This window comes from Streptomyces sp. NPDC043861 (assembly GCF_056435905.1).
In genome coordinates, this window is record NZ_JBWKDP010000012.1 from 114316 (window position 1) to 229658 (window position 115343).

The 115343-nt window shown below is 70.9% G+C and carries 72 protein-coding genes, 3 pseudogenes and 1 riboswitch (1 of these 76 running past the window's edge); of the genes and pseudogenes, 42 read left to right on the plus strand and 33 right to left on the minus strand.

From position 1 onward, the window contains the following. The first annotated feature begins 31 nt into the window (after positions 1–31). The 3 genes from AC068D_RS25725 to AC068D_RS25735 are packed head-to-tail and all read left to right on the plus strand — an operon-like array spanning position 32 to position 3139. Positions 32–1138 carry a substrate-binding domain-containing protein gene (locus AC068D_RS25725; RefSeq protein WP_478825417.1) on the plus strand — a complete coding sequence of 369 codons (1107 nt, stop codon included), beginning with the start codon at positions 32–34 and terminating at the stop codon, positions 1136–1138. Between the two features lie 25 nt (positions 1139–1163). Continuing rightward, positions 1164–1943, plus strand: coding sequence for an ATP-binding cassette domain-containing protein (locus AC068D_RS25730; protein ID WP_478825418.1), 780 nt, complete (start codon positions 1164–1166; stop codon positions 1941–1943). A gap of 8 nt (positions 1944–1951) precedes the next feature. After that, positions 1952–3139, plus strand: a complete 1188-nt coding sequence (locus AC068D_RS25735) for a sugar ABC transporter permease (protein ID WP_478825419.1) — start codon at positions 1952–1954, stop codon at positions 3137–3139. 518 nt (positions 3140–3657) lie between these two features. On the opposite strand, the gene AC068D_RS25740 is transcribed toward AC068D_RS25735, so the two are convergent. After that, on the minus strand, positions 3658–4758 hold the full coding sequence (locus tag AC068D_RS25740; RefSeq protein WP_478825420.1) for a mechanosensitive ion channel family protein: 1101 nt from the start codon (positions 4756–4758) through the stop codon (positions 3658–3660). Between the two features lie 500 nt (positions 4759–5258). Between AC068D_RS25740 and AC068D_RS25745 the strand changes: the two genes are divergently transcribed. Both AC068D_RS25745 and AC068D_RS25750 read left to right on the plus strand, forming a co-directional pair. Next, positions 5259–6155 (plus strand): SigB/SigF/SigG family RNA polymerase sigma factor, encoded by an 897-nt coding sequence (locus AC068D_RS25745; protein WP_478825421.1) that lies wholly within the window; start codon positions 5259–5261, stop codon positions 6153–6155. Between the two features lie 199 nt (positions 6156–6354). Then, positions 6355–6681, plus strand: a complete 327-nt coding sequence (locus AC068D_RS25750) for a hypothetical protein (protein WP_478825422.1) — start codon at positions 6355–6357, stop codon at positions 6679–6681. Here AC068D_RS25750 and AC068D_RS25755 read toward each other — a convergent pair. Next, positions 6635–7837, minus strand: a complete 1203-nt coding sequence (locus AC068D_RS25755; protein WP_478825423.1) for a PP2C family protein-serine/threonine phosphatase — start codon at positions 7835–7837, stop codon at positions 6635–6637. The two genes, AC068D_RS25750 and AC068D_RS25755, sit on opposite strands and share 47 nt — an antisense overlap. A gap of 479 nt (positions 7838–8316) precedes the next feature. On the opposite strand from AC068D_RS25755, the gene AC068D_RS25760 reads away from it, so the two are divergent. Next, the gene (locus AC068D_RS25760) at positions 8317–10377 is read left to right on the plus strand and encodes a phosphocholine-specific phospholipase C (protein ID WP_478825424.1); all 2061 of its coding nucleotides are present in this window, start codon (positions 8317–8319) and stop codon (positions 10375–10377) included. A gap of 675 nt (positions 10378–11052) precedes the next feature. Continuing rightward, positions 11053–11841: an AfsR/SARP family transcriptional regulator gene (locus AC068D_RS25765; protein ID WP_478825425.1), complete on the plus strand. Its 789-nt coding sequence runs from the start codon at positions 11053–11055 to the stop codon at positions 11839–11841. Between the two features lie 316 nt (positions 11842–12157). Here the strand turns inward: AC068D_RS25765 and AC068D_RS25770 are convergent, their stop codons facing one another. Genes AC068D_RS25770 through AC068D_RS25780 form a run of 3 tightly spaced genes read right to left on the minus strand, consistent with a single transcriptional unit; the run spans position 12158 to position 16067 of the window. After that, the gene (locus AC068D_RS25770; protein ID WP_478825426.1) at positions 12158–12658 is read right to left on the minus strand and encodes a flavin reductase family protein; all 501 of its coding nucleotides are present in this window, start codon (positions 12656–12658) and stop codon (positions 12158–12160) included. Positions 12659–12669: 11 nt separating this feature from the next. Beyond that, the gene (locus AC068D_RS25775) at positions 12670–14805 is read right to left on the minus strand and encodes a tetratricopeptide repeat protein (RefSeq protein WP_478825427.1); all 2136 of its coding nucleotides are present in this window, start codon (positions 14803–14805) and stop codon (positions 12670–12672) included. A 38-nt stretch (positions 14806–14843) separates the two neighbouring features. Continuing rightward, complete coding sequence (locus AC068D_RS25780) at positions 14844–16067, minus strand: hypothetical protein (protein ID WP_478825428.1); 1224 nt, start codon at positions 16065–16067, stop codon at positions 14844–14846. 506 nt (positions 16068–16573) lie between these two features. On the opposite strand from AC068D_RS25780, the gene AC068D_RS25785 reads away from it, so the two are divergent. Next, the gene (locus AC068D_RS25785; protein ID WP_478825429.1) at positions 16574–17248 is read left to right on the plus strand and encodes a pyridoxamine 5'-phosphate oxidase family protein; all 675 of its coding nucleotides are present in this window, start codon (positions 16574–16576) and stop codon (positions 17246–17248) included. Between the two features lie 15 nt (positions 17249–17263). On the opposite strand, the gene AC068D_RS25790 is transcribed toward AC068D_RS25785, so the two are convergent. Next, complete coding sequence (locus AC068D_RS25790; RefSeq protein WP_478825430.1) at positions 17264–19663, minus strand: SpoIIE family protein phosphatase; 2400 nt, start codon at positions 19661–19663, stop codon at positions 17264–17266. A gap of 409 nt (positions 19664–20072) precedes the next feature. Here AC068D_RS25790 and AC068D_RS25795 point away from each other — a divergent pair, with 409 nt between their 5' ends. From AC068D_RS25795 to AC068D_RS25805, 3 genes are all read left to right on the plus strand, one after another. Continuing rightward, positions 20073–20696: a DUF6230 family protein gene (locus tag AC068D_RS25795; RefSeq protein WP_478825431.1), complete on the plus strand. Its 624-nt coding sequence runs from the start codon at positions 20073–20075 to the stop codon at positions 20694–20696. 59 nt (positions 20697–20755) lie between these two features. Beyond that, positions 20756–21238 carry a DUF6114 domain-containing protein gene (locus AC068D_RS25800; protein WP_478825432.1) on the plus strand — a complete coding sequence of 161 codons (483 nt, stop codon included), beginning with the start codon at positions 20756–20758 and terminating at the stop codon, positions 21236–21238. A 498-nt stretch (positions 21239–21736) separates the two neighbouring features. Then, a complete protein-coding gene (locus AC068D_RS25805) occupies positions 21737–22048 on the plus strand; it encodes a hypothetical protein (protein ID WP_478825433.1) in 312 nt (103 codons plus the stop codon). Between the two features lie 148 nt (positions 22049–22196). On the opposite strand, the gene AC068D_RS25810 is transcribed toward AC068D_RS25805, so the two are convergent. The 3 genes from AC068D_RS25810 to AC068D_RS25820 all read right to left on the minus strand — a co-directional run bounded on the left by AC068D_RS25810 (position 22197) and on the right by AC068D_RS25820 (position 25266). After that, the gene (locus AC068D_RS25810) at positions 22197–22652 is read right to left on the minus strand and encodes a hypothetical protein (RefSeq protein WP_478825434.1); all 456 of its coding nucleotides are present in this window, start codon (positions 22650–22652) and stop codon (positions 22197–22199) included. Positions 22653–22945: 293 nt separating this feature from the next. Further along, positions 22946–24400 (minus strand): sensor histidine kinase, encoded by a 1455-nt coding sequence (locus AC068D_RS25815; RefSeq protein ID WP_478825435.1) that lies wholly within the window; start codon positions 24398–24400, stop codon positions 22946–22948. Beyond that, positions 24397–25266: a response regulator transcription factor gene (locus AC068D_RS25820; RefSeq protein WP_478825436.1), complete on the minus strand. Its 870-nt coding sequence runs from the start codon at positions 25264–25266 to the stop codon at positions 24397–24399. Before AC068D_RS25820 ends, AC068D_RS25815 begins: the two co-directional genes overlap by 4 nt. 259 nt (positions 25267–25525) lie before the next feature. Here AC068D_RS25820 and AC068D_RS25825 point away from each other — a divergent pair, with 259 nt between their 5' ends. Beyond that, positions 25526–26173, plus strand: coding sequence for a carbonic anhydrase (locus tag AC068D_RS25825; protein ID WP_478825437.1), 648 nt, complete (start codon positions 25526–25528; stop codon positions 26171–26173). Next, positions 26167–27972 carry a SulP family inorganic anion transporter gene (locus AC068D_RS25830; RefSeq protein ID WP_478825438.1) on the plus strand — a complete coding sequence of 602 codons (1806 nt, stop codon included), beginning with the start codon at positions 26167–26169 and terminating at the stop codon, positions 27970–27972. Before AC068D_RS25825 ends, AC068D_RS25830 begins: the two co-directional genes overlap by 7 nt. A gap of 281 nt (positions 27973–28253) precedes the next feature. On the opposite strand, the gene AC068D_RS25835 is transcribed toward AC068D_RS25830, so the two are convergent. Further along, on the minus strand, positions 28254–30833 hold the full coding sequence (locus AC068D_RS25835; protein ID WP_478825439.1) for a WD40 repeat domain-containing protein: 2580 nt from the start codon (positions 30831–30833) through the stop codon (positions 28254–28256). Positions 30834–31378: 545 nt separating this feature from the next. Between AC068D_RS25835 and AC068D_RS25840 the strand changes: the two genes are divergently transcribed. The 5 genes from AC068D_RS25840 to AC068D_RS25860 all read left to right on the plus strand — a co-directional run bounded on the left by AC068D_RS25840 (position 31379) and on the right by AC068D_RS25860 (position 39702). Further along, complete coding sequence (locus AC068D_RS25840; protein WP_478825440.1) at positions 31379–32317, plus strand: GNAT family N-acetyltransferase; 939 nt, start codon at positions 31379–31381, stop codon at positions 32315–32317. 587 nt (positions 32318–32904) lie between these two features. Further along, positions 32905–35721, plus strand: a complete 2817-nt coding sequence (locus AC068D_RS25845; RefSeq protein WP_478825441.1) for a SpoIIE family protein phosphatase — start codon at positions 32905–32907, stop codon at positions 35719–35721. A gap of 155 nt (positions 35722–35876) precedes the next feature. Beyond that, a complete protein-coding gene (locus tag AC068D_RS25850) occupies positions 35877–37427 on the plus strand; it encodes a sugar ABC transporter ATP-binding protein (protein WP_478825442.1) in 1551 nt (516 codons plus the stop codon). Continuing rightward, a complete protein-coding gene (locus AC068D_RS25855) occupies positions 37424–38497 on the plus strand; it encodes an ABC transporter permease (protein ID WP_478825443.1) in 1074 nt (357 codons plus the stop codon). The genes AC068D_RS25850 and AC068D_RS25855 overlap by 4 nt, the downstream gene beginning before the upstream one ends. Positions 38498–38565: 68 nt before the next feature. Continuing rightward, on the plus strand, positions 38566–39702 hold the full coding sequence (locus tag AC068D_RS25860; RefSeq protein WP_478825444.1) for a substrate-binding domain-containing protein: 1137 nt from the start codon (positions 38566–38568) through the stop codon (positions 39700–39702). Positions 39703–39744: 42 nt separating this feature from the next. On the opposite strand, the gene AC068D_RS25865 is transcribed toward AC068D_RS25860, so the two are convergent. The 3 genes from AC068D_RS25865 to AC068D_RS25875 all read right to left on the minus strand — a co-directional run bounded on the left by AC068D_RS25865 (position 39745) and on the right by AC068D_RS25875 (position 46011). Continuing rightward, positions 39745–42213 carry an ATP-dependent Clp protease ATP-binding subunit gene (locus AC068D_RS25865; protein ID WP_478825445.1) on the minus strand — a complete coding sequence of 823 codons (2469 nt, stop codon included), beginning with the start codon at positions 42211–42213 and terminating at the stop codon, positions 39745–39747. Positions 42214–42575: 362 nt separating this feature from the next. Further along, on the minus strand, positions 42576–44762 hold the full coding sequence (locus AC068D_RS25870) for a tetratricopeptide repeat protein (protein ID WP_478825446.1): 2187 nt from the start codon (positions 44760–44762) through the stop codon (positions 42576–42578). A 484-nt stretch (positions 44763–45246) separates the two neighbouring features. Beyond that, the gene (locus AC068D_RS25875) at positions 45247–46011 is read right to left on the minus strand and encodes a LysR family substrate-binding domain-containing protein (protein ID WP_478825447.1); all 765 of its coding nucleotides are present in this window, start codon (positions 46009–46011) and stop codon (positions 45247–45249) included. A gap of 58 nt (positions 46012–46069) precedes the next feature. Here AC068D_RS25875 and AC068D_RS25880 point away from each other — a divergent pair, with 58 nt between their 5' ends. The 3 genes from AC068D_RS25880 (at position 46070) to AC068D_RS25890 (ending at position 49408) form a co-directional block, all read left to right on the plus strand. Next, positions 46070–46474, plus strand: a complete 405-nt coding sequence (locus AC068D_RS25880; RefSeq protein ID WP_478825448.1) for a DUF5997 family protein — start codon at positions 46070–46072, stop codon at positions 46472–46474. Positions 46475–47465: 991 nt separating this feature from the next. After that, positions 47466–48911, plus strand: a complete 1446-nt coding sequence (locus tag AC068D_RS25885) for a glyceraldehyde-3-phosphate dehydrogenase (protein WP_478825449.1) — start codon at positions 47466–47468, stop codon at positions 48909–48911. A 341-nt stretch (positions 48912–49252) separates the two neighbouring features. Continuing rightward, the gene (locus AC068D_RS25890; RefSeq protein ID WP_478825450.1) at positions 49253–49408 is read left to right on the plus strand and encodes a hypothetical protein; all 156 of its coding nucleotides are present in this window, start codon (positions 49253–49255) and stop codon (positions 49406–49408) included. 439 nt (positions 49409–49847) lie between these two features. On the opposite strand, the gene AC068D_RS25895 is transcribed toward AC068D_RS25890, so the two are convergent. Next, entirely contained in the window at positions 49848–50258 is a 411-nt protein-coding gene (locus AC068D_RS25895) for a Fur family transcriptional regulator (protein WP_478825451.1), read from the minus strand. Positions 50259–50789: 531 nt separating this feature from the next. Between AC068D_RS25895 and katG the strand changes: the two genes are divergently transcribed. The 7 genes from katG (at position 50790) to AC068D_RS25930 (ending at position 59676) form a co-directional block, all read left to right on the plus strand. Beyond that, the gene (gene katG / locus AC068D_RS25900; protein ID WP_478825452.1) at positions 50790–53015 is read left to right on the plus strand and encodes a catalase/peroxidase HPI; all 2226 of its coding nucleotides are present in this window, start codon (positions 50790–50792) and stop codon (positions 53013–53015) included. Between the two features lie 458 nt (positions 53016–53473). Further along, on the plus strand, positions 53474–54199 hold the full coding sequence (locus tag AC068D_RS25905; protein WP_478825453.1) for a DUF2470 domain-containing protein: 726 nt from the start codon (positions 53474–53476) through the stop codon (positions 54197–54199). 425 nt (positions 54200–54624) lie between these two features. Then, positions 54625–55293 carry an isochorismatase family protein gene (locus tag AC068D_RS25910; protein ID WP_478825454.1) on the plus strand — a complete coding sequence of 223 codons (669 nt, stop codon included), beginning with the start codon at positions 54625–54627 and terminating at the stop codon, positions 55291–55293. Between the two features lie 78 nt (positions 55294–55371). Further along, positions 55372–56415, plus strand: a complete 1044-nt coding sequence (gene argC / locus AC068D_RS25915) for an N-acetyl-gamma-glutamyl-phosphate reductase (protein WP_478825455.1) — start codon at positions 55372–55374, stop codon at positions 56413–56415. Beyond that, positions 56412–57563: a bifunctional glutamate N-acetyltransferase/amino-acid acetyltransferase ArgJ gene (argJ, locus tag AC068D_RS25920; RefSeq protein ID WP_478825456.1), complete on the plus strand. Its 1152-nt coding sequence runs from the start codon at positions 56412–56414 to the stop codon at positions 57561–57563. The genes argC and argJ overlap by 4 nt, the downstream gene beginning before the upstream one ends. Before the next feature lie 137 nt (positions 57564–57700). Further along, complete coding sequence (gene argB, locus AC068D_RS25925; RefSeq protein ID WP_478825549.1) at positions 57701–58498, plus strand: acetylglutamate kinase; 798 nt, start codon at positions 57701–57703, stop codon at positions 58496–58498. Continuing rightward, on the plus strand, positions 58495–59676 hold the full coding sequence (locus tag AC068D_RS25930) for an acetylornithine transaminase (RefSeq protein WP_478825457.1): 1182 nt from the start codon (positions 58495–58497) through the stop codon (positions 59674–59676). The genes argB and AC068D_RS25930 overlap by 4 nt, the downstream gene beginning before the upstream one ends. A 76-nt stretch (positions 59677–59752) precedes the next feature. Here AC068D_RS25930 and AC068D_RS25935 read toward each other — a convergent pair whose 3' ends face one another. The 6 genes from AC068D_RS25935 to AC068D_RS25960 all read right to left on the minus strand — a co-directional run bounded on the left by AC068D_RS25935 (position 59753) and on the right by AC068D_RS25960 (position 65921). After that, entirely contained in the window at positions 59753–60286 is a 534-nt protein-coding gene (locus tag AC068D_RS25935) for a GNAT family N-acetyltransferase (protein ID WP_478825458.1), read from the minus strand. A gap of 575 nt (positions 60287–60861) precedes the next feature. Continuing rightward, positions 60862–61095 (minus strand): hypothetical protein, encoded by a 234-nt coding sequence (locus AC068D_RS25940; RefSeq protein WP_478825459.1) that lies wholly within the window; start codon positions 61093–61095, stop codon positions 60862–60864. Further along, positions 61092–62672: an amidohydrolase gene (locus tag AC068D_RS25945; RefSeq protein ID WP_478825550.1), complete on the minus strand. Its 1581-nt coding sequence runs from the start codon at positions 62670–62672 to the stop codon at positions 61092–61094. Before AC068D_RS25945 ends, AC068D_RS25940 begins: the two co-directional genes overlap by 4 nt. Before the next feature lie 19 nt (positions 62673–62691). Then, positions 62692–63570: an ABC transporter ATP-binding protein gene (locus AC068D_RS25950; protein WP_478825460.1), complete on the minus strand. Its 879-nt coding sequence runs from the start codon at positions 63568–63570 to the stop codon at positions 62692–62694. Further along, positions 63567–64676, minus strand: a complete 1110-nt coding sequence (locus AC068D_RS25955) for a FecCD family ABC transporter permease (protein WP_478825461.1) — start codon at positions 64674–64676, stop codon at positions 63567–63569. The genes AC068D_RS25950 and AC068D_RS25955 overlap by 4 nt, the downstream gene beginning before the upstream one ends. A gap of 177 nt (positions 64677–64853) precedes the next feature. Next, a complete protein-coding gene (locus AC068D_RS25960; RefSeq protein ID WP_478825462.1) occupies positions 64854–65921 on the minus strand; it encodes a FecCD family ABC transporter permease in 1068 nt (355 codons plus the stop codon). A 241-nt stretch (positions 65922–66162) separates the two neighbouring features. Between AC068D_RS25960 and AC068D_RS25965 the strand changes: the two genes are divergently transcribed. From AC068D_RS25965 to AC068D_RS25975, 3 genes are all read left to right on the plus strand, one after another. Further along, entirely contained in the window at positions 66163–67875 is a 1713-nt protein-coding gene (locus tag AC068D_RS25965) for an ABC transporter ATP-binding protein (protein WP_478825463.1), read from the plus strand. A gap of 44 nt (positions 67876–67919) precedes the next feature. Next, the gene (locus AC068D_RS25970) at positions 67920–69734 is read left to right on the plus strand and encodes an ABC transporter ATP-binding protein (protein ID WP_478825551.1); all 1815 of its coding nucleotides are present in this window, start codon (positions 67920–67922) and stop codon (positions 69732–69734) included. Between the two features lie 534 nt (positions 69735–70268). Next, positions 70269–70880, plus strand: a complete 612-nt coding sequence (locus AC068D_RS25975; RefSeq protein ID WP_478825464.1) for a DUF7691 family protein — start codon at positions 70269–70271, stop codon at positions 70878–70880. Positions 70881–71143: 263 nt separating this feature from the next. On the opposite strand, the gene AC068D_RS25980 is transcribed toward AC068D_RS25975, so the two are convergent. From AC068D_RS25980 to AC068D_RS25995, 4 genes are all read right to left on the minus strand, one after another. Beyond that, complete coding sequence (locus AC068D_RS25980) at positions 71144–71353, minus strand: MbtH family protein (protein WP_478825465.1); 210 nt, start codon at positions 71351–71353, stop codon at positions 71144–71146. Further along, on the minus strand, positions 71350–86889 hold the full coding sequence (locus AC068D_RS25985; RefSeq protein WP_478825466.1) for a non-ribosomal peptide synthetase: 15540 nt from the start codon (positions 86887–86889) through the stop codon (positions 71350–71352). The genes AC068D_RS25980 and AC068D_RS25985 overlap by 4 nt, the downstream gene beginning before the upstream one ends. Positions 86890–86932: 43 nt before the next feature. After that, a complete protein-coding gene (locus AC068D_RS25990) occupies positions 86933–87970 on the minus strand; it encodes an iron-siderophore ABC transporter substrate-binding protein (RefSeq protein WP_478825467.1) in 1038 nt (345 codons plus the stop codon). 127 nt (positions 87971–88097) lie between these two features. Continuing rightward, the gene (locus AC068D_RS25995; protein ID WP_478825468.1) at positions 88098–89450 is read right to left on the minus strand and encodes a lysine N(6)-hydroxylase/L-ornithine N(5)-oxygenase family protein; all 1353 of its coding nucleotides are present in this window, start codon (positions 89448–89450) and stop codon (positions 88098–88100) included. Positions 89451–89712: 262 nt separating this feature from the next. Between AC068D_RS25995 and AC068D_RS26000 the strand changes: the two genes are divergently transcribed. The 4 genes from AC068D_RS26000 to AC068D_RS26015 all read left to right on the plus strand — a co-directional run bounded on the left by AC068D_RS26000 (position 89713) and on the right by AC068D_RS26015 (position 95541). Further along, a complete protein-coding gene (locus AC068D_RS26000; RefSeq protein ID WP_478825469.1) occupies positions 89713–90660 on the plus strand; it encodes a methionyl-tRNA formyltransferase in 948 nt (315 codons plus the stop codon). Between the two features lie 974 nt (positions 90661–91634). Beyond that, the gene (locus AC068D_RS26005) at positions 91635–92495 is read left to right on the plus strand and encodes an ABC transporter ATP-binding protein (protein WP_478825470.1); all 861 of its coding nucleotides are present in this window, start codon (positions 91635–91637) and stop codon (positions 92493–92495) included. Beyond that, positions 92492–93469, plus strand: a complete 978-nt coding sequence (locus AC068D_RS26010) for an ABC transporter substrate-binding protein (protein WP_478825471.1) — start codon at positions 92492–92494, stop codon at positions 93467–93469. Before AC068D_RS26005 ends, AC068D_RS26010 begins: the two co-directional genes overlap by 4 nt. A 5-nt stretch (positions 93470–93474) precedes the next feature. After that, positions 93475–95541 carry an iron ABC transporter permease gene (locus AC068D_RS26015; protein WP_478825472.1) on the plus strand — a complete coding sequence of 689 codons (2067 nt, stop codon included), beginning with the start codon at positions 93475–93477 and terminating at the stop codon, positions 95539–95541. A 108-nt stretch (positions 95542–95649) separates the two neighbouring features. Here AC068D_RS26015 and AC068D_RS26020 read toward each other — a convergent pair. Beyond that, positions 95650–96512: pseudogene (locus AC068D_RS26020) on the minus strand (amino acid permease); the annotation flags it as partial. A gap of 32 nt (positions 96513–96544) precedes the next feature. Then, positions 96545–97951, minus strand: a complete 1407-nt coding sequence (locus tag AC068D_RS26025) for a short-chain fatty acyl-CoA regulator family protein (protein WP_478825473.1) — start codon at positions 97949–97951, stop codon at positions 96545–96547. Positions 97952–98327: 376 nt separating this feature from the next. Here AC068D_RS26025 and aceA point away from each other — a divergent pair, with 376 nt between their 5' ends. The 5 genes and pseudogenes from aceA to AC068D_RS26050 form a co-directional block, all read left to right on the plus strand. Further along, entirely contained in the window at positions 98328–99611 is a 1284-nt protein-coding gene (gene aceA / locus AC068D_RS26030) for an isocitrate lyase (protein ID WP_478825474.1), read from the plus strand. 393 nt (positions 99612–100004) lie between these two features. Continuing rightward, positions 100005–101603 carry a malate synthase A gene (gene aceB / locus AC068D_RS26035; RefSeq protein WP_478825475.1) on the plus strand — a complete coding sequence of 533 codons (1599 nt, stop codon included), beginning with the start codon at positions 100005–100007 and terminating at the stop codon, positions 101601–101603. Continuing rightward, positions 101600–102469, plus strand: coding sequence for a 3-hydroxybutyryl-CoA dehydrogenase (locus tag AC068D_RS26040; protein ID WP_478825476.1), 870 nt, complete (start codon positions 101600–101602; stop codon positions 102467–102469). The genes aceB and AC068D_RS26040 overlap by 4 nt, the downstream gene beginning before the upstream one ends. Positions 102470–102688: 219 nt before the next feature. Further along, positions 102689–102913, plus strand: a riboswitch (cobalamin riboswitch). 163 nt (positions 102914–103076) lie between these two features. Next, positions 103077–105395 (plus strand): 5-methyltetrahydropteroyltriglutamate--homocysteine S-methyltransferase, encoded by a 2319-nt coding sequence (gene metE / locus AC068D_RS26045; RefSeq protein ID WP_478825477.1) that lies wholly within the window; start codon positions 103077–103079, stop codon positions 105393–105395. A gap of 49 nt (positions 105396–105444) precedes the next feature. Further along, positions 105445–105730: pseudogene (locus AC068D_RS26050) on the plus strand (putative quinol monooxygenase); the annotation flags it as partial. Here AC068D_RS26050 and AC068D_RS26055 read toward each other — a convergent pair. The 6 genes and pseudogenes from AC068D_RS26055 to AC068D_RS26080 all read right to left on the minus strand — a co-directional run bounded on the left by AC068D_RS26055 (position 105707) and on the right by AC068D_RS26080 (position 112159). After that, a complete protein-coding gene (locus AC068D_RS26055; protein WP_478825478.1) occupies positions 105707–108127 on the minus strand; it encodes a SpoIIE family protein phosphatase in 2421 nt (806 codons plus the stop codon). The pseudogene AC068D_RS26050 and the gene AC068D_RS26055 overlap by 24 nt on opposite strands. Positions 108128–108743: 616 nt before the next feature. Then, entirely contained in the window at positions 108744–108902 is a 159-nt protein-coding gene (locus AC068D_RS26060) for a hypothetical protein (protein ID WP_478825479.1), read from the minus strand. A 135-nt stretch (positions 108903–109037) separates the two neighbouring features. After that, a pseudogene (locus AC068D_RS26065) lies at positions 109038–109268 on the minus strand (phosphotransferase); the annotation flags it as partial. A gap of 25 nt (positions 109269–109293) precedes the next feature. Further along, complete coding sequence (locus tag AC068D_RS26070) at positions 109294–109986, minus strand: TetR/AcrR family transcriptional regulator (RefSeq protein ID WP_478825480.1); 693 nt, start codon at positions 109984–109986, stop codon at positions 109294–109296. 347 nt (positions 109987–110333) lie between these two features. After that, a complete protein-coding gene (locus AC068D_RS26075) occupies positions 110334–110960 on the minus strand; it encodes an HAD family hydrolase (protein ID WP_478825481.1) in 627 nt (208 codons plus the stop codon). Next, positions 110960–112159, minus strand: coding sequence for an acetyl-CoA C-acyltransferase (locus tag AC068D_RS26080; RefSeq protein ID WP_478825482.1), 1200 nt, complete (start codon positions 112157–112159; stop codon positions 110960–110962). The genes AC068D_RS26075 and AC068D_RS26080 overlap by 1 nt, the downstream gene beginning before the upstream one ends. A gap of 295 nt (positions 112160–112454) precedes the next feature. Between AC068D_RS26080 and AC068D_RS26085 the strand changes: the two genes are divergently transcribed. Then, positions 112455–113294 (plus strand): alpha/beta fold hydrolase, encoded by an 840-nt coding sequence (locus AC068D_RS26085; RefSeq protein ID WP_478825552.1) that lies wholly within the window; start codon positions 112455–112457, stop codon positions 113292–113294. Positions 113295–113339: 45 nt separating this feature from the next. After that, the gene (locus AC068D_RS26090) at positions 113340–114161 is read left to right on the plus strand and encodes an SCO6745 family protein (protein WP_478825483.1); all 822 of its coding nucleotides are present in this window, start codon (positions 113340–113342) and stop codon (positions 114159–114161) included. Positions 114162–114723: 562 nt separating this feature from the next. Here the strand turns inward: AC068D_RS26090 and AC068D_RS26095 are convergent. Further along, a protein-coding gene (locus AC068D_RS26095) for an ABC transporter substrate-binding protein (RefSeq protein ID WP_478825484.1) crosses the window boundary here: on the minus strand, positions 114724–115343 show its final stretch. 637 nt of this gene lie beyond the right edge of the window; the window shows 620 of its 1257 coding nt (coding positions 638–1257); its start codon lies beyond the right edge, outside the window — the gene reads right to left on this strand; its stop codon occupies positions 114724–114726.

Sequence of the window (115343 nt, forward strand, 5' to 3'; positions counted from 1 at the left end):
GCCCGGAGGGGACGGTGAGGAGGTGTCCTGAGTGAGGAACCATGTCCCTGGCACCGCCGTCGTGGCCGCGGTGTCCCTGCTGCTCGCTCTTGCGGCCTGCGGAAAAGCCGCTGAGACCGAACGCTCGAGCAGGACCTCGGACAGCGGGACCAAGGACGGTGTGAAGATCGGCCTGCTGCTGCCCGACAGTCACACCGCCCGCTGGGAGGCGTTCGACAGACCCCTGATCGAGAAGAAGATCGCGGAGCTGTGCAGCGACTGCACGGTGGAGTACGCCAACGCCAAAGGAGACGTGGCCACCCAGCAGCAGCAGGTGGACACCATGATCACCAAAGGTGTCGACGTGCTGATCCTCGATCCGGTCGACCACAGGTCGCTTCGCTCCTCCGTCAAGGAGGCGGAGAAGGCGGGCATCGCGGTCGTCTCCTACGACCGTCTGGCGGACGGCCCCATCTCGGGCTACGTCTCCTTCGACGGCGCCGAGGTCGGCAGGCTCCAGGGAGAAGCCCTGCTCAGGGCCATGGGCCCCAAGGCCGACGGCGGACAGATCGTCATGATGAACGGCGATCCCAACGATCCGAACTCCGCGTGGTTCCGGGACGGCGCCCTGTCCGTCCTCCGCGGGAAGGTGAAGATCGGCAAGGCGTACGACACGCCTCGCTGGAGCCCGGAGGCCGCGCATCTCAACATGAACGGTGCCATAGCCTCCCTGGGCGGCAGCCGTATCAACGGTGTCTACTCGGCCAACGACGCGCTCGCCTCCGGCATCGTCTCGTCGCTCAAGGCCGGCAACGTCAAGCCGCTGCCGCCGATCACCGGCCAGGACGCCGAGCTCAACGCCGTCCAGCGCATCGTCAAGGGCGAGCAGTACATGACCGTCTACAAGCCGTTCGAACCCGAGGCGGAGGCCGCCGCCGAAATGGCCGTGGCCCTGGGACGCGGCGAGACGCTCGACGGCATCGCCGAGGACCGGATCAGCACCGCGACGGCCAAGGACGTCCCGGCCGTCCTGCTCGACCCCATCGCACTGACCGTCGACAACATCGACAGCCTGGTCAAGAACGGCATGTACACAATCGAACAGATATGCACCCCGAAGTTCCGGTCGGCTTGCGAGAAGGCCGGTCTCACGTCGTAATCGGGCGGAGAAGGAGATGGTTCCCATGTCATCCCTGCCCCTGTTGGCGTTGCGCGGCGTCTCCAAGCACTTCGGCGGCATCCACGCGCTCACGGACGTCGAGCTGGACATCTACGCGGGCAAGATCGTCGCTCTGGTGGGCGACAACGGCGCCGGCAAGTCCACCCTCGTCAAGGTGATCGCGGGTGTCGATCCCGCCGACAAGGGTGTCATCCAGTGGGAAGGCCAGTCGGTCCACATCAAACGGCCCCACGACGCCCAGGCTCTCGGAATCGCGACCGTGTACCAGGACCTCGCTCTCTGCGACAACCTCGACGTCGTCGGAAACCTCTTCCTCGGACGCGAGATCCACCAGGTCGGCGTCCTGGACGAGGTGGAGATGGAGTACCGCGCCCAGCAACTGCTGGACACCCTGTCCATCCACATCCCCGATGTACGCGTCCCCGTCGCCTCGCTGTCCGGCGGTCAGCGGCAGACGGTCGCGATCTCCCGCTCGCTCCTCAGCAGCCCGAAAGTGCTCCTTCTGGACGAACCCACCGCCTCCCTGGGCATCCAGCAGACGACCCAGGTCCTCGATGTCGTGGACCGGCTGCGCGACCGCGGCATCGGCGTCCTTCTCATCAGCCACGACATGGGCGACGTCAAGGCCGTCGCGGACGAGGTGGCCGTGCTGCGCCTGGGCCGCAACAACGGCGTCTTCGACGTGAACACCGCGTCCCAGGAACAGATCATCTCCTCCATCACCGGGGCAACCGGCGACGCGGTGACGCGCCGTCGCCCGCGGATGGGAGAGGCCGAGCTGTGAAGGGGCGGGTGCAGGACCTCAAGCGATCCATCGGCGCCTACCGGCACAGACTGGCCGGAGGGGAGGTCGGCTCGTTCCCCGTTGTTCTCGGCCTCGTCCTGATCTGGATCCTCTTCCAGTCGCTGGACAGCAACTTTCTTTCGGCGCGCAACCTGTCCAACCTGAGCGTGGACATCGTAGGGACCGGTCTGATCGCGGTCGGCATCGTCTTCGTGCTGCTGATCGGTGAGATCGACCTGTCCGTCGGCTCCGTCAGCGGTCTCGCCGCGGCCCTGTTTGCCGTGCTGAACGTGGAGAACGGCGTGCCGGAGTGGCTCGCACTCGTCCTCGCGGTGCTCTGCGGCGCAGCCGCCGGGATCATCCAGGGCTTCTTCTTCGCCACGGTCGGTGTGCCCGCGTTCGTCGTCACCCTCGCGGGGCTGCTGGCCTGGAACGGTCTGATGCTCTACGTCCTCGGTACGAGCGGCACCATCAACCTCGATGACGAGGGCCTGGTCGCCATGCTGACCAGCTACTACTTCACCGATGTCGCAGCCGCCTACGGCCTGGCGGCGCTCAGCGCTGCCGTGTTCTTCCTCAGCGCCTACCAGGACCGTCGGCGGCGCAAGGCCCGGGGAGTGCGCTACCGGTCACTCACCGAAATCACGGCGCGCACGGCCGTGCTGGCGGCGATCGCGTTCGCCGCTGCGTACGTGCTCAACCAGTTCCAGGGTCTGCCGCTGGCCCTGCTGATCTTCCTGTCCGTCATCGCCGGTCTCGACTTCCTCCTCCGCAGAACGTCGTACGGACGCAGGGTCTATGCCCTCGGCGGGGGTGTCGAGGCCGCCCGGCGCGCAGGAGTCAAGATCGTCCTCGTGCGGATCTCGGTGTTCATGGTCTCGGGAACGATGGCCGCGGTCGGCGGCCTGATCCTGGCCTCACGGATCACCTCGGCGAGCCAGACCTCCGGCTCCGGCCTCCTGCTGATGAACGCCATCGCCGCCGCGGTCATCGGCGGCACCAGTCTCTTCGGCGGGCGGGGCACCACCTGGTCCGCGCTGCTCGGCATTCTGGTCATCCAGTCGATCGCCTCCGGCATGGCCCTCCTCGGCATCCAGGCAGCCATCCAGTTCATGATCACCGGCGGGGTCCTGCTCGCCGCGGTGGTCGTGGACACCCTGACACGGCGCTCGCAGAAAGCACACGGCCGGGCCTGAGCCGGCCCGCGCACCCGTACCGACCTCGTCCGGCGATTCGTGGGCGGAAGCGCCTGCCCGCCCGCAGCCTGAGCCGGCCCGCGCACCCGTACCGACCTCGTCCGGCGATTCGTGGGCGGAAGCGCCTGCCCGCCCGCAGGGCGATGCGGAAGGCCCCGGGGCTGCACGGTTGCCGTCTGCGCTCGCCGGGCGATGGTGTGGGCTGCGCGGCCGCCCGAGGCGGCTCCCGGCGCAGCGTGAGGCGGAGAGGCCGCCCTGCGAGGCCCTCTCCGCCGACCGGTCGGATGCGGCCTGTCGATTCATACGGCCCCGGGAACCGGGCTGGTCCGGGCCTTCACCGCGGGCGCCCCGGCCCACAGCCCGGGGCCGCCCGGGCCGTCGGGGGGTGCGACCGACCGTCCGACGGCCCGGGACCATCCGTTCCGTCGATGGGAGTCGATGGGATCGGAAGGGAGGGCCCCGGACACCGAGCGGCGGTTTCACGAGGGGCGGTTCGGCCGGCAGCCGCACCGCCGTCGTCACACCGTGGGCGGCTGATGAATCGTTGCGGTCATCGGCTTGGTGGCGGAGCGCTGGTGCGGGATCGGCAGCTCCCCCTGCTGCACGGCAACGGTCCGCGTCGGGGCGGGGATGCTGATGCCCTCGTCCCGGTACCGCCGGTGCAGTCGCTTGATGAACTCGTGCTTGATCCGGTACTGGTCGCTGAATTCCCCGACCCCCAGAACGACCGTGAAGCTGATCCTGGAGTCGCCGAAGGTGTGGAAGCGGATGGCCGGTTCATGGTCGGGTACGCCGCCCTCGACGTCCGCCATCACGCTCTCGACCACCTCGGTGGTGACCCGCTCCACATGGTCCAGGTCGCTGTCGTAGCCGACCCCCACCTGGACATTGAGCGTCATCTGCTGTTCCGGCCGGTGGTAGTTGGTCATATTGGTGCCCGACAGCTTCGTGTTGGGGATGATCACCAGGTTGTTGGAGATGTGACGCACCACGGTGTTGCGCCAGTTGATGTCGACGACATAGCCCTCCTCGCCGCTGCTGAGCCGGATGTAGTCACCCGGCTGCACCGTTCTGGAAGCGAGGATGTGCACACCGGCGAAGAGATTGGCCAGGGTGTCCTGCAGGGCCAGGGCGACAGCCAGACCTCCTACTCCCAGCGCGGTGAGAAGCGGGGCGATGGAGACGCCCAGCGTCTCCAGTACGACGAGGCAACCCATGGCCAGCACCACGACTCGCGTGATGTTCACGAAGATGGTGGCCGATCCGGCGACACCCGACTTGGAGTTCGCCACGGCCTGCACCAGACCGGCGACTATCCTCGCGGCCGTAAGGGTCGCAGCCATGATGAGCACGGCGGTGAGCGTCATGGTGACGTTGCGTCCCGCCCTGGCGTTCAGCGGCAGCACCGACGCGGCGATCGCCGCGCCTCCGGTGATCGCGGCCCACGGGGCCAGCGCCCGCAGGGCGTCGACGATGATGTCGTCGCCGCTCCAGCGGGTTCTGCCGGCCCGTACCCCGAGCCATTTCAGGATGACGCGCAGCAGAAGCGCGGCCGCGATGCCCGCGGCAAGCGCGATTCCGGCGACGACCAGGTCGTGAACTGTGAGGTCCCGGGTCACCGCTCGTCTCCCGCCGCACGGGCGAGGACGAGGGCGGCGTGGGCCGCCCCCGGGAACCGGATGTGATGTGTCGTCACCATGCCACCTGAGCATTCTGGGAGTGCGGTTGAGCGGTCGCGCCGGAAGCAACGGGCCGTCCGGGCACGATCTGTCATCCTGCCCCACGGCCCGGACGGGGGCGTGGGTGGGCCCGCCTTCGCATCGTTGCTCACACGCGGTCCCGTCGCCGAACTCCGCACCGGGACATGCCCGCTCCGTGGTCCCGCCGCCGGTCGCGGCCTGCACGCTGCCGGCCGCGGGCCCGGCCGCAGCCTCCGCAGGCCGCCGGTGCCGGTGCCGGTGCCGGTCCATCGGTGCACTTCGCCCCTGTTGCGGCCCCTCCCGCATCGGGCGATGCGCATGTGGGTTGCACAGCGTGTGCAAGATCCAGTACGGGGTAGCAGGAGCAGCACGTCGCGCTCGTGCCGGCCGCGGGCGCCCGGATGAAGTGGAGCGTGTCGATGACGATCGTGGTGAGAGACACCCCCGGCGATCTGGCGCCGAACCGGCTGCCGACCGGGACGGCCGCCGCTGCGGACCCGGAACCGATTCTGCCGGGCCGACTCGACGGCGGTACCCGCCTCACCGATGTCGCGCCGGCCGACGCGCGTGCTCTGTCCCGCGCGCTTTTCGACCGGCTGGACAGACTGGACGAAGGCACGTCCGCCTACGCGTATGTGCGCAACACACTGGTCGAGCTGAATCTCACCCTGGTGCGTTACGCCGCAGGGCGCCTGAACACCCGCCCCGACTCGATGGAGGACGTTCTCCAGGTCGGCACCATCGGTCTGATCAAAGCCATCAATCGCTTCGATGCGACGCGCGGCATCGAGTTCCCCACGTTCGCCCTGCCCACCATCATCGGTGAGATCAAGCGCTACTTCCGCGACACCGCCTGGGCTGTACGTGTTCCGCGCCGGCTGAAGGAGCTGCGCCCGGTCCTGCAGAGCGCCACCTCCGTACTGGAGCAGGAGCTGAGCCGCCCGCCCACTGTCGACGAGCTCGCCGATCATCTCGCTCTCGATCCGGACGAGGTCCTCGAAGGACTGACGGCCGCCAACGGCTACCGCGCCGCGTCACTGGACGCACCGGCCGCGGACGGCGACCCCGCGGACGCCCTGACCGACCACGTCCGCGTCGATGACCTGGACCTGGAGAAGGCCGAAGATCTTGCCGCGCTCGCGCCGCTCATCGCCGCGCTGCCGGAGCGCGGGCGGAGGATCCTTGCGCTCCGGTTCGTCCATGAGCTGACCCAGGCCGAGATCGGTGCCGAGCTCGGCATCTCACAGATGCAGGTTTCCCGCCTGCTCGCCCGCACCCTGGCACGGCTGAATGCCGAGCTGACGCGACAGGGGTAGCGGGCGGGCAGACATGGATTCCTGGGTCCGTTCAGTACGCGAAGCGGACTTGCCCGTCCTGGCGGACAGCCCGGGTCTTCCGGACCCGTCCCCGGGTCGGCTGCGGTCACAGACCGGTGCCCAGCTGTCCCTTGGGCGCTCGCCACGAGAGGGATGGCACCGGCCCTGGCAGTGGTTCAGCAGCGACCGGCGGGAGATCGTGGAGAAGATCCGGCCCGGCGAGGTCAGTTGGGTGGAAATGCAGCCCAGCAGGGAGCGGGTCGAGGGTTGGTTCGTCAGCAAGAAGGACGCCTACCGACTGCACGCGGTCGTCGACGGCCCTTCCCGGGCAGTACCGGATCGTATCCTCCAGCGCACCGGTCCCATGTCCGAGTCGGAGAAGCAGCGTTGCGCGGCCGCGCGGCCCACGACCAGTACGCCTGTGGGCGCGGATGCCCCGGCGGGTTCGGCCGACAAGGGACTGCTGGACATCCCGGCGCCTACGGCGCCGGGTGACCGGGCGGTTCGGAGCGCGCCACTGAACTGAGGGCATCGCCGTGTTCGCCGGCTTCCTCGGCCTCGCCGAGCCGTTCGACGAGGAGCATGGCCACATCGTCCGTGAGGCAGCCCTCGGTGTGGTGCATCAGCGCCTGGTGCAGCTGTTCCAGGAACTCCTGCGGGGTGCGGGCGCGCACCGCCTCGAGGGCCTCCGGCAGGGCGAAGAAATCGTTGTCGCAGTTCCGGGCCTCGATCACACCGTCCGTGTGCAGGAGCAGACGGTCTCCGGGTGCGAACGAATAGCTCTCCGCCTTGGCAGGAGGGCCCGCCATCAGGTCCTCCAGTCCGAGGGGCGGCAGCGGACAGCCGGGCATCAGGGCGTGGGCCTTGCTCCGGTGCAGCAGCAGCGGAGGCGGATGGCCGCGGTTGACCACCTCGACCACCTGCCCGTCCGGCACCTGCACCACGAGCGCGGTGACGAAACCCTCCACCTGGGCCGTCGGGTCGACCGCCCCCGGCGTGGCACGCTCCCGTCGCAGCGCGGCAGCGCAGTGATCCATCACCTCCACCAGGTCTTCCTCGTAGTGCACGGCCTCCCGGAACGCGCCGAGCACGGCGGCTGCCGAGCGCACGGCAGGCAGCCCCTTGCCCCGGACGTCCCCCACGATCATCCGGACTCCGTACCGGGTCTGCACGGCCTCGAACAGATCACCGCCGATCTGCGCACCCTGCTCGGCCGCGAGGTACATGCTGGCCGCTCTGAGCGGGCCCAGCCGGGCGGGCACGGGGCGCAGAAGGACCGCCTGCGCTGCGGCGGCGATCCGGCGCACCTGGTTGAGCTCGCTCTCCCTGCGCGTACGCGCGGCGCTACTCATCGTGACGCTGGCCACGGACACCAGGAGAAGCGCCAGAAGATTGGTATAGACCTGTTGGCTTCCCCATGCCTGGTTGTAGGTGGCAGTGGTCACGCTGACGGCCAGCGCGCAGACCGCCGCGGAGATGGTGCCCTTCGGCCCCATCATCACCCCCGCCAGCGCAGGCGTCGCGGTGAGCATCGGGCCGGTGTACACGGTGTGTGCCGGGGAGAGCTCGATGACCACCACGAGCAGTGCGATCGCGAACGGCACACACTGGGCGAGGGTGAAGAGGACCCGGCTGTGACCGCCCGCTCCTGATCGAAGGGATGAGCGGAAGATCGACCGCATGCAAACAGCCTGCCTCTTCGGGGCGCACTCTTCCACTCATCGCCCGGGGAACCGCCCGGGCATCCGTCGACCCGAGGTGCCCGCCGGACCTCGCCGACCGGTGCAGCCCGCCCCTCACCCCCCGCCAAGGACCGGACCGGGCGTCCACGCCCGCGCACGTCCGAGGAGAGCCTCCGGACGCCGCGCCGCATCACGACGGCCGGAACGTCCCAGGAGATCCGCACGCCCGCGCCGCATCGCGACGGCCGGCGCGTCCGGGGCTCCGCAGGCCCCGTCGGCCATGTGGCGGCCGGAGGCATCCGCGGACCCCGGTCACGGCGACGGATCCGGCCGGAGTTGGCCAGACAGGCAGTCGGCGCAAGGCATTCGCCTGCCGTACGGCGGACAGTCATCAGACGTCCGCCGGAACGTGCCCCGAGGACGCTGTCCTTGGGGCGCCCGCACACCGGCCCCCTCACCCCGCGGAGGTCAACTCCCCCATGGCAGATCTCAACCGCCGCCGCTTCCTGCAGCTGGCAGGTGGCGCCACCGCACTCACCATGCTGTCCGACAGCATCGCAAGGGCGGCAGCCATCCCCGCCCAGGGCACCACCGGCACCATCCAGGACGTTGAGCACATCGTCGTCCTGATGCAGGAGAACCGTTCCTTCGACCACTACTTCGGTGCGATGAAGGGTGTACGGGGCTTCGGCGACCCTCGCCCTGTCACCCTGCCCAGCGGCAAGTCCGTATGGAACCAGGCGGACGGCAAGAAGGTGACCCTGCCGTTCCGGCCCCCGGTCGACGATCTCGGCATGGAGTTCCTCCAGGGCCTCAACCACGACTGGGCCGGCGGCCAGAAGGCCTTCAACAAGGGCCGGTACGACCAGTGGGTGCCGGCGAAGACCGCCACCACCATGGCGTACCTGAACCGCGAGGACATCCCGTTCCACTACGCGCTCGCGGACTCCTTCACGATCTGCGACGCGTACCACTGCTCGTTCATCGGCTCCACCGATCCGAACCGCTACTACATGTGGACGGGCCACACGGGCAACGACGGCAGCGGCGGCGGCCCGGTCCTCAACAACGCCGAGGCCGGGTACGACTGGACGACCTACCCCGAGCGCCTCGAGAGCGCCGGAATCACCTGGAAGATCTACCAGGACGTGGGCGACGGCCTCGACGCCGCAGGCTCCTGGGGCTGGATCGAGGACGCCTACCGCGGCAACTACGGCGACAACTCGCTGCTGTACTTCAACACGTACCGGGGCGCCCGGCCCGGCAATCCGTTGTACGACAGGGCCCGCACCGGCACCGACGCCAAGAACGGCGACGGCTACTTCGACGTCCTACGGGCCGACGTCCAGGCGGGACGCCTTCCCCGGATCTCGTGGATCGCCGCCCCCGAAGCCTTCTCCGAGCACTCCAACTGGCCCGCCAACTACGGCGCCTGGTACATCGCACAGGTCCTCGACGCGCTCACGTCGAACCCCGACGTCTGGGCCCGTACCGCCCTGTTCATCACCTACGACGAAAACGACGGCTTCTTCGACCACGTGGTGCCGCCGTACGTACCGTCCGGACCCGACCAGGGCCTGTCCACGACCCCCACGGCGCTGGACCACTTCCCGGGCAGGACGGACTATGTCGCCGGCCCGTACGGCCTCGGCCCGCGTGTGCCCATGCTCGTCGTCTCCCCCTGGAGCACCGGCGGCTACACCTGCTCCGAGACGTTCGACCACACCTCGGTCATACGCTTCATGGAACGCCGCTTCGGCGTGCACGAGCCCAATATCTCGCCCTGGCGGCGCGCCGTCTGCGGCGATCTGACCTCCGCATTCGACTTCGCGCGTGTACAGACCGCACCACCGGTCGACCTGCCGCCGACCGCCGGATACTTCCCGCCGGACCGCGAGCGCCACCCCGACTACCGGCCCACCGCCCCGGCCGTCGGAACCATGCCCCGGCAGGAGCCGGGCAGCAAGCCCACCCGCCCGCTCGCGTACGAGCCCTACGTGGACGGCTCCGCCGACACGAGCACCGGCAAGTACCGGCTCACCTTCAGCGGTGGCCCGGCGGCGGGTGCGCAGTTCTACGTCACCTCGGCAAACCGGACCGACGCGCCGTGGACGTACACGACCGAGGCCGGCAAATCGATCGCCGACAGTTGGAACACGCGGTACTCGAAGGGCGTCACGGATCTGACCGTCCACGGCCCGAACGGCTTCCTGCGGGGCTTCCGCAACCCCGGAAAGACCGCCGGCCCCGAAGTCACCGCCCGCCACAACGCCGCAACCGGCAACCTCGATCTGACCTTCACCAACCCAGGCTCCGCCGACGCCCGTCTCACCGTCGGCAACACCTACGGCGGCACGCCCCGGACCTTCACGATCCGCAAGAACACGAGCATGAAGCACACCGTGGACCTGAGCGCCTGCCGCAACTGGTACGACGTGTCGGTCACTTCCGCCGGCCAGGCCGACTTCCTCCGCCGTTTCGCGGGCCACGTCGAGACCGGCGCCCCGGGCCTCTCCGACCCGGGCATCCTCACCGACTGACCGATCCTGCGCGCCCTCGAATCGCGCCGCTCCGGCACCCAGAGTGCCCGGAGCGGCGCGTTCTCGCGTACAACAGCCGCGGAGGCGGTCACGGAGGGGCACGCAGCGCGACAGTGGCCGGGACGGCTCAGGAACCGGAGAGATCCGGCAACGGCATCCGGTGTTCGTCGGTCGCCCCGCCACCCGCACGGCGAGCGCCACTTGCTCCGGTTCCGGATAGCGGTGAGCCGGTTCCGATGACCGAAGAGGTCCATACCGCGCCGACGCCGAAACCTCGCGGGCGATCCCGGCGACGTGCGGATGGCCGGCGCCCGCGCCCCAGGCTCGCCCGACTGAGACCTTATCGGTCACCAATTCGCCTGTTCCGCTTACGAGTTGGCCTGTTCGCGCCGGTGACACCCATACGGCGGATCCCTTATCCATGTCGTGCGCACCAGAGATCTCGGCAGCGCAACGACCTACAGGACAGCGCGCCCGCGGGCGCCGTATCGCGGGGGTGGCAGTTCAGTGCTGGCCAAGAAAGCAAGACCCTCGGCACACCCGAGCACTCTGTACTCCCCCGGTGCCCCCGAGGGATCCCCGACGGGCACACCCGGGGTGCCCGTCGGGGATCCGGAGCGACCGTACGAGCCGAAATACCTGATTCTGGGGCCGCTCGAGGTGCGGCGCGCAGGCGTGTCGTGCACCCCGACGGCCCTCAAGCAACGCGCCCTGCTCGCACTCCTCCTGTTGCATGCCAACCGGCCCTTCCCGGCGTACACACTGATCGACGAGCTCTGGGCCGACCGACCACCCAGGTCGGCGGTCTCGACGCTGCAGATGTATGTGTCGGGGCTGCGCCGCGCCCTGGACCCCGGGCACAGCCGGCAAGGCCATGATGCGCGTCGGCATCCGCTGCTGCGCACCTCCGGCTCCGGCTATCTGCTGCGTGTTCGACCGGGTGAGCTGGATCTGGACCGTTTCCGCGCGGCAGCCGCCCTCGGCCGCGATCTGATGACCGCAGGGAACTGTCCGGCGGCTGCCGAAGCGTTTCGCCAGGCGCTGACCCTCTGGCGGGGCACGCCCTTGGGGGATCTTGGCCAAGCCTGTCTGCCGGCGCACTACGCGGTACGGCTGGAGGAGGAGCGGCTGGCCCTGGTCCATGACCGGATCGGCGCGGACATCTGCCGGGGCCGGGCGCGCGAGGTGGTCGGCGAACTCGAGGAGCTGTGTGCACGTCATCCCCTGCGCGAGGGCTTCCATGAGCAGCTGATGCTCGCGCTGGCCGAGACGGGCCGCCGAGCGGAGGCACTGGACGCGTACTCCCGCGCCCGGCGCACCGTGGTGGAGAGCACCGGCATCGAGCCGGGGCCCGGTCTCCGGAGCGCACAGAAGGCGCTGCTGGGCGGAGTACGGCCGGGCAACGCGGGTCATGAACGCTGTCGGCCCATGGGTGTGTCCCCCGAGGCGGTGGCAGTCCGCTGACCGACGGCACCGACGTCGTGCGGAGCAGCCCGGGCCGGGGCCGGAAAGCCCCGGCCCGCACCGGGTGCCCGACGGCGTGCTGCCACGATCCGGTCCTCCCTGCACCGCCGCGTGGTGAGTTGCGGACAGTGACGCGCCGGCTCGGCGAAGAGCCGCACGTGGTGGTCGCCTTCACGTGGACGCGAACGGCCAAGAGTCCGTCTCCTGCCTGATCTCCGCAGAACGGCCGAAGATTGTGCACAAGATCGTTCAGGCCCTGCACCGATACGGGACCGGTGACGGGGAGTGCCGTCGGCGCAGTCGGAAGAGAGTGAGGTCAGCCGAGCCGCCAGTCCAGCCGTCGCCGGAAGTACACGAGGGGCTCGCCGGCCTGCACGGCGCAGTCCGTCACCGTACCCACCACGATCACATGGTCGCCGTGCGGGAACAGGGCGCCCGCCCGGCAGCGGATGTAGACCGGCACGCCGGCCAGTCGGGGCACTTCGCCGTCCCATTCCCACAGCACATCGGCGAACTTGTCCTCCCCGCTGCCGGCGAAGACCTGGGCCAGGGCGGAGTCCGTTCGGGCCGGCAGATGGATACCGAAGGGCGTGCCCACCCCGGTGCCGAGCTCGCGGCAGGTCCGGGAGCTACGGGCAAGTGCCACCAGGACCGACGGCGGATTCACACTGTAGGAGCACAGTGACGACACCAGCAGCCCGCACGGCAGACCGTCGGCCCGCCGTGCGGAGACCACCGCAACCCCCGACACCAGGCGCGACATCGCCTCGGTGAACTGTGCGGCCACATCGGTCTGCTCCTCCTGTCGGGCGCCCATCCGGCCGGCCCCTACGCGTGGGCGCGCTCGGCAGCGCGGAGGCACGACTCCCGGCGGCCGCGCGCCTCGGCGTCGTCGGCGACGGCCAGGACCGCGTCGAAATCCGCCACCGCCCGGCCGAAGCTGCCTGCCGCCTCGTGGACGACACCCCGGTTGAAACGGAACTCCGGCCGGTCACCGAGCTCCACCGCGCGGTCGAAGTCGGCGAGTGCCGCCGTCAGATCGCCTTCCAGATAGGCAAGTTCCGCCTTCACCGCCCATGCCTCGGCCAGCCGCGGGTCATTGTCCAGCGCTGCTGCCAGTGAGTCCCGGGCTTCGGCCAGCCTGCCCTCCTCCCCCTGAAGACGTCCTCGCAGACAGAGCAGATGGGCGTGCTCGGGGGCCAGCCGCAGCCCTGCGGTCACGCTTTCCATCGCGGCCTCGGTGTTCCCGAGGTCGGCCAGCAGCCCCGCGCGGGCCAGCCACGCCTCCAGATGGCCCGGATCCAACTCCAGGGTCCGTTCGAAATCGGCCAACGCGCCATCGGCGTCGCCGAGTTCCAGTCGGGAATCGCCCCGGTTGTAGTAGGCCTCCGGGAACGGCGGCTCCAGGGAGAGCGCCCTCTCGAAGTCTGCAATGGCCTCCTCGATCCGGCCCAGCCGCCGCTGGATGCTGCCGCGGTTGAAGTAGTGGTCGGCGAAGTCACTGTCCGCGTCGATGATTCCCGCGTAGTCGTCGAGTGCGTCCTCCAGCCGGCCGCTCATGCCGTTCACCTGTGCCCGGTTGTAGCGCAGGCCCACGCGGTGCCAGGTCCGCTCGCCGATGCCGAGTTCCCGGTCGAGCCGTTCCATTCCCTCGTCCAGCAGCCGCAGTGCCTCATCGGGCCGTCCGGCCCGGATCTCCACCAGCGCGAGCCCGTTGCGGTTGAACACCGAGTAGAAGGCACGTTCCTTGGGGTCGGGCAGCAGGTCCGAGATCGCGATGGCCTGGTTGACCCAGGCCCGGGCCTTGTGTTCATCGCGCAGTGCGGGCGGGAAGTGCCTGGCGTACAGCATTCCGGTCTCGTAGGCCAGGCTCATGTGGTGCATGGGTGCGATGGTCTCGGTACGTGCCTCCTCCTGCACCGCCGCCGACTCCTCCGGCCGGCCCGCGGCGGCCAGACACACCCCCGTCTCCCGGGTGAAGGTCCACCACAGTCCGGGACGTGCTGCCGGGTCCACCCGATGCCGGCCGTCCTCTCCCATTTCCGCCGCGGCATGGTAGAACCCCAGGTATTTGCAGCGACCCTGGGCCCAGCGCAGGGCGTCCAGGCCGGCGCCGTCGGGGTCGCTGCCCCGCAGCAGGTGGTACGGCAGGGCGCCCAGCTTCAACGAGGGCTCCACGTCGGCCAGGGCCGCCAGGGTCTCGGCCCTGCGGTCGTGCAGGGCCGTGCGCTGCTCGGCGGTGATCCGCTCGTATGCGGCGACCAGCACGGGGTCGTCGTCGACGCAGTCCCCCTCCACATATCGGGTGGCCCTTTCGAGGAGTTCCTCGGGCGGACCCCCCGCAGGCTGCGGACCTGTGGCGCTCGCGGGTGCCGGGCGCGAGATCCGGGTGGTGTGCGCGGCGAGCTCCTCGGGCAGCGACACCGAGATCATTCCGGGCGGGTCGACCAGTGCCTCGGTGTCCGAACCCACCACGAGCGTGAGCAGCTCCGCCGGTATGCGCCGGAGTGCGGCGGCGAGGAACTCCTGGTCGGTGACGTCGGCGTGCTGAACGTTCTCCACGACCAGGGTGCGGGGTCCGTCGTGGGCGGTGTCGGTCAGCGCGGTGAGCAGGAAGTCCACCAGGCCGTGGGAAACGCGCAGCGAGTGCAGTCGGGCCGGATATCTGCTGGCCTCTCCCGGTGCCTTGGCGTTCTGCTCCAGGACCCGCACGATCGGCGGTACCAGCGGGCGCAGTTCGGGGGTGCTCTCCTGCAGTTCGATGTAGTGGCGGTCGGCCAGCGCCGGGCGTCGGAGAAGCGCATCCGGGGCCACCAGCCGCATCAGCGCACCCGCCGCCGTGTAGGGACCGCGAAGCCGTCGGTGTGCGTCCACCACCGCAATCACGGAGGGCAGTTTGAGGCCGGCCCGCAGTCGGTCACGCTCGCGGCGCTCAGGAGCCGATATCCAGTAGTGGCCGGTCATGAACCTGCCCTTCACAGAGGGGCCGTCCGGGTTTCCCGTCAGGCGATGACATGTTGGGTGCGGGACCGCCGCTCGCGTATGCGTTCTCTGGCGGCGATCCAGATGGTGAGGCCGAGCTGGGCGAAGGTGAGAAGCAGAAAGACCGAGGAGTCCAGGAGGTCGACCCAACTCGTCTGCTGCCCGGCACCGAAACGGGAGACCGCACCGGAAACCATCTGGACGAGTACGGGGAGAAGTGCCAGCACGAAGGTGACCAGACTGATCGTGTAACCGACCAGGATGAGCCAGGAGTACCAGCGTGCCGCCCTCCGGTCCACCGGGTGCCACCGGGACTCGTCCGTCAGCCGGTCGGTCCGCCGGCACAGCCGCAGCAAGCGGTTGCGCAGCAGGCGTACGGACGTGGTGTGCAGATCCACGCAGCCGAGTGCGGTGGTGATCAGCACATAGACGTCGGTGCGCAAATACAGAAAGAACTGCCACAACAGACGCAGCAACGCCGCAAAGGCCAGTCCGAGGCACACCCGGCTGGTGACGCTGTCCGCTCCGCCGGGGCCGCGGGCCGCGTCCGCCACCGTGATGAGCAGACCGAGCAGAACGCAGTCGGCGACCATACCGGCCACGATCGGCAGATAGCGCTTCTTGCGCTCGACGGCGACAAGGCCGTCCAGCGCCGTCTCGACGACCAGGAAGTAAAAGCGGTACGACATGCGGGTCCTCGAGCGGACGCCGAGGCGGCGTGCGGCCAGTGCGTGGAAGGCCTCGTGGACCGCGATGAGCGGGACCGCGGCGATCAGGAGCACCACACTGATCACCGCGTAGTAGTCGCTGAACAGCAGATCCTGCGAGGTCGGGACGAGGTCCGGGGAGAGGATCATGCGCAGCACCGCCCAGGCCACGATCACCCCGTAGCAGACCCAGGCGAGCGGTGAGAACAGCGCCCGGCCGAGCCGCTGCCATCGTACGGGCGCCGATACCGCCGGTTCCTCGTCGGCCTGCCGGACGAACCCCAGCTCGCGCAGCGCCTCGATGACATCGTCGACATCGGCCCGCTCACCGTACTCCTCGGCGTACCAGTCGGAGGCCTGTGCGGGCGTGGCTCCCTCTTCCAGGCGGCGCACCAGTTGAGCACCGTCGGGAGGGAAGATTGCGTAGGAGTCGGTGTCGGGGCGCCCGATGGTGACTTCTTCGCCGTCCTCCAGATAGACCAGCGCATGGAGTGTCAGCGGGGTGTCGGCGCTGTTGCGGATGCCCTGCTCCGCCATGGAGTTCTCCCTCGGCTTCGGTCGGACCCGACATGGAGCGGGGCCTCACGCGCTCCGGGTGACACCGTCGTGCCACGGTGGGTCCGAATCGTTCGGACCGTTCCGCGGACACGACGGTGCCGAGGGCCCCGGTGCGCCAGTGGGCCCGGAACTCACCTGATCCAGGATCAGTTCGGGTTCGTGTACACGCTGCAGGCCGAGGACGTCAGGCGGACGGGGCCGGCCTTGCGAATCTGGATCTTCTTCATCTGAGCACCTCCTTCACGACAGCAGGGGCTGTGGGCTTCTTCATCCTGGCGAGGGTCGCCATACTTTCTCCATAACTCCACCAAACCCTCTTCACCACCTGGTCCCGGCCTCCTCGGCCGCAAGGTGCCGGCAGGGAAAGGAGGATGAGCGGATCGCGCATGTGCACGGGCGACGACAGCGCGTTCCATGCGGCGTTAGAGTGCGGCAGGCACCGCCCACGTCCCCCGTCGACGGCCCACAGGAAGACAGTGCCCTCCGTGAACAACGCCCACGAGACCTCCGGGTCGGCCGGCGAGCGTCGCCTTCAGCACCTTCTCGGCACGGCCGAACAGGCTGCTGCCTTCTACGACCGCCAGGTGCAGCCCCGACTCACCTCGCAGATGAGTGACTTCATACAGCGGCAGACCATGGCGTTCCTGTCCACGGCAGATGCCCGCGGCGCCTGCGACGCCACCTTCCGTGCAGGTCCTCCCGGCTTCGTCGTCGTGCTGGACGACCGCACCCTCACCTACCCGGAATATCGGGGCAACGGTGTACTTGCCGGCGCAGGAAACATCACCGAGAACCCTCATATCGGCCTGCTGTTCCTCGACTTCACCCACGATCACATCGGGCTGCACGTCAACGGCACAGCACGGTTGCGCCGGGACGAGGAACAGCGGCAGGCCTACCCGAGCCTGCCCAGGGACACCGCTCCCGGCCGCCGTCCCGAACTCTGGGTGCACATCACGGTGGAAGAGGCATATGTGCACTGCTCCAAGCACATCCCCCACCTCGAGCCGGCGCAGCGCCCCCGCTCACGCGCCGATCGGCACAAGGACGCCGACTACTTCACGACTCCGCCACCGCACCAGGACGTGCAGTGGGACGACGCATCGCAGCCACCGGCCCGCCTCGCCCCGTCGGCACACGGCACCGACGACCTGACATGACATGACCGGCCCCGGTCATGCTCGCAGCGCCTGCTCGGTCCAGATGGTCTTGCCCCAGTGGCCGTAGCGCGTCCCCCATCTCCCCACGATCTGGGCCACGATGAACAGTCCGCGCCCGCCTTCGTCGTCGTCCGCGCTGTGTCGCAGGTGAGGGGCGGTGTGCCCGGCGTCCGCAACCTCGCACACGAGCGTGCGGTCATGGATGAGCCGCAGATGCAGGGGGCCCTCGGCATGCTTGACCGCATTGGTGACCAGCTCGCTGGCGATCAGCTCGGTGGGGAACACGAGCTCGTCCAGTCCCCAGTCGCTCAGCTGCCGGGCGACCTGCTCCCGCGCGCGACCGGCTGCGACCGGTTCCGCCGGCAGGTTCCAGGTGGCGACCCTGTTGGTGTCGAGTTCACGGGTGCGGACGAGCAGGAGAGCCGTGTCGTCGGTGGTCGTGCCGCCCGGCAGGAGTCCGGAGATGACACGGTCACAGAGTTCGTCGAGGGAATTCGAGTCCTCGCCGAGGGCCGTCTCCAGGGCCTTCAGTCCCTCGTCGATGTCCCGGTCGCGCGTCTCGACCAGACCGTCCGTGAACAGGGCCACGAGGCTGCCCACCGGCAGTTCGATCTCCACGGACTCGAAGGGCAGCCCGCCCAGACCGAGGGGTGGGCCGGCCGGCAGATCGGGGAATCCGACATGTCCGTCGGGTTCCACGATCGCCGGCGGAAGGTGGCCTGCCCGTGCCATCGTGCAGCGTCGTGACACGGGGTCGTAGACCGCGTAGAGGCAGGTGGCTCCCGCTGCCACATCGCCGTTGCCGGCCAGTGCACCGAGAGCGTCGCCTCCGTCCCCCACCGACTGGCCCACGAGATCGTCGAGCCGCATGAGGAGCTCCTCCGGCGGCATGTCCATGGGCGCCAGCGCTCGTACCGTTGTCCGCAGCCGTCCCATGGTGGCGGCGGCGTGCAGCCCATGCCCCACCACGTCTCCCACCACGAGCCCGATGCGCGTCCCCGACAGCGGGATCACATCGAACCAGTCCCCGCCGACACCGCCCAGATCGTCCGTGGGCAGATAGCGATATGCCAGGTCGACAGCGGAATTCGGCTGGAGATTCTGCGGCAGGAGCTGCCGCTGAAGGGTCAGGGCCGCATCGCGTTCACGGGTGAAGCGGCGGGCATTGTCGATGGACACCGCGGCGCGGGCGACGAGCTCGTCCGCCACCGCGACCGCACCCTTGTCGAAGATGCCCGACCCGCTGCCACGGAGGAAGGTGACGAGACCCAACGCATTCCCTCCGGCACGCAGCGGCACCACCAGTGTGTCGTCCTCCAGTACGAGCCCGCCCGAGGCGAGGCTGCGGTGCTGTGCCGAGCCGCTCGGGTACTCCACCGGCCGCGGTGAACGGCTTCGGGCCTGGGAAGGGTCCTCCACGCCGAAGGACGGTGCCGAGCCCGACGCCGCCCGCAACAGTTCGATGCCTCCCGTGCCCGTGATGCCCGGCAGCTCGCCGTCCAGCACAGCAGGAGCGAGGTCGACGTCGACACGGTCGGCGAACTCGGCCACCGTCACCTCGGCCAGCTCCTCGGCCGTCACGATCGCGTCCAACGTCGTTCCCACCCGACGGCCGGCCTCGACCAGCAGATTCAGCTGCTGCTGCGCCTGGTAGCGGTCGGAGATGTCGAACGCGTCCTCGCACACGCCGATCACATGGCCGTCCACGTCCTGCAACCGGTAGTACGAACACGACCAGATGTGTTCTCTCCCCGGATCACTCGGCTGCTCCCCGCAGAAGTGCAGGTCGAGGAACGGCTCACCGGTCCCGAGTACGTGGCGCATGACCGCGTGGAGCGACTCCGGATAGCCCGGCGTCACAAATCTGCCCCCGGGGTACAGCTCGTCCGCCAGCTCCCCCTGGGCCTCCTCGAGCGGCCGCCCGAGCTCCTCCTCGGAAACGGCGTTGCACCAGACGAGGCGAAGATCGGTGTCGTAGATCGCCAGACCCACAGGAGACTGCGTGGCCAGGCCGTGCAGCATCGCCAGCTGGGATTCCCACGCCCTGAGCCGCTCCCGGTCGGCGGCCACGACGACGCGTACCGCCGGCCCGGTTCCGGACAGCCGACAGACCGCGGTGACCAGCTGCAGACGGTGACCGTCCCGGTGGAGGGCCGGATGCACATCACGCTCCGGGAAGCGCGGGACCGCACCAGCGGCGGGCCGGCGGGCCGGTCCCGATTCCGGCGCGGCCGTCAGGAACGTGGCTACGGGCCGGCCGATGATCTCGGTCGGCAGGTAGCCGAGAAGCGCTTCCGCCCGAGGGCTCCAGCCGATGACGACGTCCTGGCCGTCGAGTACGAATGTGGCGGCCCTCGTGACGTCCAGCGGTCCACGGAAGTCGGCGTCCCCGGTCGCCTTCCTTGCGTAGCTCATGACGCCCTCACCGGCTTCGCCCGATCAGATCCAGAATCCGCCCGATGCCTCCTGGGCGCAAACACGTGGACCGCTCGTGCACCCGGGACACCGCCGACCGGCGGCTTCTGCACCCCCTCCTGGCAGCGACAGGCGCATCCGGCCGGTACCCACGGCCCGGTCGGAAGACCGGGCCCCACGTCGGCCCGCCCCCGGCCCGCCCCGTGCGCCGTTGGGCGGCCCGGACGGGGCCGTCGGCACGGTTCGTACACCCCGCAACGATTCTCGCCAGAGGGGCGTCACCCGACTGCTCGGCCTGACGTGCCGTCGGCTGACGTTACCGAAAGCCTAGGATCCGTCACTGGACGTAAGGACGTCGCCTGCCTGTGCCCGGCACCGGGAAGGAAGCTCCATGACCGGAGGAGACGCAATGTCACACGGTTTCGGCAGGACCCGCTGGAAGCACTTCGCGGCGGTCCTCGTCCCGGCCGTCGGTGTCGCTGCGGCTCTCGGCATCGGAATGGCCCAGGGAGCGCTCGCCGCGTCGTTCCTCATCTCCGGCCAGAAGTTCCAGGTCAGTGCGGAGCGACTGAACGTCCGCGGTCTGAGCATCTACGGCATGGTGGACATGACCAGGAAGGGCACCCCTGTGCCCGTCTCGGTCATCGGGTTCCGGCACGCGAAGATCAGCGCGTTGTGCCAGTCCGTGGTGGTTCCGATTCCCGTCCTCGGCCCGTACACCCTGAGGCTCACCGGCGGCGACCGGACTCGGGTCGAGGCGCAGAACATGTTCATCGATGCGACCTCTCTCTCCGTGGGGCAGGCCGATCTCGACTCGGCCGACATCGGTGTGGCGGCGGGCGCGGTCAGCAAGGGACCGATCAATCCGGGCGACAGGAACTCGCGATTCTTCGACCCCAACGGCGTGGCCCAGCAGGCCGTGTCGGCCGTGCTGACCGATGTGGAGGCCACCGCGGTCGCGGTGACGGCTGCCACGCTCAACGTCCCCGACCTGGAGCTGCGACTCAGAGCAGGCCGTCACGAGTGCTTCTGACCACCCGGTCCGAAGTACCCGCCTCACCCCGCCACCCGCCCCCCACCATGGAAGCGCTCGTGTTCTCCAACATTGCCGGCAGACGCCCGGACCTGCGCGTCGCCACCGTCGACGCCCGACGACGATTCAGGAACTGGCGGGGCACCCGTCCGTTCTGGGCCGGACTGTTCACCGTCACGGCGGGCCTTCCCATCATGTACTTCCCCTATGTACGCATGAACCTGGCGGGTGTTCCACTCGCCCTGTCCACCACGGCCGGCGCAGGATCCCTGATCATCGGCGTCCTGCTCGTGGTGCTCGGCATCACGCTCTGGTTCCACCAGCAGGCGCGGCTGTTCGCCGGGATCGCCACTCTGCTGCTCGCGCTCGTGTCGTTCCCCGTCGCCAACTTCGGGGGCCTCTTCCTCGGCCTGCTCTCCGGGCTCGTCGGCGGCTCCCTGGCCTGCGCATGGGCCCCGCCGACGGGCGACGCCGAGCCGCGACCGGCACCGGATCGCGACACGACGCCTGTCCTGACAGGCGAGGGCCGAGGCGACGGGTGAGGACACGCCCGGAACCTGCACCGGTCATTCTCGACGGAGATCGCAGGAGCTCGCGCGGGACGACCATCGACGCAGGTCACGGACGGTGACGCTGCCCCGGTATGCGTACTGCCCCGGCCGGACGCCGCTCCCCCGCCGAGTTCCGTGGGACGACGCGGCAGATGTGCCGTTGTCCCCCGTACGGGTGGTGCATTTCTGAGCGCGGTCGTAGCGTCGATTCAGAAGGACAGGCGCCGCCCATCACCGACGACCCACCACCGACGACGACCCACCACCGACGACTGCTCCTGACGCGGAGATGTGAACGCGCGGGGCGAGTCCGTTGGAAACGAAGGGCCACGTGGGCTCGCACAGAGGCAGCCGGGAGCCGATATGCAGAGACGCAAGCTCAAGACAGCGGTCATGCTGTGTGCTGCTACAGCGCTCGCAGCAGCAGTACCCGTATCCGCTTCCGCAGTGGCACCCTCGCCCGGTGACGTTGTGGCAGTCGACTGCTTCATGGAGCCACAGGTTCGGCCCGGCGACTTCCTGCTCGCCTGCGGGGACGGCAACAACCGGCTCACCGAACTCCGATGGTCCGCGTGGGGGAAGACGTCCGCAGTGGGCAGCGGACTCGACGTGGTGAACGACTGTCAGCCCTACTGCGCAGCAGGCAAGTTCCACTCCTACCCGGTCACCGTGAGGCTCGACCTCCCGGAAACCTGGCAGAAGCAACCTGAGCTGAAGCACTTCACCCGGCTGCAACTCGTCTACACCGATGGCAGGCCGGCCCAGATTCCGGAGGAAGTGACGTACAAACTCTGGGACTGACGGTTCACGGGCCCCGCTCGCCCCTGCCCCACGGACATCCGGGGCAATCGGCGGGGCCACTCGTCTGCCCGGCCGCGAATGCGGCGGACATCGGACTCTCCCGGCTTCCGGCCCCTCCACCGCCCATCGACACCCACCTGCGCGACCGCTATGCGGCGCGCGCCGCCGTGCTGAAGTACGGGTTGGATGCCGGCAGGAACACCAGCACAGCGGCACCGACGGTCAGCAGGTCCGGAACGAGCTCGGACACCAGGGCCCAGTCCCAACTGCCGTCCATGCTGGCACTGTTGACGACGAAGAGTGCACCGAGAACACCGGCGAGGGCAATGAGGATCCTTGCCCAGTGGCGCCCCTCACGCATCTTGAAGGTGAAGAAGGTCCACAGGGCACTGATGACAATCAGGGCAGCAGCGGAAATGGCGATCTGGACGGAGGCGTCACGCTGCCCCGACTCGCTGCGCATCTCGTCGAACCCGGTGGGAGAGATGACGAACACGCCCAGCACCCAGACGACGATCTCGAGGGCGATGGCGACGAGCGAAAGCCTGAAGGCCGTCTCCACTTCCTTCGGGCACCCGGTTCGGCCCGCTTCTGTCCTGATCATCCGACATCCCCTCCAGTGAAACGACAGTTGGCTCGGACGCGGTGACGGATCACGGCCCGGACGAGAACATCCGGACCCGAACTCGTGGAACTCGCCACACCGTCCGTCCCCTGCTCCGGGTCCGGGCCCACCTGGTCGCTGCCCCTGTGCATGTCACTGCCCCAGTGACCCGAACACCTCAATTGCCCCTGGAGAGACGTCCGGCCGAGCCTCGAGGTTCCATCCGTCGGGGCGGTCCTCCGCTCCTCGCCGCCGGACTCCTGATCACCCGCGATGGTCGCCTCGGCCTCCGGTCACCGCTTCACCCCGACGGTTCCCGCGCCGATGGCCCGGCGGCGGGGGCGCGGGAGGCTCGGCAGACCGTGGGGCCGGCGGGGCGTCACGGGCTGGAGGCGGATGACCGCCTTGAGGCCGCCGCCGGGGGCGGGGAGGAGGAGGGCCTCGCCGCCACCGGCGAGCGTGAGGCGCTGCACGAGCGCGAGACCGAGGCCCGTCCCGCCCTTGGGGGCGTCGGCGGCGCGCCAGAAGCGGTCGAACGCACGGCGGCGCTGTTCGGCGGTCATTCCCGGTCCCTGGTCCTGGACCTGCAACTCCGCTCCGGTGGCGGTGAGTCGCCTGGACACGGTCACCGCGCTGCCCCCGGGGGCGACGCGGAGGGCGTTGGAGAGCAGGTTGTCCAGAATCTGCTCCAGTGCCCCGGGCAGGGCGAGAACGGTGACGCCCTGTTTGCCGATGAGGTCGAGTCTTACGTCCTGCTGTGCGTAGAGCCCGGACCAGGCAAGGGTGCGCTCCTTCAGTACGGGGTCCAGATCGACGGGTTCGGGGACGAGCGCCGTCTCCTCCATCCGGGCGAGGGAGAGGAGGCCCTCGACCATTCTGGCCAGCCGGTCGGTCTCGCTCATGGCCGCGGTCAGACTGCCGCGCACATGCGGCAGGGTGTCGGGCTCCAGGTTGTCCAGACGCAGCCGCAGTGCGGCGAGCGGGGTCTTGAGCTGATGGGACGCCTCCCCTGCAAAGGCGCTCTGGGATGCGAGCAGGTGCTCGAGCAGAGCGGCCGTGCGGTTGAAGGTGGCGGCCAGACTGCGCACTTCGGGCGGTCCTGCGGTGACGGAGGCCGGGGTGGACAGGCTGCCGCCGGCCAGGGTCCGGGCGGCACGCTCCAGTTCGAGGATCGGCCGGCCGATCCAGCGGGCCAGTGCGAAGGCGACCATGGCGACCGTGGCCAGCACCCCGAGCCCACCGAGCCCGAGCACCAGCCACACCCGGTTGACATGGTTCTCGATCGTCTCGGTGGGGACGGTGAGACGTACGGCGCCGTGAAGCCCCGCGCCGTGCCGTATCGGAACGGCGACCGAGAGCCACTGGACTCCGCCGATGGTGGACGTACGCACATCGGCTCCGTCACCTCCGCGCAACGCGGCGGAGATCTCCGGGCGTTCGGAGAGGTCCGCCCGCTGTGTCCGGCCGAGCCGGTGCGAGGCGACGAGCAGGGTGCCGTTGCCGTCAACGACCAGGACACGGCCACGGATGCGTTTCGCGCAGCCGTCGACCCGTGCCGCGAGTTCCTCGCGGCGGCCGTAGACGATGGAGAGGGCTGCGAAGTCGGCGATCGATTCGGCCTGTTCCGTGGCCGCATTGACGGCGCGCTCGCGTTCGGCGCGCGAGTAGACGTAGCCCAGGGGGATCTCCAGGCTGCTGAGGACGAAGGCGGCGAAGGTGAGGTAGCTGAGCAGCAGTCGGCGTGTCATCGGGGGTGCGAGTCCGTGCGTACGGCGTCGTCATGCGCGATGCCGTGCGTGCGTACGGCCAGCCGCAGCCCGACTCCACGCAAGGTCTGGATCCACGCCGGGTCGCCCAACTTGCGCCGGAGGGTGGCGACATGGACGTCCAGGGTCTTGGTGGGGCCGTAGAAGTGGGGGTCCCAGACCCGGTCCAGGATCTGCTGTCGCGAGTACACGGCCCCGGGGTCCTCTGCCAGCAGGGCCAGCAGGTCGAATTCCTTGGGGGTCAGCGTGACCGGCTGCTCCCCGATCCACACCTGGCGGGTGCGGCGGTCGACGATCAGTGCGCCCATGGGGGACGAACGCGACAGCAGGGACGCGGGTTCGGTGGCCCGTACGGGCACGGGCCCGATGGGTGGCGGCTCGACCGGCGGGCCGGACAGCGACGTGTGCAGGGAGGCGGGCTCGGCCTCGCGCCACGTCGATGGCCCCTGCTCCGGGCCTGACGGGGCAGCGGCGGGGGCGATGCCCGACCGCGCTGCGGTGCGGCGGGTGACGGCCCGGATGCGTGCGATCAGCTCGCGAAGACCGACCGGCTTGGCCAGGTAGTCGTCGGCGCCGAGTTCTAGGCCGAGCACCCGGTCCGCCTCCGTGCCCCGTGCAGTGAGCATGATGATCGGCACCTCGGAGACCTGACGGATGCCACGGCAGACATCGATGCCGTCCATATCGGGCAACCCGAGATCGAGCAGGACGATGTCGCCGTAGGGGCCTCGCAGCCCTGCGGCACCCGTGCTCACATGGACCACCGTCATGCCGTAGCGGCCGAGGCCCTCCACCAGGGGTTCCGCGATCGTCTCGTCGTCCTCGATGAGCAAGGCCCGCAGGATCATTGTGTTTCGTCTTCCCGTGAATCCAGAGTAAATCCTGAGTAAATCCGCACAGCACGAATTGCCGACAGTCCGCACCCGGGACGATCACCGTACATTTGATTGAATGGACGCCACGGGGTCCACGTCACACTGGGAGGCAAGTCACAGTGGGCCCACCAATTCTGACGTCGCGTTAGGGTTCGTCTAACCTTCGCCTTGCCTCGCGTTCCCTACGGTGTTGAGCCAGTTCCAGGCCACAACCACCCACTTGGGAGGCACCATGAAGGCCCTGCTCGAACGCGCTCGCTCGTTCCGGCGACGGATGGATTTCGAAAGCCACACATATCGGAAACTCGCCGAGGGGCAATTCCCTCAGGCGCTCTTCATAGCGTGTTCCGATTCCCGGGTCATACCGGCGTTGATCACGGGTGCACGGCCCGGTGAGGTCTTCGAAATACGCAATGCGGGCAACATCGTGCCGCCGTACGGGCCGCAGGTGGTGTCGGGGGAGGCGGCCACGGTCGAGTACGCACTGGAGGTACTGGACGTCCGCGACATCGTCGTCTGCGGGCACTCGCACTGCGGCGCGATGGGCGCCCTCGCCTCCGGTCAGGACCTCTCGGGCCTGCCTCGGGTGGGGGCCTGGCTGGAGGTGGCCAGGCCGGGGCTGGCGCCCGTCCTGGACCGCGAGCCGGACGCCGCTGCCGACTCCTCCGGTGCGAACGGGGGGAGTGACGGCGCTCGGATGAGGGAGCTGGCGCAGCTCAATGTGCGGGTACAGCTCGATGCACTGCGGGAGTACCCCGCAGTGCAGCGGCTGCTGGCGGAGGGGCTGTTGCGGCTGCACGGGTGGTACTACGAGGTGGACTCGGGCGAGCTCTGGGAACTGAGCGAGGACGGCACCGGCTTCCGGGTGCACGCGTGCTGACCGCCGACCGGGCGCAGGAGGGGCACGGGAGCGGCCAGGACTCCGGTGACCGGGCGCGCCGGGAGAAAGCCGGACGCGGCCGGCACCGGGCCCGGCGCTCCGGGCGGGCAGGGCCACCGCAGCAGCCCGGCGGCAAACGGAGCGGTACCCCGCAGAAGGGGGATCTCACCACCGAGATCACTGCGTCCTTCGTGGTCTTCCTCGTTGCGCTCCCTCTGTGCATCGGCGTGGCCGTGGCATCCGGCACGCCGCCCGAACTGGGCATCATCTCGGGGGTCGTCGGCGGGCTGGTGGTCGGCATGGCACGCGGCAGCACTCTTCAGGTGAGCGGCCCCGCGGCCGGCTTGGCGGCGCTGGTCGCGGAGGCGGTGATGGAACACGGCCTCGCCACGCTCGGGGTCATCGTGCTGGCTTCCGGGGTGCTGCAGATCGGACTCGGACTGATCCGGCTCGGCCGGATGTTCCAGGCGATCTCCATCGCCGTGGTTCAGGGCATGCTGGCCGGCATCGGGCTGCCGCTGATGTTCAGCCAGGCGTATCCGCTGGCCGACGCCAAGGCCGTCGGCGCTCCGATCGAGAACATGCTCGGCATCCCGCAGTTGGTCGCGAACACCGTGGCCGATCCGCAGAGGGCGATCGCGGCAGGGCTCGGTGTCGTCACCGTCGTGCTGAGCTTCCTGTGGAAGAAGGTGCCGGGTCCGGTGACCAAGGTGCCGCCCGCACTGGTCGCGGTGGCGGGCGGGGTGGCGGTGGCCTCGCTGCCCGGCGTCGACATCGCCACGCTTCGGGTCGGCAACCTGCTGGCATCCGTGCAGTTTCCGGGGCCGACGCAGCTGGCCGCGCTGGCCACTGGCTCAGTGCTGACCACGGTGGTCACGTTCACGGTCATCGCCTCGGCGGAGAGCCTGTTCACCGCGGCTGCCGTGGACCGCATGCACACCGGTGAACGCACCCGCTACAACTCCGAGTTGATGGCTCAGGGGGCGGGCAACACCCTGTGCGGCCTCCTCGGCGCCCTGCCGATGACCGCGGTCGTCGCACGAAGCTCCGCCAATGTCCAGGCAGGAGCCACGACCCGGCTGTCCCGCACCTTGCACGGCCTGTGGCTGCTCGCGTTCGCCCTGCTGTTGCCCGGTGTGCTCGCGCTCATTCCGATCTGCGTGCTCGCGGGTGTACTGGTGCACAGCGGCTGGAAGTTGCTCGCACCGGCGGAGTTCCCGAAGATGTGGCGTCAGGATCGCGGCGAGTGCGTGGTGATGACCATCACCACCGTCGCGATCGTCGCCACCGCCCTGCTCGAGGGCGTCCTGCTGGGTCTCGCCGCGGGCATCGTGCTGGCTGCCCTGCGGATGTCGAGGACCTCGGTTCGCACCACGGTGGAGGGTGACACGGCCAAGCTGGTCATGGCGGGCAATGTGACATTCCTGCGGCTGCCGAAGCTGATCGACGCGCTGGAGACGGTCGCCGCCGCCGGAACACCGAGGATCCGGCTCGATCTGACCGGAGTGGCTCACTGGGACCATGCCTCGCGCAGCCAGGTCGACGAATTCGTGGCACAGCACAGCGGCTCGGACATACGCGTGGAACTGCTGCGGCCGGGCACACCGAATGCGCCCTCGCCACCCGATGCTTCGGCATCCGGTGGGCAGCCGGGGACGCCCGACGCCGCCGCCGCGCAGCTGCCCGGGCCGACGGCGCAGTGGTTCTACCTCGATGCAACCCCGATGGAGTACCCCGTCGCGGCCGTGGGCCAGGTGGAGTCGGCGCAGGCGGCCGAGACGGCGGTCCGCGCACGCTGATCCGCTCTCCGGCCCGGGTCCGGGAGAGTGCGGACCGACCCTGACCAGGTGCAAGGACTGCCCTCCCCGGGCGACCGCCGGCCGTCAAGCAGCTCGGGGCACGGCCGGTTCGCCGGCGGGTGCCCCGACAGGACGGGGAACCGCCCGGCCGGCACGCCCGGTCGGTGTCCGGCCTCGGCGACCCCGTTCCGGCCGGAGCAGGCTCGCCGAGGGCCGGTCTCGTTCGGTGCCACTCCTACGGTTCGGCCGGCGCCCGGGACACCTCGAACCATCGTTTCGGCTCAGCGGGGTTCGGGCATCTGTCCGATTTCTCCGGGACCGCCCGGAGCGGCGCCACTGTCGTCACGGGTGAGCACCACCACGTCGTCGCCCATCCCGATGACGAGGTCCGGGCCGACGGCCGCCACGCACTGGGCCCGTGCGGGCAGCTCGACCTTCTCCCTGAGCTGCCCTTCGACGAGATCCCACACATGGAGCGTGCCCCCGCCGTCGAGCGTGACGGCCTCCGTTCGGCCGTGCCACCGGGTGCACGCCACCGCCAACACCGCCGAGCTGTGCCCCGGGAGAGTGGCGCGCAGCGTGCCGTCCGTGAGATCCCGGACCTGTACGACGGTGTCGTTCCCACCGACGGTGAGTGCGTGCGGTCGGCCGCCGATGACGGTGTGTGCCAGCGTCCGGATCGTATGGTGCCCGGTGGGCACGGTGGCGGTGGTACGTCGGCCCCTGCCCGTGAACCTCCATACCCGCAGGGCGGCGTCATCGCCCCCGGTGACGAGGTGGGGGCGCCCGTCGATGGCGATGGGCTCCATGGCACGCACCGCCGACCGGGTTCGGTCGGTGAGCAAGGGGTGGTCCGCGTCGTCCTCCAGGTCCCACACGCGGATGGTGCGCTCGTCGTCCGAAGTGACCGCGTGCGGGCGGCCGTTGATGTCAGCCCACGCCACGGTTTCCACACTGTGGCCGTGTCCGGAGAAGCTCCGGCGGCCGGTCCCCCCGGCCAGGTCCCACACCTGTGCGACGCCGCAGCCGCCGGTGAGCACATGGGGACGGTCGTCCACCGTCGCACACGCCAGTGCCCCCACCCGGTGCTTGTGGGGAAGGGTGAGCCGTTCCGTGCCGTCGGCGACGTCCCAGACCCGCACCGTGGTGTCCCCGCCCGTGACGGCGTGCGGGCGCCCGCCGATGCTGACCGCGTGCACGGCCTCCACCGTCATGGAATGGCCCGTGCGCCCGGCGGTCCTGCGGGCGTCGCCCAGATCCCACACCCGGGGGCGCGCGGCATGCCCGCCGCTCACCGCGTAGGGATGGCCGTCGGCCTCCGTGCAGGCCAGGACATCCACGTACCCGTGGTGTCCGGTCAGGACGGCGCGTTCCGACTCGTCGGTGAGGTCCCACACCCGGACCGTGCGATCGCCGCCGGCGGTCAGCGCATGGGGGCGCCCTTCGATGGTGACGCAGGCCACCGCGGAGACCCAGGAGGTGTGCCCGGTCAGCACGGTGCGCTCCGAGCCGTCGGTGAGACACCACACCCGCGCCGTGCACTCCCCGCCGCCTCCGCTGACGGCATGGGGAAGACCGTCGATCACCGTGCAGGCCACGGCATGGACGCCGGACGTGTGACCGGTGAGCACGGCCCGTTCGGTGCCGTTCTCCAGGTCCCAGACCCGCAGGGTGTTGTCGTAGCCCCCGGTCACCGCCACAGGACGACCGGCGACCTCGGCGAACGCCACCGCCCGTATCTCGTCCGTATGGCCGGTCATCCGGGCATGTTCCGATCCGTCGGCCAGATCCCACACCCGGACGACGCAGTCCTCGCCCGCCGTCACCGCGTGCGGGCGACCGTCGATCACGGTACAACCCACCGCCCGTACCCAGCCCTTGTGTCCGCCGAGCACCATCCGCTCGGTCCCGGTGCTCAGGTCCCACACCCGTACACCGCCGGAACTGGTCCCGGTCACCACATGAGGACGCCCGTCGATGTCAGCGCAGTCGAGGGCGTAGACACCGTCGTCCTCGGTGATGACGAGGCGTTCGGTGCCGTCCACCAGGTCCCACACCCGGACGTTCGAGTCGTAGCAGCCGGTCACCGCGTGGGGGCGCCCGTCGATGACGGCGCACGCGGCGGCGTCCACACCTCGCCCCGCCCTGGTGAGGCGCAGCGCTTGGTGGACCATCGTCCCCGTGGCCCAGGCCGGCCGCCACGGCCGGCCGCGGGCAAGCTCACGAGCGAGGTCGGGTCGGTCGTGGCGGGCGGCATCGACGGCGAGGATGTCCCGCCTCTCCTGGACGCCCACAGTGGAGTGGACGTCGGCGGATGCCCGGTAGACGCTCCGTTGCACCCTCCCCTCGGCCGGGCCGGGAGCGTTGAGTGCGCGGAGAAGTCCACCGGGTTCGGCGTGGACCAGGAACTCGGCATCCTCCAGCACGTCATCCAGGACACCCGCCGCACCGGCGTGCGCGGCGAGGTGCGCAACGACGTACGGGGCGGCGGCCGACCAGTCGCGACGTCCGGTGTCGCCGTCCGGGGGAACCTCGGCCAGCAGCGCCCCGGTGATCTCCCGTTGGGTCTCCTGCTCGCCGCCCCGGTCTCCGCCGGTGCGCAGCCGCAGGGCTTCGTCCGGGTCACGGAGCAGGTAGGCGGGGCCGACGGGCGCCCGGGTCTCGACCAGGCGCCCAACCATCCTGTCCCGGAACGCACACACCTCCTGAATCGTCCACGGGTGGCCCGTCAGGGCCCGTGCCACCACCGCCCAGAGGGCCGGCGGCAGCCCCGCGCCGTGGGCGAACGCCAGGGGGCGCAGCAGCGCCGATTCGTCCTCGGCCCCGCCCGTCCGCCCATCAGGTCCCTCGCTGTTCGCCAACACCCCACGCTCCCCCGCCCGGCTCCCGGCCCTGCCGCAACGCGGTGGGCTCGCACGGCCACGGACCCTACCGTCGGCCACTGACATGCGCGGGTGGTCGCGCCCGGTTCGACCGGTCGCACCACCTGGCCCTCCTCTCCCGGCACGAGGGGGCCCGGCGCAGGTTCGGGCAGGCGCTGGTGGAACCGGCCCCGCAGACCCCTCACTTCCCCGCGGCGGCAAGCACCACTGTGCACAGGTCCATGACTCAGGCCCCACCATCAGAGCGATCGACCGCGTTACCGGCCGGGCACACAACGGCTGACCGGGCCGGGTCACCGGCGTCGACGTCGCGTCCGGAGCGCGCGGGCCACCGACGAAATGCGCTGAGCTGCGGAAACACGGGCCCATGGTGTGTGGACTTCCGTTGCGGGGCGCGAGGGTTCCCGTGAACCGTGGTGAGCCACTGAACGGAGCCGCCGTCGGCACGCCGGTACGGACAGCACGTGGGCAGGCAGCAACAAAACGCCTTGCTCCGACACTGCCCAGCCGTGATCATGCGACAAATGCGATTCCTTCCCGCCACTGCGGACCCCACTGCCATCGACCGCGCCGTCGCCTACCCGGCCAACGGTCCCGTCGCCCCCCTGACTGCCGAAAAGATCCGCGAGGAGCTCGGCGCCAACCGATTCCGCCCGGAATGGATCTGGCTCGCCGAGGACGAGGGTGGAGAGGTTCTGGCCCGCGCCCTGTGGTGGGGCCGCGCCGACAGCGAGCGGCCCATAGCCCTCGATTGCCTCCAGGTCCGCTCCAGTGTCGCCGATCCGGTCGCCGTCGCCACCGGGCTCCTCAACGCCGGGCACGCCGCTCTCGGCACGAGCCCGCTGTACAACCTCTCCCTGCCGGCGGACTGGAGCACCCGATCGGACCTGACCGAGGCGGTCGCCTGGCGTCGCGAAGCGGGCTTGCGCACAGGGTTGAGCCGGGAGATTCAGCGCCTGCGTTACGAGTGGACTCCGGCGGCAGGACTGCCCGAGGCAGGCGATCGGCTGACGTTCCGCGAGGGCAGCGACGAGGAGTTCCTGGACGCCTTCGTCCGGGTCTCGGCCGGCAGCCTCGACCAGGCCACCTGCGACGAGCTGCGCACGAAGGACGCGAGGCAGCTGGCCGAGGATGATGTGCAGTTCTACCTCGACTGCCCCGGCGAGCGCTCCTGGTGGAGGCTCGCCGAACTGCCCCACGGCGAACTCGCCGGTCTGGCCGTCCCGTCAGCAACCCCGTACAACCGCAACGTCGGCTATCTCGGTGTCGTACCCGAGCAGCGCGGTCAGGGCCTGATCGACGAGATCCTTGCCGAGATCACCCGCTTCCACGCGGCCGAAGGCGCCGAGCGCATCACCGCGACGACGGACACCACGAACGCCCCCATGGCCGCCGCCTTCGACCGCGCCCGCTACGAGGTGACGGAGATCCGGATGGTCCTCGAGGCTCCGGGCACCGCCTGACCTGTCGTACGCTCGCCCGGCAACCCCGCACCGGCATTCCGTCACCTCGCAGGCCGCATGTCGTCGGTAGCCCGCGCCTCGCGAGGGCGCGCGGCCGAGGCTTGGCTCACCAGAAGTGTCATGACTCCGGAGGCAGTTGTCCGCCGGTCCGACCGCACGGGGATGTCGTTCGGGCGGGGCGACGCACTGTTGTGCACGCGCCGGTGCTGGGCGCCGCTCCGTCCGGAGCCCAGCACCTGACCGCCCGCCCGCACCTGACCGCCCGCCCGCACCTGATGCCCGCCTGCACCTGATCGCCGTCGGGGGCCAGGCCGCCCTCCCCGACGGGGAGGATTCAGAGGCGGATCGGTGTCGCCCGGCCGCGACTCGGGCCGACCGTCACGGCCGACCGGCCTCGATCCACAACCGGCGTGAGCGTCCCGACACACCATCACGAGCTCACCCGCAGGAGCCTCGAGGAAACCGAATGCGTCACCCTCGATCACCACACCCTCACACTGCGCATTCAGATATTCGTTCAAATAGGGAGGAATATACTCAAACCAAGGCGGGGTGGTCGCAGGCATTCCGTGAGGGAAGTGGTGCACATGGGGGTCGTGGGTGACCGCAGCGGCCCCGTAGGTTTCCGTGAGCGGTTCCTGCACGGCGAGTCGACCGAAGGGATGCCGATCGAGGAGAACGTGAGAAGCCCGGTCCTGAGCTCGTGGCAGCGCTGTCGGCTCCTGGGGCTCTCACCGGACGAGACCGAACTTCCCTTCCGGCAGGACTTCGATCCGGACGGACGGCTGGTCCGTGCCGCCTGGCCGGTGCTGGGCCGCCTCCAGGCCCTGTTCGCAGACACGCAGATGAACATCTGCATCGCCGACGCACAGGGCACGGTGCTTCAACGCCGTTTCGGGGACGCGTCCTTGCCCCGGCGCCTGGCGGCCATCCAGAGCGTCCCGGGCTTCGTGTTCGCCGAACAGTACGCCGGAACCAACGGAATCGGACTCGCCCTCGTGGAAAGGCGGCTGTGCCAGGTCTTCGGAGCAGAGCACTTCGCCGAACGTTCCCAATCGGCTGCCTGTGCAGCAATCCCCGTGCGCGACCAGCTCAGCGGCGGCATCGAGGGTGTGCTCTGTTTCGGCTACCCGCGCAGCGAGGAATACCCGGCGCTGAACACCGTGATCCGCGAGGCCGCCGAAGCCATCGAACGGCGGCTTATGGAGCAGAGCTCGGCACGGGAGCGCGGCTTGCTGCAGGCCTATCTCGACGCCGTGCGCCACGCGCAGACGAGCGAGACCGCCGGGAACGGATACCGGATCGGCGTGGATGTACTGGCTCAGAGCCGACTGGACCAGCGCGACCAGATGATCCTCAAGGAGAAGGCCTCGGAGCTGATCTCGACGGAGCAGCGCGCCGCCGTAGGGGTATCCCTGTCCCGGGGCCGGCTGGCCACCCTCATGAGCCGCCCGGTGACAAGCCCCTCGGGAGTGGAGGGCGTGGTCATCGAGGCGGTCCTGCCCGGTGCCCCTCCGGAGCACCACCCGGCGGCGCCGGCTCGCACCGGCCGGGCACCCGCACTCCTCACTCGGCCCTCCGCCGCCCCGTCGGTCCCGCGCCCCGTCCCCGGACCCGGCACAGCCGCCACGGCGTCCCCCGTCCCGGGCACACCCGGTCCCGGAAACCACGCCGACGGCGGGGTCAGGGGGCTGGTGCTGGTGGGCGAGCCGGAAGTGGGGAAGTACGCCGTCGCCGCACGACGACGCCTGGAACTGCTCGCTGAGGCCAGCGCACGCATCGGTACGACACTGGACGTGGACCGCACGGCCTGGGAGCTCGCCGAGATGGCCGTCCCGCGCCTGGCCGACTTCGTCACCATCGACGTTCCCGAGGCCGTGCTGCGCGGTGAGGAGTCCGCCGACCCCCGAACCGACCTGCATCGCACCGTTGTCCACGGGATCCGCGAGGACTGCCCCTTCTACCCGGTCGGCGAGCGGGTCGATCTTCGCCCGAGCACGCCCCATCTCAGGTGCCTGGCCAGCGGGCAGCCGGTGCTGGAACCCGACCTGAAGGCCGCCGCCGGCTGGCTCGCCCAGGACCCGGAACACACCGAGCGGCTCCTCTCCCACAACGTCCACTCCCTCATCGCGGTGCCCCTGCTCGCCCGCGGTGTGCTCCTGGGCGTCGCCAGCTTCTACCGTTCCGAGGACCCGGCACCCTTCACGGACGACGACCGCTCACTGGCCCAGGAACTCGCCGCCCGCGCGGCCCTGTGCATCGACAACGCCCGCCGCTACACCCGCGAGCACACCCTCGCCCTGACCCTGCAGCGCAGCCTGCTCCCGCGGGGCGCCCCCGAGCAGGACGCCGTCGAAGTCGCCCACCGCTACCTTCCCGCCGAATCCGGGGTGGGTGGCGACTGGTTCGACGTGATCCCCCTCTCCGGCACCCGCGTCGCCCTCCTCGTCGGCGATGTCGTCGGGCACGGACTGCACGCCGCCGCCACCATGGGCCGACTGCGCACCGCTGCACGCACCTTCGCCGAACTGGAATACGCACCCGACGAGATCCTCACTCACCTGGACAATCTCCTGGTGCGCCTCGACCGGGAGGAAAGCGGCGACGATCCCGACGTCGGCAGCACCGGCATCGTCGGCGCCACCTGCCTCTTCGCGATCTACGATCCCACCTCCCAACGGTGCACGATGGCCCGGGCCAGCCACCCCCCGCCCGCGGTGGTCCTCCCCGACGGCACGGTGACCTTCCCCGAGCTGCCCGCGGGCCCTCCGCTCGGCCTGGGGGGCCTCCCCTTCGAGACGGCCGAGATCCACCTGCCCGAGAACAGCCAGCTGGTCCTCTACACCGACGGACTCGTCGAGGACCGCCACCGCGACATCGACGTGGCCCTCGAGCAACTGCGCCGTGCGCTGGCGGATCCGGACCGAACCCCCGAGGACACCTGCCGGGCGGTCCTGGACGAGGTGGCACCCGATCACCCCGGCGACGACATCGCGCTGCTCGTCGCCCGCACCCACGTGCTGCCGCGCGACCGGATCGCCTTCTGGGACCTGCCCGCCGACCCGTCCCGCGTCTCCGACATCCGCGCCGCCGCCGTCAGCACGCTGAACCACTGGGGCCTGGACGAGTCCGCCTTTGCCGCGGAACTGCTGCTCAGCGAGCTCGTCACCAACGCGGTCCGCTACGGAACGGCCCCCATCCAGGTACGCCTGATCCATGACCGCAGCCTGATCTGCGAGGTCTCGGACACCAGCAGCACAGCCCCGCGGCTGCGCCATGCGGCCACCACCGACGAGGGCGGCCGTGGCCTGTTCCTCGTCGCGCAACTGGCCCAGGCCTGGGGCGCCCGATACACGCCCGAGGGCAAGGTCATCTGGGCCGAGTGCGCCCTGGATGCTGCGTGAGCGACACCGGGAGGCAGCGGGAGCGGCGGCGGTCCGCGACCGCTCCGCCATTGGGGTCACCGGCAATGCCGATGTGCCGGGGATATGGCGACACGTCCCAGTAGCATCCCCCATGCAGTCGGGAACAGCCCGGAGGCCGAACCCCGGAGAAGTCCGTGCATGACGCTCCCGGTACCTCAAGCAGCCCGCTCCCGCGCTCCGGTGACGAACCCCTCATCCGCATCCGAGGTCTCCGCAAGCGGTTCGGCGGCACCCCCGCCCTGGCCGGGGTCGACCTCGACATCCACGGGGGCAGCGTGCTCGCCCTGCTCGGTCCCAACGGCGCCGGGAAGTCCACGCTGATCAAGGTGCTCGCCGGGGTCCACCACGCCGACGAGGGCGAGGTGTCGGTGGCCGGGCACCCGCTCGGCACCGACGCCGCCACCCGGAAGATGTCCTTCATCCACCAGGACCTCGGTCTCGTCGAGTGGATGACCGTCGCCGAGAACATCGCCCTCGGCACCGGCTACCCCCGCCGCTGCGGACTCGTCTCCTGGCGGCGGACCCGGGAGCGCTGCTCCGAGGCACTGCGGATCGTCGCCGGGCACCTGGACGCGGACGCCCGCATCGCCGATCTCGCCCCTGCCGAGCGTTCGCTGGTCGCCCTCGCCCGGGCACTGGCGAAACGCGCCGAGCTCTTCGTCCTCGACGAACCGACCGCCACCCTCCCCGCTGCCGACTGCACCCGGCTCTTCGACGTCGTGCACGAGCTGCGGGACCGGGGGCACGGCGTCCTCTACGTCAGCCACCGGCTCGACGAGGTGTACGAGGTCGCCGACACCTTCGCCGTCCTGCGCGACGGTCGCCTCGTGAGCCACGGCCCGCTCGCCTCCCACGACCCCGCCCGTCTGGTGCACGACATCGTGGGCCGCAAACCGGCTCGCCACCGCCCCTCGGCCGTCCCCGCCGGCAGCGTTCCCGTCCTTCGTCTCGACGCCCTGCGGACCGCCGGCACCGGAGCCGTGAACCTGGACCTGCGTGCGGGTGAGATTCTCGCCCTGGTGGGCCTGACCGGTGCCGGCCACATGGACCTGGGCCGCGCCGTCGCCGGCGCCCGGCCGTTCGCGGGCGGGCGGGCCCTGCTCGACGGCAGGCCGTACCGGCCGCGCTCGGTCGCCGCCGCCCTCGATGCGGGTGTCGGCTTTGTGGCCGGCAACCGTCAGGAGGAGGGCTGCGCCGCCGAACTGACCGTACGGGAGAACTTCCTGGCCAACCCCCGGGCAGCCGGGGTGCCGGCGCTGCGCCTGATCAGCCCGCGACGCGAGCGCGCCGAAGCGGACGCCCTGATCGAGAGGTGCGCGGTGCTCCCCCGCGACAGCGAGGCTCCGATCGCCACCCTGTCCGGCGGCAACCAGCAGAAGGTCATGGTCGGCCGATGGCTCCGGGGAAGCCTGCGGCTGCTGGTCCTCGAGGAGCCGACCGCCGGTGTGGACGTCGGGGCCAAGGCCGCGATCCACCGGCTGCTCGACGACGCCCTGGCCTCCGGTCTGGCGGCGCTGCTCATCTCCACCGACTTCGAGGAGGTCGCCAACGTGTGCCACCGCGCCCTGGTGTTCGTCCGCGGGACCGTGACCGCCGAGCTGACCGGCAGAGCCCTCACCGTCGCCGAACTCACCCGCAGCGCCTCGGCGATGCCCCCCATCACGGGAACCACGACGGGCCGATGACCGCCTCTCCCCCGCCCCGGTCCCTGCCGAGCCGTCTGCGCGGGCAGCTCATCGGCACGTACGGACTCCTCGTCCTCACCGTCCTGCTCTTCCTGGTCTTCTCCCTGGCCCTGCCGAGCACCTTTCCCACGCTCGACAACGTCTCCTCGATCCTCTTCAACCAGTCGATCCCCGCCGTCCTCGCGCTCGGCGCGACCATTCCCATCGTGACCGGGAAGTTCGATCTGTCCATCGGCTACGGTCTCGGGCTCGCGCACGTGATGGTGATGCAGCTGATCGTCAACGAAGGCTGGCCCTGGCCGCTCGCCTGCCTCACCGTTGTCGCCGGAGGGGCGCTGGTCGGCGCTCTCAACGGTGTCGTCGTCGAGTTCGCGCAGATCGACTCCTTCATCGCCACACTGGGCACCGGGAGCATCATGTACGCGTTCACCGGCTGGATCACCGACGGCAGCCGGATCGTGCCGGGGCCGGCCGGCATGCCCACCGCCTTCACCGACGTGTACGACGCACGCTTCCTCGGCCTGCCGGTGCCCGCGTTCTACGTCCTCTTCCTCGTCGTCGCACTCTGGCTCGTACTGGAGCGACTCCCGCTCGGACGCTACCTGTACGTCATCGGCTCCAACCCCCGCGCAGCCGGTCTCCTCGGCATCCCCACCCACAGGTACTCGGTCTACGCCTTCGCGGGGTCCGGTCTGGTCGTCGGCATCGCCGGCGTCCTCCTCGCCGCCCAGCAGCAGACCGGCAATCCGAGCGTCGGTCTGGACTATCTGCTTCCCGCCTTCGTCGGCACCCTGCTCGGTTCCACCGCGATCAGGCCCGGGCGCGCCAACGCCCTCGGCACGCTCGTGGCCGTCGCCGTGCTCGCCGTCGGCCTCGCAGGCATCGGCCAGCTCGGCGCCCAGTTCTGGGTCACCCCGCTCTTCAACGGCGCCACGCTGCTCATCGCCGTCGGCCTGGCCGGCTACTCCGCGCGCCGCCGGCTGCGCGTCGGCGCCACCGCGACCGGCCGGCCGGACACACGACCGCCCACCGCACCGCCGAAGGACGTGACGCCCCGGAACACCTCGTAACACCGGCTCGCGTCACTCTCGTGGCACCCGGCCGTTGCCCCACGCTCCATCCCCCGCCAGGAGCACTCGTGTACTCGAACCACAGGACCGCCCTCGCGGCCGCGACACTGCTGACGGTGGCCGCCACCGTCGTCGCCGGTTGCGAACGTGGCCCGTCGACCGGCCCCGGGCAGGCGAAAGCCGGCTGCCCCGCGACCCTCGCCGCGGCCAAGGCCGCCGTTCAGCGCGCCGAGCGCACCGATACTTCCTGGACCGGCCCCACGAGCGGGCCCCCGGCGGTTTCCGGCAAATCCATCGTCTATGTCGCGCAGACGATGACCAATCCAGGCGTCGCCGGCGTCGCGAAGGGAGTGAGGGAGGCCGCGAAGGTCACCGGCTGGAACGTCCGGGTGATCGACGGCGAGGGCACCCCGGCCGGCATCCAGGCCGCCTTCAGCCAGGCCATCACCCTCAGGCCGTCGGGCATCGTCATCGGCGGCTTCGACCCCGGCCTGACGTCGCAGCAGACGGCGCGGGCCGAAGCCGCGCACATCCCGCTCGTCGGCTGGCACGCGGTCCCCTCCCCGGGTCCGAGCAGGAGCCCGGGGCTCTTCACCAACATCACCACCAGAGTGAGCGATGTGGCCCGGATCAGCGCCGACTGGATCATCGCCCGGTCCGACGGCCGTGCCGGGGTCGTCCTCTTCACCGACGACTCGATCCCGTTCGCCAGGAACAAGGCCGAACTGATCCGGCGGGAGCTCGCCACCTGCTCCGGTGTACAGCTCCTGGCGTACGAGAACATCCCGATTCCCGACGCCAGCCACCGCACACCCCAGGAGGTGTCCTCCCTGCTCTCCCGTCTCCAGGACAGGTGGAGCCACTCGGTCGCGATCAACGACCTCTACTTCGCGGACGCGGCCCCCGCCTTCCGCGCGGCAGGCAGGCCGGGCACCGGCCCACCCCTCAACATCGGCGCGGGCGACGGCGACCCGTCCGCCTTCCAGCGCATCAACAGCGGTCGGTACCAGGCCGCCACCGTTCCGGAGCCGCTGAACCAGCAGGGCTGGCAGATCGTCGACGAGTTCAACCGTGCCTTTGCCGGACAGGCGGCCAGCGGCTACGTCGCACCCGTCCACGTCGCCACTGCCGCCAACAGCGGCGGCGCGACGTCCTGGGACCCGTCCGGATACCAGGAGGCCTACCGCAAGATCTGGCGCAGGTGACGAAGCGCGCGCACCACGGCCCCCGGAGCCATGGGCACGGCCTCACGCAACCTCGGCCGGCTCACGGAGCGTCAGCTCCAGCTCGCCGTCCCTGACGTCGGCGACGACGGTGTCCTCCGGGTTGAGCGTGCCGTCGAGCAGCATGTTCGAAAGACGGTTGTCCAGCTCCGTCTGGATCGTGCGGCGAAGCGGCCGGGCCCCGAACTCGGGCTGGTATCCGCGGTTGGCAAGCCATTCCTTGGCAGACTCGGTGACTTCGAGCGTGATCCGCTGGGCGTGGAGCCTGCGCCGGCTGCGTTCCAGCAGAAGGTCGACGATCTGCACGAGGTCCGCGCGGGTGAGTGCGTGGAACACGATGATCTCGTCGATGCGGTTGAGGAACTCCGGCCTGAAATGGGCCTGCAGTTCGGCCATCAGGTCGTCCCTGATCTCGTCGACCGCCCCGTGGTGGTCCAGGATGCGCTTGGAGGCGATGTTGCTGGTCATGATCACCACGGTGTGGCGGAAGTCGACCGTGCGGCCATGGGCGTCGGTGAGCCGCCCGTCGTCCAGCACCTGCAGCAGCAGATTGAACACGTCCGGGTGGGCCTTCTCCACCTCGTCGAACAGCACGACGCTGTACGGCTTGCGGCGCACGGCCTCGGTGAGCTGCCCTGCCTCCTCGTAGCCGACGTAGCCGGGAGGGGAGCCGACGAGCCGCGAGACGGTGTGCTTCTCCTGGAACTCGCTCATGTCGAAGCGGACCATCCGGTCGGCGTCTCCGAAGAGCAGTTCGGCGAGTGCCTTGGCCAGTTCGGTCTTGCCCACACCGGTGGGTCCGAGGAAGAGGAAGCTGCCGGTGGGCCGGTCGGGGTCTCCCATGCCCGCACGTCCCCGGCGCACGGCCTGCGCAACGGCGGTGACGGCCTGGTCCTGGCCGACCACCCGTTCGTGCAGCGCTTCTTCGAGCTTGGTGAGCCGGTCGCGCTCGGTCTCGGTGAGCTGGGAGACGGGGATTCCGGTCCGGGCCGAGAGTACGTCCGCGATGTCCTCGGCGGTGACGCTGCCGGCCTGTTCGCGTTCCTTGCCGGCATCGGCGAGCTCCTGCTCCGCCTCCCGGATCTGCTCCTTGAGCCGGGCGGCCCGTTCGTAGTCCTCGGTGCTGACGGCCTCGTCCTTCTCCCTGCGGAGCTTGGTGAGACGGTCCTCCAGCTCGACGCTCCCGGACGAGCCGTCGAGGCTGCGCAGTCCGACGCGCGCTCCGGCCTGGTCCATCAGGTCGATCGCCTTGTCGGGCAGGAAGCGGTCGCTGATGTAGCGGTCCGAGAGGGCGGCCGCGGCGTCCAACGCCTCGTCCGTGAAGCGAACCTGGTGGTGGGCCTCGTAGGCGTCGCGGAGCCCGCTCAGGATTTGGACCGTCTCCTCGACGGAAGGTTCGGGCACCATGACCGGCTGGAAGCGGCGTTCGAGTGCGGCGTCCTTCTCGATGTACCTGCGGTACTCGTCGATGGTGGTGGCACCGACGACACTGAGGTCGCCTCGTGCCAGCGCCGGTTTGAGGATGTTGCCGGCGTCCATGGCGCCTTCACCGCCCGCACCGGCCCCGACGACCGTGTGCAGTTCGTCGATGAACAGGATGATGCCCTTCTCGGCCCGGGTGACCTCGTCGATGACCTTCTTCAGCCGCTCCTCGAACTCCCCCCGGTACTTGGACCCGGCGACCAGACCGGCCAGGTCCAGGCCCACGACGCGGCGGTCGCGCAGCGCCTTGGGAACCTCGCCGGCGACGATCCGCTGGGCCAGCCCCTCGACGATGGCGGTCTTCCCGACTCCGGGATCGCCGATGAGCACCGGGTTGTTCTTCGTCCGGCGGGAGAGGACCTCGACGGTCTGCTCGATCTCCTCGGCGCGGCCGATGACGGGGTCGAGGCGTCCGCCGCGGGCCTCCTCGGTGAGGTCACGTCCGTACTCGTCGAGGGCCGGGGTGTGGCTCTGTCCGCCCGCCGTGGGCTGCCGACCGCCCGGAACGCCTCCGCCGCCCAGTGCACCGGGCGAGGCCCCCTCGGACCTCAGCGTCCGTGCCGGATCCGAGCGGGGGTCGTCCATGAGCGCGGCGATGATGTGCTCCGGGCCGATGTACGAGGCACTGGCTGCCTGCGAGTGCGCGTGGGCGGCGAGCAGGGCCCGCTTCGCGGCCGGGGTGAGCGCAGGCTCCCCGGTCGCCGTACCGGCGGGCAGGGACCGTCCCAGGCTCTCGGCCAGCCGGTCCGGATCCACCCCGGCCTGCTCGAGCACCTGCCGGGCGGACGGCACCTGCGTGGCCGCCCACAGCAGGTGCACGGTGTCGAGATCGGATCCGTCCTCCGCCGCGCGGCTCCCCGCCGCTGCCAGCAGCCCGTGCGAGGAATCGCTGAGCAGGCGGCCAATGGGAACGCGCTGGACGGCCGGTGGTGAGGCCGTCGGACTCATGCCGAAGAAGCGGTTGAAGAGATCGGAGAACGGGTCACCGGACCCGAACGGCGAAGTCGTCACGAGGACCGTCCCCTCCGGCGGGCGGCACAACGGCCGGGTGCAGCCTGCCGTAGTCGAAATGCCCGTACGTGGCCATTCTTAGCCGGGTCGCCATCCGGTGCGACCGCAGGAGGCGATCAAGCAGTGCGTGTTGCGGGAGACCGGAGGCAGGGGTACGTCGCGGCAGGACCGGGGAGTCGAGGGCACCGGAGCCACGGCGGCGCCGCCGGAGGCGGCCGCGCTCGTGCTCGTGCTCGTGCTCGGCGCGGCGCGGCGCGGCGGATCCTGGTGCCCTCGCTTCGGCCTGCCCGCCCGGGCCGTGACGCGTTCGCCCCGCGCCGCCGCGCGTACCCCATCCGGCAGGCGCACCGGTCACACCGTGCTCAGGAACCACCGGCACGCCGGGCGATCAGCCCGCGGACGGTGTCGCGGTCACGGCGGGACGCCAGGGTCCGGGGGTGGTCGGGGCCGTGGAACCCGGTCTGATCGACGATCACCTCGTCGAGGTGCTGCAGCCCCTCCTCGAGATGTCCGTCCGCCGCGAGGAACCAGCCGAGCTGGTGACGGGTGCTCAGAGTGCGTGAATGCATCCCGAGGACGTACTGCTGGTCGGTCATGACCTCGCGGAGCAGCCTCACGGCCTCCGCGGGCCGTCCGGACCGGCCCGTGAGCACGGCTGCCTCGAAGCGGGTGCTCAGTACCCAGGGGTGGGCGGGTCCCAGCGATTCGGCGAGCGCGGCGTGAACGAGCCGGATCAGAGCGAGGGCTTCGTCGAGACGTCCGGCCCGGCCCAGAACCCGGGCGAGGTCCTGCCGGGTGAGCCAGAACTCCAGTTGCTGCGGGCCGAGCACCTCCTCCATGTCGGCCAGCACCGCGTGGAACTGGCGCACCGCGTCGTCGTGGTCACCCTCATCGCTGGTGAAGCGGGCGCGCGCTCCCCTCGCCGCGAGGGTCTGTTCGTGCAAGGGGCCGAGGACCCGCACCCTGTCGTCGATCACCCGTGACAGCAGTGCGGTGGCCCGGCCGGGCATGCCGGTCTCCGCCAGGTAGCGGGCGATGTCGTGACGGGTGTTCATGGTGAGGGGATGGTCGTCCCCCAGTGCCTCGCTGCGCCGGCCGAGCAGGGCCGTCAGCCGCTGCACGGCCTCGGCCGGACGTCCGGCGTTGCCGAGGGCGATCGCATGGGCGTAGTCCGCGTCGGCGAGTCCGTGTCGTCGGGCCGCGTCGAATGCCCTGAGGGCGATCAGCGGTCGCATCAGGTCGACGGCCGCCCATCCGATGTCCACACTGTCCTCCGCGGACGTGCGATCCAGCAGGGTCAGCCAGCTCGACTCGGGTATGGACGCCAGCTCGGGGAGGTCGATCAAGTAGTCGAAGGCCGTGTAGCCGTCGGTGTGCGGAACGAGCAGGCTGCTGGCGCCCTGCACCGCCGACGTCGCCCAGATGAACGCCTCCTCCACCGGTTCCGGCCGCAGCGCCGACCCTCCTCGGTCGGCGAGGTAGTACGTGTGCAGCGCCAGCAGCAGCTCCCTGCCGACCGGGCGGTGCAGCCCCATGCGCCGGCAGTCGATGGCCGCCGCCACCAGGGCGGCGCCACGGGGATGTGTTCCCGGCTGCCAGGCGTGCAGCCAGTCATTCACGAGTTCCGGCCCCGCGGCGAGCAGCTCCGCCACGCCGAACCGGTTGTCCGTGCCGCGTACCGCCTGGGCCACCCGAGGGTCGGTGACGTCGGACCTGGCACGTTCCACTTCGGCGGGGGTCCACAGCCGCTCGAGCCGCAGCGGGTCGGCGGCCATGAGGAGGACGTCGCGTCCCGAGCGCCAGGTCGCCGCGTCGGTGACCTCGCGTTGCCGGGCGCTGTACCGGTCGTACTCCTTGCTGCGCATGGACGCGAGCAGGACGACGTGCCGGTCGGTGCCGTCCAGCATCGACCGGACCAGATCGGTCGTCAGCCCGCCGACACCGAGGAACTGGTCGAACTCGTCGAACCACAGCAGGCATCTGCGGACGCCCGCGGCCTCGGCCGCCAGGGTGTCGAGGTCGTGATGCCGTTTCACCAGAAGCGCGGTGTGTTCGGGAAGTGCCGCGCGCATCGCCTCGTACGCCAGCCGGGACTTGCCCGCCGTCGACTCTCCCACGATGAGCACGAGCCCGCCGAGCCTGAGTCTGTCGAGCAGGTCCTGGTAGCAGTCGCGCCGCACGAACGGCGGCAGCCTGTCGCCGCCGGGCGGCGCCCCCAGACGGGCCGCCTGATGGACACCGAGCACGATCGGGTCGTCCAGTTCACGGACGAGCTGCCGTTCCGCCGGCCTCGGGGCGGCGGACACGGCCGCCGCGCCGGTCTGCCCGCCGGACCGACGCTCGGAGATCACTCTTTGGGCGTCGGCGGTGAATGCGCCCGCCAGTGCGGCACCGGACGCTGCGAGCACCGCTGCCCCCCACGACGGCAGCCATGCGGCGCCGATCAGGGCAGCCGCCGCACCGCCCCCCGAAGCGCCGACCAGGGTGACCCAGGGGCGTAACGATCGCCACAGCAATTCCGCCTCCGGTGAAGGGAGATGGTGCTTCACAGCCGTCTGCCGGACTGACATCTTCTCCGCCCGGCGCACCGGCAGCCAGACCCCGCGGGTCCAGCGGCCGGCCCGGCGGACTCGTCCACGCCGTGCGCCCTGGCAAACCCCGGGGGCTCATCCTTCAGCGACAGGATGACGCTGCCCTCACTCCCGGCCCGGCCGTCCGGGTGGGCAGCATGGCCGGCGGAGCGCGGGCCGCGGCCCGCGGCGAGGGATGGCGCCGCTCTGCTGGGCTGCTCTTTCTCGCCCGCGACCGCGATGCACGGGTCGACACCGGCCTCCGCCGGGTGCGCGCTGCCCGACGACGAGTCAGCAGTGCCGGTGACAGTGCTGTGACCGGATGGGTTTGCCGGGAAGCTCGCCGCGTCCGGTGCATGGGGTCTCCTCCGGCCGACAACGCAGCGTGGGGGCGCCTCCCGGCGAAGCCAGGGGGAGTGCCGTGCAGGGCGTCGCGAGCCGGTGAACCCATCCGGTCACAGCACTAGCGCCGACCGCGAGGTTTGCCGCGCCTGCCGCCGCCCTTGGAACCGCCGGCACCGGTGCGCGGGCTCCTGCCGGAGGATGTGCCGGCCGGCGGCTTTCGCCGGGCGCCGCCCTTCTCGGAGGGCTTTTCCTTCGGCTGGGCCTTGGCCTGGGGGCGACCCCGGGTGCTGTTGACGGTGCGCCCTCGGACGATGCCGATGAAGTGTTCCACCAGGTCGGTGGTCTCGTCCTGCGGCCACGAGAGCGCGACGCGTGAGGTGGGGGCGTCGGGGACCGGCCTGTAGGTGAGGTCCCTGCGGTGGTGCAGACGGGCGAGCGACTGGGGAACGACGAGAAGACCCACCCCGGCCGCCACCAGCTCGACGGCATCCGCCGTCGTCGCGGGTCGCTCGACCGCGGGCAGCCCCGGCGGGCGCTCCCAGTCGAGGACATCGTCCAGAGGGTGAAGCACGATCTCGTCGGCAAGATCCCCGAGGGACACCTCGTCGACCGCCGCCACCGCATGGTCCTTCGGTACCACGACCACTGTGGTCTCGGTGTAGAGCGGGATCGCACTGAGGTCCGTCCGGTCGACCGGCAACCGCACGAAACCCGCATCGGCGTCAGGGCCCCGCAGCACGTCGAACGCCTCGGCGGCGGTTACGGCGAGGAGGTTCAGTGGGACGTCGGGCAGGCGCTCGTTCCAGATCCGCACCCACTTCGAGGGGGTCACTCCGGGGACGTACGCGAGCCGGAACGAAGGAGGTGCTTCCGAGCTTGTCACGCCGCCAGGCTACCGGCCTGGTCAGAGGTGGCGCACATGCTCGAATACCCTTGACTCCATGACGTCGCACCAGACCACCCAGACGATGAAGCCCGCAACCGCGGCGAAGAAGCTGGGTGTGTACCTCGAGGCCACCCCCGCCGAGTTCCAGGAGGGTGTGGTCTCGCGCTCCGAGCTGCAGGCTCTGCAGGCAGATCCGCCCGAGTGGCTGCGGGAGCTGCGGCGCAACGGCCCGCATCCGCGGCCCGTGGTCGCCGCGAAGCTGGGCATCTCCATCTCGGGTCTTGCACGCGGCGGGATCACGGAAGCCCTCACCACAGAGCAGATCGATGCCCTGAAGAACGACGCTCCCGAGTGGCTGCAGAAAGAGCGCGCCACCCAGGCCGAGGTCCGCAAGGAAGCGGCACGCATCAAGGAGAAGAACGCGGCGCGCGACGACGAGGCCGGGCGACCGCGTTCCTGACTTCTCCGCACAGCCGGCGGAAGGCCGCACGCCGTGACGGCCGCAAGCCCCCGGCGGCGGGGTTCCGCCGGGACGGGTGTGGCCTCACATCAGCGCTCCTCTGCCACCCGGCAGGCCGTGCACCCGTCGTCCAGCTCCCGTCCGTGACGGACCCGGCCCCCCGGCCGGTCCGACGACGGCGCCGCTCTGCGTCCCCCGCCCCGCCCTCCGCCCGTTGGTGCGCTGTCGACTGCCCGGCCGTCCGGGAGCGCGGGCAGCCGGCAGTGCACGGGGACCTCTGCGAGGTCTGCGCAGCAGGCCCCCCGGTGAACCGGTACACGACCTCGCAGCGGAGCCCGGCCGTGTCCGGCGCCACGAGCCCGTCGCCCACCCCACGCCGAACGCCGTCCGAACGCCGTCCCCTGGGCGATGAGCCGTGGGACGCACGGTCCGGCACTCCCGCCGAGGGGTCGAGGCAGACCTCGACGGCTTCACGAACACCGCGCTGACGAACGTCGTGCTGCGCGCAGCCCGCGTGCTCGGCGGCCGCCCGGCCGGCCCGGTCGTGCGCCCCGCCCTCAGGGGCAGCCGGCCCCGACGCGGGCGACCGGACCTCCAGCCCCACCGGCCTCACCGGGCCCCACCCGTGACTTCGCCGGGCCGGAGCGGGTACGGCCCTTGCGGACGTTCTGCTGAAGCCGCCTCGATCGAGCGCAGCAGGCGGCGGACCGTCGGCCGTTCGACGGCGAACGGGACAGGGAGCGGTCGCGGGTGAGCACGGCCTGGGACCCGCCCAGCAGGGGGTCGCCGAGCGATGCGGATCACGTCTCGCCACCGAGGTCGACCACAACTACATAGGGACATATCGGGGCAAATGCCAGCAGAAGGCCCGCAAATGAGCACTCGTTTCCCCTGCACAGCGACACAGCGTCCCGCTCAGGCGACACCGCTTGAATGATCAAAATGGCGGGGGGTTAGCATATGAGCACCGCCTAGCTCGAAAGATAAACCTGTGACTGTCAATGAGGACTGTTTCACCAACTGGAAGAACCGCGAGGAGATCGCGGAGTCGATGATCCCCATCATCGGGAAGCTGCACCGGGAGCGGGACGTCACCGTCCTCCTCCACAGCCGCTCCTTGGTGAACAAGTCGGTGGTCAGCATCCTCAAGACCCACCGATTCGCCCGGCAGATCGCCGGTGAGGAGCTTTCGGTCACCGAGACGCTGCCGTTCCTGCAAGCTCTCACGACCCTCGATCTCGGCCCTTCCCAGATCGACATCGGCATGCTCGCCGCGACGTACAGGACCGACGACCACGGTCTCTCGGTGGAGGAGTTCACTGCCGAGGCCGTCGCCGGTGCCACGGGTGCCGGCAAGATCGAACGCCGCGAGCCGCGCGACGTCGTCCTCTACGGATTCGGCCGCATCGGCCGCCTCGTCTCCCGCCTGCTGATCGAGAAGGCCGGCTCCGGCAACGGCCTGCGTCTGCGCGCCATCGTCGTCCGCCAGGGTGGCGACCAGGACATCGTCAAGCGCGCCTCGCTGCTGCGCCGCGACTCCATCCACGGCCAGTTCCAGGGCACGATCACCGTCGACGAGGCGACCAGCACGATCATCGCCAACGGCAACGAGATCAAGGTGATCTACGCCAACGACCCGTCGGAGGTCGACTACACGGCGTACGGCATCAAGAACGCCATCCTCATCGACAACACCGGCAAGTGGCGCGACCGCGAGGGCCTGTCGAAGCACCTGCGCCCCGGCATCGACAAGGTCGTCCTGACCGCGCCGGGCAAGGGCGACGTCCCCAACATCGTGCACGGCGTCAACCACGACATCATCAAGCCGGACGAGCAGATCCTGTCCTGCGCCTCCTGCACGACCAACGCGATCGTCCCGCCGCTGAAGGCGATGGCGGACGAGTACGGTGTCCTCCGCGGCCACGTGGAGACCGTTCACTCGTTCACCAACGACCAGAATCTGCTGGACAATTACCACAAGGCCGACCGACGCGGCCGTTCCGCGCCGCTCAACATGGTCATCACCGAGACCGGCGCCGCCTCCGCCGTCGCGAAGGCGCTGCCCGACCTCAAGGCCCCGATCACCGGAAGCTCGATCCGCGTCCCGGTGCCGGACGTCTCGATCGCGATCCTCAGCCTGCGGCTGGGCCGCGAGACCACTCGCGAGGAGGTCCTCGACTACCTCCGCAACGTGTCGCTGACCTCGCCGCTGAAGCGCCAGATCGACTTCACCACGGCCCCCGACGCGGTTTCGAGCGACTTCATCGGCTCGCGCCACGCCTCGATCGTCGACGCCGGCGCCACCAAGGTCGACGGCGACAACGCGATCCTCTACCTGTGGTACGACAACGAGTTCGGCTACTCCTGCCAGGTCATCCGCGTCGTCCAGCACGTCTCCGGGGTGGAGTACCCGACCTACCCGGCCCCGGCGGTCTGATCTCCGCGGACCGTCCCATCCGGTGTCCGGCATGCGGGGCGGCGGTGGGCGGCAATCGGTTCCGATCGGATCCGCTTGACCGCCCACCGCCGCCCGTCGGTCGCCACCGGCAACTGCAGCGGGATGAGTCGTGCACTCAGTCACGGCCTCACGCCTACGGTCTGGACGCACACCCTTCTGCGCAGACTGCCGACCTCCGCAAACTCCCCCTCACCCGGACCAGCGCCCCTGCCTCGCATCAGGTGGCGGATCCGGGTGAAGTGCCGACTGCAGGCCCGTAGCCTGCAGTCGGCACAGTCGTCCCGGCACCATTCGATCGCCCGTCAGTGCCCCCGGCCCTCATGGACGGTGCCTCCCCAACGGCCCTCCTGGGGCGAGCCCGGGCCTTCGGCAGCACACTCACGCTGCTCGCTCCCGCAGTCGTCGCGGGCAGCGGCACGCTGCGGCTGCCGTTCCGGACCCGGGCCGCACTCGCTCTGCCGAGCGTGACCACGTGACGCGCTGCACCGGGGGCGGCAAGCGCGGCCGGGCGCCGTCCCCTGCTCCCGCTTCGGAGAGCCCGAAGGTCCAGCCGACGGCAGCGATCCGCCGCTGCCCCGCCGGGTCACGGAGGTATTGCACGGCCTCCCGGACAGCAGAAACCCCTGGATCGGACGACATCTGCCGGTCGCCGCACCGGTCGGCGCGACGACGTCAACAGCGGTTTCAGCAGCGCCCGTTCGTCTCCTCGGGGTGACACTGCCAGGGCTGTCCCGTGATCCCTGGTGGATCGGCGCGCGGCGTCGGCCGCGGCACTCCACCGCTGGCTACTGCTGGAACTCACTCCCACGCCGCGTGGCCGGAGTGCCCGCATAACGGCCCAGGCCGAGGACACCCCTCCGCCTTGCGATGCACGGCACCAGACCCTGCTCGCCGTCCGGCCCGATCCGGAAGGCCTCAGGCGCAGGACGGGCACAGCCCGCGGTAGGTGACCTCGGCCTCGGACACCGTGAAGCCGAACCGTTCGGCAGCCGGGAGGTCGGCCAGCGGATTGCCGTTGGGGTGGACATCGCGGATGGTGCCGCAGCTGGAGCACACCAAGTGCTGGTGCGGGCGGTGCGCGTTGGGGTCGTAGCGCTTGGCGCGGCCGGCGGTGGAGACCTCCACGACCTCACCGAGGGAGACCAGCTCGCCCAGCGTGTTGTAGACGGTCGCCCGGGAGATCTCGGGCAGCCGCTGCACCGCACGGGCGTGCACCTCGTCGGCCGTGAGATGCACATGGTCGCCGTCGAGGACCTCCGCAACGACACGCCGCTGGGAAGTCATCCGCCAGCCACGCCCTCGCAGTCGCTCCAGCAGGTCACTCATATCGATTTCACCTATTCGGGTTCGGTGGGGCGCGTGAATTCTACCAGCGAGCGTCCGGGTTCTGATCGGATATGGGTTTGGCATTCTTCTTGACTTGGACTCTGTCCATCGTAGGATCGGTGGTGGCGACAGCCAAGGGACAGGAAGACCCCAGTACGGCACTCCAGTACGGCAGGAGAAAGAGACGTGACGGGACCACCGCCGATGAGCTGCACGGTGCCGGCCTCAGGATGACGGTCGCCCACGTCGCACGGCTCGAGATCGTCCGGGACGGTCATCACCTGGGCATCGAGGGGATCGCCTCGGGAGTGCGTGATCGCCTGGGCGCAGCTCCCCTCGAGTCGCGTCACCCCAGTCGCCTGCGAGGCCGTCCACGCGTTCCCCGCGGCAGGACGCCCTGACCGGCCGCGTCCGAGACCACGGCTTCTCGATGGACGAGGCCGAGGTCATCCACGGGGGCCCCAACGCCCCGCCTGTTCCACCGCCCGCAGTTCCTGAACAACGTGATCCGCCCAGTCCGGAAGGATTCCCATGTCCGAGAACCATGATGCGATCGTCACAGAGGCGAAAACTGAGGGCGCAGGCGGCTGCCCGGTTGCGCACGGGCGCGCCCCGCACCCGACTCAGGGCGGCGGAAACCGCCAGTGGTGGCCGGAGCGGCTCAATCTGAAGATCCTGGCCAAGAACCCCGCCGTGGCCAATCCGCACGGCGAGGAGTTCGACTACGCGGAGGCGTTCAGGACCCTCGATCTCCCGGCAGTGAAGCGGGACATCGCGGAGGTGCTGACGACCTCGCAGGACTGGTGGCCCGCCGACTTCGGCCACTACGGCCCGTTCATGATCCGGATGGCGTGGCACAGCGCGGGCACCTACCGGATCAGCGACGGCCGCGGCGGCGCCGGGGCCGGCCAGCAGCGCTTCGCCCCGCTCAACAGCTGGCCGGACAACGGAAACCTCGACAAGGCCCGCCGCCTGCTGTGGCCGGTCAAGAAGAAGTACGGCCAGAGCCTCTCGTGGGCCGACCTCATGATCCTCGCCGGCAACGTCGCCCTGGAGTCGATGGGCTTCGAGACCTTCGGCTTCGGCGGCGGTCGGGCAGACGTCTGGGAGCCCGACGAGGACGTCTACTGGGGTCCGGAGACCACCTGGCTCGGCGACGAGCGCTACACCGGCGACCGGGAGCTGGAGAACCCCCTCGGCGCGGTCCAGATGGGCCTCATCTACGTCAACCCGGAGGGCCCGAACGGCAACCCGGACCCGCTCGCCGCGGCCCGCGACATCCGTGAGACGTTCCATCGGATGGCGATGAACGACGAGGAGACGGTCGCCCTGATCGCGGGCGGTCACACCTTCGGCAAGACCCACGGTGCGGGACCGGCCGACAGCGTGGGCGCCGACCCCGAGGCCGCCTCGATCGAGGAGCAGGGCTTCGGCTGGAAGAACTCCTACGGCACCGGCAAGGGTGGCGACACGATCACCAGCGGTCTCGAGGGGATCTGGACGAACACTCCGATCACGTGGGACAACAGCTTCTTCGAGATCCTGTTCGGCTACGAGTGGGAACTGTTCAAGAGCCCCGCCGGTGCGCACCAGTGGAGGCCGAAGGACGGCGCCGGGGCGGGCACCGTACCCGACGCCCATGATGCGTCGAAGAACCACGCCCCGACGATGCTGACAACGGACCTCTCGCTCCGGTTCGACCCGGCCTACGAGCAGATCTCGCGACGCTTCCTCGAGAACCCCGATGAGTTCGCGGACGCCTTCGCCCGCGCATGGTTCAAGCTGACCCACCGCGACATGGGCCCGATCGTGCGCTACCTCGGCCCTGAGGTGCCGACCGAGACGCTGCTGTGGCAGGACCCGCTCCCCGCCGTGACCCACGAGCTCGTCGGCGCCGAGGAGATCGCCTCCCTCAAGAGCCAGATCCTCGCTTCGGACCTGTCGGTGTCCCAGCTCGTGTCCACCGCGTGGGCGTCGGCCTCGTCCTTCCGCGGCAGCGACAAGCGCGGCGGCGCCAACGGAGCGCGCATCCGCCTCCAGCCGCAGAGCGGGTGGGAGGTCAACGACCCCGACCAGCTGGCGACGGTGCTGCGCACCCTGGAGGGGATCCAGCAGACCTTCAACGCGACCGGCGGCAAGCAGATCTCGCTCGCCGACCTGATCGTGCTCGCCGGCGGTGCAGCCGTCGAGCAGGCCGCGAAGGACGCCGGCCACGACGTCGAGGTCCCCTTCACGCCGGGCCGCACGGATGCGTCGCAGGACCAGACCGATGTGGAGTCGTTCGCCGCCCTCGAGCCGGCCGCCGACGGGTTCCGCAACTACCTCGGCAAGGGCAACCGGCTGCCGGCCGAGTACCTGTTGCTCGACCGGGCGAACCTGCTGACCCTGAGCGCTCCGGAGCTGACGGTCCTCGTCGGTGGCCTGCGCGTGCTGGGCGCGAACCACCAGCAGTCGTCGCTCGGTGTCTTCACCGCGACCCCCGGGACCCTGACCAACGACTTCTTCGTCAACCTGCTCGACCTGGGCACGACGTGGAAGGCGACGTCCGAGGACGCGAACACGTTCGAGGGGCGCGACGACGCCACGGGCAGGGTCAAGTGGACCGGAAGCCGTGCCGACCTCGTCTTCGGGTCGAACTCCGAACTGCGCGCGCTCGCGGAGGTCTACGCGAGCGATGACGCGAAGGAGAAGTTCGTGAACGACTTCGTCGCAGCCTGGGACAAGGTGATGAACCTCGACCGGTTCGACCTGGTCTGATCACGTCGTCCAGGCCGGCTTCGTCGGCCGGCCTGGACGTCCCCCTGTCCGCGGACAGGCGCAAGAGGCCCCTGTCCGCGGACGGGGGCCTCTTGCAGTCTCCACGGAGCGGTCGCGGTGCTCGGCCGCGCGGCGCCGCCGGCCTCATCGGCGCGACTGCAGACGGGCACGACAACTCGGTCGAACGGGCCCATGACTTGCGGTTTCCGTTCCCTGCAGGCGCCGGAGCCGGCACAGAACCCGCACCCGTGGCCCGTCGGCACCGCACAGCCCGCCGAGCAAGCCGACGCATCGGACACCCGCAGCAGTGCACCCGAAGGCCGCCCATGCCTCATCGCCGGTGTGGACGCAGAACGGGCGGGCAAGTTAGGTTAGCCTTACCTCAATAGAGGGGTCCTGGTCCTGCGCCGCCCCCGACCGGGGGCGCCCCGTTCACACTTGCACCGCGAGGAGTTGCCTTGAGTGCCGCCGTCACAGACACCGCCCCGCCCGAACAGACCGCGGCGGAGCATGTCCGCTCCGTGCTGGCGCGGGCGGTCTCCCTGTCCCTCACCACGAACAGGGGGGACTACGACCTGATCGGCATGCACTCCGTCGGCCGGAACGGGCGGATCACCCTCACCCCGCAGGCGGACAGCCCACTGGCGGCCGAGGTCGCCGCCGAGCCGCGCGGCAGTGCCGCCGCCCTCCTGGAGTTCACCGATATCGCGCCGACCGCGGTTCGTGACCGCGTGCGGGCCAGGGTGACCATTTCCGGATGGCTGGCTGCCACGGACCCGGAGGACGGCGGGCGACTGCGCCTCGACCTCGCGCGCGTGACACTGCGGACCGGGGCGGGGACTCTGGACGTCGGTCTCGACGAGGTCACCCTCGCCGAGCCGGATCCGCTCGCCGTCGAGGAGGCCGCCATGCTGACGCATCTCGCCGACGCCCACGAGGACATGGTGGCGGACCTGATGGTCCTTGCCGGGGCACGGCTGCCGCACGGCGTGGTGCGGGCGCTTCCGCTCGCCGTGGACCGGTACGGCATCACCCTGCGCTGCGAGTACCGCGAAGGCCACTGCGACCTCCGCCTCCTCTTCCCGGCCAAGGCCAGGGACGCAGCCGAGGCCGGGGAGCAGGTCCGGCAGCTCCTCACGGCACCCCGGTGCTCGCACCACCGCCACCCCTCCGCTCGGCCGTGACCCCGCACGGCCCGGCCACCGGCAGGCCCGCACGTCCCCGTCGGCACATCTCATGCGGCCGGCGGTTCTGCTCCGAGGACGACGGACATCCCCACCAGCGGGTCCGCACCCGGTGGCCCCGGACCACTCCGGCGGAACCTTCCGTACGGAATCACCTGTACGCATCACCGCCCGGCGACCGGGCACGGGCCGACGACGGGATCAGGCCCGGTCGACACGGCGATCACTCGGGGCATCCGGGCATTCGGGCATGCGCCGCCCTCGCACCGGCAACTCGGCGCGCCCGAGGAGCCGTTGCACGAATTCGGCCACTGACGGGCCCTCCTGGCCCGAGCCGCCGCAGCGTGCACCACTTAGGTTAGGCTAAGTTAAATGCTGATCGCGGGTGAAGTGCGGTCGCGCACCTCATCAGGGGAGGAAACACCATGGGCCTGCCGGCCATCGGCTCCTACCCCATGCCCGACCGCGCGGCCCTCCCCCTGTCCCACGCCTCCTGGACCATCGACCCCGGCCGCTCCGCGCTGCTGGTCCACGACATGCAGAACCACTTCGTGGAGGCGTTCCCGGCCGGGCAGTCCCCCGTCGTGGAGCTCGTCGACAACATCGTGGCCCTGCGCGAGCTCGCCGGGGCTCTCGGCATGCCGGTCGTCTTCAGCGCCGAGCCGGCCGCCCAACGGCCCGACCAGCGCGGCCTCGTCGCCGACGTCTGGGGCCCCGGCATCGGCGACGAACCCGAGGCGGCAGCGATCGTCGCTCCGCTCCGCCCCCGCCCGGGCGAGCACCTGCTCGCCAACGTGCGCCACAACGCCTTCCTCCGCAGCCACCTCGGGAGACTGCTGCGCGCGGAGGGACGCGACCAATTGATCGTCTGCGGAGTGTACGCACACCTCGGCGTCCTCCTGACGGCCGCGGACGCCTTCATGAACGACATCCAGCCCTTCGTCGTCGCCGACGCCGTGGCCGACTTCTCCCCCGAGGAACACTCCATGGCGCTGCGCTGGGCCGCCCGCAGCGGGGTTGTGTGCACGACCGAGGCCCTGTTGCGCGACCTGTTGCTGAACAAATCGCCACGAGACGTTCGCAGGGATGCGTGACCGAGTCCCATGACGGCAACCCCTGGGCGCCAACCCTGTGACGGCAGCCCTCACACGTACCGAGAGAGACGGAAGAACATGACCGTACGGGTCGCGGTGGCCGGTGCCAGCGGCTACGCGGGCGGGGAGATCCTCCGCCTGCTGGCGTCGCATCCCGGCGTGGAAATCGGCGCGGTGACCGCGCACAGCAGCGCCGGACGGCCGCTGGGGTCCGTGCAGCCGCAGCTGGCCGCGCTCGCGGACCGGGTCCTGACGGAGACCTCGGCAGCTACCCTGCGCGGCCATGACGTGGTCTTCCTGGCTCTGCCGCACGGGCAGTCCGGGGCGCTCGCGCGCGAATTGGATCCCGGCACGCTGGTGGTGGACTGCGGCGCGGACTTCCGACTGCGCGACCCGGCGGCCTGGGAGCGGTTCTACGGTTCCGCCCACGCCGGGACCTGGCCCTACGGCCTGCCCGAGCTTCCCGGCGCCCGGGACGCGTTGAAGGGCGCCACGCGGATCGCGGTGCCGGGCTGCTACCCGACGGCGGTCACGCTGGCGCTGTTCCCCGCCTACGCGGCCCGGCTGGTGGAGCCGGAGGCAGTGATCGTCGCGGCCAGCGGCACGTCGGGCGCCGGCCGGGCTCTCAAGCCGCAGCTGCTCGGAGCCGAAGTGATGGGGTCCATGAGCCCGTACGGAGTCGGGGGCGGCCACCGGCACACGCCCGAGCTGACGCAGAACCTGTCCCAGGTGGCGGGCGAACAGGTGTCGGTCTCCTTCACACCGACCCTGGCGCCCATGCCGCGGGGCATCCTCGCCACCTGCTCGGCCCGCCTGCGCCCGGCAGCCGCCACCGCCACCGCCACCGAGGACGAGGTGCGCGCGGCGTTCGAGGCCGCGTACGCCGACGAGCCGTTCGTACGGCTGCTGCCGTACGGACAGTGGCCGTCCACGGGCGCCGTCATCGGCTCCAACACCGCGCAGGTGCAGATCGCCGTGGACCCGGACGCCGGGCGGCTGATCTGTGTGAGCGCCATCGACAACCTCACCAAGGGCACCGCGGGTGGCGCGGTGCAGAGCATGAACATCGCCCTCGGCCTACCGGAACGGCTGGGCCTGCCCACGAATGGAGTGGCTCCGTGAGCGTGACCGCTGCCCGTGGATTCCTTGCGAGCGGCGTGGCCGCCGGCATCAAGGAATCCGGTGCTCGCGATCTGGCCCTGGTGGTGAACCGGGGGCCGTCGCACGCCGCCGCCGGCGTCTTCACCTCGAACCGCGTGCAGGCCGCGCCCGTACGCTGGTCCCGACGTGCCCTGGACGACGGCCGCATAGCGGCGGTCGTCCTCAACTCAGGTGGCGCCAATGCCTGCACGGGTCAGGCGGGCGCCGTCGACGCGCTGTTGATGGCCGAGCGCACGGCGCAGGCCGTGGGCGTGGACCCGCAGGAGGTCGCGGTGTGCTCCACCGGGCTCATCGGTGTCCAGCTGCCGATGGACCGGGTCACTGCGGGCATCGACACCGCCACGGACCGGCTGTCGCCCGAGGGCGGCGAGGACGCGGCCGTCGCCATCATGACAACGGACTCGGTGCACAAGACCGCGACGGTCTCCCGGGCCGCGTGGACGGTGGGCGGCATGGCGAAGGGGGCGGGCATGCTCGCCCCCGGTCTGGCCACGATGCTGGTCGTCCTCACCACGGACGCCGACGTCAGCGCTGCCGCTCTCGACTCGACGCTCCGTGACGCGGTACGCACCACCTTCGACCGGGTGGACTCGGACGGCTGCATGTCGACCAACGACACCGTCCTGCTGCTCGCGTCGGGCGCCTCGGGGGTCGTACCCGATCCCGCGGCGTTCGCCGAGGCGGTGCACTCCGTGTGCCTGGACCTGGCCCAGCAGTTGGTGGCGGACGCCGAGGGGGCATCCAAGGAGATCGAGGTGACGGTCGTCGGCGCGGCCTCGGAGGAGGACGCCGTCGAGGTGGGCCGGTCGGTGGCACGGAACAACCTCCTCAAGTGCGCGCTGCACGGGGAGGATCCGAACTGGGGCAGGGTGCTGTCCGCGATCGGCACCACGTCGGCCGTCTTCGATCCCGACCGACTGGACGTGGCGATCAACGACGTCTGGGTGTGCCGGAACGGCGCGGCTGGCGAGTCCCGGGACAAGGTCGACCTCTCGGACCGCCGGATCACGGTGACCGTGGATCTGTGCTCGGGAAACTCGTCGGCGGTTGTCTGGACCAACGACCTCACGGCCGAGTACGTCCACGAGAACAGCGCGTACAGCTCATGAGCGGACCGGGGACGACACAGACGGGGACACTTCCCCTCGGGCGGTCCGACGCGACCGCCGACCTCACCGCCGCCGACCTGCCCTGGCTGGAGGAGCTCCAGGGACGCACGGTCGTGATCAAGTTCGGCGGCAACGCCATGGTGGACCCCGCGCTCCACCGGACGTTCGCCCAGGACGTCGTCGAGCTGTGGCACGCGGGCCTGCGCCCCGTGGTCGTCCACGGCGGCGGGCCGCAGATCAGCGCCATGCTCGACCGCCTCGACCTGGAGGTCCGGTTCGAGGCGGGGCTGCGGGTGACCACACCGGAGACCATGGACGTGGTCCGCATGGTGCTGACCGGCCAGGTCCAGCGGGAACTGGTCGGCGCGCTCAACGCCCATGGGCCCTTCGCCGTGGGCATGTCGGGCGAGGACGCCCACACCATGACCGCCGTGAGACGCCCGGCATGGGTGGACGGCCGGCCAGTGGACATCGGTCTCGTCGGGGAGATCGTGGACGTGGAACCCCGCACCGTACGCACACTGCTCGAGGAGGGCCGCATCCCCGTCGTCTCACCCGTCGCCCGGGGCACGGACGAGCAGGTCTACAACGTCAACGCGGATCTCGCGGCGTCGGCACTGGCCGTGGCTCTGGGCGCGGAACGGCTGGTGGTGCTGACCGATGTCGAGGGGCTGTACGCGGACTGGCCGCGCAGCACCGAGGTCATCGACCGACTGACGGCCGGTGAACTCGAGGCGCTGCTACCGGGACTGGCGAGTGGCATGCTCCCGAAGATGGAGGGCTGTCTGCGGGCTGTACGGGCCGGTGTCGGCAGGGCCCATGTACTGGACGGCCGTGTGCCGCACGCACTGTTGCGCGGCGTCTTCGCCGAGGGCGGCCCCGGCACGACGGTGTTCCCCGATCCGGGGCCCACGACCCAGGAGGACGACGCGTGACCGCCCACGACAGCGCACCGGCGCTCGCGGACCGCTGGCGCGCGGTCATGATGGACACGTACGGCACTCCCCCGCTGGCCCTGGTCCGGGGTGAGGGCAGCACGGTGTGGGACGAATCAGGGCGCGCGTACACGGACTTCACCGGCGGGATCGCGGTCAACACACTCGGCCACGCCCACCCGGCCGTCGTGTCCGCCGTCCAGGACCAGATCACCCGCCTGGGCCATGTGTCGAATCTCTTCGTGTCCACGCCGCCCGTCGCGCTCGCGGAACGGCTGCTGAGCCTGTTCGGCAGGCCGGGCCGGGTCTTCTTCGCGAACTCGGGCACGGAAGCGGTCGAGGCCGCCTTCAAGATCGCCCGCCGGACCGGTCGTCCGCACCTGGTCGCCACGGAAGGCGGGTTCCACGGGCGCACCATGGGGGCACTGGCCCTCACCGGCCAGCCGGCGAAACGAGCCCCCTTCCTGCCGTTGCCCGGACCGGTGACGCACATCCCCTTCGGGGACGCGGCGGCGCTGCGCGCCGCCGTCACGGAGGAGACCGCGGCGGTGGTCCTCGAACCGGTCCAGGGCGAGGCCGGTGTCGTTCCTGCGCCCGACGGATATCTGAGGGCCGCACGCGAGATCACCCGGGCCAACGGCAGTCTCCTCGTACTGGACGAAGTGCAGACCGGGATCGGCCGCACCGGTCACTGGTTCGCCCATCAGGCGACCGAGGGCGTGGACCCCGATGTGGTCACGCTCGCCAAGGGACTGGGCGGCGGACTGCCCATCGGCGCCACAGTGGCCTTCGGGCCTGCCGCCGATCTGCTGGGCCCCGGGCAGCACGGCTCCACCTTCGGCGGCAACCCGGTCGCATGCGCGGCGGGGCTCGCCGTACTGGAGACCATCGAGGCCGAGGGTCTGCTCGCCCAGGTCGTCCGGGTGGGTGAGCGGCTGCGCCACGGCATCGAGACGCTGAAGCACCCCACGGTCCGGGAGGTGCGGGGCGCGGGCCTCCTCCTCGGGGTCGTCCTCACCGAACCGGTCGCCGCACGGGTCCAGCAGGCGGCGCAGGACGCCGGATTCCTCGTCAACGCGGCGGGCCCGGCCACCCTGCGGCTGGCTCCTGCACTGACGGTGACGGAGCATCAGGTCGACGAGCTGGTGAAGGCACTGCCGACGATCCTCGACGGCTGAGGCACCGAACGGCGCAACCAGGAAGGGCGGGCCAGGAACCGCATCGGTTCCTGGCCCGCCCTTCGTGCTGCTCGCCTCACAGGGCGCGTGCCAGGACCCGCGCGTTGCGGCGGGGGTCAAGGGACTTCGCCCAGGCCGCCGGTGCCAGGCTCGGGCAGGCGGGAGCGAAGCCGTGCCGGAGGAAGAGATGGCCTCCGCCGGTCGTCGCCGTGAACAGGGTCCGCAGCGACCGGCTGCGGGCCCTCGCCAGCGCGGCGTGCAGCAGGCGGGCTCCCATCCCGCACCCCTGACGGTGTCCGGCGACGCAGAAGTTGTAGAGGACGCCGGTGGCGGGCCGGCCGGCCGAGGGTTCGGCGGGGTGGCCGCTCAGTCCGACGCACCCTTCGAGGGTTCCGTCGAGGGCTTCCGCGACGAGGAAATCGAGCGCCTGAGAGGCGTACAGGGCGAGTGGGCGCTCGCGGAGGGCTCCCGAGTCGACGAAAGGCCGGGAGAGCGCGGCCAGGGCAGCCGCGTCGTCGGGGCGTGCAGGGCGCACCGAGAACGTGCGGAAACCGGGCAGGTGGAGTGCGCGAAGCGGCAGGGAGGCGGGGCGCTGCGTGGCCGTGATCAAGGCTTTCCTTCCTCAGTTCCACCGTGCGGGAACGGGGGTCCCTCCGGACGGAGTCCAGGGGGACGTCGGATCGCCGCGTAACCCCGGTGAAACGGTCAGGCTAAGGTTAGCCTCACCTAAGTGATTGACCAAACCGACGGCAGCGGCCGTGCGGTGGGGCCAAGGGCCAACAGCACTGTACTCAGCGGCGGTTGCTCCTGGCGTGGCGTTCCCGGTTCGGTCGCGCAGGCCGCCGCACCGTCCCGGAACAGTCGGCACGTCGGTGACCGACCCCCCGGGGAACGACCGGGGGTCGGCCGAGTCCGGGCGCCCGTGCGGCTCGCCGCCACCGGATCAGGGCTCATGGACGGGACGTGCCTGCTCGAGCCCTGCCCCGGTACGGCGCCGAGCAGTTGCCGGGGCGCAGCGTGGGCGACCGGTGACTGTCTCGGTCGGCCGCCTGCACGAAGTCCCGTACCATGCCCGTTCACCGTCGCCGGCACGCCGTGCCACACGGCGGCGCGCAGGGCGAACCCGCTCACTCATGCGGTCCCGCAGGCTGGATTCGCCCCCGCGAGGGACGGCCGGGACAGCCTTCAGCCGCACGGACGACCGGGATAGTCCTCGCTCTCCGGTGCCCCGGCCTCGCGCATACGGCGCAGGACCTCGTCCAGGGGCGCGTCATCCACATCGACCGGGATGTTGAACTCCCTGTCGAAGACGAAGACTTCGTCCGCGGCTGCGTACCAGATGGCCCAGCGGGGCGGGGAGGCGGGAGCCTGCCACAGGAACGAAAGCTGTTCCAGGCTTTCTGCTGTCCGCTCGCTCATGGCTTCCGTCCCTCCGTCGCCGCGCGTCCGTCGACGACGGTCGCCACCACCTCGATGTCACCGATCCGGGAGGGATCGACGCGCCGCGGGTCGTCGCCCAGCACCACGAGGTCGGCGCGCTTGCCCGGGGTGAGGCTCCCCGCGCTGTCGTCCCACCGGCAGGCGTACGCACCGGCGACCGTGTAGGCGCGCAGTGCCTCGTCGACGGTGATGCCCTCGTCCGGGCCGATCAGCCGACCGGAGACGGAGGCGCGCTCGACCATGAACTGGACGGCCCGCAGTGGCGATCCGTCGGTGACGGGCCGGTCCGAGCTGCCGACGAGCGTGACCCCGTGGTCCAGGAACCCCCGCCCCCGGTACATCCAGGGCGCCCGGTCCTCGCCCATCACTGCCGCGTAGTCGTCACCGAAGTAGCGCAGGAAGTTGGGCTGGACGACCGCACTGACTCCCAGACGGGCGAAGCGCGGAAGCTGGTCGGGACGGATCAGCCCGGCGTGCTCGACCCGGTGCCGCGCGTCCGGGCGGGGCCGTAGTTCCTGCGCCCGTTCAAGGGCGTCGAGCGCGACGTCGGCTGCGCGGTCGCCGATGGCATGGACGGCGAGCTGCCAGCCGGCGAGGTGACCGTCCACGATGAGGTCCGTGAGCCGGTCGGGGTCGTCCTGAAGCTGCCCGGCGTGGGTCATTCCCTCGTACGGTGCGGTGAGTGCGGCAGTACGGGCCATCATGCCGCCGTCGGTGTAGATCTTGAGCGCGCCCACGGAGAGCCAATCGTCGCCGAACCCGGTGCGCAGGCCGAGGTCGAGGGCGCGGGGGATGCCGTCGGCGGTGTGCGAGGCCACCGGGTGCAGTGTGTCCCCGGCCACCATGAGCTGCACCCGCAGGGGCAACCGGCCCTGCTCCCGGGTGAGCTGATAGGCCGCCAGCTCGACCGGACTGTGGCCGAACAGGGAGCCGCCTATGCCCGCTTCCGCACAGGCCGTCACACCCTCCGCCAGACAGCTCCGGGCCGCGCGCTCGATCGCGTCCGCGAGCTCCTCCTGGGAGTACGGCAGCCGGAGCGCCCGTGCGGCGCTCATGGCGCCCTCGACGAGAAAGCCGTCCTCGTGGGGGACATGCGCGGGAAGCAGGTCCAGCACGGCGCTGTTGACCACGCAGCCGTGTCCGGAGTCGTGCATCATGAACACCTTGCGCCCCTGGCTGACCCTGTCCAGTTCGGCGGCGGTCAGATGGCGTCCCAGGGCCCGCTGGTCGTATCCGGCGACGTCCACCCAGGCGTCGCGCGAGCTCTTACGGGCGACGGCCTCTTCCACGACCGCGAGCACATCCTCGACCCGCTCGCACGGTGCGACACTCGGGGTGCTCGCCTTCAGCCCGGTCCACGCGAGGTGGACGTGACTGTCGATGAACCCGGGCAGCACGGTGGCGCCCTGGAGATCGATGACCTCGCGTGCGGGCAGGGACGTCACGGCCTCGTCCAGCCCCACGATCCGGCCCTGCCAGATGCCCAGGTCGTGGGCGACCGGGTGGTCCGGGTCCATGGTGAGGATGTGCGCGTTCGTCAGCCTCGTGCACAGCAGCATGGGCAGTCCACCGTCCTCAGGGGGTTTCGGCCATCACGGCGTCGGTGGCGGCCGCGGTTGCGGTGGCCGCGCCGTCGTCGGGCTCGTACCGTCGGGGCGCAGCAGGAACCATCAGCGGCGTGCCGGTCTCCGGGTCGTCGATGATCCGGCAGGGCAGTCCGAACACGTCCTCGACGAGCTCGGCGGTCATGACGGTCGCCGGGTCGCCCTCGGCCGCAACCGTGCCGCCGGCCCGCATCACGACGAGGTGGGTGGCGTAGCGGCACGCCTGGTTGAGGTCGTGCAGGACCGCGACGACCGTGTGGCCCTTGCGCGCGTGGAGTTCGGCGCACAGGTCGAGCACCTCGACCTGGTGGGCGATGTCCAGGAACGTGGTGGGCTCGTCGAGCAGGAGGATGGAGGTCTGCTGGGCCAGGACCATGGAGAGCCAGACACGCTGGCGCTGGCCGCCGGACAGGTCGTCCACCGGGCGGTCGGCGAGTTCGAGCACCCCGGTCTGGCGCATCGCCTCCGCCACGGCCGCCTCGTCCTCGGCCGACCACTGCTTCAGCAGACGCTGGTGCGGATAGCGGCCACGGGCCACGAGGTCGCCGACGGTGATGCCGCCGGGCGCGTTCGACGACTGGGGGAGCAGCCCGAGGCGGCGTGCGACGTCGCGGGAACGGTACGAGGATATGGCCTTGCCGTCGAGCCAGACCTGCCCCGCCTTCGGCGTGAGCATCCGCGACAGTGCCTTGAGCAAGGTGGACTTGCCGCAGGCGTTCGGTCCGATGATCACGGTGAAGGAGTGGTCGGGGATCTCCACCCCGAGGGAGGTGGCCACCGTCCTCTGGTCGTAGGAGAGCGTGAGGTCCTCGGCGCGGAGCCGGGGCGTCGGGGCGTTCTTTGCAGTCATGCACGGCTCTTTCGCGACTCGGTGATCAGCAGCCAGATGAGGTAGAGCCCGCCGATGGTCCCGGTCGCCGTACCCACGGGCAGGAGCGCGGGTGCGAAGGCTCGCTGCACGACGAGGTCGCTCAGGGCGAGCAGGAGGGCGCCCATGAGGGCGGACGGCAGGAGCGCGGAGTCGGAGGCCCGGGTCAGCCTCCGGGCCAGTTGGGGAGCGGCCAGGGCGATGAACACGATCGGGCCCGTCACCGCGGTGGCGAAAGCGGCCAGCGCGACGCTGATGACGAGGAGGGCCGCCCGGGTACGCGTCACGTTGATGCCGAGGGCCGTGGCGATGCCGTCTCCCATCTCCATCATGGAGAGGCGGCGGGCGAGGAGGAAGGCGAGCGGGAACAGGACGACGACGGCGAGACCGATGGTGTTCGCGTGGATCCACAGCCTGTTGCCCAGGCTGCCGATCAGCCACGCCTGGGCCTCCAGCGCCTCCTGCCAGCTGGCCCGGGTGATCAGATACGAGTTGACGGCGAGGAGCAGCGCGCTGACGCCGATGCCGACGACGACCAGGCGGAAGCCCTGCAGGCCCCGGCCCACCATGAGGAGGGAGACGGCGGCGGCGGTGGCGAGTCCGCCGATCAGCGCCCCGACCGCGATCATCGTCATGCTGCCGTGCAGCATGACGATGACCACCAGGGCTCCGGTGGCGGAGCCGTTGGTGAAGCCGATGATGTCGGGGCTGCCCAGTGCGTTGCCGGTCAGGCTCTGCAGGATCGCACCGCTGACCGCCAGGGCCGCGCCCACGCACAGCGCGGTCACCAGCCGTGGCATGCGCAGCGTGTTGACGATGAAGTCGGCGGCACCCGAGCCGTTTCCGGAGAGTGCCTGGAGGACCTCACCGACGGAGAGTTCGAAGTCGCCCGTGGTCAGGGTGAATCCCACGACGAGCACGAGCGCGGCGAACAGCGTCGCCGTCACGGCCACGCCGCGGCCGTGCATCCGTAGGGAGAGGCCGCCCCTGCGGACGACCAGCCCGGTGATCACCCGGGGCGTCGTGGGGGTCGCGATGTCGGGGCGCGGGTCGGGGACGGAGGGCCCTGCCTCCCGTACGGCACTCACAGCGTCTCCTCTTTCGCTTCTCCGCCCGTGAGGCGCAGAAGTGCAATGTTGTGACCCAACTGCGGGACGGCGGCCCCGCGTGCGTCGCTCACAGCGTCTCCTCGTTCGCTTCTCCGCCCGCGAGGCGCAGTGCAGTGTTGTGACCCAACTGCGGGACGGCGGCCCCGCGTGCGTCGCTCACAGCATCACCAGCTTTCGGCGACGGCACAGCGCGATGAACAGGGGTGATCCGAGGAACGCGGTGACGATGCCGACCTGGATCTCGCCCGGGCTTCCGAGCACCCGGCCGAGAACGTCGGCACCGATCAACAGCACAGGCGCGAACAGCATGGAGTAGGCCAGCATCCAGCGCTGGTCCGGGCCCACCACGAAGCGGGCGACATGCGGTACGACCAGGCCCACGAAGGCGATCGGACCGGCCGCGGCGGTGGCGGCGCCGCACAGCAGCATGACGGCGACGGCGCCCAGTACCCGGGTCCTGCCGACGTTCACGCCCAGAGCGCGCCCCATCTGGTCGCCCATGGCCAGGGCGTTCAGGGACGGGGCCAGACCGAGCGCGAGGAGCAGGCCCACGGCGACGAAGGGCAGCACGACGAGGGAGATGTCCATCGTGCGGCCCGCGAGGGCACCGACCGTCCAGAACCGGAACTGGTCGAAGGCACGGGGGTGGAGCAGAAGGATCGCGGAGTTGACGGCGAAGAGCACCGCCGTCACCGCCGCGCCGGCGACGACGAGCCGGTCGGGGGTGGCCAGGGTGCGTCCGGAGGAGCCCAGGACGTAGACGAGCACCGACGCCAGGGCCGCACCGAGGAACGCGAACCACACATAGCCGAGGGCCGTGCCCACGCCGAAGAAGGCGATGGCCACGACCACTCCGGTGGACGCGCCGAGACTCACCCCGAGCAGCCCCGGGTCGGCGAGCGGGTTGCGGGTCAGCGACTGCATCAGCGCGCCGGACAGCCCGAGGGCCACGCCGACGAGCAGACCGAGGAGGGTCCTGGGGATCCGGTACTCATGGATGATGACCGAGGTCTCCGACCCGTCGGGCTGCCACAGCACGCCCCAGGTCGAGGTGAACGGGATTCCTCTGGTCCCCATCCACACACTGAGCAGCCCGACGAGGACCAGGGCGGCCAGGGTCACGAGAAGACCGAGACCGCGCAGTGCGGCCACGGAACGGCGGTTCCCCGGCAAGGCCGGGCTGTCGGCCCCGCCCGTTGGTGCCGTCTTGGTTTCGACCGGCAACGACAACTCCCCCTGGCAGCGGCTCACGCACGAGACGCCATGCGAGACAACACATATGACGTGACGACAGACGGTGACTTAGGTGAGGCTAACCGAAGGCGCTCCGCAGGGTCAACGCGCCTGCCGCCGTCGACGCGGACGACGAGCCCAGGTGCGCCGGGCTCCGCAACCCGCACGGCCTTGGCAGCTCATCCGATTAGAGTAGGCTTACCTAACTATCAATGTCGTCGCGGAGGTCTGCATGCCCGTGGGGGGACCGTACGAGGGGGGTCCGACGGGGGGCCTCGTCCTCCGGAGAACGATCAGGGGCCAGCGCCGACGGGTCCTCGGGGCATCGCTCCTCGGCATGGCCCACCAGGCGTGCGAGGCCCTCGTACCCGTAGTGATCGGTGTGATCATCGACAGGGCCGTGGCCACCGGCTCCTCCGCCGCCCTCCTGCGGTGGCTGCTCGTCCTGGCGATCCTCTTCCTCGTCCTGTCCACGTGCTACCGAACCGCCGCGAGGATCACCGACGGGGCGGGCGAGCACGCCGCGCACCGGCTCCGTCTCGACCTCGGCACCCGGGTGCTCGACCCCCGTGGCGGAGCCGACACCGGACGGCTGCCCGGCGCGCTGACGGCCGTCGCCACCGGTGACGCCACCCGAGTCGGAGCAGTCGCGGCCGCAGTGCCGTACGCGATATCGGCGCTCGCCGGACTGGTCGTCAGCGCGGTGGCACTGCTTCGCGTATCGGTGCCGCTCGGCCTGCTCGTCCTGCTCGGCGTCCCGCCCCTCCTGTGGCTCGGCCACCGGATCAGCCGGCCCCTCGAGGAGCGCAGCGAGGTCGAACAGGAGCGCGCCGCGCACGCCTCCGGTGTCGCCGCCGACCTCGTTGCGGGTCTGCGGGTGCTGAAGGGCATCGGGGCGGAAACCGCCGCAGTGTCCCGGTACCGGCGCACGAGCCAGGACTCCCTGGCCGCGGCACTTCGGGCCGCCCGCAGCCGGGCCTGGCACGACGGTGCGATCCTCGCCCTCACCGGTGTCTTCATCGCGGTCATCGGGCTTGCCGGCGCGCATCTGGCCATGCGCGGCTCGATCAGCGTGGGGGAACTGGTGGCGGCCGTCGGACTCGCCCAGTACCTCCTCGGCCCCTTCCAGCTGCTCACCTACGTCAACGGCGAGTTCGCGCTGGGCCGCGCCTCCGCCGACCGGATCGCCGAGGTACTCGCCTCGCCGCACGCCGTCGCCACCGGGCAGGAGTCCCTTCCCGGCACGGTCGCCGGAGGTGTGCGGCTGCGCGGGCTCGGACAGGGCGCCCTGCGCGGTGTAAACCTCGACATCGCCCCCGGCTCCGTCCTCGGCATCGTTGCGAAGGACCCGGCGGCGGCACACGACCTGTTGCTCTGCCTGGGCCGGGAACTCGACCCCGACGAAGGGGCCGTCGAACTCGACGGCGTACCGCTGACCGAGCTGGACCCGGAGAGCGCCCGCCGGGCGATCCTCGTCGCCCACCACGACGCCGACCTGTTCGAGAGCAGTCTGCTCGACAACGTCCGGGCAGGATCCGACGCCCGGGAAGCGGACCTCGCGCCCGCCCTGGCCGCGGCCGCGGCCGACGACGTCGCTCGGGCCCTCCCCCAGGGTGCGGAGACCCTCCTCGCCGAACGCGGCCGCTCCCTGTCCGGCGGTCAGCGCCAGCGGGTGGCCCTGGCCAGGGCGCTCGCCGCCGACCCCCCGGTGCTCGTCGTCCACGATCCGACGACCGCCGTCGACACCGTGACCGAGTCACGTATCGCCGTCCGCCTGAGGGAACTCCGGGACGGCCGTACGACGATCCTCGTCACCACCAGCCCCGCGCTGCTCGCCGCGACCGACCGCGTGGTGATGCTCGACGGCGGCGCCGTGGCCGCCGAGGGACGGCATCCGGAACTCGTCGCCTCCCACGAGGCGTACCGCTCGGCGGTGCTGGCATGACGGACGAGAAGAACGGCCGCCCGGTGAACGACGGAGGACGCGAGATGACCGAAGCCCGTACGGTCGAGCACGGCGATCGCGAGCTGCTGCCCACCGCGACCGGCACACAGACGTTCGCCGCCGTCCGCGCGCTGCTGCGGCAGCACCGGCTCCTGACCGCGCTGGCGCTCACGGTGCTCGTCGCCGGCACGGGCATCGGGCTGATGACCGCTCCGCTGCTCGGACACATCGTCGACCTGGTCGTCGCGCGGAGCGGAGCGAGTGCGCTGACCGTACCGATGACCCTCCTCCTCGCGGTGGCCGTGGGCCGGGGCGTGACCACCGCGATCGGCCACTCCCTTGTCGCCCGCCTCGGCGAGACCGTCCTCGCGGATCTGCGCGAGCGATTCGTCGGACGGGCACTGCGCCTGCCCCTGGAACGAGTCGAGCAGGCCGGATCGGGCGACCTGACCTCCCGGGTCACCGGCGACGTCACCATCATCGCCAAGGCCGTACGCCAGGCGCTGCCCGAGTTCGCGGCGGCTCTCCTCACCATCGCGCTGACGCTGGTCGGACTCGCCGTACTGGACTGGCGCTTCCTGCTCGCCGTGCTGCTCGCCGTGCCGGTGCACGTCCTGACGGTCCGCTGGTACATACCGCGCGCCGCGTCCGTGTACGCCGAGCACAGGGTGGCGAGCGGAGCCCTTCAGCACCAGCTCCTCGACAGCGTCGGCGGGGTCCGCACCGTCCGGGCGTTCCGGCTCACAGGCAGTCACGCGCAGTCGCTGGAGCGGCGGTCCGGGGATGCCGTCGACCTCGCGCTGCGCGGGATCCGGCTGGTCTCCGGCTTCTTCTCCCGACTCAACGCGGGAGAGTTCATCGGCCTGACCGGGGTCCTGGTGACGGGCTTCTTCCTGGTGGACAGCGGCTCGGTGAGCATCGGTACGGCGACGGCGGCGGCCCTCTACTTCCACAGCCTCTTCAACCCGATCAACGCCGCACTCTTCCTCATCGACGACGCGCAGTCGGCCGGCGCGAGCCTCGCCCGCCTCGTGGGTGTGTCGAACCTGCCGGCCGAATCCGAACCCCGGTCCCGGAGCACGTCCGGGAACGAGGCCGTGTCGGTGGACGGATCGGTCAAGGTCTCCGCGCTCAGCCACGCGTACGTTCCGGGGCACCCTGTGCTCAGCGACGTCGATCTGGACGTCCGCAGCGGCGAACGGGTCGCACTGGTGGGCGCAAGCGGTGCCGGAAAGACCACCCTGGCCAAGCTGGTCGCGGGCGTCCACGAGGCGTCCGGCGGTTCGATCGTCCTCGGTGGGGTCGAAGCCCGCGAACTGGGCCCGGCCGGTGTCCGGCGCGCGGTGACGCTGATCAGCCAGGAGGTCCATGTGTTCGCCGGGCCACTGGCCGAGGATCTGCGGCTGGCCCGCCCGGAGGCAACGGACGAGGACGTGCGCTCGGCACTGGCCCAGGTCGACGCCCTGGACTGGGTGGAGGCGCTCCCCGACGGACTCGCCACCGTGGTGGGTGAGGGCGGGCACCGTCTCACCGTGACCCAGGCACAGCACCTGGCCCTGGCCCGCCTGGTCCTGGCGGACCCGCCCATCGCCATCCTGGACGAGGCCACCGCCGACGCCGGAAGTGCCGGGGCCCGTGTGCTCGAGACGGCCGCCGTGCGAGCCCTGGAGGGCCGTACGGGCCTGATGGTGGCCCATCGCCTCCCCCAGGCCGCCACTGCCGATCGCGTCGTCGTGCTCGACCAGGGCCGGGTCGTCGAAACCGGCACGCACGACGAACTGGTCGCGGCGGGCGGCCGTTACGCCGCGCTCTGGTCGGCCTGGTCGGACAGTCGCCGAAAGCCGCCAGAGGAGGCGTGAGCGACCCGGCACGTCCTTGGGCGGCCGCCCTTCGCCAAGCACTCCGCAGGATGGAGCACCTTCTCGCTGCGGTACGCGCCACGGCGGAGCCCGGCCCGGGCGGGTCGTCGGATGCCGCTGTCGGATTCGCCACGGCTCGTCGTGCGTTCGGAGTGCCGGACGTCCAACGGGATGCGACACGGCTGCGCATCTCGGCCCGTCCTCGGCGCTCGGCCACGGCTGCGGCTGCGGCTGCGGCTGCGGCTGCGGAGACGATGCCCATGACCAAGGCGTGCAGCGAGCGGAGGTCTCCTCCGGCTTGGTCGTCCTGCCCGCCGCTGGGGCGTCGGGCCAACCGGGGCCCGGATGTTGCCCGCACGCGGACACGGGCGCACGAAGGCACGAAGGCACGAAGGCACGCGGTGACGAACACCTGGTCCAGCACGCCGAATTCGCCGTCGGCCGGGACGCGCCGGCGGAGGAGCTCGGCCCGCACACCCCGGTCACCGGCTCCGGCAACGGATCACTGTCGGCGACGATGGCTAACGTGATCTTATGAGTTCTTCCCTGAGCGTGTTCCTGCTCGACCCCAAGGTCGCCCGCGGCTTCGTCGGCTCCCGTGACGACGAGTTGATCCAGGCCGTCCACGGCAACTTCCGCGACGAGATGGCGTCGGACGACAGCTGGTTCTCCTCCGCCATCGCGAACGGCGCCCCCACCGCCGCCGATGCGCTGCACGCGGTGGTGCACGGCGGGCCCTTCGACGAGAACCGGCAGCACGCCTTCCAGTACGGCTACGCCTACAAGCGACTGTGCTCCCTCACCGGATCGTTCCTCGACAACTCCTGCTTCTGCCCGTTCCGGGGCGACTGGCTGGAGCTCGTTGACGAGGGGCTCGAGGCGCTGCGGATCACCGCGGTGTCGGTGGCGGAGTTCGGCAGATACCGCGGCCTGCCCGACCCCGTCCCGTCCTACGACCTTCCGCGCTGCGGCGAGTGGACGCACGACCGGTGCATTACGGCGCTGGCTCAGTTCGAGCAGACCGAGCGGGACGGCCACGCCCCGCAGCTCGATCCCGAGGTGCTCGACGCCGTCATGGACGTCGTCACCTGGCTGCGCCAGGCGCAGGCGCGTCCCGGCTTCGGGATCGTCGGCTTCGTCTCCTGAGGGCTGTCCGCCGCGGGCCTCGAGGCGGGGCGCCGGACCTCAGGGGGCAGGGGTTGCCACGGGCCGACGGCCGGAGGGCGTACCACCGGCGATCTGTGCCGGGTGCCGCCCGGGGCCACCGCAGCAGGAGGGCCCCGGAGTCACCCGGCTGCGGTGAGCAGCGCCCCAAGGCATCGACAGGCTCTCGGCGGGAAGCAGGACGCCGCCCGCGGAGAGGACTTCTCAGCGGGCGGCGGTGCGTGCGACGGGGGCGACTCTGCGGGTCAGCCCTGCTGGGCGAGGAGGCTCTTGGGGCGCAGGTCGGTCCAGTTCGACTCGACGTGGGCGAGGCACGCCTCCCGCGTGTCGTCACCGAAGACGGCCCGCCACCCGGCCGGTACTTCGGCGAAGGAGGGCCACAGCGAGTGCTGGCCTTCGTCGTTCACCAGGACCAGGAACCGGCCCTGCGGGTCCTCGAACGGGTTGGTGCTCATGCGTCGTCACTCCTCGTGGACTTTACGGTGAACAGCTCGGAGAGCGGCTGCTCGGGGTCGGCCGCTGCGGTGCGCAGCAGTGTCTGAAGTTCTTCGGCGAGCTGCCGGGCCTTGTCCGGGCCGAGCAGGTCGGCCGCGTGGATCAGCTCGCAGTGCACCGGACCGTCGTCCTGCGGCTCGTAGAAGCTGAGGGTCAGCTCCGCCCGCGCGCTGCCGGTCGGTACGGCGTGGAAGGAGCCCATGCCGCCCTCCAGCTGCCCGAGGTCCGCCTGTTCGTGGTGGATCACCATGACCTGCGGTCCCTGCGGGGGCAGTCCGGTCGCCCGGACAACCGCGTCGAACGGCAGATCCTGCCGGTCGAGGGCGCTGAGTGTGGTCTCCCGCACTCGGATGAGCAGCTCCGCGAAGGTCGGGTCGCCCGCCGTGTCGGTGCGCAGCACCACCGTGTTGAGGAAGCAGCCGACGAGGTCGGCCAGCTGGTCGTCGCTGCGGCCGGCAACCATCGTACCGATGGGCAGGTCGGTGCCCGCGCCGTGGGCGGTGAGCAGGGCGGCGAGTGCCGAGTGCAGCACCATGAACATGCTGGTGCCGGTCGCCCTGGCCAGTTCGTCCACGGAGGCGTGCAGCTGCTCGTCCAGGACGAAGCCCACGTAGTCGCCGCCCTCGGCCGACGGGCGCGGTCCGTCCGTCGGGAGCGCCAGCTCCCCCGGTACGTCCTTGAGCATCCGGCGCCAGTAGGCCAGCTGCTGACCGCCGCGGCTGTCCGGGTCGGCGAGGTCGCCGAGGACCTCGTGCGCCCAGCGGGTGTAGTCCGCGTACGTCACCGGCAACGGCTCCCACTCGGGCGCCCGGCCTGCCGCGCGGGCCGCGTAGGCCGTGGTGAGGTCGCGGAACAGCGGAACCACCGACCACTCGTCCACCGCCAGGTAGTGCATGGTCAGCAGGACTGCCTGGCCGCCCTCCGCATCCGTCAGCAGGCGTGCCCGCAGGGGGGCCTCCCGCTCGAGGTCCGGGGTCCGTGCGGCGAGATCCGCGAGGCGGGTGTCCAGGTCCGTGCACCGGTCGAGCACGAGGGCCGGGGCCTCGGCCGGCCGCTGGAACACCGTGCCGTCGTGCTCGGTGAACGCCGTGCGCAGCGGCTCGTGACGAGCCACCACATCGGCGAGGGCCTCGGCGAGCGCGTCGGCGGACAGATCGCCGCCGGGCGAACGCAGGACCAGCGCGTGGTCGAAGCCAGGGGTGCGGCGGTGCGACTCCCACTGCCAGCGCTGGACCGGCGCGGCCGGCAGCGGGCTGCCGTCCGCGTCCTCGGTGGGCCGCAGCGCCGGGCGGGCGGCCGCAGCACCCTCCAGCTTGCCCGCGAGACCGGCGACCGTCAGTGCGTCGAACACGTCCCGGATGCTCAGTTCCACTCCGAACTCCGCGCGGATGCGGCCCAGAAGCCGCATGGAGGCCATGGAGTGGCCGCCCAGTGCGAAGAAGTTGTCGTGCACGCCGACGCTGTCCAGTTTGAGGATCTCGCAGAACAGCTCCGCGAGGCGGGCCTGCGTCTCCGTGGCCGGGCGGGCGTCGCCCGTCATTGCGGACCAGTCCGGCGCGGGCAGCGCCTTGCGGTCCAGCTTGCCGTTGGGGGTGAGGGGCAGCAGGCCGTCCAGCACCACGACGAGGGCGGGCACCATGTACTCGGGCAGCAGCCCTGCCACATGGGCGCGCAGCTCCTGCGGGTCCGGCTCCCCCGCCTCGGGCACCGCGTAGCCGACGAGGCGCACGATGTCACCGTCCCGGTCCGGCAGCACGGCGGCCTGCGCGACCGACGGGTGCGAGGCGAGGGCCGCCTCGATCTCCCCGAGCTCGATACGGAAACCGCGCACCTTGACCTGGGTGTCGACCCGGCCGAGGAAGTCGAGGTTGCCGTCCCTGCGCCAGCGGGCGCGGTCACCGGTGCGGTACATGCGGCTTCCGGGCGGGCCGAAGGGGTCCGCGACGAAGCGCTCCGATGTCAGCCCTGCCTTGCCGAGGTAACCGCGTGCCAGGCCTCGTCCGGCGACGTACAGCTCGCCCACCACACCCGGCGGGACGGGCCGCAGGCCGTCGTCCAGGACGTAGCACCGGGTGTTGGGGTCCGGGCGCCCGATGGGGACCCGGCCGGAAGGCCGGCCGGCGTGCTCGCGGGCGGGCCACAGCGTGGAGTTGACCGTCGCCTCGGTGAGGCCGTAGGCGCAGATCAGGTGGGCCGTCGCACCGAAGCGTTCGAACAGGTCCGGCGGAACCGTCTCCGTACCGACGAGGACGGTCGATCCCTCGGGCAGCTCGCATCCCGGCGGCAGCGCCGACACCAGGGACGGCGGCAGGATCATATGGGTGATCCGCTGGTCCGCGAGGAAGTCGGTGAGCGCGGGTCCGGCGACGCGTGCCTCGTCGGTGATGAGGACCAGTCGGCCGCCGTGGCACAGCGCCATCGACAGCTCGAAGGCGAAGACGTCGAAGCCGATCGAGGCGAACTGGAGCACCCGGCTGTCGCGTTCCAGGCCCATCCGGTCGACGGCGGTGGCAACCAGGCTGGCGATGCCCTCGTGCGGGACGACGACACCCTTGGGGCGGCCGGTCGACCCGGACGTGTAGATGACGTACGCGGCCTGGTCCAGGCCGACCGGGCCTGCCTCGACGGCAGTGTCCGGGAGACCGTCCAGCTCGGCGGCCACCGACGGCTCGTCGAGCAGCGCCACCGGTACGCCCGCCACATCGGGGATCTTGCCGGCCACCGGCTCGGTGCCGACGACCAGGGCCGCGCCCGAGTCCTCGATCATGTAGGCGAGCCGGTCGGCCGGGTGGGCCAGGTCGAGCGGCAGGAACGCGGCGCCCAGCTTGAGCGTCGCGAGCACCGTGGCGATCATGTCGACGGAGCGGGGTACGGCGACGCCGACCACGCTTTCGGCGCCCACACCACGCGAGGCCAGGAGCCGGGCGATCCGGTTGGAGCGGGCGTCCAGCCGCTCGTAGGTCGCCGAGCGCGAACGGTCCACGACGGCGACCGCGTCGGGCCGCTCGGCAAGCCGCTGCGCGAACAGGGCGGGCAGGGTCTCCTCGTCGACCGCACGTGGGGTGCCGTTGAAGCCCTCCAGGACCAGGTGGCGTTCGTCGGCTGCGAGGATCTCCGCCTGCGAGACGGGCTCTTCGGGTGCCGCGACGAGGGCCGCGACGAGCGCCTGGAGCCGGTCGCCGAGCCGCTCGGCGGTCTCCTGGTCGAACAGCTCGGTGGCGAACTCGAGGCGGCAGACCAGCGAGCCCGCGGAGCCGTCGGTGCCCGTGTGCTCGGTGAAGCTGAACACCAGGTCGAACTTGGCGGAGCGGATGCGGAACGGCACGTAGTCCACCTGGAGTCCGGCCAGTTCCAGCTCGTCCCCGGTGCGCGCGTGGTAGCCGACCATCACCTGGAACAGTGGGTTCCGGGAGAGCGAGCGCGTCGGGTTGAGCTTCTCCACGACCGACTCGAAGGGAACGTCCGCGTGGGAGAAGGCCGCGAGGTCCGTCTCCCTGACCCGGCCGAGGAGTTCGGTGAAGCTGGGGTCGCCGCTCAGGTCCGTACGGAGCACGAGGGTGTTGACGAAGAAGCCGACCAGGTCGTCCAGCGCCTCGTCGCTGCGTCCCGCGATGGGCGAGCCGAGGGGGATGTCCGTCCCGGCGCCCATGCGGTGCAGCAGGGCGGCCACGGCCGCCTGCACCACCATGAACATGCTGGCGCCGGTCTCGCGGGCGAGCCGCTTCAGCCCCTCGTGGACCTCGGCGTCGAAGTCGATGTCCAGTTCGGCTCCGGAGAACGAGGGGCGAGCGGGCCGGGGCCGGTCGGTGGGCAGTTCGAGCTCTTCGGGAGCACCGTCCAGCGTCCGGTGCCAGTACTCCAGCTGCCGCGCTGCCAGGCTGTCCGCGTCGGCGGGGTCGCCGAGCAGCTTCTGCTGCCACAGGGCGTAGTCGGCGTACTGGACGGGCAGCGGCTCCCAGCCGGGGGCCGTGCCGGTGGTGAGGCGGGCCGCATAGGCGGTGGCGAGGTCGCGCAGGAACGGGCGGTCGGACCACTCGTCTGTGGTGATGTGGTGCAGCAGCAGGATGACGACATGGTCGTCGGCCGCGATCTCCACGATCGTGGCCCGCAGCGGCAGCTCGGCGGCGAGGTCGAAGGGCCGGTTGGTCTCCGCGTCGACGATCCCGGGCACCTCGTCCTCGGTGGCGCGGACGTGCTCGACCACCGGCCGGGCCTGTCCGGCGGGCAGGACCCGCTGGAACGCCTGCCCGTCGCGGTCCTCGAAGACCGTACGCAGCGCCTCGTGACGGTCCGTCACATCGCCGAGGGCGGTGCGCCACGCGTCGATGTCGAGGGTGCCGCGCAGCCGCATCACCAGCGGGAAGTTGTACGCGGCCGAGGTGCACTCGATCTGCTGGATGACCCACAGCCGCTGCTGGGCGTGGGAGAGCGGCAGCTCGGCGGGCCGCTCACCGGCGGTCAGCGCCGGCCGGGCGGCGCCGGCACCGGAGCGGGCCGCACGCTCCACCAGTTCCGCGACGGTGGGCGCCTCGAACAGGTCGCGGATGGCGAGTTCGGTGTCGAGCGCGGTGCGGGCGCGGCTGACCAGGCGGGTGGCCAGGAGCGAGTGGCCGCCCAGTTCGAAGAAGTCACTGTCGATGCCGACGCTGCCCTCGGGCAGGCCGAGCACTTCGGCGAAGAGGGCACAGAGCGTCTCCTCTCCCGGTGTGCGGGGCGCGCGGCTGGGGCCCGTACCGCCGAAGTCGGGTGAGGGCAGCGCCCTGACGTCGAGCTTTCCATTGACGGTCAGCGGCAGCGTCGCCACGGCGACGAGCGCCGAGGGGACCATGTAGTCCGGCAGCCCGGCCTTCAGGTGGTCGCGCAGCTGCTGGAGCAGGTTCTCGCCCGCCTCGGTGCCGTCCTCCGGTACGAAGTAGCCGACCAGGCGCTTCGTACCGGTGGCCTCGTTCACGACCACGGCGGCGTGTGCGACCTCGGGGTGCGAGGACAAGGCCGTGGCGATCTCGCCGAGCTCGATGCGATAGCCGCGGATCTTGACCTGGTCGTCGGTGCGGCCGAGGAAGTCGAGCAGGCCGTCGGGCCGCTGCCGTACGAGGTCGCCGGTGCGGTACATCCTCTCGCCCGGCTCGCCGAACGGGTCCGCGACGAACCGCTCGGCGGTCAGGCCGGGTCGGTCGTGGTAGCCACGGGCCAGACCGGTGCCGGCGATGTACAGCTCGCCGGGGCAGCCCGGCGGGACCGGCCGCAGCATCGCGTCCAGGACGTAGGCACGGGTGTTGCGGATGGGCAGGCCGACCGTGGGGGTCGCACTGTCCGTGGTGGAGCCGCCGAGCGTGTTGATCGTGTACTCGGTCGGCCCGTACAGGTTGTAGCCGTACGTGCCGTCGGTGCGGCGCAGCTTCGTCCACACCGTGTCGGACACGGCCTCGCCGCCGAGCAGGACGAGGGCGGGACGGTGCTTCCCGGCGGTCTCGTCCCGGTCGAGGAGGCCCTCCTCGATGAGCAGCTGGGCGTAGGTGGGGGTCACGTTGACGACGTCGACGCGGTGGCGGTCGCAGTAGGCGACCAGGGCCTCGGCGTCGCGGCGCAGCTCCTCGTCGCAGACATGCACCTCGTGGCCCTCGACGAGCCAGAGCAGCTCTTCCCAGGACATGTCGAAGGCGAAGGACACGGTGTGCGCGATGCGCAGCCGCCGCCCGCCGGTCGAGGCGATGGCCGGGTCGAAGATCTCCTTCTGGTGGTTGAGCTGCATGTTCGTCAGTCCGCGGTACGGGGTGACGACGCCCTTGGGCTTGCCGGTCGAGCCGGAGGTGTAGATGACGTACGCGGGGTGCTCCAGGCGGTCCTCGAGGCCGTGGGCGAACGCGGGACGTTCGGCGTCCGTGATCCCACCGCCCGGGAGTCCGGCCAGTTCGGCCGCCACGGCCTCGTCGTCCAGGAGGAGTTCGGGCGCAGCGGGGCCCGCGTCACCGCGCAGGCTCGGGGCCACCGCGGTCGTGGACAGCAGGCAGAGCGGTCGGGTGTCCTCGACCATCAGCCGGAGCCGGTCGGCGGGGTGGTCCAGGTCCAGCGGCAGGTACGCGGCGCCCGTGCGCAGCACGGCGAACAGCGCGGCCACCATGTCGATGGAACGCGGCAGCGCGAGCGCCACTGCCTTCTCGGGTCCCGCACCACGGGCGAGCAGCAACCGGGCGAGCCGGTTGATGTGCGCGTCGAGTTCGGCGTAGGTGAGGGCGCGCTCGCCGAACACCAGGGCCACCGCGTCCGGGGTACGGGCCACCTGAGCGGCCAGCATGTCGGCGACGGTCTCGTTCGGTACGGGCTCCCGGCTTCCGGCCCATTCGGCGGCGAGGGACTCCCGTTCGCCGGGCAGCAGCAGGTCCAGTGCGCCGACCCGGGTCGTCAGGTCGCCGATGAGCCGTTCCACGAGGGCGCCGAAGCGGTCCAGCGTGGCCGTGGCCTGGTCGTCCTCCACCAGGTCGGGGCGGTACTCCAGCTTGACCTGGACCGTCTCGGCCGGGTTGACGATCAGGGTCATGGGGTAATGGGTGGCGTCGACGCTGCCCACTCCCGTGATGCCGTGGCGCTCGGTCAGCTGCCGGAAGGCGCTCTCGTCGGCGAAGTTCTGCAGGACGTACAGCGTGTCGAAGAGGGTCGGGTGGCCGCCGGCGCGCTGGAGTTCGGCGAGCCCCAGGTACTCGTGGTCCATCAGGGCGACGCGCTCGGTCTGGATCCGGCGCAGCAGGTCACCGACCGGCTCGGCGGGGTCGAGGGTGATGCGCTGGGGCACGGTGTTGAGGAACATGCCGATCGTCGTGTCGACCCCGGGCACATCCGCCGGGCGTCCGGCGACCGTGGCGCCGAACACGACGTCGTCGCGTCCCACCGTGGAGGACAGGACGAGCGCCCACGCGGCGGAGAGCACCGCGTTGATGGTCAGCCCGTGCTCACGGGCGGACGACCGCAGCCGGTCGCTCAGCGGGCGGCCAAGGCTGAGGGTGCGGCGGCGCGGGATGGTCGGTTCGTCGCCGCGCTCGCGGGCGACGAGGGTCGGCTCGTCAAGTCCGGCGAGGGCGCCCCGCCAGGTCTCGCGGGCCGCGTCGAAGTCCTGCTCGGCGAGCCAGCTCAGGTAGTCCCGGTAGCTGCCTGCGGCGGGCAGGCCGCTGTCGTCGCCGGCGGCCGCGTAGAGACCGAGCAGTTCGTCGAGGAAGAGGGACTGGGACCAGCCGTCCCATGCGACCAGGTGGTGACTGAGCATCAGCCGGTCGGAGGTGTCGGTGAGCCGGATCAGGGTGAGCCGGAACAGCGGGGGCGCGGACAGGTCGAACCGCTGCCGCCGGTCGGTGTCGGATATCTCGGCGAGCCGGGCCTGGCGCTCGGTCTCGCTCAGCGCGGACAGGTCGATCTCGGTGAGCGGCGGGGGCAGCTCGGTGGCCGGGCAGACGAACTGCACGGGTTCCGGCAGACCGTCGCTGACGATGCCCGCGCACAGGCTCGGGTGCCGGCGCAGGAGCGTTCCGATGGCGGCGCGCAGCCGGTCGGCGTCGAGCCTGTGGTCGAAGTCGAAGGTGTCCTGTGCGGTGTAGACGTCCAGCGCGGTCGTGTCGTAACTCGCGTGGAAGTAGATGCCTTCCTGGAGCGGCGACAGCGGCCAGATGTCTGCCACGGGTGCCGTGCCGGCACGCTCGACCCGCTCGATGTCGCTCTGGGTGAGGGCGACCAGTGGCACGTCCGAGGGGGTGAGGGCGGGCCGGGCGCCGGGCGTGGCGGTTCGGGCCACGAGGTCGCGCAGGGCATCGGCCCAGGCACGGCTCAGTGCGTGCACGTCCTCGTCGGTCAGGGCGTTGCCGTCGGGCCAGGTCCAGGTGGCGCGCAGCTCGGGGCCGTTCGGAGTGTCCGCGCACACGGCGTTGACCTGGAGCGGGTACGGCAGGGCGAGGTCGGCATCGGGCTCGACGGCGAGCGCGTCGGACTCGACGGCGGGCGCCCAGTCATGGGTCTGATCGGCGGGCAGCCGGCCGAAGTAGTTGAACAGAACCTGGGCGCTGGACAGTTGGGCGAACACCGGGGCGAGCTGCGGGTTGAGGTAGCGCAGCATGCCGTATCCGGCGCCGGAGTCCGGGGCCGACCGCACGGACTCCTTGACCTGCTTGAGGGCGTCGAGCGGATCGTCGGCGGCGGGCAGGCGCACCGGGTGGAGAGCGGTGAACCAGCCCACGGTGCGGGAGAGGTCGGCGTCGGTGCCGTCGCGTCCGTGGCGTTCCAGATCGACCAGCAGGTCGCCGTCGACCGGCAGGCCGCCGTCGTGCGCCGCACGCCACCGGGACACGGCGAGCCGCAGCGCGGCGAGCAGGACCTCGGTCACGTCGGCGCCTGCCGCGGCGGGCACGGCGGTGAGCAGCGCCCGGGTCTCGTCGGCGGGCAGTGTGACGACGTGCTCCCGGGCCGTCCCTGCCGTACCGGTGCGGGTGGCTCCGGCCACCAGGTCGGCTCCGGGTGCCAGGGTCCTGGCCCAGTAGGGCAGTTCGGCCTGCCGCTGCGGGGAGGTGGCCTGCTCGGCGACGTCCCGGGCGAACCGTCGCAGCGAGGTCGGCACCGGCTCGAGGTCCGGGGACTCGCCTCGTACGACGTCGTCCCACGCGGCGGCGAGGTCGCCGAGGAGCACACGCCAGGACACGCCGTCGATCACGAGGTGGTGGATGACGAGCAGCAGTCGGCCGGGACGGTCCGCACCGGCGTCGAACCAGACGGCCTGCACCGTCACACCCCCGTCGGGGTCGAGCCGGTTCGCGGCGGCGTCGGACTCCTCGGTGACGATCGTGCGGAGTGCTGCGTCGTCGAGGCCCCGTACGTCCACGCGGTGGAGCAGTCCTGCCGCATCCATCGAGCCCGCGGGCATCGTCCGCGCGGACCAGAGGGCGGGGATCGCCGGGCCGAGGTCCATGCGGGTGAGGGTGAGGCGCAGGCCGTCGTGGTGGTCGAGGACCGCCTGGAGGACGCGCGTCAGCTTCTCGGTGTCGGCGGCGGCGGGCGCCTGGAGCAGCATGGAGAGGTTGAAGCGGCCGATCGTACCGCCGTCCTCGCGGAGCTGGTGGACGATCGGCAGGAGGGGTACGTCGCCCACGCCGTCGGAGTCGGCGACCACCGGCAGTGCGGTGGTCTCCGTACCGGTGAGGGTGGCGGCCAGGGCGGCCGGAGTGCGGCGCTCGAAGACGTCGCGCGGGGTCACCGACAGACCCGCCTTGCGGGCGCGGCTGGACACCGCCATGGACAGGATGCTGTCGCCTCCCAGGACGAAGAAGTCCTCGTCGGCGTCGACCCCGTCGATGCCGAGCACCTCGGCGAAGATGCCGCAGAGCCGCTGCTCGTAACCCTCGCGTGCGGTCGCGGTGCGGCTCTGCCTCCTGCGGACCTCGGGGGCCGGCAGGGCCTTGAGGTCGGTCTTCCCGCCGGGGGTGAGCGGCAAGGCGTCGATCCGTACGAAGTGGCTGGGCACCATGGGCGCGGGCAGCGAGCCGCTCAGCGCGGCGCGCACGGCCTCGGTGTCCAGGTCCCGCGCACCGGAGGCCGGGACCAGATAGGCCACCAGTTGCTTGACTCCCCGCTCGTCGTCGCGTGCCACGACGACGGCGTCGGCGACGGCCGGCTCGTCGCGCAGCCGGGCCTCGATTTCCCCGAGCTCCACCCGGTTACCCCTGATCTTGACCTGGTGGTCGGTGCGCCCGAGGTAGGCGAGCACACCGTCTCCACTGAACTGAACCATGTCTCCGGTGCGGTACATCCGCTCCCCCGGACCGCCGAACGGATCGGCGACGAAACGCTCCGCGGTCAGCGCGGTGCGGTCGTGATAGCCGCGGGCCAGTTGCGCGCCCGCGATGTAGAGCTCGCCCGGCTCGCCGTCGGCGACGGGGCGGAGGTGCCGGTCGAGGACGTACAGCCGGGTGTTCCACACCGGCCGCCCGATGGGCACGGTGGCCTCCCCGGCCGACTCGGCGCCCGCTTCCCAGCTGGTGACCTGGACGACCGCCTCGGTGGGGCCGTACACGTTGTGCAGGGGCACGCCGGTGCGCTCCTGCCAGCGCCGCGCGAGCGGGACCGGGAGTGCCTCGCCGCCGCTGAAGGCGCGGCGCAGGCTCGCCCACCACGGGGCGCCCGGCACGTCCTCGGCGAGCAGGGCGGTGTAGAGGGAGGGCACCAGATCGACGTTGGTGACCTGCTCGGCGCGGATCAGCTCGGCGAGGTAGGCCGGGTCCCGGTGGCCGTCCGGCTTGGCGACGACCACGGTGCCGCCGGTGAGCAGCGGTACGAAGATCTCCTGGACGGAGGGGTCGAAGCTGGTCGAGTACTGGTGCAGCACCCGTTCGCCGGGACCGAAGCCGAACTCCTCGGCGGTCCAGGCCAGCTGGCCCACGACGGCCCGGTGCGGGACCACCACGCCCTTGGGCACGCCGGTGGAACCGGAGGTGTACATCACGTACGCGGCGCTGTCCGGGTCGACCGGCGCGAGTGCGGCGACGGGAGCGGTCGCGGCCCCGGCGGCCGTCTCGGCACCGTCGAGCAGGACCGGGGCCACGCCGTCGAGCGCGGGCAGCTTCGGCAGGGCGTGCCCGGTGGTGACGACGATCCGCGCACCGGAGTCGGACAGCATGTGGCGGACCCGGTCGGCCGGGTAGTCCACGTCCACGGGCAGGTAGGCGGCGCCGGCCTTGAGGACGCCCAGCAGGGCGACCAGGGCGTCGGCGGAGCGGGGCACCGCTACGGCCACCACGGACTCGGCGGTCACCCCGCGGGCGGTCAGCCGGTGCGCCAGCGCCTCGGCGCGGGCGTCGAGTTCGGCGTACGAGGTCCGTCCGTCCTCGTGGATCAGGGCGACGGCGACGGGGGTGCGGCGCACCTGCTCGGCGAAGGCGCCGTGCACGGTGCCGGCGGGCAGCTGCCGCTCGGCTCCGGCGAGGGCGGCGAGGGTGTGGCGCACATCGTCCGGGGACTGGGCGGCGATCCGGCCGACCGGCAGCTCCGGGTCGGCGGTGACCTGCTCCAGCAGGGACCGCAACCGGCCGGCGAAGCGGGCGGCGGCGCGGGCGCCCAACCGGGCCGGGTCGTGGTCCAGCTGGAGCCGGAGCGTCTCTCCGGGCAGCACGGTGAGGGCGAGCGGGTAGTGCACGGAGTCGCGGATCTCGGAGCCGAGGACGCGCACCGTGCCCTGCGGGTCGGCCAGGTCGCCCGCCTCGGGCAGGTTCTCCACCACGACGAGCGCGTCGAACAGGTCGCCGCGGCCGACGGCCCGCTGGATCTCGGCGAGCCCGAGGTGCTGGTGATCGAGCAGTTCGGCCTGGCCGTCCTGGAACCGGGCGAGGACTTCGGCGAGGGGCTGCTCGGGCCGCCAGCTCAGCCGGGCGGGCACGGTGTTGATGAGCAGGCCGACGAGGGTCTCGATCTGCTCCACGGGGGCCTGGCGGCCGGACACGGTGGTCCCGATGACCAGGTCCTGGGCGCCGACGACATCGCCGAGGACGAGGCCGAACGCGCCCTGCACGACGGTGCTGAGGGTGAGTCCGAGGCGGCGGGCCCGGGCGGTGAGCGCCTCGGTGTGCTCGGCGGACAGTTCCAGGTCGATCCGGCCGGTTTCGGCGCCGGCCGTCGCATGGGCGCGTACCGGCAGTCCGGCGGGTGCGTCGAGTCCGGCGAGGGCCTCCCGCCAGGCCGCGCGGGCCAGCTCCCGGTCACGCCCGGCCAGCCAGCCGGTGTATGCACGGTAGGCCTGGTCCGGGGTGGTGGCCGTGACGGGGGTGCCGGGCCGGTAGCCGTCCAGCAGTTCCCGCATGACCAGGGAGACGGACCAGCCGTCGACGATGATGTGGTGCATGGTCAGGAGCAGCAGGGAGCGCTTCCCGTCGAGTCGGACCAGGGCCGCGCGCATCAGCGGCGGGGCGCCGAGATCGAAGCCGCGGGCGCGCTCGGCGGCCGCGATCTCCTCGACGGCGGCGGTCTGCCGGGCCGGGTCCTGGCCGGTCAGGTCGGTGAACTGCCAGGGCAGGGCGACGTCGGAGGCGATGACCTGGACGACGGGGCCGTCGGGGTGCTGGCGGAAGGCCGCGCGCAGCAGTGGGTGACGGTCGAGGAGGCGCTGGACGGCGGCCCGGAGGGCCTCGGGGTCCACGTCACCGCCGAGTTCGACGGTGTCCTGCACGGCATAGCCGTCGGCGCCGTCCCGGTCCATGGCGGCATGGAAGAAGAACCCTTCCTGCAGCGGCGTGGCCGGGACCACGTCCAGCAGTTCGCCGAGGCCGTCGGCGAACTCGGCCCGGTCCTCGGCGCTGAGCGGGACCAGGGAGAACGGCTCGGGCAGCGCGGCGGCAGCCTGCGGCCGGGCCGGGGCGTCCCCTGCGGCGCGGGCCAGGGCGGCGACGGTCCGGAGCCGGAACACTTCGCGGGGGCTGATCGCGAGACCGGCCGCCCGGGCCCGGGTGACCAGCTGGATCGCGACGATGCTGTCGCCGCCGAGCTCGAAGAAGCTGTCGTGGACGCCGACCGAGGGAAGTCCGAGGACGTCGGCGAACAGGTCGGCGAGGGCGGCCTCGGCCGGGGTGGTGGGGGCTGCGGCACCGGCCATCGCGGTCCACTGCGGGTCGGGCAGGGCGCGGGCGTCGAGCTTGCCGTTGGGGGTCAACGGCAGCGGCCCGTCCAGACGGACCACGGCCGAGGGCACCATGTAGTCGGGCAGGCCCTGCGCGGCCTCGGCACGGGCGGCGGTGACGGCGGCTTCGGCGGCGGCGGTGTCCAGGGCCGCTTCGGCGACCAGGTAGGCGACGAGCCGCTTGGCGGCCCGCTGGTCCTCGCGGACGAGGACGGCGGCCTGGGCGATGCCCGGGCAGGCCATGAACGCGCTCTCGACCTCGCCCGGTTCGATGCGGTGGCCGCGGATCTTGATCTGGCCGTCGGCGCGGCCGAGGAAGTCCAGGTTGCCCTCGGCGCTCCAGCGGACCCGGTCGCCGGTGCGGTACATCCGGGTGCCGGGCTCGCCGAACGGGTCGGCGACGAAACGCTCGGAGGTCAGTCCGGCACGGCCCAGGTAGCCGCGGGCGAGGCCGCGCCCGGCGACGTACAGCTCGCCCTCGGCGCCCACCGGGACCGGCCGCAGGGCGGAGTCCAGGACGTAGGCGCGGGTGTTGGGGTCGGGCTCGCCGATCGGGGCGGGGCCCTGCCAGTCCGGACGCGCCAGCCACAGGGTGGAGTTGACGGTCGCCTCGGTGAGGCCGTACGCCACGACGATCTGCAGACGGTCGGCCCAGCGGGCGATGAGCTCGCTCGGCACCGCCTCGGTACCGACCACCAGGACCGCACCCTCGGGCAGTTCGCAGTCCTGCGGCAGCGCCGAGACCAGCGAGGGCGGCAGGATCATGTGGGTGGCCCGGTGCTCCGCGATGTAGTCGGTGAGCGCGGGGCCGGCGACGCGGCGTTCGGTGGGGACGACGATGATCCGGCCGCCGACGCACAGGGACATGATCAGGTCCCAGACCGTCACGTCGAAGCCGACGGAGGCGAACTGGACGACCCGGCTGTCCGGGCGGATGCCGATGCGCTCGGTGGCGGTGGCGATGAGGCTGCCGACGCCGTCGTGCGGCACCACGACGCCCTTGGGCCGGCCGGTGGAGCCGGAGGTGTAGATGACGTACGCGGCCCGGTCGAGCGGGATGTCCAGGCCGAGGGCGGCCGGGTCCTGCGCGGCGAGGCCGGCGGCGGTCTCCGGCTCGTCGAGCCGGAGCAGTTCCAGGCCGGGGAGCTCGGGCAGGCCCTCGGCCTGCTCGCGCGCGGTGACGACGGTGCGGGCACCGGCGTCCTGGAGCATGTAGGCGAGGCGGTCCTGCGGGTGGTCGGAGTCCAGCGGCAGGTAGGCGGCGCCGGCCTTCATCACGGCGAGCAGGGCGGTGACGAGCTCGGGCGAGCGGGGCAGGGCCACGCCGACGACGTCCTCGGCCCCCACGCCGCGGGCGGCGAGCAGCCGGGCCAGGCGATTGGCGGCAGCGTCCAGCTCCGCGTAGGTCAGTTCGCGGTCCTCGCAGACCAGGGCGACGGCCTCGGGGCTGCGGCGGACCTGCGCCTCGAAGGCCGCGGGCCAGGACAGCTCCGGGGAGTCGCTCGGGGAGGCGCCGAAGTCCTCCAGCAGCCGGGCGCGCTCGGCGGCGGTGGTGAGTTCGAGGTGGCCGATGCGCCGGCCGGGCTCCTGGGTGAAGGCGTCGAGGAGGGTGCCGAAGCGCTCCTGGTGGACGACGAGGCCGTCCTCCGTGCACTGGTCGGCGTCCACGTCGAAGAGGACGCGGATGGCGCCGCGGACGGACTCGCCGACGCTGACGGCGAGGTCGCTGACCGCGCCGAGCCACTGGGGGCGCAGGTCGGAGTAGTGGTCGCGGAAGCGGAGCCAGTCGGTGCCGGGGAGGACGTTGACGGTGGGCCCGACGAGTTCGGGGACGCCCTCGACCAGGCCGAGTTCCTTGGCCAGGTCCTCGGCGCGGAAGCGGCTGTGGGCGACGGCCTCGCCGACGCGTTCGTCGGTCTGGGCGAGCAGCTCGGCCACGGTCATGCCGGGGTGTACGGCCAGCCGCAGCGGCAGGATGTTGGAGACCATGCCGGGGATGCCCAGGACGGCGCGGTCCTGCCGGCTGGTGACGGGCATGCCGAGGACCAGGTCCTGCTCGCCGGTCGTCCGGTGCAGGTAGGCGGCCACGGCAGCGATCAACAGCCGGGACACCCGGACTCCGCAGGCCCGGGCGGCGGCCTTGAGGCGGTCGGTGTCCGCCACGGACAGCTCGGTGGTGCGCCGGTAGCGGCGCGAGATGATCTTCTGGCCGGGCTCGACCAGCCGGACCGGTCGTGGCCGGTCCTCGAAACGCTCCAGCCAGTACGCCCGGTCGGCGGCGTACTCCTCGGTGGCACGGTAGGCCTGCTCGGCGGCGGCGAGCCGGGTCACGTCCCAGTGGACGGGGGCGACCGGCCGGGCGCCGGTGTAGATCTCGCCGGCCCGGCGGGAGAGCAGGCCGATGCTCAGGCCGTCGATGACCAGGTGGTGGTAGCACTGGTGCCACAGCACCCGGTCGTCGGCGAGCCGAAGCAGGGTGTGGGAGAACAGCGGGCCGTCCGCGAGGGCGAGCGGGCGCGCGCGGCGGACGCTCATCCAGTCCCAGGCGGCGTTCTCCGGGTCGGTGTCCGCGCGCAGGTCGACGACGTGGACGTCGACGGGAAAGCGGCGGGGCAGTTGGAGGGGAGCGCCGTCCCCTGTCGTTTCGAAGACGACGTGCAGGCAGTCCGCTTCCTCGACCACCTGCCGCACGGCGGCGGTCAGGCGGTCGAGGTCCACGTCACCGCGCAGTTCCAGGGTGAACGAGACGTTGAAGGCCGAGCTGTCCGGCTCGATCTGCTGAGCAAGCCAAATTCCGGATTGCCCACCGGTGACGGGTACCCCGGCGTCAGAAGTCCGGTCCGACTCGGCGTCAAACATCGTTCAGAAGGCCCTTCCCTGGTCGTGCGTCAGTACTGGTGCGTTACTTGATGGCTTCGAGCCGCGGCACCACCTGGTCGATGGCGTACGGGATGCTCAGCACCGTGTTGAAGGACAGCGCGGCGCCGATGTCCGGGCTGTCGTAGGGGAGGAAGAGGTCGCGCTTCTCCTGGTTGACCTTGGTCTTCTTGTACAGCGGGTCGGCCTTCATGGCCTTCTCCGTGTCGGGGGTGCCCAGCCACACCGTGCGGTCGGCCTCCATGACGTCGAGGCGCTCGACGCTGAGGTCCGCGATGTTCTCCTTGCCGAGGGCGGCGCGGTACTTCTCGGAGGTGGTGAAGCCCATCTCCGAGAGGAAGATGACCTTCGGGTCCTTCGGGGAGAACGCGGAGAACTTCCCGGGCTCGTAGGGCTCGCCGACGGTGACGGTCTTGCCCTTCCACTCGGGGTGCTTGTCGCGGACGGCCTTGAACCGGGCGTCGATGCCGGCGATCAGCTTCTCGGTCTCGGCGTCCTTCCCGAGCGCCTTGCCGATCTGCCGGGTCATGTCCTGCCAAGGCGCCTGGTAGTCCTCCTGGCCCTTGGGCTGGGCGACCACCTTGGCGATCTTGGAGAGCGTGTCGTACTGCTCCTTCTTCATGCCCGAGTACTGAGCAATGATCAGATCCGGCTTCAGTGCCGCGATCTTCTCCACGTTGTACTCGTCGCGCTCACCGACGATCTGCGGCGGGGTCGATCCCCACTGCTCCTTGGTCCACGGCCACTTGCCGTACGGCTGCTCCTTGAACCAGTCGACCGCACCGACCGGCTTGACGCCGAGCGCCAGCACCGCGTCCTGGTCCGACAGGCCCAGCGTGACGACCTTCTTCGGCTGGGTCTCGATCGTCGTGCTGCCGTACTTGTGCTCCAGCGTCACCGGGAAGGCGGCGGACTTGGCACCCGCATCGCCGGACGGCTTCGACTCGTCCTTCTCCGCACCGCCCCCACAGGCGGTCAGGGCGAGCGCGGCAGCGGCGGCCACGGCCGCGCGGGGGAGGTGTCTCACGAGCCGCGTCAGCGCGGGGCGTGTACCAGTGGACACGGTTGTTCCTTTCACAGGGGTTTTCACGGTGCGTTACCCAGCCGGACAGCCGTGCATGACGGCACTACCGGCGGACCGGGCGGGGTGTGGGGGCTGGATCGGGAGCGAGACCCTCGGGCGGGCGCTCCTAGCGGGCGGTGCCCACTCCGTCGGCGACGGGCCGGGCCTCGTCGAGGACGGGCTTGACGTTCCGGTCGAGGATCGAGTCGAGGATCTCGCCGACGCGGATCGCGGTGTTGGAGAGCAGCGAGGACGTGATGCCGTGGGTGTGCTCGGTGCCGCCCTGCAGGTAGATGCCGCAGCGCAGTTCGGCGTCGGTCGCGAGCCGGTAGTCGCGCTCGACGCGGACACGGCCCTGCTCGTCAAGGTGGCAGCGGTCCGCGACCGGCCCGAGCAGGCCGAGGGCGTCGGCGCTCGCGTAACCGGTGGCGCACACGACGACGTCGGCGTCCAGCCGGCTCTCCTCCCCGGTGACCAGAGAAGTGATGGTGGCGCTGACCGAGCCGTCCGACTCCTCGACATCGGTGAGGCGGGACACGTTCAGGAAGCGGAGGCGCTGGGCCCCGAGGACCTTCTCCTGGTACTCCTGCCGGTACAGGTCGTCGATCAGATCGATGTCCACCACGGAGTAGTTGGTGTTCCCGTGGTAGTCCATCAGCTTGCGCTTGATGCCTTCCGGAGCCGTGTAGTACTCGTCGACCGCCTCGGGGTCGAAGATGCGGTTGGCGAAGCTGCTGTCGTCGGCAGGGCTGTAGCCGTAGCGGGAGAAAACGGCGCAGACCTCGGCCTCGGGGAAGCGGCGGTGCAGGTAGGCGACGTTCTCGGCCGCGCTCTGGCCCGCGCCGACGACGATGAAGCGGGAGGGGTTGGTGCCCTCCAGGCCGTCGACCTTGGCGAGGAGGTCGGAGTTGTGCCAGACACGGTCGGTCCGCTCGACCCCCTCCGGCATGAGGGGGCGCAGACCGGTGCCGATGACGAGGTTGCGGGCACGGTGCACGACGACCTCCGACCCGGACCGGGCCGTCACGTCGAGGTACTCCACGACTCCGTCGCGCACGACGGGTTCGACGGAGACGACCTCGTGGCCGTACGAGACCATGTCGTCGACCTTCGCCGCCGCCCACTCGAAGTAGTCGTGGAACTCCACGCGCAGCGGGAAGAGGTTCTTGTGGTTGACGAAGTCGATCAGCCTGCCCTTGCTCTGCAGGTAGCAGAGGAAGCTGTACTCGCTGTTCGGGTTTCGGAGCGTCACCAGGTCCTTGAGGAAGGACACCTGCATGGTCGCGTCGTCGATGAGCATGCCGCGGTGCCAGCCGAAACTGGGCTGCCGCTCGAAGAAGTGAGCGGTGACCGCCTCCTGCCTTCCGACGCGTGCGTTGTGCTCGCTGAGCGCGATCGCCATGGCCACGTTGGACGGCCCGAAGCCGATACCTATGAGGTCGTGGATCAGTGGTGCGTCGTCAGGAAGAGCCTGTGACATGTCACTCCCATCGTGCGGGACAGCCGCCTGTCAGGCGTGCTGTCAGGCGTGGGGGAACGGCGGAGCCCGGGCACACCGGGAACCCGGCTGCCGAGCGGAACTTAGGTAAAGCTAACCTGATCTGGCCAACCTGTCGACGGGGCAAAACGGACACCGGAGTCATTCATGGGCCAACAGGGCCTTAGATCAGGGCACGTTGCACCCTTAGGTAAGCCTTGCTTTACTTATCGCCGGTCACATCGCTCTTCTGAGGAGGAACCCCATGCGGGTCGTCATGTTCGGTTATCAGACCTGGGGCCACCGCACCCTTCAGGCGCTCCTGGACTCCGAGCACGACGTGGTCGCTGTCGTGACCCACCCGAAGAGCGAGCACGCCTACGAGAAGATCTGGAGCGACTCGGTCGCCGACCTCGCCGAGGAACACGGCGTCCCTGTGATCATTCGCAACCGGCCCGACGACGAGGAGCTGTTCCAACAGCTCAAGGACGCCGACCCGGACATCATCGTGGCCAACAACTGGCGGACCTGGATCCCGCCGCGCATCTACACCCTGCCCCGGCACGGCACGCTGAACGTCCATGACTCGCTGCTGCCCAAGTACGCCGGCTTCTCCCCGCTGATCTGGGCCCTCATCAACGGCGAGCCCGAAGTGGGTGTCACCGCCCACATGATGGACGAGGAGCTCGACGCAGGTGACATCGTCATGCAGCGCGCGGTCACGGTGGAGCCCACGGACACGGCCACCGACCTCTTCCACAAGACCGTCGACCTCATCGCCCCGGTCACCACCGACGCCCTCGCCCTCATCGCCTCCGGACAGACCGAGTTCACCAAGCAGGACCGCTCGCAGGCCACCTTCTTCCACAAGCGGGCCGAGGAGGACATCCGCATCGACTGGAACTGGCCCGCCGAGGACCTGGAGCGGCTGATCCGCGCTCAGTCCGCCCCGTACCCGAGCGCCTTCACCTTCCACAAGGGCAAGCGACTCGAGATCGTCTCGGCCGTCGTGTCCGAGGGCCGTTACGGCGGCACCCCCGGCCGCATCTTCTACCGGGAGGGCGAGGGCGTGGCGATCGTCGCCGGCGCCGACGCCCGCACGGGCCGCAACCACGGCCTGGCCATCACCCGCGTGCGGACCGAGGACGGCCGGGAGATACCCGCGACCGAGTACTTCACCTTCATGGGCGGCTACCTGACCAGCCGCCCCTGACGGCCGGCCACCCGGAAACTCCGACCCGCCCCGTACGGTCACGGGGCGGGTCGGCGGTCATTGCCGCACGGACCACCGATCCGTGCGGCAATGGCCTTCGGACCGTTCACCGCCCATGAGCCGACGCCGCCCAGCGTGCTCGACCTCAACGCTCATGTACGCGCCCGGCGAGGCCGCGTGGCGCGGCCGTCGTACAGGCGGTCCGCGCGCGGGCTCCGGCTCCCGTCCGTGGCGGCGACGCTCGCGGATCCGGCCCGGGTACGAGGACCCCTAAGCGACCGGGCATGAACGCCGGCGACCCGGTGAGGGACCGTCAGCGATCTCGCCGGGACGGGCCATGTCGACTGCGACCGGACCCCGGGGCCCCTCGCCGAATCATGGTGGGCTCACTCCGGGAGGGCGGATCCGCCAGGCGGAACCCGGCACGGACATCGCCTCGGCCGACGACGGCATCCTGGCCCCGCTCGACGACGAGGAACGCGGCCTCCTCGGGTCCCTCCCGCGCCGTATGCTCCCCCACCTCGAACCGGCGCCCGCAGGCGTGGGGCACGAACACGAGCGGGTCGGGGCGGGGACTCCCCGAACTCCGGCGCCATGGGCGCGAGATCCGGTCGGCACCAAACCGCCGCCGGGACCGGGGCACCTGCGCCGCCCGGCCACGACGCGGTACACGGGCAACACGGACGGCTCCGCACCGACCAGCGGCGCCCATCCCGAGGGGGCTCACCACCGCGGTCCGCACAGGACACCCGGGGCGACCTCTTCGCCGAAGTCCGCCACCGGAAGTGAACGCAACAGGCCGTGGCATCCGGGTGTGCCATGCGGCGACCCGGCCGGACCGAGCGGCCTTCAGCCCGGCCCGGTCCCGTCACGCTCGAGATTTTGCCCCCTTGACGCATCTATGGCTGGTTTTCATCTTGCATTCATGACTCCCCCCTCATCAGCACGCCTAAGGTTAGGCTAACCTTCACTCCGTGAGAGCCGGTGAAGAAACCTCCGCTGCCATAGGCCCCCGCGGTCATGAGCTGTTGGCCACGGGTGTCACCGTGGCGTACGACGGTGCAGATGTCGTACACGACGCGTCGTTGACGCTGCGGCCCGGTGAAGTGACCGTCCTGGTAGGTCCGAACGGCAGCGGGAAGTCGACGCTGCTGCGCACGCTGGCGCGGCTGCAGCGGCCCAGGGCCGCCACCCTCGTCATCGACGCCGACACCGACGGCCTTGCGCTGACCCCGCGCCAGTTCTCGCGCCATGTCGCCCTGCTGACCCAGGGACGCCCCACACCCAGCGGGCTGACCGTCCGGGACGTGGTCGAGTTCGGCCGCTACCCGTACCGGAGCCGCTGGGGCAAGGCCGATCCGGACGGGCGGGCCGCGGTGGACCGCGCGCTCTCCATGACGGGCGTCGCTGAACTCGCCGACCGAGGAGCGGAGCACCTCTCCGGAGGACAGCTGCAGCGCGTATGGCTCGCCTGCTGCCTCGCCCAGGAGACCGGCGTGCTGCTCCTCGACGAGCCGACCACCTACCTTGACCTGCGCTACCAGATCGAACTCCTCGACCTCGTACGCGACCTCGCGGACGACCACGGCATCGCCGTCGGTGCCGTCCTGCACGACCTCGACCAGGCCGCGGCCGTCGCTGACAGGATCGCACTGCTCGACGCGGGCCGGATCATCGCCGACGGCCTCCCCGAGGACGTACTCACGGCACAGCGGCTGACGGACACCTACGGGATCCGCATCGAGGTCGACACCGATCCCGTGACCGGCCGGCTGCGCACCCGCGCGATCGGCCGGCACCACTCGCGAACCGAAAGGCTCAGCACCACCTCATGAGACGCCTCCTCCTCACCGCCGCGGTCGCGACCGCGGCGGCACTCACCCTGACCGCCTGCGGGACGACCGAGCCCGCCGCCGATGACGCGAAGAAGTCCGCCGAGCCCGTCACCCTCACCGACTCGACCGGCGCGAAGGTGAAGCTCGACGGGCCGGCCAAGAAGGTCGTCGGAACCGAGTGGAACGTCGTCGAGAGCCTGATATCGCTGGGCGTCGACCCCGTCGGCGTCGCCGACGTCAAGGGCTACAAGACCTGGGACACGGCGGTCCCGCTGAAGAACGAGCCCAAGGACATCGGTACGCGCGGCGAGCCGAGCATGGAGACCATCGCCTCCCTGTCGCCGGACCTCATCGTCGCCACCAGCGACCTGCCGCCGGCCGCCGTGAAGCAGCTGCGCAAGGTCGCCCCGGTCCTGGAGGTGCGGCCTGCGGACGCCGCCGACCCGATCGGCCGGATGACCGAGAACCTCGACCTCATCGCAAAGGCCACCGGCACCACGGAGCAGGCCGAGAAGCTCAAGAAGGACTTCGACGCGAAGATCGCCGAGGGCAGGAAGGCCCTCGCCGACGCAGGTCTCGCCGGCACGAAGTACGCCTTCGCCGACGGCTACGTCGTCTCCAACCAGGTCTCGATCAGGCCCTACACCAGCGGCTCGCTCCTCGGTGCCGTCAACGAGAAGATCGGCCTGAAGAACGCCTGGACGGTCAAGGGCGACGCGAGCTACGGACTTGCCGCCACCGACGTCGAGGGCCTCACCAAGCTCGGCGACGTGCAGTTCGCCTACATCGGCAGCGACGGCGACAAGGCCAGCACTCCCTTCAACGGCGTCCTGGCCAAGGACTCGGTGTGGAAGTCGCTGCCGTTCGTGAAGAAGGGCAACGTCCACCGGCTGCCCGACGGCATCTGGATGTTCGGCGGCCCCGAGTCGATGGGCAAGTACATCGACGCCACCGTCCAGGCGCTGACGAAGTAACACCCATGGCCGTCACCGCTTCCCCTTCCGCCACCCGTCCGTCGGCGGTCACGTCCCGGACGGGCGCGGCCGCGGTGACGGCCGCACTGGTCCTCTTCGTCGCGGTCCTCGCGGTCCTCGACATCACGCAGGGCACGGCCGCCGTCGGCGCGCCCGAGGTCTGGAAGGCGCTCACCGGACGGGCCGACCCGGACGACGCGTCCGTCATCGTCGCCTCCCGGCTGCCGAGGATGACCGCGGGGCTGCTCGTGGGCGCCGTGCTCGGGATGGCGGGCGCCGCCCTGCAGGCGGTGAGCCGCAATGTGCTCGCCTCGCCCGACACCCTTGCGGTGAACGCGGGTTCCTACCTGGCTCTCGGGCTGGCCACGGTCACCGGTGTCTCGCTGCCCCTGTTCGCCTCCTCGGGTGTCGCGTTCGTCGGCGGCCTCGCGGCGGCGGCCGTCGTGCTGGGGCTGTCGGGCCTGGGCGCTGGCACCGTACGCCTTGTTCTCGCCGGCAGTGCCCTGGCCCTCGGCCTCACCGCCGTCACCGAGGGGCTGCTCCTGCTGTTCCCCCGGCAGACGGAGGGCCTCTACCGGTGGAACCAGGGCAGCATCTCCCAGAACGGCTTCGACGGCGTGCTGCAGATGGCTCCGCTCGGCCTTGTCGGCCTCGTCGGGCTGCTGCTCGTCGCCCGGCGGATCGACGCACTGGCGCTCGGCGAGGACGCCGCCCGCGGCCTCGGTGTCCCTGTCCGTGCCACCCGTGTCACGGTGGTGGTGCTCGCGGCGCTGCTGTCCGCGGCGGCCGTCACGCTCGCCGGACCGATCGGCTTCGTCGGCCTGTGCGCCCCCGCCCTCGTCCGTCCTCTCGCCCGCGGATTCCGCGCGTACTCCCGGGCACGTGCGAGCGTTCCGGTCGCGGGACTTGCCGGTGCGGTGCTGGTCCTCGGCTCGGACGTGCTCCTGCGCGCCGTCGTGCCGGCGGACCTGGCGGTCGCCGTGCCGACAGGTGTTGCCACCAGCCTCGTCGGCGCCGTGTTCCTGATCGTGATGGCCACCCGGGTCCGGGACGGCGCCGGAGCCGCCGCGTCCGACCGGCTGCGCATCAGGAGCCGGACGGTCTTGCTGGCCACCACGGCCGCCCTGGTGGCGGTGCTCGTCGGCGTGACGATCGCCGCCGTCCTCCTGGGCGACAGCAAACTGCTGCTGGGCGACGTGGTGAACTGGGCACAGGGCAGGGCGGGCCGCACGGTCGAATTCGTCCTGGACACCCGGGTGCCCCGAGTCCTCGCGGCACTGTTCGCGGGCGCGGCACTCGCCCTGGCCGGGACGCTCGTCCAGGCCGTGACCCGCAACCCGCTCGCGGAGCCCGGCACCCTGGGAGTCTCGGGCGGGGCCGCGCTCGGCGCCGTGCTCCTCGTGACGACGGTGCCGCTCGCCGGGTCGTGGAGCGTGGCCGGTTCGGCGTTCGTCGGCGCCGCCGTCAGTTCCGCCGTCGTCTTCGGTCTGGCCGCACGGGGCGGATTCCAGCAGAACCGGCTCGTCCTCGTCGGGTTCGGTGTCGCCACCGGGACCGCCGCACTGATCAGCCTGCTCATCCTCCTCACCGACCCGTTCAATGCGACGAAGGCACTCACCTGGCTGTCGGGCTCCACCTACGGGCGGACCCTGGCCGACGTGGCTCCTCTCGCGGCCGTGCTCGCCGCCGGTCTGCTCGTCGCGACCCTGCGGCGCACCGAGCTCGACCTGGTGTCGCTGGACGAGGACACCCCGAGGCTTCTGGGGCTCAATCTGGCACGGAGGCGTCTGGGCTTCCTCGTGCTCAGCGTCCTGCTCAGCGCCACCGCCGTGGCCGCCGCCGGCACCATCGGCTTCGTGGGGCTCGTCGCACCGCACGCGGCCAGGGCGCTCGTGGGCCGGCAGCACGCCCGGGTGATTCCGGTCTCGGTACTCCTCGGCGCGTCGCTCGTCTGCGTCGCGGACCTGCTGGGCCGGACCGTGATCGCGCCGGCCCAGCTCGGCGCCGGACTGATGACCGCGGCGATCGGCACGCCGTACTTCCTCCAACTGCTCGTACGCACCCGCCGGTAGGACGCCCACGTCACCCCGGGGAGCCCGCCGCCCGTCCGGACGCCGGCTTCCGGACGGGCTGCCCGGCGTCTGCGGGCACTCCGGAGCCGAACGCGTAGGTGAGCACCGTCAGAGCCGGAAGCGAAGGCGGCAGATCACCGCGTCGGTGTCCCGGCGCAGGGCGTGCGCCACGACCGCGCCGCGCCGGCTCCGGAGGAGCCGCTGCCACAACGGGCGGGGTCGGCCCAGGGGATCAGAACGGTGATCCGGGTGTCCGGGGTCCGCACGGCGAGTTCGCGCACGTACATGGCGATCGGCCGCCGAAGCGCGGTGGGTGGACGGGATACGGTCCAGCGGGACGCCCGGGTTCCACAGATCCCAGTCGCGGACCAGGGCGTCGCTCTGTTCCCGGTCTTCCGGGTCGGTGTGGCACACGGTCACCGCGCGGACCTCGTCGCCGAGCGACCCCGCGGCGGTGACGTCTTCGCTGGTGAGCCGGGTCAGGGACGCGACCGGAACGATCACCAACGAGCGCTCCGGGTACGGCGGTTCGAGGATCCGGCCGATGCCGGGGCGCTCGCGGATCCTCCCGTGGGCACGATGCACGGACTCGAACCGGCGACCAGCAGCGGCAGGGCGACCAGGTTGTCGGGCGCCGTCCTGGAACTTGGTCGCCGTGACGACGATCGCACTGACGCCGGTGAGAACCGCGCCGAGACCGTTGAGAACGGCCTTGCCCGGCCCACCCTGCCCCCGCGTGCAGCGAGCCAGTGCCGGACCATCCCGTTCTGCGCGATCGTGAAGCCCACGAAGACACCGATCGCGAAGCGCGGTACGAGAGTGTTGGTGCCGCCGGAGAACACCGGCAACGCGGTCGACACCAGGGCGAGCACGAGCAGGCCCCGGCGGTGGACCTGACGGGCAGCCTTGAGGCCGAAGGCGTGCGGAAGACAGTTGTCGCGGGCCGGCAGTTTCAGCAGCACCGGCGGGCCGTTCCACTCGCTCCGAGGCCCTCGCGCCCCGGTCAGGGCGTGGCAGGCCGCACCGGATAGGGCACGAAGGTGCTGCTGTTCTGGTCGATCCGCAGGGGTTGGCCGAGCGGCGGCACTGCGCGCTGGGGGCAGTCGAGCCGCTCACAGACTCGGCAGCCCATGCCGATCGGCGTGGCGACGGAGGGGCTGCCGAGGTCGAGCCCGTCGGAGTACACGAGCCGGTGGGCGTGACGGATCTCGCAGCCGAGGCCGATCGCGAAGGTCTTGCCCGGCTCGCCCCAACCTCCCCGGTGCCGGGTGACGGCGCGGGCGGTCCACAAGTAGCGCTGTCCGTCGGGCATTTCCGCAACCTGGACGTGGATGCGGCCGGGCGCGGCGAACGCCTCGTAGACGTTCCAGAGCGGGCAGGTGCCACCGGCCCGGGAGAAGTGGAAGCCGGTCGCGGACTGCCGCTTGGACATGTTTCCGGCGCGGTCGACGCGGACGAAGGAGAGGGGCACGCCGCGCAGGCGGGGGCGCTGGAGGGTGCTCAGTCGGTGGCAGACCGTTTCGTAGCCGAGGCCGTAGCGGTCGGTGAGACGTTCGATGTCGTAGCGCACCTCTTCGGCCGCGGCATGGAAACTCCGGTACGGAAGGATCAGAGCGGCCGCGAAGTAGTTGGCGATACCGATGCGGGCCAGAGCGTGGGTGGATGTTCCGAGGGGGAAGTCCTCGGCGGCCTGGCGGTCCAGTTCGTCGCCCTGCTCGAGCAGGGCGAGCTGGGTGGCCATGCGGAAAGCGCGCTGACCGGGCCGCATGCCGGCGGACAGATGGAGGGTGCGGGTCGTCTCGTCGTAGTGGTGCAGATGGTCGCCCGTCTCGGCGGACAGCCGTACGCCGTGGGCATTGGCGAGCCGGACTGTCAGGGCCTGCACGACGTCCCCGGGGTGGATGCCGATCTCCTCGGCCAGACCCTCCGCCGCGAGGTCGACATCGTGCAGGTAGTTCTGGCGGCGGTAGAAGAACTCCCGGATCTCCTCGTGGGGAGAGCGGGGCGCCTCGTTGGCGGAGTCCCGGCCGTCAGCGGCTGCCGCGAGGCGCTCGGCCAGGAGCTGGTTGCGGCGGCCCAGGTCCACCAGTACCTGCGCGACCGCAGGTGTCCGGGAGGCCAACTCGGCCAGATCGGACGGGGACACCCGGGATTCGGCGATCTCGCCTGTCAGGGCCTCGCGCAGGTCGGCCACCAGTCGCGTCGTGTCGCGTTCGGAGAAGAAGCCCGGGTCGACGCCGAAGCTCTCGGTGAGCCTGAGCAGCACCGGCACGGTGAGGGGGCGGGAGTCGTGCTCCATCTGGTTGAGGTAGCTCGGAGAGATGCCCAGGACGCGGGCCAGGTCCGCCTGGCTCATCCGGCGCTCCTCCCGCAGCCGCCGCAGCCGCGCACCCGCATAGGTCTTGCTCACCGCGCGCTCCTTGAGGTTCGGGACGCGGTCAGGGTACGCGAATCAGCGCCCGTCTCACCCTTGGCAAAGTTGGCAAAAGCCGCGGTGAAGATTCGCAGAAGTTGGCACCCGTCCACAGTTGATGGCACTCAGTGCCAGTGCCAGAGTTCAAGCACGGCCCGCCGGACCTTCGGCAGCCGGCGCATCAACCGGGCGCGATTCATGCCCTGATGTCGGAGATCCCGGCAATGGCGCCGCGCTGACCGGCAGCATTGCTCAGCTCCGCCCAGCGACGGTCCGGCGGGTCCCCACACAAGATCGAGACACACAGTGCCATCCCGTTGCGCGCCAGTACGGAGATTGGCAGTCCAGACAACCGAGAGAAACGGTGAAGGCGATGGCAGAGGCGAGGACGAAGGCGGCCGAGAAGCTTGCGCAGCGCTGGGCGACGGACCCGCGCTGGCAGGGTACAGAGCGCACCTACAGCGCCGAGGACGTGATCCGGCTGTCCGGCAGCGTCCGCGAGGAGCACACCCTGGCCCGGCGCGGCGCGGAGCGTCTGTGGCGGCAACTCCACGAGCAGGACTACATCCACGCCCTGGGCGCGCTCACCGGCGGTCAGGCCGTGCAGCAGGTGAAGGCCGGACTGCAGGCCATCTATCTGTCCGGCTGGCAGGTCGCCGCCGATGCCAACCAGGCCGGCCACACCTACCCGGACCAGAGCCTCTACCCGGTCAACTCCGTCCCGCAGGTGGTGCGGCGGATCAACAACGCGCTGCTGCGCGCCGACCAGATCGCCACCGCCGAGGGCGGGGCGGACACGACGGACTGGCTGGCGCCGATCGTCGCCGACGCCGAGGCCGGTTTCGGCGGCCCCCTCAACGCCTTCGAGCTGACCAAGGCGATGATCGCCGCCGGTGCCGCGGGCGTCCATTACGAGGACCAGCTGGCCTCCGAGAAGAAGTGCGGCCACCTCGGCGGCAAGGTCCTCGTGCCCACCGCCCAGCACATCCGCACCCTCAACGCCGCCCGCCTCGCCGCCGACATCGCCGATGTGCCGACCGTCATCGTGGCCCGCACAGATGCGCTGGCCGCTAACCTTCTCACCAGCGACGTCGACGAGCGCGACGCTCGGTTCGTCACGGGGGAGCGCACCGCCGAGGGCTTCTACCAGGTCCGGAACGGCATGGAACCGGTGATCGCCCGCGGCCTCGCGTACGCCCCGTACGCGGATCTGATCTGGGTCGAGACCGGCACCCCGGACCTGGCGCAGGCGCGCGAGTTCGCCGAGGCCATCCACGCCCGGTACCCCGACCAGATGCTGGCCTACAACTGCTCGCCCTCGTTCAACTGGAAGGCCGCGCTGGACGACGACCAGATCGCCAAGTTCCAGCGCGAGCTCGGCGCCATGGGCTACCGGTTCCAGTTCATCACCCTGGCCGGCTTCCACTCCCTCAACCACGGCATGTTCGACCTGGCCCGCGGCTACGCCGAGCACGGCATGACCGCCTATGTCGACCTGCAGGAAAGGGAGTTCGCCGCCCAGCAGCACGGCTTCACCGCGGTCAGGCACCAGCGCGAGGTCGGCACCGGCTACTTCGACCTCGTCTCCACCGCCGTCAACCCGGCCTCCTCCACCACGGCCCTCGCCGGCTCCACCGAGGAGGAGCAGTTCCACTAGTGCGTTGACCGCGGTGACCGGAAGGGTCTGCCGGGAAGCTCGCGGCGTCCGGCACCTGCGGTCTCCCCGGGCCCGCCAGGGCCGAGGGGAAGCATCGCAAGGCGGCGGGGGCACTCCCCCCGGCTCCGCCGGAGGTCCCCCCACCCCGGCCGGAGGCCGGGGAGATCGCCCCCCGTACCGGACGTACTCGGCTGATGCGACAACGCAGCGTGGCGGCACCTCCCAGCAGTCGCCGAGAGGAGCCGTGCAGGGCGTCGCGAGCGGGTGAACCCTTCCGGTCACAGCACCAGGCCGCCCAGCCGGGCATCCGTCCGGTCCGGCCCCCTTGCCGAACGGGGGCCGGACGACCGTCTCCGTCCGCCCCCGCTCCGCTTCCCTGCTCAGGAGAACCCCATGTCCACCAGTGCACTGGCCCAACGCATCCGCGTCCTTGCGGCTCCCGGCCACCGGCATGACGAGATCCTCACCCCCGCCGCCCTGGACTTCGTGGGCAGCCTCGCCGCAGCCTTCGGCGAGCGCCGACAGGAGCTGCTCAAGGAGCGGCGGCGGCAGGCGATACGCCTCTCCACGGGATCCCCGCTCGACTTCCCACTGGTCACCAGCGCCGTGCGCGCCGACCCGTCCTGGCACGTCGCCCCGCCTGCGCCCGGCCTGACGGACCGTCGGGTCGAGATCACCGGCCCGCCCGACCGCCGCATGGCCGTCCACGCCCTCAACTCCGGCGCCGCCGTCTGGATGGCCGACTTCGAGGACGCCACCTCCCCCTCCTGGAACAACATCGTCGGCGGCCAGCTCACCCTGCTCGACGCCATCGAGCGCCGGATCGACTTCACCACCCCCGAGGGCAGGGAATACCGGCTCGGCGACCACGACGGGCTCGCCACCATCGTGGTCCGTCCTCGCGGCTGGCACCTCACCGAGGAGCACCTGGAGTTCGACGGACGGCCGGTCCCCGCCTCCCTGGTCGACTTCGGCCTGTACTTCTTCCACTGCGCACAGCGTCAGCTCGACTCCGGACACGGCCCGTACTTCTACCTCCCCAAGCTGGAGAACCGCTACGAAGCCCGGCTCTGGAACGACGTCTTCGTCCTCGCCCAGGAACTCCTCGGCATCCCCCGTGGGACGGTCCGCGCCACCGTCCTGATCGAGACCATCACCGCGGCGTTCGAGATGGAGGAGATCCTCTACGAGCTCCGCGAGCACAGCTCGGGCCTGAACGCCGGCCGCTGGGACTACCTCTTCAGCCTCATCAAGACCTTCGGTCACCGGACCGACTTCCTGCTCCCGGACCGCGCCCAGGTCACCATGACCGCCCCGTTCATGCGCGCCTACACCGAGCTGCTGGTCCGCACCTGCCACAAGCGCGGCGCCCACGCCATCGGGGGCATGGCCGCGCACATGCCCAGCAAGGACCCGGCCGCCAACGAGGCAGCCCTCGCCAAGGTGCGGCTGGACAAGGAGCGCGAGGCCGAGGACGGCTTCGACGGCTCGTGGGTCGCCCACCCCGGGCTCGTCCCCGTGTGCCGCGAGGTGTTCGACGGCGTTCTCGGCGAACGGCCGCACCAGATCGACCGCACCCGTGACGACGTCGAGGTCACCGCTGCCGATCTGCTGTCGGTGCGCCGTATCAGCGGCCCGCCCACCCCGGAGGGGGTCCGCACCAACATCGCGATCGCCCTGCGCTACTTCGACGCCTGGCTACGGGGGCAGGGAGCCGTTGCCCTGTACGGCCTGATGGAGGACGCCGCCACCGCGGAGATCGCCCGCGTACAGATCTGGCAGTGGCTGCGCCACCGCGTCGTCGACCGCGAGACGGTGCTGCGGCTGCTCGACGACGAGGTCGCCGCTCTGGGTGCCGAGTACCCGTGGGCGGCCGTCGACGAAGTGCGCGATCTCTTCGAACGGACCTCCCTGGAACACGAGTTGCCGCTGTTCTTCACGCCGGACGCCTACTCCCGTCACCTCGTCGTGCGTGCGGAGGCCCGGTCGTGAGCGGGAGCATCCAGCGCGTCGGCGTGGTCGGCGGCGGACAGATGGGCGCCGGAATCGCGGAGGTGTGCGCGCGAGCCGGACTGGACACGGTGGTGTGCGAGGTGGACGCGCCGGCCGCCCGCACCGCGCGGGAACGGGTGGCCGGCTCCCTGGACCGTGCGGTGCACCGTGGAAAGCTGGAGCGGGACGCGGCGCGGGACGCCCTCGACCGGATGGTCTTCACCGGCTGCCTGGAAGACCTGGCCGACCGGCAGCTGGTCGTCGAGGCGATCGTGGAGAACCCGGACGCCAAGACCGAGGTCTTCGCCTCACTCGACAAGATCGTGGCCGATCCGGCCGCGGTGCTGGCGACCAACACCTCCTCCCTGCCGGTCACGCGGCTCGGCATGGCGACGGGCCGCGCCGACCGGGTCGTGGGCCTGCACTTCTTCAATCCGGTGCCCGTACTGCCGCTGGTGGAGGTCGTGACCTCCCTGCACACGTCGGCCGGGACGGTCGCCGCGACCGAGGAATTCGCTGCCCGGGCCCTCGGCAAGACCGTGATCCGCTCGCAGGACAGGGCCGGGTTCGTGGTCAACGCCCTGCTCGTCCCGTACCTGCTGTCGGCGATCCGCATGACGGAGTCCGGATTCGCCTCCCCCGCCGATGTGGACGCCGGCATGGAGCTCGGCTGCGCCCATCCCATGGGGCCGCTGAAGCTCGCGGACCTGATCGGCCTGGACACGGTGGCCTCGATCGCGGAGTCCCTGTACGACGAGTTCAAGGAGCCGCTGTACGCCCCGCCGCCGCTGCTCCAGCGCATGGTCGAGGCAGGCCTGTTGGGCCGCAAGACCGGCCGCGGTTTCCATGCGTACGAACACGGCTGAGTTCCTGGTACGACCGGGCTGAGGGGCCCGGTGGGCCCGGGCTGAGGGGCCCGGGCCACGCCGCTGGAGGAGGGAACCGGCGGGAACCCACGGGGGAGGGGCGGGAAGCGCGGAGGTCGGCGCTTCCCGCCCCCGCGCCGTTTCAAGCACCACGGCCGCGTGTCTCAGCTCACCGTCCGAATGGCGGAGGTGATTCTCCGCGTCGGCTCAACGCCCCGTAGGCTGACGGGTGCAGCTGGTTCGCCCCGTCCGCCAGGCGGGATGCGTCGTAAGAGGGAACCCGGTGGGAATCCGGGACTGCCCCGCAGCGGTGAGCGGGAACGACCGCCGTCATACGCACTGGGTCCGAGCCGGGCCTGGGAAGCGACGGCCAGTAGGTGTCCGCCGGGAATCCGGCCGGACGGGCCCGCGAGTCCGAAGACCTGCCCGTTGCCCGCGTGCGAACGACTCGCCCGCGGACATCCCGGTGACCTCGAGGGCGGGTCGGCGAACACATCGGACGGATGACCGCGCTGTGCCGCGCTGGGCGTTCCGTCCGTTCCGTCGCCCTTCGCGTTCTCGTCCCGTCCCCGGGATCTCAGGGATTCATCTCGCGAAGGAGATCTCCGTGACCACCGAGTCCGCAGCCGCGGCAGCACGGGCCACCCTGTACGGCTACCCCCGTCAGGGACAGAACCGGGAGCTGAAGAAGGCGATCGAGGGCTACTGGAAGGGCCGTGTCACCGCCGACGCCCTCCGCGCCACCGCCGCCGGTCTTCGCCGGACGAACTGGCAGCAGCTCGCCGACGCCGGCATCCACGAAGTGCCGACCGGCGATTTCTCTTACTACGACCACGTCCTCGACACCACCCTGATGGTCGGCGCGATCCCCGCCCGCCACCGCGCAGCCGTCGCCGCCGACGCCTTGGACGGCTGCTTCGCCATGGCCCGCGGCACCCGGGACGTGGCGCCGCTGGAAATGACCAAGTGGTTCGACACCAACTACCACTACCTGGTTCCGGAGCTGGGTCCGGACACCGTGTTCAAAGCGGACTCCACCAAGCAGGTCGGTGAGCTCAAGGAAGCACTCGCGCTCGGCCTGACGCCCCGTCCGGTCCTCGTCGGACCGGTCACCTATCTGCTGCTGGCCAAGGCGGCCCCGGGGGTGGCCGAGGACTTCGAGCCGCTGACGCTGCTCGACCGGCTGCTGCCGGTGTACACGGAAGTGCTCGCGGATCTGCGGGCCGCAGGCGCCGAATGGGTCCAACTGGACGAGCCCGCACTGGTCCAGGACCGCACACCCGCCGAACTGAACGCCGCCGCCCGCGCCTACCGCGACCTCGGTGCGCTCACGGACAGGCCGAAGCTGCTGGTCGCCTCCTACTTCGACCGCCTCGGGGACACACTTGCGGTGCTGGCCAAGGCGCCCGTCGACGGCCTCGCGCTCGACTTCACCGGGTCGGCCGCCGCGAATCTCGACGACCTCGCCGCGGTCGGCGGACTGCCCGGCAAGCGCCTGGTCGCCGGTGTGGTCGACGGACGCAACATCTGGGTGAACGATCTGGGCAAGTCGCTCGCCACCCTCGGGACGCTGCTGGGACTGGCCGACCAGGTCGACGTCTCCGCGTCCTGTTCACTGCTGCACGTCCCGCTGGACAGTGCCGAGGAGCGCGACATCGACCCGCAGATCCTTCGCTGGCTCGCCTTCGCCCGGCAGAAGACCGACGAGATCGTCACCCTCGCCCGCGGACTCGGCCAGGGCACGGACGCCATCGCCGCGGAACTCGCCGCCAACCGGGCCGACCTGGCCTCCCGCGCCGGTTCGCCCATCACCCACGACCCCGCCGTACGTGCGCGCACCGCGGCGATCACTGACACCGACGCCCGGCGTTCCCAGCCCTATGCCGAGCGCGCCGCGGCCCAGCGTGCCCACCTCGGGCTGCCCCTGCTGCCTACGACCACCATCGGATCCTTCCCTCAGACCACGGCTCTGCGCACGGCCCGCGCCGATCTGCGCGGCGGACGGATCGACACCGCGGGCTACGAGCAGCGCATCGAGGCGGAGATCCGCGAGGTGATCTCCTTCCAGGAGGAGGCGGGTATCGACGTCCTCGTGCACGGCGAGCCCGAACGCAACGACATGGTGCAGTACTTCGCAGAACAGCTCACCGGCTACCTCGCCACCCGGCACGGCTGGGTCCAGTCGTACGGCACCCGTTACGTGCGGCCGCCGATTCTCGCCGGTGACATCTCCCGGCCGGTGCCGATGACGGTCCGCTGGACCCGCTACGCCCAGTCCCTCACCGACCGTCCGGTGAAGGGCATGCTCACCGGGCCGGTCACGATGCTCGCCTGGTCCTTCGTCCGGGACGACCAACCGCTCGGCGACACCGCCCGCCAGGTGGCTCTCGCCCTGCGCGACGAGGTGGACGACCTGGAGGCGGCGGGCACCTCCGTCATCCAGGTCGACGAACCCGCCCTGCGCGAGACGTTGCCCCTGCGGGCCGCGGACCGCGCCGGCTATCTCGCCTGGGCGACCGAGGCGTTCCGGCTCACCACGAGCGGGGTGCGCCCGGACACCCAGATCCACACCCACATGTGCTACGCCGAGTTCGGCGACATCGTGCAGGCCATCGACGACCTCGACGCCGACGTGATCAGCCTGGAGGCCGCCCGCTCCCACATGCAGGTCGCCCGGGAGCTCGCCTCCCACGGCTACCCGCGGGAGGCCGGCCCCGGGGTGTACGACATCCACTCGCCGCGGGTTCCGGACGCGGACGAGGCGGCGGCTCTGCTGCGCAAGGGGCTGGAGGCCATCCCGGCCGAACGGCTGTGGGTCAACCCGGACTGCGGGCTGAAGACCCGCGGCTGGCCCGAAACCCGTGCCTCGCTGGAGAATCTGGTGGCAGCCGCCCGCACCGTGCGCGGGGAACTCTCCGCGTCCTGATGCGTCGGACGGCCGGGAGATGCGCTCGAAGAGCAGCCTCCCGGTCGTCCGGGCCACGCGCGCCGAGCCCGGCTGCCTGTGGTTCGACTGGTCGCGCAGTGTGGAAGACCCGACGGAGTACGTCCTGGTCGAGGCTTTCCGCGACGAGGAGGCCGGAGTCGCGGCATGTGCAGTCCACGCACTTCAAGGCTGCGTCGCGGCAGACGCTGCCGCCCCATCTGGTCGAGACACCGCGCATCGTCAACGTGACCGTTCCGCAGCACGACTGGTCGCTCCTGGGAGAGGGTGGTCCCCGGCAGGGCTTGAGACGGTCAGGGGAACGTGCCGGCCAGTGATTGTTCGGTCCACACTGTCTTGCCCTCGCGGGTGTAGCGGGTACCCCAGCGTTCGGCCATCTGGGCCACCAGGAAGAGGCCGCGCCCACCTTCGTCGGTGGTTCGGGCGCGGCGCAGGTGGGGTGAGGTGTGGCTGGTGTCGCTGACCTCGCACACCAGACGCCGTTCACGGATCAGCCGCAGGGTCGCGGGACCGCTGGCGTACCGGTAGACGTTGGTGACCAGTTCGCTGGCGATCAACTCGGTCGTGAACGCCAGGTGCTCCAGATCCCATTCGCTCAGCTTGGCCGAGGTCAATGCCCGGGCCCGCGCGGCGCTGCCAGGCTCCAACGGCAGACGCCAGGAGGCGACATTTTCCGGTGGCAGCATACGGGTGCGGGCGATCAGCAACGCGACGTCGTCGCCGGGGCGCGCGGGCACGAGTGAGTCGACCACCGCTTGGCACGTCCGTTCCAGCGCGTCCGCAGGGCGGGTGAGCGCTGCGCACAGCCTGGTCAGGCCGACGTCGGCATCGATGTGGCGTTCGCCGATGAGTCCGTTGGTGTACAGGCAAAGCAGGCTTCCCTCGGCCAGTTCGACGTCCCGGGCCTCGAACGGCAGGCCGCCCAGGCCGAGCGGTGGGCCGGCGGGCAGGTCCAGCAGAGCCACCTGTCCATCCGGAGCGGTCACCACCGGCGGTGGATGGCCGGCGCGGGCCACGGAGCACCGCCCGGAGACCGGGTCGTACACGGCGTACAGGCAGGTGGCACCGACGACCTGCTCGCCCACCGGCCGTTCGCCGGCTGCTTCCTGTTCGGCCGCCAGCAGGTTGACCAGGTCGTCCAGGCGGGAGAGAACCTCGTCCGGTTCCAGGTCGAGGCTGGCGAGCGTGTGTACGGCGGTACGCAGCCGGCCCATCGTGGCGGCAGCGTGGATGCCACGTCCCACCACGTCGCCGACGACGAGGGCGACCCGGGCCCCGGACAGGGGAATGACGTCGAACCAGTCGCCGCCCAGGCCCGGGGCAGCACTGGCCGGCAGGTACCGCAGGGCCACCTCCGCGGCGGACTGGTCCGCGACCGCCCGGGGCAGAAGGCTGCTCTGCAAGGTGAACGCGGTCTGCTGCTGCTGGGTGAAGCGCCGGGCGTTGTCAATGGCGACGGCGGCACGCGAGGCGAGTTCCTGGGCAAGGGTGAGATCGTCCGCCTCGAAGGGATCAGGGCGGCGCGAACGCCACAGGCTCATCACGCCCAGCACCAGGCCACGTGCGGCAAGAGGGACCACAATCAGTGAGTGGGCGCCCAGATCGGGAGCGTGGGCCCCCTGGCGGCCTTCCGTCGAGAACCAGTCGGGCGGGAGAACCGGTTCAAGGACGGGCTGCCCTTCGGCCAGGCATCTGGCCTGGGGTGTGTCCGGCGCGAACTCCACCGGCTCGCCCTGGGGGTGGGGCGGGCCGGCTTGCTGGGCACCGACGCTGCAGGCGCCCAGGTGCACCACCGGCCCTGCCAGGGCCCGCGCCAGTTCCTCACCGCGCGTCACGGTCTGAAGGAGGTCCACTGACGCGTGGTCGGCGAGGTGAGGCACCATCACCTCGGCGAGTTCCCGGGCGGTCTCCGCCACGTCGAGGGTGGTTCCGATACGGCTGCCGACCTGGTCGAGGAGCGCGAGCCGACGCTGGGCCCGATGGCGTTCGGTGATGTCCTCGATCATCTCGGCCACACCCAGGATGCGGCCGGAGGGATCCTCCATCGGGAAGGACGAGACCATCGCGACCTGCTCTCGTGCCGGATCCTGCTGCAGGCGAACGAACTGCTCGGAGTAGACCAACGGCCTCCCGCTGTCCATCACCTGGCGCACACGGTCCACGGCCCTGCGTGCGTCGTCGGGAACGAGGAGACTGCCGGTGGGCAGCCCCCGAAAGTCCGCTGCCGGGACGCCGGTGAAGCGTTCGATGGCCCGGTTTACCCGGAGAATCCTCAGGTCGGGGCCGTGGACGACCAGGCCGATGGGGCACCGGCGGTACAACCCGTCGAGAACCGCGCGGTCCCTTTGCCACTCCAGGACGTCAGCCGCGAGTGCCCCGGCGAGAAACCACTCACGGACCCGGCCGTCGCGCGAGAGCGCCTGGGCCCTGAGCCCCATCTCCACGAGCCGCCCGTCGCGGTGCCGCACCGTGAGCAACCCGAACCATCCACCGGACCTCCTGCAGTTCGCCGCGGCGTCGCCGGCAGCCGGCAGATCTCGGGGATCGACAAGGACCTCGGACGCCGGACGACCGATCACGGCTGTGTCCGGGTGGCCGAGCAGTTCCTGGGCCCGCCGGTTCCATCCGATCACGGTTCCCCGGTCGTCGAGCACCGCCAAGGCGGCGAGGTGCAGGGCGAACGGATCGTCGTGGGTTTCGCTGAGCTCCGTCATCCGCTCCTCCACCGCTGGACACACCTTGTCCTCGGTCGCCCAGGTTCTGCCGCGGGTCCAGACCGCAGCCGGTGACCGACGTGACGGCGTCCCGGGCGGTGCCTCGGCGTTCCCCAATGCACGCTGACCTGCTGATGCCATGTAAGCCTATTGAACCCGGTGGGGCGGCGGCCTCGCCCACCGCGTGGCACGGCGTGGCGGACACGGAGGGTCAGGGCAGGCATGATGGCCCGGACGCGGCGGACACCGCGCATGGTGTGGCTCCTCCGCGTCGGCTGGACAGCTACCTCCACCCAACGCTGCGCGGTTCCCGTTGGCCCTGTGAGGCCCGGCCGCCGGCTCCCACGCGTCCCGTCGGCCGGGCGGGATGCCATCGTCTCCTGATCACGGGGAACGGACGGATCGTCACGTCGCCTGATGCATGGCTCGATAGGGCGAATCACGACGGAGCGATTGGCCCACGCCCGCCCTCACAAGACACCCGGGACTCCTGTTCGGCAGTTCTGGACGCCGGACGCGCCGACCCTTACGCCTGGGAGGGCCACACGTGCGCCGGGCTCCCGAGGCCAGGGCGAGGTCGTGGTGACCAGCTGAGCAGCCCCGCAGGGCCCCCGCTTCAGATCCCGGTTTCGCCGGCGATTCGACGTGCCTTGTCCACGAGCGCATCGATGCGTTCCACGGCGGGCGTGCCCGTCGTGCTCTCGTTCTTCGGTTCGTCGATCGCCCGCCTCATCACGCCCTCGGCGATCACGGCCACCTTCCACAGCCCCAGCACGTGCCAGAATGTCAGTGCCGCGGGGTCCGGCCTGTTTCGGTCAGGTACACCTGAGCGAGTTCGGCACGGTCCGGGAAACCCTCGAGGACGGAAACGGCGAAATCGCCCCCGGTCTCCTCCTCTCCCGGTTCCCGGTCAGTACGCCAGCAGGCTGCCCATGTCGGCCAACGGATCCCCCAGCGTCGACAGCTCCCAGTCGAGCGCCGCCGTCACCTCCCAGCTGTCGTAGGCGGTGATGACGTGGCGCAGATGGAAGTCCCCGTGTACGAGCGTCAGTTCGCGCTGCTCCGGGGCGGCCGCGACGAGGCGCCGGGTGAGGTCCTCGAGGGTCGTCAAGGAGTTCAAGGGAAAGACCGACACCCGGCGGTACCGGTGCGTCGAGGCAGGCGGATCAGCGGTGGCCGGGAAACCGCAGAGCGTTTGCCCAGAGCCGGGTGACCGTGGTCACGAGCTCCTCGAAGTCCGCCGGCGTGCCTTCTTCTTGCCCTTCACTGAGCACGAAGGCGTTGTAAGCCATGACGCTGACCATCCCGGACAACGCGCGGGACGCCATCATCGGATCGACCTCTCGGTCTGCGACACCCCGCGCCTGCAGGTCGGCGATACCTCGGGCATTCCGGCGGATGAACGCATCCCCACGCCGCCTTCGGAACTCACGGAACTCCGGCTCCACTTGGGCGACCTGCTCAAGCAGCGCCATCAGCTTCGCGTTCCGCTCGTACGCCGCGAGATAAGCGCGATTGCTCGCCTCGAGTACCGCATAGGGATCGTCGGTACCCTGCACCCGGCCCATACCGGGGTGCATCATGTCCTCCTGCGCCTCCAGGAGGACGGCGGCAAGTACCTCTTCCTTGTTGGCGAAGTAGGTGTAGAAGGATCCCGCCGCGCATCGAGCCTCTTTGGTGATGTCGGTCAGGCGGGTGTCGAGGTAGCCGTCACGCTCGAACACTTTCCGCGCGGCCTTCACCAATGCGGCCCGTGTCCGCGCCCCGCGCTGCGTCGTAGGCGGCTCGCGAAGCTGCGCGAAGGGCGCCACGGGCGGCGGCGACTCGCTGTCGATCTCCTCCGGCGCAGTGGTCTCCATCCGCGCAACTTTACTTGAATCCGACGCCATAGTCATGAACTCCGACGGGTGTGGGGCCCAGGCGGCGCCGGCTGATGTGCTGGTTTCCGAGGTTCGGTGGCAGCGGGCCGCAACGCGCCGAGCGCGGTGCGGTGAGTCGGAGCGGTACAGCCGACGGACCGCTTGAGGATCTTCGCCGCCGGGCCCTTGGGCAGCGCGTCGACGCACCGGACGATGCGCGGGATCTTGGAGGCGGACGGCCGCTCTCGTGCCCGGCTCGACACTTCGCGGCGTCGAGTTCCGAACCCGGGCCCCGATGAGCACGGCGACCTCCTCGCCGTGGTGGTCGCGCCCGATCGGCCGATCGGTCAGGTGGTGATACGGAAGCGTTCGGCGAGTTGGAGGCGGGTGTCGGCGGCACTTGTGTGCAGCACTCCCCCGATTCCGATCCGCGCCGCTCCGTCGAGGTTCTGCTGCAGATCGTCGATCATGACTGCGTCCTCGGGGTCGATGCCGATGCGCTCACATGCGATCGCGTAGATCCGGCGGGACGGCTTACGGATCCCGACCTCGCAGGAGATGACGACGACATCGGCGACAGCAGCGAGGTCGACACCGTCGTAGGTCCCGGTGCCGAACGAGTTGGACACCAGCGCCACGGGATGGCCATGGGATCGAAGCTCACCGAGCAACGCGAGCATGTCCTCGTCGATCGACATTCCCGCTTGCATTCGGGCCGTGAGCCCCTCGGCCGGTACATCGGCGCCGTGGACGCGGAGACGCTCGGCGAATCCTCGCTCAAAGGCTTCCGCGTCGATGCGGCCGCACTCGTGGTCGGCCAGGAGGGTGCGTGAGGGCTGGTCCCGGGCGAGGAGGTTCAGCGGCAGGCGCGGGTCGCCGCCGAGCGAGGCACCGAAGTCGGTGAAAGCCCGCAGCACACTGGAGGTGATGACCCCGCCGAAGTCCACCAGGAGCGCATTTCGGCCCTTTCCCATCAGGCGACCTCGAACAGCCCGGCTGCACCCATTCCGCCGCCGACACACATCGAGATCACCACATACCGGATACCTCGGCGCTTGCCCTCGATGAGGGCATGCCCCACCAGGCGGGCACCGGTCATTCCGTACGGATGGCCGACCGAGATCGCGCCGCCATTGACGTTGAACCGCTCCGGGTCGATGCGCAGTTCGTCACGGCAGTACAGCGCCTGGGAAGCGAACGCCTCGTTGAGTTCCCACAGGCCGATGTCGTCGACGGTGAGGTTGTGCTGCTTCAGCAGCTTCGGAATGGCGGACACCGGACCGATACCCATCTCCTCCGGCGCGCAGCCCGCGACGGTCATGCCCCGGTAGACGCCCAGCGGTTCCAGTCCGCGGCGCTCGGCCTCCTTCGACTCCATCAACACCGACGCCGAAGCCCCGTCCGACAACTGCGAGGAGTTGCCCGCCGTCACGCTGGAGTGCGCGCTCACCTGGCCGTCGGGCAGCACCGGCGCCAACCCGGCCAGGCCTTCGAGCGTCGTCGACGCGCGGTTGCCCTCGTCCCGGGCCAGGGTGACCTCCCCGTCGCGCACCTCCCCGGACTGTTTGTCGAGGACCTTCTTGACGCTGGTCAGCGGGACGATCTCCCGGTCGAACCGGCCGGCCTCCTGGGCCGCCGCGGTGCGCTGCTGTGACGCCAGGGCGAACTCGTCCTGACGCTCCCGGCTCACGCCGTAGCGTTCGGCGACGATCTCCGCCGTCTGCAACATCGGCAGGTAGATGCTCGGCTTGTGCTCGACCAGCCAGGGATCCGCCATGCGGTGGGTGTTCATATGGTCGTTCTGCACCAGGGAGATCGACTCGACACCGCCGCCGACAGTGACCTGCATGCCGTCCGTGACGATCTGCTTGGCGGCCGTCGCAATGGCCATCAGGCCCGACGAGCACTGCCGGTCGACGGTCATTCCTGACACAGCGTCAGGAAAACCTGCACGCAGGGCGGCCTGGCGCGCGACGTTGAATCCGGCAGACCCCTGCTGCACGGCGCAGCCGAGGATGACATCCTCAACCTCTCCCCCCTCGAGCCCGGCCCGCTGTACCGCGTGCGAGAGGGCATGGGCGGCGAGCTCCTGCGCCTGGGTGTCGTTGAACGCGCCGCGGTAGGCCTTTCCGATCGGCGTCCGCGCCGTCGAAACGATGACTGCTTCCCTCATGTCGCCTCACTGCTTCCTGTCGGTCCGGTTCATCCGGGAGCTCTGGGCCCGGAATTCCGAGCTCCACTGCGCCGGAATCGATGCTTACGGGCGGAGCCGAACGCCAACTGGGCCACTGCGGGCGGTCGTTGACCGCGCCCTCCGCCGACCTGCGACATCAGACGTGGTCGCAGGGGTGACGAGAAGCCGGCCCCCGGTCGGTTATAGTTGAATTCGGCGTCATGTTCAACCAAGGGCTCTTGACAGCCCGCTCCCCCACCTGAAGGCTTACCGACCAGTCGGTATGAAGAGGTGGATCGTGACCGAGCTGAGCATCTCCACTCGTGCGGGCGCGTTCGACGCGATCGTGGCTGGTCCGCCCGATGGCCGCCCGGTGCTGCTGCTGCACGGCTTCCCGCAGACAGGGCTGGTGTGGCAGCGGCAGATCGCGACACTGGCCGCTCACGGTCACCGGGTGGTGGCACCCGACCAACGTGGGTACTCCCCCGGCGCCCGCCCCCAGCGGCCCGAGGACTATCGCATGAGCCATCTCGTCGACGACGTGGTCGCGATCACGGAGGACCTGGGCTGGGCGACGTTCGACCTGGTCGGCCATGACTGGGGAGGGGCGGTGGCCTGGTGGACCGCTGCCGCCCACCCCGGCCGCCTACGCACCCTGACCGTTGTCTCCACCCCCCACCCCGGCGCTCTGGCCACCACCCTGCGCACCGACCAGGACCAGCGCGAGCGCTCGCACTACATGCTCGACTGGCGCGAAACACCGGCGACCGAAGCGCGCATGCTCGCCGACGACGCCCAAGTGCTGCGCTCCCTCTACGCGGGAAAAGTCCCCCAGGAGAGCGCCGAGGCCTACGTACGGCACCTGTCCCAGCCAGGCGCCCTCACCGCCGCGCTGAACTGGTACCGGTCCGGCCGCCCCGACGGCGCGATCGGTGTCGTCGACGTGCCCACGCTGTACGTCTGGAGCACGAAGGACAGCGCGTTCGGCCCGGCGGCGGCACAGGAGACCGGGCGGTGGGTTACCGGGCCGTACCGGTTCGAGACGCTCCACGGCGTCAGCCACTGGGTCCCCGAGGAGGCGCCCGAAACGCTGAGCCGCCTGCTGCTCGACCATCTGCGAGCGCACGGCGAGTAGTGAGCCGCAGCGCCGCCGTTCCTCGACTGCCCGGAGAGGTGACCCATGAAATCAGCGCGCGCGGCCTGGCGCGGGCTCGAGCCCGTGCACGGCATGATCTACTTCGTCCCCGAGGCAAGGCGACGATACGCGGACCTCGGACTGGGCGGACACGCCGGGTACTTCGCCTCCCGGAGCGCCGCGTTCGGCCGAGCATCCGCCGAGCTGGTCATCTCGACCTTCTACAACTTCAGCCCCGATCTCGTACGGCAGGCGGTCGACGGGGCCTGGGACACGGCGACGCCGCAGCAAGTACTGGACGCGCGGTACGCCGCGGCGGGCGAAGCCCTGCTGCGGGCGGGAATCCACGAGCTGCCCGACTTGGACGCGATCCTGGCGCTGACCCGCCGGGCCGCCCAGGCGGCCTGCGAACATGCGCAGGGCCGCCCGCTGTTCGCCGCGCATGCCGCACTGCCATGGCCGGAGGATCCGGTGCTGCAACTGTGGCACGCCCAGACGCTGCTCCGGGAGTTCCGTGGGGACGGCCATGTGGCGTGCCTGCTGAGCGAGGGCGTCGGGGGCTTGGAAGCCCTGGTTCTGCACGCCGCCACCGGTGAGGTTCCCGTCGGCTTCCTCAAAGCCAGCCGCGCATGGCCCGAGGAGGAGTGGGCCGACGCCGAGGAGCGACTGCGCATGCAAGGTCTCCTCGACGGCGACTCCCTCAGCTCGGAAGGCGCGACCCTGCGCCGGCACATCGAGGACCGCACCGACCGCCTGGCGCTCCCCGCCTACGCCGTACTGGGTGACGCCGGCTGCGAGCGTCTCGCCGAACTCGCGCCCTCCTTCGGCCGCGCCGTCGTCGAAGCCGGCCTCCTCAAGTTCGGCTGATCGCCGGCCCATACCGTGAAGACGGGTGGCGGCTCGTCTCCGGTTTCGCCCCGATCGGCGGACCCGGCTCACCGGACCCAGGGGCGGCCGGATTCGTACGCCTGATGCTCGGACCGGCGTCTGCGGCGGTCGGGGAGCCGGCCCGGCGAAGCCGGTACTCCAGCTCGCGCAAGAGCACCAGTACGTGACCGCGGTACTTGTCGGCCTAACAGCCGGCCGAGGGCCGGTTCGCGGTGCCTGCGCCGCCCTGGCCGCTGCTGCCGTCGCCGCGACCACTGAACCTCCTTGGCACTTACCGGGGCCGCCGCGCCCGCGGCCACCGGACCGACGGAGTTCACCAGGCCGCCTCGGTCAGCGGCAACTAGCTTGATCTTCAACATCGGGCGTCGAATGGTGCGGGGCTCGCCTTCGCGGCGCCCGACCGGGGCGCGCCAAGCCCCGGTGCGGGGTGTCCGGCCCGCGGGGAACTCCCCCTGATTCAGGGGGAGCCGAGGGACCGGATGGGCATTCTTCCCGGTCCGGATGCTGACCTGCCGGTCAGCATCCGGACCGCCGGGGCGGCTCAGCCCTTGGGCAGGGTGTAGGTCTTCGCCGCGGGGACCTCGTGGGCCGGTTCGACGTTCGCGAGGCCGCCGAGGGCCGTCTTCGCCGGCTTGTGGATGAAGGACTGGTACGTCGCCGGCTTGGCGCGGTCCGAGAAGTTCAGCGGCACGCCGAGCACCGTGAGCTTGGACTGCTTGCGGTGGGCCGCCGCTATGCCCTCGCGGGTCAGGTCCTTCGCCTTGCAGGCCGCCTTCAGGTCCTCGCCGAGGACGCTGATCGCGTTCCAGCCGCTGACGACACCGGCGTCGAGCAGGTCCTTCGGGTACTTCGCCTTGTAGTCGTCGGCGAGCTTCTTCATCGCCGGGTTGTCGGCGCTGAACGCCGGGGCGGGGCTCACCACCTGGAGCATCTTCTCCAGGGCGGGGCCGACCGGGGTCGCCAGCAGCTGCGGGGCGAAGCCCGGCGAGCTGGTGAGGACCGGGACGGCGAAGCCCGCGGCGGCCGCGGTGCCGACCAGGGCGGCCGTCTGGCGCGGGCCGGCGCTGATCAGGATCGCCTTGACGCCGGCCTGCTTGAGGGCGGTGACCTGGGCGGTCAGGTCCTGGTCGGTGGGCTTGATCTTCTGCCCGACGATGGTCA

Excerpts from the sequence above, each read along its gene's own strand:
- AC068D_RS25730 (WP_478825418.1), top strand. The coding sequence starts at position 1,164 with ATGTCATCCCTGCCCCTGTTGGCGTTGCGCGGCGTCTCCAAGCACTTC.
- AC068D_RS25745 (WP_478825421.1), top strand. The coding sequence starts at position 5,259 with ATGACGATCGTGGTGAGAGACACCCCCGGCGATCTGGCGCCGAACCGG.
- AC068D_RS25755 (WP_478825423.1), bottom strand. The coding sequence starts at position 7,837 with ATGCGGTCGATCTTCCGCTCATCCCTTCGATCAGGAGCGGGCGGTCAC.
- AC068D_RS25760 (WP_478825424.1), top strand. The coding sequence starts at position 8,317 with ATGGCAGATCTCAACCGCCGCCGCTTCCTGCAGCTGGCAGGTGGCGCC.
- AC068D_RS25770 (WP_478825426.1), bottom strand. The coding sequence starts at position 12,658 with ATGGGCGCCCGACAGGAGGAGCAGACCGATGTGGCCGCACAGTTCACC.
- AC068D_RS25775 (WP_478825427.1), bottom strand. The coding sequence starts at position 14,805 with ATGACCGGCCACTACTGGATATCGGCTCCTGAGCGCCGCGAGCGTGAC.
- AC068D_RS25780 (WP_478825428.1), bottom strand. The coding sequence starts at position 16,067 with ATGGCGGAGCAGGGCATCCGCAACAGCGCCGACACCCCGCTGACACTC.
- AC068D_RS25790 (WP_478825430.1), bottom strand. The coding sequence starts at position 19,663 with ATGAGCTACGCAAGGAAGGCGACCGGGGACGCCGACTTCCGTGGACCG.
- AC068D_RS25795 (WP_478825431.1), top strand. The coding sequence starts at position 20,073 with ATGTCACACGGTTTCGGCAGGACCCGCTGGAAGCACTTCGCGGCGGTC.
- AC068D_RS25805 (WP_478825433.1), top strand. The coding sequence starts at position 21,737 with ATGGAGCCACAGGTTCGGCCCGGCGACTTCCTGCTCGCCTGCGGGGAC.
- AC068D_RS25810 (WP_478825434.1), bottom strand. The coding sequence starts at position 22,652 with ATGATCAGGACAGAAGCGGGCCGAACCGGGTGCCCGAAGGAAGTGGAG.
- AC068D_RS25815 (WP_478825435.1), bottom strand. The coding sequence starts at position 24,400 with ATGACACGCCGACTGCTGCTCAGCTACCTCACCTTCGCCGCCTTCGTC.
- AC068D_RS25820 (WP_478825436.1), bottom strand. The coding sequence starts at position 25,266 with ATGATCCTGCGGGCCTTGCTCATCGAGGACGACGAGACGATCGCGGAA.
- AC068D_RS25825 (WP_478825437.1), top strand. The coding sequence starts at position 25,526 with ATGAAGGCCCTGCTCGAACGCGCTCGCTCGTTCCGGCGACGGATGGAT.
- AC068D_RS25840 (WP_478825440.1), top strand. The coding sequence starts at position 31,379 with ATGCGATTCCTTCCCGCCACTGCGGACCCCACTGCCATCGACCGCGCC.
- AC068D_RS25845 (WP_478825441.1), top strand. The coding sequence starts at position 32,905 with ATGGGGGTCGTGGGTGACCGCAGCGGCCCCGTAGGTTTCCGTGAGCGG.
- AC068D_RS25855 (WP_478825443.1), top strand. The coding sequence starts at position 37,424 with ATGACCGCCTCTCCCCCGCCCCGGTCCCTGCCGAGCCGTCTGCGCGGG.
- AC068D_RS25880 (WP_478825448.1), top strand. The coding sequence starts at position 46,070 with ATGACGTCGCACCAGACCACCCAGACGATGAAGCCCGCAACCGCGGCG.
- AC068D_RS25890 (WP_478825450.1), top strand. The coding sequence starts at position 49,253 with ATGGACGGTGCCTCCCCAACGGCCCTCCTGGGGCGAGCCCGGGCCTTC.
- AC068D_RS25895 (WP_478825451.1), bottom strand. The coding sequence starts at position 50,258 with ATGAGTGACCTGCTGGAGCGACTGCGAGGGCGTGGCTGGCGGATGACT.
- katG (WP_478825452.1), top strand. The coding sequence starts at position 50,790 with ATGTCCGAGAACCATGATGCGATCGTCACAGAGGCGAAAACTGAGGGC.
- AC068D_RS25910 (WP_478825454.1), top strand. The coding sequence starts at position 54,625 with ATGGGCCTGCCGGCCATCGGCTCCTACCCCATGCCCGACCGCGCGGCC.
- argC (WP_478825455.1), top strand. The coding sequence starts at position 55,372 with ATGACCGTACGGGTCGCGGTGGCCGGTGCCAGCGGCTACGCGGGCGGG.
- argB (WP_478825549.1), top strand. The coding sequence starts at position 57,701 with ATGGTGGACCCCGCGCTCCACCGGACGTTCGCCCAGGACGTCGTCGAG.
- AC068D_RS25940 (WP_478825459.1), bottom strand. The coding sequence starts at position 61,095 with ATGAGCGAGCGGACAGCAGAAAGCCTGGAACAGCTTTCGTTCCTGTGG.
- AC068D_RS25950 (WP_478825460.1), bottom strand. The coding sequence starts at position 63,570 with ATGACTGCAAAGAACGCCCCGACGCCCCGGCTCCGCGCCGAGGACCTC.
- AC068D_RS25965 (WP_478825463.1), top strand. The coding sequence starts at position 66,163 with ATGCCCGTGGGGGGACCGTACGAGGGGGGTCCGACGGGGGGCCTCGTC.
- AC068D_RS25970 (WP_478825551.1), top strand. The coding sequence starts at position 67,920 with ATGACCGAAGCCCGTACGGTCGAGCACGGCGATCGCGAGCTGCTGCCC.
- AC068D_RS25975 (WP_478825464.1), top strand. The coding sequence starts at position 70,269 with ATGAGTTCTTCCCTGAGCGTGTTCCTGCTCGACCCCAAGGTCGCCCGC.
- AC068D_RS25980 (WP_478825465.1), bottom strand. The coding sequence starts at position 71,353 with ATGAGCACCAACCCGTTCGAGGACCCGCAGGGCCGGTTCCTGGTCCTG.
- AC068D_RS25985 (WP_478825466.1), bottom strand. The coding sequence starts at position 86,889 with ATGTTTGACGCCGAGTCGGACCGGACTTCTGACGCCGGGGTACCCGTC.
- AC068D_RS25995 (WP_478825468.1), bottom strand. The coding sequence starts at position 89,450 with ATGTCACAGGCTCTTCCTGACGACGCACCACTGATCCACGACCTCATA.
- AC068D_RS26000 (WP_478825469.1), top strand. The coding sequence starts at position 89,713 with ATGCGGGTCGTCATGTTCGGTTATCAGACCTGGGGCCACCGCACCCTT.
- AC068D_RS26010 (WP_478825471.1), top strand. The coding sequence starts at position 92,492 with ATGAGACGCCTCCTCCTCACCGCCGCGGTCGCGACCGCGGCGGCACTC.
- AC068D_RS26015 (WP_478825472.1), top strand. The coding sequence starts at position 93,475 with ATGGCCGTCACCGCTTCCCCTTCCGCCACCCGTCCGTCGGCGGTCACG.
- aceA (WP_478825474.1), top strand. The coding sequence starts at position 98,328 with ATGGCAGAGGCGAGGACGAAGGCGGCCGAGAAGCTTGCGCAGCGCTGG.
- aceB (WP_478825475.1), top strand. The coding sequence starts at position 100,005 with ATGTCCACCAGTGCACTGGCCCAACGCATCCGCGTCCTTGCGGCTCCC.
- AC068D_RS26055 (WP_478825478.1), bottom strand. The coding sequence starts at position 108,127 with ATGACGGAGCTCAGCGAAACCCACGACGATCCGTTCGCCCTGCACCTC.
- AC068D_RS26070 (WP_478825480.1), bottom strand. The coding sequence starts at position 109,986 with ATGGAGACCACTGCGCCGGAGGAGATCGACAGCGAGTCGCCGCCGCCC.
- AC068D_RS26075 (WP_478825481.1), bottom strand. The coding sequence starts at position 110,960 with ATGGGAAAGGGCCGAAATGCGCTCCTGGTGGACTTCGGCGGGGTCATC.
- AC068D_RS26080 (WP_478825482.1), bottom strand. The coding sequence starts at position 112,159 with ATGAGGGAAGCAGTCATCGTTTCGACGGCGCGGACGCCGATCGGAAAG.
- AC068D_RS26090 (WP_478825483.1), top strand. The coding sequence starts at position 113,340 with ATGAAATCAGCGCGCGCGGCCTGGCGCGGGCTCGAGCCCGTGCACGGC.